The organism is Stieleria mannarensis (genome assembly GCF_014154935.1).
GTDB lineage: Bacteria > Planctomycetota > Planctomycetia > Pirellulales > Pirellulaceae > Stieleria > Stieleria mannarensis.
Window position 1 is genome coordinate 57672 of record NZ_JACEHH010000016.1, and the last position, 115343, is coordinate 173014.

The 115343-nt window shown below is 60.3% G+C and carries 88 protein-coding genes and 1 tRNA gene (2 of these 89 cut by a window edge); 48 read left to right on the plus strand and 41 right to left on the minus strand.

Annotation, left to right across the window (positions count from 1 at the left end):
* On the plus strand, window positions 1-598 hold the end of the coding sequence (locus tag H1B37_RS12750) for a phytoene desaturase family protein (RefSeq protein WP_353620828.1). 821 nt of this gene lie to the left of the window's left edge; the window shows 598 of its 1419 coding nt (coding positions 822-1419); its start codon lies beyond the left edge, outside the window; its stop codon occupies window positions 596-598.
* Window positions 599-909: 311 nt separating this feature from the next.
* Here H1B37_RS12750 and ppdK read toward each other — a convergent pair whose 3' ends face one another.
* Window positions 910-3549, minus strand: a complete 2640-nt coding sequence (ppdK, locus tag H1B37_RS12755) for a pyruvate, phosphate dikinase (protein WP_182867046.1) — start codon at window positions 3547-3549, stop codon at window positions 910-912.
* Between the two features lie 727 nt (window positions 3550-4276).
* Here ppdK and cysS point away from each other — a divergent pair.
* The 3 genes from cysS (at window position 4277) to ruvA (ending at window position 7127) form a co-directional block, all read left to right on the plus strand.
* Window positions 4277-5845 (plus strand): cysteine--tRNA ligase, encoded by a 1569-nt coding sequence (gene cysS / locus H1B37_RS12760; protein WP_353620829.1) that lies wholly within the window; start codon window positions 4277-4279, stop codon window positions 5843-5845.
* A gap of 59 nt (window positions 5846-5904) precedes the next feature.
* Window positions 5905-6399, plus strand: a complete 495-nt coding sequence (gene ruvC / locus H1B37_RS12765; RefSeq protein ID WP_220498189.1) for a crossover junction endodeoxyribonuclease RuvC — start codon at window positions 5905-5907, stop codon at window positions 6397-6399.
* A gap of 98 nt (window positions 6400-6497) precedes the next feature.
* Window positions 6498-7127 carry a Holliday junction branch migration protein RuvA gene (ruvA, locus tag H1B37_RS12770; protein ID WP_182867048.1) on the plus strand — a complete coding sequence of 210 codons (630 nt, stop codon included), beginning with the start codon at window positions 6498-6500 and terminating at the stop codon, window positions 7125-7127.
* A gap of 248 nt (window positions 7128-7375) precedes the next feature.
* Here the strand turns inward: ruvA and rny are convergent, their stop codons facing one another.
* On the minus strand, window positions 7376-8965 hold the full coding sequence (rny, locus tag H1B37_RS12775; RefSeq protein WP_286177694.1) for a ribonuclease Y: 1590 nt from the start codon (window positions 8963-8965) through the stop codon (window positions 7376-7378).
* 338 nt (window positions 8966-9303) lie between these two features.
* Between rny and tilS the strand changes: the two genes are divergently transcribed.
* The gene (gene tilS, locus H1B37_RS12780; RefSeq protein WP_182867049.1) at window positions 9304-10347 is read left to right on the plus strand and encodes a tRNA lysidine(34) synthetase TilS; all 1044 of its coding nucleotides are present in this window, start codon (window positions 9304-9306) and stop codon (window positions 10345-10347) included.
* A gap of 147 nt (window positions 10348-10494) precedes the next feature.
* Window positions 10495-12600: an FAD-dependent oxidoreductase gene (locus H1B37_RS12785; RefSeq protein WP_182867050.1), complete on the plus strand. Its 2106-nt coding sequence runs from the start codon at window positions 10495-10497 to the stop codon at window positions 12598-12600.
* A 310-nt stretch (window positions 12601-12910) separates the two neighbouring features.
* Here H1B37_RS12785 and H1B37_RS12790 read toward each other — a convergent pair whose 3' ends face one another.
* Window positions 12911-14623, minus strand: a complete 1713-nt coding sequence (locus H1B37_RS12790; RefSeq protein WP_182867128.1) for a cation:proton antiporter domain-containing protein — start codon at window positions 14621-14623, stop codon at window positions 12911-12913.
* A 571-nt stretch (window positions 14624-15194) separates the two neighbouring features.
* Here H1B37_RS12790 and H1B37_RS12795 point away from each other — a divergent pair.
* Window positions 15195-15779: a GNAT family N-acetyltransferase gene (locus H1B37_RS12795; RefSeq protein ID WP_182867051.1), complete on the plus strand. Its 585-nt coding sequence runs from the start codon at window positions 15195-15197 to the stop codon at window positions 15777-15779.
* A 234-nt stretch (window positions 15780-16013) separates the two neighbouring features.
* On the opposite strand, the gene H1B37_RS12800 is transcribed toward H1B37_RS12795, so the two are convergent.
* Window positions 16014-17807, minus strand: coding sequence for a 30S ribosomal protein S1 (locus tag H1B37_RS12800; protein WP_182867052.1), 1794 nt, complete (start codon window positions 17805-17807; stop codon window positions 16014-16016).
* A 26-nt stretch (window positions 17808-17833) separates the two neighbouring features.
* Here H1B37_RS12800 and H1B37_RS12805 point away from each other — a divergent pair, with 26 nt between their 5' ends.
* A complete protein-coding gene (locus tag H1B37_RS12805) occupies window positions 17834-17992 on the plus strand; it encodes a hypothetical protein (RefSeq protein ID WP_182867053.1) in 159 nt (52 codons plus the stop codon).
* A 237-nt stretch (window positions 17993-18229) separates the two neighbouring features.
* Here H1B37_RS12805 and H1B37_RS12810 read toward each other — a convergent pair whose 3' ends face one another.
* Window positions 18230-19333, minus strand: coding sequence for a glucose 1-dehydrogenase (locus H1B37_RS12810; RefSeq protein ID WP_182867054.1), 1104 nt, complete (start codon window positions 19331-19333; stop codon window positions 18230-18232).
* Window positions 19334-19969: 636 nt separating this feature from the next.
* Here H1B37_RS12810 and H1B37_RS12815 point away from each other — a divergent pair.
* From H1B37_RS12815 to H1B37_RS12865, 11 genes are all read left to right on the plus strand, one after another.
* Window positions 19970-20668, plus strand: coding sequence for a helix-turn-helix transcriptional regulator (locus tag H1B37_RS12815; RefSeq protein WP_286177696.1), 699 nt, complete (start codon window positions 19970-19972; stop codon window positions 20666-20668).
* Between the two features lie 51 nt (window positions 20669-20719).
* The gene (sufC, locus tag H1B37_RS12820) at window positions 20720-21544 is read left to right on the plus strand and encodes a Fe-S cluster assembly ATPase SufC (RefSeq protein ID WP_182867056.1); all 825 of its coding nucleotides are present in this window, start codon (window positions 20720-20722) and stop codon (window positions 21542-21544) included.
* Window positions 21545-21633: 89 nt separating this feature from the next.
* On the plus strand, window positions 21634-23046 hold the full coding sequence (gene sufB / locus H1B37_RS12825; RefSeq protein ID WP_182867057.1) for a Fe-S cluster assembly protein SufB: 1413 nt from the start codon (window positions 21634-21636) through the stop codon (window positions 23044-23046).
* Between the two features lie 230 nt (window positions 23047-23276).
* Complete coding sequence (gene sufD / locus H1B37_RS12830) at window positions 23277-24596, plus strand: Fe-S cluster assembly protein SufD (protein WP_182867058.1); 1320 nt, start codon at window positions 23277-23279, stop codon at window positions 24594-24596.
* Window positions 24597-24608: 12 nt separating this feature from the next.
* On the plus strand, window positions 24609-24929 hold the full coding sequence (locus tag H1B37_RS12835) for a metal-sulfur cluster assembly factor (protein WP_147866721.1): 321 nt from the start codon (window positions 24609-24611) through the stop codon (window positions 24927-24929).
* 12 nt (window positions 24930-24941) lie between these two features.
* A complete protein-coding gene (locus H1B37_RS12840; protein WP_182867059.1) occupies window positions 24942-25958 on the plus strand; it encodes an ATP-grasp domain-containing protein in 1017 nt (338 codons plus the stop codon).
* Between the two features lie 239 nt (window positions 25959-26197).
* Window positions 26198-27220, plus strand: a complete 1023-nt coding sequence (locus H1B37_RS12845) for a hydantoinase/oxoprolinase family protein (RefSeq protein ID WP_182867060.1) — start codon at window positions 26198-26200, stop codon at window positions 27218-27220.
* 120 nt (window positions 27221-27340) lie between these two features.
* Entirely contained in the window at window positions 27341-27916 is a 576-nt protein-coding gene (locus H1B37_RS12850) for an amino acid kinase family protein (protein WP_182867061.1), read from the plus strand.
* Window positions 27913-29646 carry a carbamoyltransferase family protein gene (locus H1B37_RS12855; RefSeq protein ID WP_182867062.1) on the plus strand — a complete coding sequence of 578 codons (1734 nt, stop codon included), beginning with the start codon at window positions 27913-27915 and terminating at the stop codon, window positions 29644-29646. The genes H1B37_RS12850 and H1B37_RS12855 overlap by 4 nt, the downstream gene beginning before the upstream one ends.
* Before the next feature lie 197 nt (window positions 29647-29843).
* Window positions 29844-30236 carry a hypothetical protein gene (locus tag H1B37_RS12860; protein ID WP_182867063.1) on the plus strand — a complete coding sequence of 131 codons (393 nt, stop codon included), beginning with the start codon at window positions 29844-29846 and terminating at the stop codon, window positions 30234-30236.
* 8 nt (window positions 30237-30244) lie between these two features.
* A complete protein-coding gene (locus tag H1B37_RS12865) occupies window positions 30245-30475 on the plus strand; it encodes a DUF5989 family protein (protein WP_182867136.1) in 231 nt (76 codons plus the stop codon).
* Here H1B37_RS12865 and H1B37_RS12870 read toward each other — a convergent pair.
* From H1B37_RS12870 to H1B37_RS12895, 6 genes are all read right to left on the minus strand, one after another.
* Window positions 30404-31705, minus strand: a complete 1302-nt coding sequence (locus H1B37_RS12870; protein ID WP_182867064.1) for a polysaccharide biosynthesis/export family protein — start codon at window positions 31703-31705, stop codon at window positions 30404-30406. The genes H1B37_RS12865 and H1B37_RS12870 overlap by 72 nt on opposite strands.
* Window positions 31706-31728: 23 nt before the next feature.
* Window positions 31729-33132 carry a serine/threonine-protein kinase gene (locus H1B37_RS12875; protein WP_182867065.1) on the minus strand — a complete coding sequence of 468 codons (1404 nt, stop codon included), beginning with the start codon at window positions 33130-33132 and terminating at the stop codon, window positions 31729-31731.
* The gene (locus H1B37_RS12880) at window positions 33122-33760 is read right to left on the minus strand and encodes an RNA polymerase sigma factor (protein ID WP_182867066.1); all 639 of its coding nucleotides are present in this window, start codon (window positions 33758-33760) and stop codon (window positions 33122-33124) included. Before H1B37_RS12880 ends, H1B37_RS12875 begins: the two co-directional genes overlap by 11 nt.
* A gap of 486 nt (window positions 33761-34246) precedes the next feature.
* Window positions 34247-35497, minus strand: coding sequence for an MlaD family protein (locus H1B37_RS12885; RefSeq protein ID WP_182867067.1), 1251 nt, complete (start codon window positions 35495-35497; stop codon window positions 34247-34249).
* Between the two features lie 2 nt (window positions 35498-35499).
* Window positions 35500-36303 (minus strand): ABC transporter ATP-binding protein, encoded by an 804-nt coding sequence (locus H1B37_RS12890; RefSeq protein WP_182867068.1) that lies wholly within the window; start codon window positions 36301-36303, stop codon window positions 35500-35502.
* Window positions 36300-37115 carry an MlaE family ABC transporter permease gene (locus tag H1B37_RS12895; RefSeq protein WP_286177699.1) on the minus strand — a complete coding sequence of 272 codons (816 nt, stop codon included), beginning with the start codon at window positions 37113-37115 and terminating at the stop codon, window positions 36300-36302. The genes H1B37_RS12890 and H1B37_RS12895 overlap by 4 nt, the downstream gene beginning before the upstream one ends.
* Before the next feature lie 431 nt (window positions 37116-37546).
* On the opposite strand from H1B37_RS12895, the gene ileS reads away from it, so the two are divergent.
* Together ileS and purN are read left to right on the plus strand one after the other, a co-directional pair.
* Window positions 37547-41065 (plus strand): isoleucine--tRNA ligase, encoded by a 3519-nt coding sequence (gene ileS, locus H1B37_RS12900; RefSeq protein WP_182867070.1) that lies wholly within the window; start codon window positions 37547-37549, stop codon window positions 41063-41065.
* A complete protein-coding gene (gene purN / locus H1B37_RS12905) occupies window positions 41062-41646 on the plus strand; it encodes a phosphoribosylglycinamide formyltransferase (RefSeq protein WP_182867071.1) in 585 nt (194 codons plus the stop codon). The genes ileS and purN overlap by 4 nt, the downstream gene beginning before the upstream one ends.
* Before the next feature lie 262 nt (window positions 41647-41908).
* On the opposite strand, the gene H1B37_RS12910 is transcribed toward purN, so the two are convergent.
* The 4 genes from H1B37_RS12910 to H1B37_RS12925 all read right to left on the minus strand — a co-directional run bounded on the left by H1B37_RS12910 (window position 41909) and on the right by H1B37_RS12925 (window position 46816).
* On the minus strand, window positions 41909-43615 hold the full coding sequence (locus H1B37_RS12910; RefSeq protein ID WP_353620830.1) for a tetratricopeptide repeat protein: 1707 nt from the start codon (window positions 43613-43615) through the stop codon (window positions 41909-41911).
* A 91-nt stretch (window positions 43616-43706) separates the two neighbouring features.
* Complete coding sequence (kdsA, locus tag H1B37_RS12915) at window positions 43707-44585, minus strand: 3-deoxy-8-phosphooctulonate synthase (RefSeq protein WP_182867072.1); 879 nt, start codon at window positions 44583-44585, stop codon at window positions 43707-43709.
* 316 nt (window positions 44586-44901) lie between these two features.
* Window positions 44902-45507 carry a lysophospholipid acyltransferase family protein gene (locus H1B37_RS12920; RefSeq protein WP_147866738.1) on the minus strand — a complete coding sequence of 202 codons (606 nt, stop codon included), beginning with the start codon at window positions 45505-45507 and terminating at the stop codon, window positions 44902-44904.
* Window positions 45508-45598: 91 nt separating this feature from the next.
* A complete protein-coding gene (locus H1B37_RS12925) occupies window positions 45599-46816 on the minus strand; it encodes a glycosyltransferase family 4 protein (RefSeq protein WP_182867130.1) in 1218 nt (405 codons plus the stop codon).
* A 350-nt stretch (window positions 46817-47166) separates the two neighbouring features.
* Here H1B37_RS12925 and H1B37_RS12930 point away from each other — a divergent pair, with 350 nt between their 5' ends.
* On the plus strand, window positions 47167-48126 hold the full coding sequence (locus H1B37_RS12930) for a hypothetical protein (RefSeq protein ID WP_182867073.1): 960 nt from the start codon (window positions 47167-47169) through the stop codon (window positions 48124-48126).
* On the opposite strand, the gene H1B37_RS12935 is transcribed toward H1B37_RS12930, so the two are convergent.
* The 6 genes from H1B37_RS12935 to H1B37_RS12960 all read right to left on the minus strand — a co-directional run bounded on the left by H1B37_RS12935 (window position 48123) and on the right by H1B37_RS12960 (window position 54643).
* The gene (locus H1B37_RS12935; RefSeq protein WP_182867074.1) at window positions 48123-48803 is read right to left on the minus strand and encodes a PEP-CTERM sorting domain-containing protein; all 681 of its coding nucleotides are present in this window, start codon (window positions 48801-48803) and stop codon (window positions 48123-48125) included. The genes H1B37_RS12930 and H1B37_RS12935 overlap by 4 nt on opposite strands.
* Before the next feature lie 93 nt (window positions 48804-48896).
* Window positions 48897-50210 carry a tetratricopeptide repeat protein gene (locus tag H1B37_RS12940; protein WP_182867075.1) on the minus strand — a complete coding sequence of 438 codons (1314 nt, stop codon included), beginning with the start codon at window positions 50208-50210 and terminating at the stop codon, window positions 48897-48899.
* 234 nt (window positions 50211-50444) lie between these two features.
* Complete coding sequence (locus H1B37_RS12945; protein ID WP_182867076.1) at window positions 50445-51059, minus strand: PEP-CTERM sorting domain-containing protein; 615 nt, start codon at window positions 51057-51059, stop codon at window positions 50445-50447.
* Between the two features lie 115 nt (window positions 51060-51174).
* Window positions 51175-52884, minus strand: coding sequence for a hypothetical protein (locus tag H1B37_RS12950; protein WP_182867077.1), 1710 nt, complete (start codon window positions 52882-52884; stop codon window positions 51175-51177).
* A 150-nt stretch (window positions 52885-53034) separates the two neighbouring features.
* Entirely contained in the window at window positions 53035-54132 is a 1098-nt protein-coding gene (locus tag H1B37_RS12955) for a DUF1559 domain-containing protein (RefSeq protein WP_182867078.1), read from the minus strand.
* A gap of 58 nt (window positions 54133-54190) precedes the next feature.
* Window positions 54191-54643, minus strand: coding sequence for a hypothetical protein (locus H1B37_RS12960; protein WP_182867079.1), 453 nt, complete (start codon window positions 54641-54643; stop codon window positions 54191-54193).
* 448 nt (window positions 54644-55091) lie between these two features.
* On the opposite strand from H1B37_RS12960, the gene H1B37_RS12965 reads away from it, so the two are divergent.
* Together H1B37_RS12965 and H1B37_RS12970 are read left to right on the plus strand one after the other, a co-directional pair.
* Entirely contained in the window at window positions 55092-56261 is a 1170-nt protein-coding gene (locus H1B37_RS12965) for a TIGR03364 family FAD-dependent oxidoreductase (protein ID WP_353620831.1), read from the plus strand.
* The gene (locus H1B37_RS12970) at window positions 56254-56931 is read left to right on the plus strand and encodes a phosphonatase-like hydrolase (protein ID WP_182867080.1); all 678 of its coding nucleotides are present in this window, start codon (window positions 56254-56256) and stop codon (window positions 56929-56931) included. Before H1B37_RS12965 ends, H1B37_RS12970 begins: the two co-directional genes overlap by 8 nt.
* Window positions 56932-57074: 143 nt before the next feature.
* On the opposite strand, the gene H1B37_RS12975 is transcribed toward H1B37_RS12970, so the two are convergent.
* A complete protein-coding gene (locus H1B37_RS12975; protein WP_182867081.1) occupies window positions 57075-59222 on the minus strand; it encodes a hypothetical protein in 2148 nt (715 codons plus the stop codon).
* A 270-nt stretch (window positions 59223-59492) separates the two neighbouring features.
* Complete coding sequence (locus H1B37_RS12980; RefSeq protein ID WP_286177700.1) at window positions 59493-60221, minus strand: apolipoprotein acyltransferase; 729 nt, start codon at window positions 60219-60221, stop codon at window positions 59493-59495.
* 625 nt (window positions 60222-60846) lie between these two features.
* On the opposite strand from H1B37_RS12980, the gene rpsB reads away from it, so the two are divergent.
* From rpsB to frr, 4 genes are all read left to right on the plus strand, one after another.
* Complete coding sequence (gene rpsB, locus H1B37_RS12985) at window positions 60847-61626, plus strand: 30S ribosomal protein S2 (protein WP_286177712.1); 780 nt, start codon at window positions 60847-60849, stop codon at window positions 61624-61626.
* Window positions 61627-61681: 55 nt separating this feature from the next.
* Window positions 61682-62662 (plus strand): translation elongation factor Ts, encoded by a 981-nt coding sequence (gene tsf / locus H1B37_RS12990; protein WP_182867083.1) that lies wholly within the window; start codon window positions 61682-61684, stop codon window positions 62660-62662.
* A gap of 120 nt (window positions 62663-62782) precedes the next feature.
* Window positions 62783-63529, plus strand: a complete 747-nt coding sequence (pyrH, locus tag H1B37_RS12995; protein ID WP_182867084.1) for a UMP kinase — start codon at window positions 62783-62785, stop codon at window positions 63527-63529.
* Between the two features lie 77 nt (window positions 63530-63606).
* Window positions 63607-64167, plus strand: a complete 561-nt coding sequence (gene frr / locus H1B37_RS13000) for a ribosome recycling factor (RefSeq protein ID WP_182867085.1) — start codon at window positions 63607-63609, stop codon at window positions 64165-64167.
* 290 nt (window positions 64168-64457) lie between these two features.
* On the opposite strand, the gene H1B37_RS13005 is transcribed toward frr, so the two are convergent.
* Window positions 64458-65504, minus strand: a complete 1047-nt coding sequence (locus tag H1B37_RS13005) for an AAA family ATPase (RefSeq protein ID WP_182867086.1) — start codon at window positions 65502-65504, stop codon at window positions 64458-64460.
* Between the two features lie 177 nt (window positions 65505-65681).
* On the opposite strand from H1B37_RS13005, the gene H1B37_RS13010 reads away from it, so the two are divergent.
* Window positions 65682-67508: an ATP-binding protein gene (locus H1B37_RS13010; protein WP_182867087.1), complete on the plus strand. Its 1827-nt coding sequence runs from the start codon at window positions 65682-65684 to the stop codon at window positions 67506-67508.
* A gap of 357 nt (window positions 67509-67865) precedes the next feature.
* On the opposite strand, the gene arfB is transcribed toward H1B37_RS13010, so the two are convergent.
* The 4 genes from arfB to H1B37_RS13030 all read right to left on the minus strand — a co-directional run bounded on the left by arfB (window position 67866) and on the right by H1B37_RS13030 (window position 70865).
* Window positions 67866-68291, minus strand: coding sequence for an alternative ribosome rescue aminoacyl-tRNA hydrolase ArfB (gene arfB / locus H1B37_RS13015; RefSeq protein WP_182867088.1), 426 nt, complete (start codon window positions 68289-68291; stop codon window positions 67866-67868).
* A gap of 256 nt (window positions 68292-68547) precedes the next feature.
* Window positions 68548-68620: transfer RNA gene (locus H1B37_RS13020), tRNA-Glu, on the minus strand.
* Window positions 68621-68862: 242 nt separating this feature from the next.
* Window positions 68863-69057 (minus strand): carbon storage regulator CsrA, encoded by a 195-nt coding sequence (gene csrA / locus H1B37_RS13025; protein WP_095742250.1) that lies wholly within the window; start codon window positions 69055-69057, stop codon window positions 68863-68865.
* Between the two features lie 326 nt (window positions 69058-69383).
* Window positions 69384-70865: an aldehyde dehydrogenase family protein gene (locus H1B37_RS13030; protein WP_182867089.1), complete on the minus strand. Its 1482-nt coding sequence runs from the start codon at window positions 70863-70865 to the stop codon at window positions 69384-69386.
* A gap of 240 nt (window positions 70866-71105) precedes the next feature.
* Here H1B37_RS13030 and H1B37_RS13035 point away from each other — a divergent pair, with 240 nt between their 5' ends.
* Both H1B37_RS13035 and H1B37_RS13040 read left to right on the plus strand, forming a co-directional pair.
* Entirely contained in the window at window positions 71106-72338 is a 1233-nt protein-coding gene (locus H1B37_RS13035; RefSeq protein WP_182867090.1) for a hypothetical protein, read from the plus strand.
* Window positions 72339-72347: 9 nt separating this feature from the next.
* Window positions 72348-72779 (plus strand): hypothetical protein, encoded by a 432-nt coding sequence (locus tag H1B37_RS13040; RefSeq protein WP_182867091.1) that lies wholly within the window; start codon window positions 72348-72350, stop codon window positions 72777-72779.
* 234 nt (window positions 72780-73013) lie between these two features.
* Here H1B37_RS13040 and H1B37_RS13045 read toward each other — a convergent pair whose 3' ends face one another.
* Entirely contained in the window at window positions 73014-74591 is a 1578-nt protein-coding gene (locus H1B37_RS13045; protein ID WP_182867092.1) for an aldehyde dehydrogenase (NADP(+)), read from the minus strand.
* 147 nt (window positions 74592-74738) lie between these two features.
* Complete coding sequence (locus H1B37_RS13050) at window positions 74739-75593, minus strand: fumarylacetoacetate hydrolase family protein (RefSeq protein ID WP_182867093.1); 855 nt, start codon at window positions 75591-75593, stop codon at window positions 74739-74741.
* A 46-nt stretch (window positions 75594-75639) separates the two neighbouring features.
* On the opposite strand from H1B37_RS13050, the gene H1B37_RS34385 reads away from it, so the two are divergent.
* Both H1B37_RS34385 and H1B37_RS13060 read left to right on the plus strand, forming a co-directional pair.
* Entirely contained in the window at window positions 75640-79530 is a 3891-nt protein-coding gene (locus H1B37_RS34385; protein WP_182867094.1) for a CRTAC1 family protein, read from the plus strand.
* Between the two features lie 47 nt (window positions 79531-79577).
* A complete protein-coding gene (locus H1B37_RS13060) occupies window positions 79578-79883 on the plus strand; it encodes a flagellar basal body-associated FliL family protein (RefSeq protein WP_182867095.1) in 306 nt (101 codons plus the stop codon).
* Window positions 79884-79987: 104 nt separating this feature from the next.
* On the opposite strand, the gene surE is transcribed toward H1B37_RS13060, so the two are convergent.
* Window positions 79988-80749 (minus strand): 5'/3'-nucleotidase SurE, encoded by a 762-nt coding sequence (gene surE / locus H1B37_RS13065; protein ID WP_182867096.1) that lies wholly within the window; start codon window positions 80747-80749, stop codon window positions 79988-79990.
* 393 nt (window positions 80750-81142) lie between these two features.
* On the opposite strand from surE, the gene guaA reads away from it, so the two are divergent.
* From guaA to H1B37_RS13125, 12 genes are all read left to right on the plus strand, one after another.
* The gene (gene guaA / locus H1B37_RS13070; protein WP_182867097.1) at window positions 81143-82756 is read left to right on the plus strand and encodes a glutamine-hydrolyzing GMP synthase; all 1614 of its coding nucleotides are present in this window, start codon (window positions 81143-81145) and stop codon (window positions 82754-82756) included.
* An 18-nt stretch (window positions 82757-82774) separates the two neighbouring features.
* Window positions 82775-84451, plus strand: coding sequence for an energy-dependent translational throttle protein EttA (ettA, locus tag H1B37_RS13075; protein WP_182867098.1), 1677 nt, complete (start codon window positions 82775-82777; stop codon window positions 84449-84451).
* A gap of 89 nt (window positions 84452-84540) precedes the next feature.
* Window positions 84541-84804, plus strand: a complete 264-nt coding sequence (locus H1B37_RS13080) for a hypothetical protein (RefSeq protein ID WP_182867099.1) — start codon at window positions 84541-84543, stop codon at window positions 84802-84804.
* Window positions 84805-84894: 90 nt separating this feature from the next.
* Window positions 84895-89037 (plus strand): hypothetical protein, encoded by a 4143-nt coding sequence (locus tag H1B37_RS13085; RefSeq protein WP_182867100.1) that lies wholly within the window; start codon window positions 84895-84897, stop codon window positions 89035-89037.
* A 598-nt stretch (window positions 89038-89635) separates the two neighbouring features.
* The gene (locus H1B37_RS13090) at window positions 89636-90310 is read left to right on the plus strand and encodes a DUF8692 domain-containing protein (RefSeq protein ID WP_182867101.1); all 675 of its coding nucleotides are present in this window, start codon (window positions 89636-89638) and stop codon (window positions 90308-90310) included.
* Window positions 90311-90490: 180 nt separating this feature from the next.
* Complete coding sequence (locus H1B37_RS13095; RefSeq protein WP_182867102.1) at window positions 90491-92023, plus strand: rhamnulokinase; 1533 nt, start codon at window positions 90491-90493, stop codon at window positions 92021-92023.
* A gap of 344 nt (window positions 92024-92367) precedes the next feature.
* On the plus strand, window positions 92368-92964 hold the full coding sequence (locus tag H1B37_RS13100; protein WP_182867103.1) for a 5-formyltetrahydrofolate cyclo-ligase: 597 nt from the start codon (window positions 92368-92370) through the stop codon (window positions 92962-92964).
* A gap of 101 nt (window positions 92965-93065) precedes the next feature.
* The gene (locus H1B37_RS13105; protein ID WP_182867133.1) at window positions 93066-94079 is read left to right on the plus strand and encodes a ketoacyl-ACP synthase III; all 1014 of its coding nucleotides are present in this window, start codon (window positions 93066-93068) and stop codon (window positions 94077-94079) included.
* 86 nt (window positions 94080-94165) lie between these two features.
* Window positions 94166-94726, plus strand: a complete 561-nt coding sequence (locus H1B37_RS13110; protein WP_182867104.1) for a YqgE/AlgH family protein — start codon at window positions 94166-94168, stop codon at window positions 94724-94726.
* Between the two features lie 12 nt (window positions 94727-94738).
* Window positions 94739-95524 (plus strand): metallophosphoesterase family protein, encoded by a 786-nt coding sequence (locus tag H1B37_RS13115; RefSeq protein ID WP_182867105.1) that lies wholly within the window; start codon window positions 94739-94741, stop codon window positions 95522-95524.
* Window positions 95521-96933 carry a sensor histidine kinase gene (locus H1B37_RS13120; RefSeq protein ID WP_182867106.1) on the plus strand — a complete coding sequence of 471 codons (1413 nt, stop codon included), beginning with the start codon at window positions 95521-95523 and terminating at the stop codon, window positions 96931-96933. The genes H1B37_RS13115 and H1B37_RS13120 overlap by 4 nt, the downstream gene beginning before the upstream one ends.
* Window positions 96934-97117: 184 nt before the next feature.
* The gene (locus H1B37_RS13125) at window positions 97118-97807 is read left to right on the plus strand and encodes a winged helix-turn-helix domain-containing protein (RefSeq protein ID WP_182867107.1); all 690 of its coding nucleotides are present in this window, start codon (window positions 97118-97120) and stop codon (window positions 97805-97807) included.
* A gap of 317 nt (window positions 97808-98124) precedes the next feature.
* On the opposite strand, the gene H1B37_RS13130 is transcribed toward H1B37_RS13125, so the two are convergent.
* Entirely contained in the window at window positions 98125-99012 is an 888-nt protein-coding gene (locus H1B37_RS13130; protein ID WP_182867108.1) for an AraC family transcriptional regulator, read from the minus strand.
* Between the two features lie 258 nt (window positions 99013-99270).
* Between H1B37_RS13130 and H1B37_RS13135 the strand changes: the two genes are divergently transcribed.
* The 3 genes from H1B37_RS13135 (at window position 99271) to H1B37_RS13145 (ending at window position 103877) form a co-directional block, all read left to right on the plus strand.
* Window positions 99271-100497 carry a DUF1559 domain-containing protein gene (locus H1B37_RS13135; RefSeq protein WP_182867109.1) on the plus strand — a complete coding sequence of 409 codons (1227 nt, stop codon included), beginning with the start codon at window positions 99271-99273 and terminating at the stop codon, window positions 100495-100497.
* A 125-nt stretch (window positions 100498-100622) separates the two neighbouring features.
* Window positions 100623-100823, plus strand: a complete 201-nt coding sequence (locus H1B37_RS13140) for a hypothetical protein (RefSeq protein WP_182867110.1) — start codon at window positions 100623-100625, stop codon at window positions 100821-100823.
* Between the two features lie 207 nt (window positions 100824-101030).
* Window positions 101031-103877, plus strand: coding sequence for a CRTAC1 family protein (locus tag H1B37_RS13145; protein ID WP_220498186.1), 2847 nt, complete (start codon window positions 101031-101033; stop codon window positions 103875-103877).
* 177 nt (window positions 103878-104054) lie between these two features.
* On the opposite strand, the gene H1B37_RS13150 is transcribed toward H1B37_RS13145, so the two are convergent.
* The 9 genes from H1B37_RS13150 to dapF all read right to left on the minus strand — a co-directional run.
* Window positions 104055-105608, minus strand: a complete 1554-nt coding sequence (locus H1B37_RS13150; protein ID WP_182867112.1) for a DUF1559 family PulG-like putative transporter — start codon at window positions 105606-105608, stop codon at window positions 104055-104057.
* Window positions 105608-107134 carry a hypothetical protein gene (locus H1B37_RS13155; protein WP_182867113.1) on the minus strand — a complete coding sequence of 509 codons (1527 nt, stop codon included), beginning with the start codon at window positions 107132-107134 and terminating at the stop codon, window positions 105608-105610. The genes H1B37_RS13150 and H1B37_RS13155 overlap by 1 nt, the downstream gene beginning before the upstream one ends.
* 95 nt (window positions 107135-107229) lie before the next feature.
* Entirely contained in the window at window positions 107230-107838 is a 609-nt protein-coding gene (locus H1B37_RS13160) for a hypothetical protein (RefSeq protein ID WP_182867114.1), read from the minus strand.
* Window positions 107839-107844: 6 nt separating this feature from the next.
* Window positions 107845-108357, minus strand: coding sequence for an RNA polymerase sigma factor (locus tag H1B37_RS13165; protein WP_182867115.1), 513 nt, complete (start codon window positions 108355-108357; stop codon window positions 107845-107847).
* A 326-nt stretch (window positions 108358-108683) separates the two neighbouring features.
* Window positions 108684-109922: an HD-GYP domain-containing protein gene (locus tag H1B37_RS13170; protein WP_182867116.1), complete on the minus strand. Its 1239-nt coding sequence runs from the start codon at window positions 109920-109922 to the stop codon at window positions 108684-108686.
* A 195-nt stretch (window positions 109923-110117) separates the two neighbouring features.
* Window positions 110118-111737, minus strand: a complete 1620-nt coding sequence (locus H1B37_RS13175; protein ID WP_182867117.1) for an outer membrane protein assembly factor BamB family protein — start codon at window positions 111735-111737, stop codon at window positions 110118-110120.
* A gap of 164 nt (window positions 111738-111901) precedes the next feature.
* A complete protein-coding gene (locus tag H1B37_RS13180; RefSeq protein WP_182867118.1) occupies window positions 111902-113230 on the minus strand; it encodes a hypothetical protein in 1329 nt (442 codons plus the stop codon).
* Window positions 113231-113448: 218 nt separating this feature from the next.
* On the minus strand, window positions 113449-114681 hold the full coding sequence (gene xseA, locus H1B37_RS13185; protein ID WP_182867119.1) for an exodeoxyribonuclease VII large subunit: 1233 nt from the start codon (window positions 114679-114681) through the stop codon (window positions 113449-113451).
* Window positions 114678-115343: the 3' portion of a diaminopimelate epimerase gene (gene dapF / locus H1B37_RS13190; protein WP_182867120.1), read on the minus strand. The gene runs 189 nt beyond the window's last position; 666 of the gene's 855 nt are visible here — the last part of the coding sequence; the start codon falls outside the window, past its right edge; the stop codon is at window positions 114678-114680. The genes xseA and dapF overlap by 4 nt, the downstream gene beginning before the upstream one ends.

Below are 115343 nucleotides of genomic sequence, written 5' to 3' on the forward strand. Positions count from 1 at the left end.
GCTGTGCGACGACGTGACCGAAGTCGACGTCGCACGGGCCGGAAAACTCTCGTTTATCGAATCGATCTCGATCCTGGATCGAATGCCCCAGTCGTTCGGGTTCGATCGAACGATTGTGTTTTACAACGACAGCGATTCGTTTCATTGGAATCGCCCCGACGATGACCTGTGCGACGCGCGGACGGGCGTGATCTGTTCGCCGAACAATTACATCTATGAAGACGACGAAGGCGAGTTGCCTGATGGCGTGCTGCGGATCACGACGCTGGCCAACCATGATCGCTGGTGCGAGCTGCCCGATGCGAAGTACCAGGCGGAAAAGGTACGGCAGTACGAATTGGCCGTCGCCTCTTCGGTGCGTTTCATGCCGGATTTTCGTCAGTACGTGATCGACACCGACGTGTTCACCCCCAAGACGATTCGCCGCTTCACCTGGCACGACAACGGGGCGGTCTACGGCGCGCCGACCAAGCAACTCGATGGCACGACCCATTTGCCGAACGTGTTCCTGTGCGGCACCGATCAGGGGTTTGTCGGCATCGTCGGCGCGATTGTCAGCGGCATCAGCATGGCCAATCGGCATTGTTTGCAGCCGTAGCGGAAGCCGCCAAGGCTTTCGTCCCGCGTGACCGCCCGGGGGCGAAACTCTTGGCGAGTTCCGCTACGTAGGCGGTGTGGCGTAGCGGAAGCCGCCAAGGCTTTCGCCCTGCACGATTGCCCGGGGTCGAAACTCTTGGCGAGTTCCGCTACGTAGGCGGTGTGGCGTAGCGGAAGCCGCCAAGGCTTTCGTCCTGCACGATTGCCGGGGGGCGAAACTCTTGGCGAGTTCCGCTACGTGGGCTGGCACAAAAAAAAGACCCGGCTGAACACAGCCGAGTCTTTTCCTGATTTCGGTCGATTGCCGATGCCCTAGCCGTTGGTGATCGCTGCTTGGGCGGCGGCCAAGCGGGCGATCGGCACGCGGAACGGGCTGCAGCTGACGTAGTTCAGCCCGGCTCGGTGGCAGAAATCAACGCTGCTCGGATCGCCGCCGTGTTCACCACAGATGCCGATCTTGAGCGCCTTCTTGGCCGAGCGGCCTTTGGTGACGCCGAGTTCGACGAGCTGGCCGACACCGGTTTGGTCCAGCGATTGGAACGGGTCGACTTCCAGGATCTCTTGATCCAGGTAGTCGGGCAGGAAGCCGCCGATGTCGTCACGGCTGTAGCCGAACGCCATTTGGGTCAAGTCGTTGGTGCCGAAGCTGAAGAAATCGGCGTGCTCGGCGATTTCGTCGGCCGTCAGGCAGGCACGCGGGATTTCGATCATGGTGCCGATCGAGATGTCCAGGTTGCCATCGAACTTCTTGGCGGCCACGGTCTTTTCGATCGTCTCTTCGACCTTTTTCCGCAGCAATGCCAGCTCTTGGTAGGTCCCGACCAGCGGAATCATGATTTCCGGGTGCGCCTTGACCTTCTTCTTGGCACAGCTGATCGCGGCCTCGGTGATCGCTCGGACCTGCATCTCCAAGACTTCGGGGTAGGTGATGCTCAAGCGGCAACCGCGGTGGCCGAGCATCGGGTTGGCTTCGTGCAGCGCTTCGATGCGTTTCTTGATGTCCGATGCTTTGACACCCAATTCGGTGGCCATTTCTTTTTGCGCGGCCGTGTCATGGGGCAGGAACTCGTGCAGCGGCGGGTCCAGCAAACGGATCGTGACCGGCAGGCCGGACATCGCTTTGAAGATGCCTTCAAAGTCCTTGCGTTGGAACGGCAGCAGCTTGGCCAGTGCCTCGCGTCGCTGCGGCTCTTCCTCGGCCAGGATCATCGCCCGCATGTGGATGATTCGGTCTTGCTCGAAGAACATGTGCTCGGTACGGCACAGCCCGATGCCTTCGGCACCGAAATCGCGGGCGCGCTTGCTGTCGGCGGGCGAATCGGCGTTGGTTCGCACGGCCAGCGTGCGGTACTCGTCGGCCCACTTCATCAGTTTTGCGAAGTCGCCGGACAGCTTGGGCTCTTGCGTTTCCACGGCCCCGAGCATGACTTCGCCGGTCGTTCCGTCCAGGCTGATCACGTCGTTGACGCCAATGGTTTTCCCATTGACCTTCATCTGCTTTTTCTTTTCGTTGATCTGCACGTCGGACGCACCGGCGACGCAGCACTTGCCCCAGCCTCGGGCGACCACGGCCGCGTGGCTGGTTGCACCACCGGTGCTGGTCAGGATGCCGACCGCGGCGCTCATGCCGTCGACGTCTTCGGGGCTGGTTTCGCGACGCACCAGGATGATTTCTTCGCCGGCATCTTTCCGTTCGCGAGCCTCTTCGGCCGTGAAGGCGGGCTTGCCGACTGCCGCACCCGGTGAGGCGTTGATGCCCTTGCACAGCACTTCGGCGGCGTTGCGGGCGGTGGTTTTGAAGCTGGGCAACAACAGCTGCGTCAACGCATTCGGCGGCACTCGCATGACCGCTTCTTTTTGGTCGATCAGCCCTTCTTTGACGAGGTCACAGGCGATCTTGACCGCCGCGATGCCGGTTCGTTTTCCGGTTCGCGTTTGCAGCATGTACAGCGTGCCACGCTCGATCGTGAACTCGATGTCCTGCATTTCTGCGTAGTGGTTTTCGAGCGTCTTTTTGACCTCGAGCAGCTCTTTGTGGATCGCGCGGTTCCACTTCGGCATTTCGGCGACCGGCTGGGGCGTACGGATCCCCGCCACCACGTCTTCGCCCTGAGCGTTGATCAGGAATTCGCCGTAGAACTTGTTTTCACCGGTGTTGGGGTTTCGGGTGAACGCGACGCCGGTGCCCGAGTCATCGCCCATGTTTCCATAGACCATCGACTGGACGTTGACGGCGGTTCCCAGCAGGTGGCGGATGCCTTCGATCTCGCGGTACTTGACCGCACGGTCGGTGTTCCAGGATCCGAAAACGGCCTTGATCGACAGTTCCAATTGGGCGACCGGGTCTTGGGGGAACACCTCGCCGGTGTGCTCCTTGTAGACCTCTTTGTAGGCTTCACACAGCTCTTTCAGGCCCTCGGCGGGCACTTCGGTGTCGTCGGTGACGTCGTACTTTTTCTTGATCTTGTCAAACGCGACTTCGAATTGATGGTGGTCCATGCCCATCACCACGTCGCCGAACATGTTGATCAGTCGACGGTAGGCGTCGTAGGCGAATCGCTCGTTTTTGGTCGCTTTGGCCAACCCTTCGGTGGATTGGTCGTTCAGCCCCAGGTTCAAAATGGTATTCATCATCCCGGGCATGCTGACCGCGGCACCGCTGCGGACGCTGACCAGCAGCGGGTTTTCCTCGTCACCGAATTTTTTGCCGAGCTCCTTTTCGAGCTTTCGGATCGCTTTGCCGACTTGGTCGATCAGGCCCTCTGGCAAATGCTTGCCGGCCTTGTAGTACTGGTCACAGACTTCGGTGGTGATCGTGAATCCGGGGGGGACCGGAAGTCCGATGGAGGTCATTTCGGCGAGGTTCAATCCTTTACCGCCGAGGAGAGCTTTGGGTTTGCCTTTGCCTTCGGTTTTTGTTTTACCGAAGTAATAGACCATCTTGTTCGCCATGGTTGTTCTCTATCGAAACCGTCTCAGAAGGGGCGTGAGCGTGCGGAGTGTGTGTCGCTATCTTCAGTCAAAACAAGGACTTACGTATACCGGCGCCGCTGTCGCTCGTGGAGAAAGTAGGAGTCACTCGGGAGTCATCGGGGGCGTGGTTGCTCGGCATGGTGTCGCCGCGAATCACCGCTGTGATCCGCCTGGGAGGCCCGATCGATTTCACCTCGTTTCGGCCAAGCGGGCGTAAATCTATTTGCGACAAGCGGTTTGGTCAATGAGAGGGGCCCAAGGAACCTTGGCGCCGAGGAGGGTTCGGCGGATTTGGCGGACTTGCGCGAGGCCGACACGCGATGGACCGGGCAGGAGGATGCCAGCGGGAAGCGTCACGGCCTGTTGATCTAATCAGCCGCACGGCGCTAGCCGCGGTTCTCGCCGCCGCAAAACCGGGGCTAGCGCCCATCGGCTAATCGTTAGCTGTTTCATTTCGACTAAATCAACAGGCCGGTCAGCGAGCGGCCCGTGCAGAGAGGCAGAATGATACGGGGCAGAATGATGGGGAGGCGGGCCAGGCGGATCCGGTCGATGGAATTGTTTTGCCCCCATTGTTTTGCCAATCCCGCCGCCCTTCTCCAGCTGCTTGGGATCTGTTCGGTGAATCGGGCTCGGCGGGAACCCCTTGCATCTCTACAATTCGCATCTTTCGCCCCGTCACTCCATTTTTGCCTGCCCACCGACCGTGACAAAGCCAGCCAGCCAGCTTCGCGTCTACAACACGCTGACGAAAACCAAAGAGCCCTTCGAGCCGATTTCTCCGCCCGCGGTGGGGATCTACCTGTGTGGCCCCACGGTGTATGCCGAATCACACATCGGCCACATGGTCGGCCCCGTCATCTTTGACACCGTCAAACGCTACTTGCGCTACAGCGGCTACCAGCCGACCTGGGTGGTCAACATCACCGACGTCGACGACAAGCTGATCAACAAGAGCAAGGAGCGCGATCTGCCGGTGTCCCAGATCGCCACGGAGATGACGGCCGATTACATGGCCAATCTGCGCGAGCTGGGCGTCAACCAGATCGATTACATGCCGCGGGCGACCGACCACATGCCCCAGATCATCGGCTTCATCGAGCAGCTGATCGAAAAAGGTCACGCCTACGAAGTCGACGGCGACGTCTTTTTTGACGTCGTTAAAGATCCCAACTATGGCCAACTTTCTAATCGCAGCGTCGATGACCAGCAGGGCGAAGGCGGCGAGGCGGCTGCGAAGAAACGTTCCTCCGGTGACTTCGCGCTCTGGAAATCGGCCAAACCCGGGGAGATTTCCTGGGACAGCCCCTGGGGACGCGGCCGACCCGGTTGGCACATCGAATGCTCGGCGATGAGCCACGAAATCCTGGGCAAGACCTTCGACATCCACGGCGGTGGGTTGGACCTGATGTTCCCGCACCACGAGAACGAACTGGCCCAAAGCGGATGCTGCCACGACGCCCCGATGGTCAAGTACTGGATGCACAACGGGCTGATGCGATCCGAAGGCAAGGGAAAGCTCGGTGGCAAGGGCGACCGTGAAGAATCGGCCGAAGAGGCGGCGGCGGGGAAAATCAGCCGCTCCAAGGGCGACGGCGGTTTGAGCGCCCTGATCCGACGCCACACCGGAACCCGGATCCGATTTTTCTTGCTGCGAACCCACTACCGCAGCACCATCCTGTACAGCGAAGCGGGGCTGGAAGAAGCCGGTTCGGCACTGGATGGTTTCTATCGGCTGTTCGAGCGATTCGAAGAAATCACGGGAATCTCTTTCTATGACGACGACGGTCTGAAACCTGCCAAGACGCGTGCGGAGGGCGATTTTGATCCCGGCAAGGACGACTTGCTGAAACAGGTGCACTCGCTGCGAGAAAAATTCATCGCCGCGATGGACGATGACTTCAACACCGGGGCGGCGATCAGCATTCTGTTCGATTGGTTGCGCCTGCTGAATCGTTATCTGAACGAAAACACGCTCGCCGCCGGTGCGGATGCTCAATTGCCCGAGGTTGTCGCGTTGATTGCAGCGATGCGATCAATGAAAGAGCTAACCAACGTGCTGGGTTTGTTCGGCAAACCACCAGTCGCCGGCGGCGGCGATGAAGTCGCCCAAGAGTTGCTCGACAAGACGATTCACTTGTTGATCGATCTCCGCAAGGAAGCCCGGGAGCGCAAAGACTATGCGACCGGGGATGCCATCCGAAATCGTCTCGGCGAACTCGGCGTGGCACTGTTGGACAAGAAAGAAGGCACCAGCTGGGAATTGACCTCATGAACTCCCATGCGGCGGTCAAGTTGGGCGGTGCCGCGGCAAGTCAGACGCCGGTAAAGATTCTGGGCATTGACCCGGGGCTCAACACCACCGGTTACGGCGTCATTCGTGTCCGTCACGGCCAATTCCAATTGATCGAAGCGGGGATCGTTCGCAGCAAGGCCAAGGCATCGATCGAATCGCGGTTGCTGGAGATCTACAGCGGCGTGGCGGAGGTCCTCGAACAGCATCAGCCTGATTTCCTGGCCCTGGAGCAATTGTTTTCCCACTACTCGCGGCCCAAGACCGCGATCTTGATGGGCCACGCCCGCGGAGTGATCTGCTTGGCCGCCGCAGCCGCCGGAGTGCCCGTGAAGAGTTTTGAACCGACGAAGGTTAAGAAGGTCATGACGGGCAACGGCCATGCGCCCAAACACCAGATGCAATTGGCGGTGAAGTTGCAATTGAACTTGGCCGAAGTCCCCGAGCCGGCCGACGTCGCCGACGCCCTGGCGATCGCCGTCTGCGGCTTTCACCTCAGCCACAATCCGCTGTTCGCATCGCCCACCGTGGGATAGGCTTCCAGCCTGTCGTTTCATCATCATCCGCACTCGCGCCAAGGCGACCCTTGGGGACGAGTGTGCTATTCCGTTTCCCCATACCAATTGCATTACCCGTGATTCTGAACATCGCCGGAAAGCTGACGCAGGTGACCGAGTCGTCGATCGCGATTGAGTCCTCGCCGTTCGAATACGAGGTTTTGGTCGGCGACTACACGCGCCGGCAACTGCAATCCAAAGTCGGCCAATCGATCCGCTTGCACACGATGGATTACATCGAAGGCAACGCGCAGGGAGGCGGTCGGTTGACGCCGCGGTTGGTCGGATTTGCGACCGAGCCGGAGCGGCAGTTCTTTGACCTGTTTTGCAGCGTGGACGGCGTCGGCGTGAAAAAGGCGCTCCGCGCGATGGTCCGTCCGGTCAAAGAGTTGGCGGTGATGATCGAACAGCAAGACGCCAAGGGGTTGTCGGCACTGCCGGGGATCGGACCGGCGACGAGCGAACGGATCATTGCCAAACTGCGACGCAAGATGCCGCGGTTTGCGTTGATGGTCGACCAGGCCGGCCCGGCCGGCGAGACGGATTCGGAAAGCAATCAAGTCGTCAGCGAAACCTTCGACGCGTTGATCACGCTGGGACACGCCGAGGCCGAAGCGCGGCGATTGATCGACGAAGCCTTGGCAACGAAGAAGAAGTTCAAAGACACCGAAGCATTGCTGACGGCGATCTATCAAAAGTCGGTTTGACGCCCGGTTTTTCCACTCTTGATGGGGATCAGGTAAGAAGATTTTGGAGGTAAGAAGATGATGCGATGCATCTCTCATTCGATTCGGCCAATTTTCTTACCCCAATAATCTTCCTACCACTCCGCCCGAGCATGGTGTCCGGCCAATCGGTAAGAGGCAGCAAGGGAGCAGAATGATTCGAGGCGAAATGATTGAGTCAATGTTGGGTAACGCCACTCAGCTGATCTCGCCATCCGCCGGAGGGTGCGCTATTTCGCGACTTCGGTGAACGTCGTTTCGCGCAGTGCGGTGACTTTGATTTCACCGGGGTACAGCAGTTCGCGTTCGAAGGCTTTGGCGATTTCATGACAGACGACGGCGGCTTGTTCATCACTGGTGGTCGTGCTGTCGATGATCACACGTAGCTCGCGACCGGCGCTGATCGCATAGGCTTCGCGGACGCCGTCAAACCGCCGGGCGATGGATTCCAATTCTTCCATCCGTTTGATGTAGCGTTCCAACGACTCGCGACGCGCCCCGGGGCGGCTGGCGCTGCAGGCGTCGGCGGTCGCGACGACCATGGTGTAGGGGTGTTCGACCACGATCTCGTCGTGATGGCCGAGCGCCGCGTGAACGACTTCGGCACATTCGCTGTGCCGACGCAGCAGGTCGGCGCCGATCTTCGGGTGACCGCCTTCGAGTTCGTGATCGGCGGCTTTTCCGATGTCGTGCAGCAATCCACAGCGGCGGGCCAGGTCGCCGCGCATCCCCAGCATCTCGGCGATCATCCCGGACAGAAACGCGACTTCGATACTGTGTCGCAGCACGTTTTGGCTGTAGGAGGTGCGAAAGTGCAGCCGGCCGAGCATCTCGATCAATCGATCGCTCAGCCCCGGCACGTCGACTTCATCGGCCGCCTCGCGACCTTTCTGCATGACCAGTTGGTTGATCTCCTTTTTCGTTTCCTCGACGACCTCTTCGATTTTCGAGGGGTGGATGCGCCCGTCGGCGATCAGACTGGTCAGGGCGCGTCGGGCGATCTCGCGGCGAACCGGATCGAACCCGCTGACGATCACCACGCCGGGCGTGTCGTCGATGATCACGTCGATGCCGGTGGCTTTTTCAAACGCCCGGATGTTGCGTCCTTCGCGACCGATGATCCGGCCCTTCATGTCGTCGGTCGGGACGTCGACGGTGCTGGTGGTGGAATCGGCGGTGAATGCCGAGGCGTAGCGTTGGATCGCGGTGAGCAGCATTTCGCGGCTCTGCTGCTTGATCGTCTCGTTGATCTGCTTCTTTTTCTTCAGCAGCAGCTTTCCGCGTTCGTGTTCCAATTCGTCATCGAGCGCCTTCATCAGTTGCTCGGCCGCTTCGGCACGCGTCATCCCGGAGACCGCTTCGAGCACCTTTTTTTGTTTGCGTTCCAGCTCATTCAGCTCGTCGCGCTGTTGAGTCAGCGATTTCAGCCCGGCGTCCAGGCGTTGTTGGCTGTTTTCCAGGCCGCGTTGCTGCTTACGCAAGTCGGCTTCCTGGTTATCCAGCTGTTCGGCTCGGCGATCGAGGATCTGTTCGCGGCTGAGTTGCAGACGCCGCGATTCGGCCAACTCCGCCTCGCCTTTGGATTTGATCTCCAGCGCCTCCTCTTTGGCTTCCAACAGGATCTGCGTCCGCAGCGCTTCGGCCTCGCGGTTCGCCTCGTCCATCAACTTGTCGGCTTTTTCCGCCAGACGGATCTTGTAGGCGGCCGCTTTCCAGCGTTGATAGCCCATCATCAACACCGCACCGGCGAGGACTCCGGCGAGTGAATAGAGAAAAAAGACTTCGTCGAGAAACGATGCGAGGGGAAGGGGGTTAGGCAAGGGAGGCTCGAATGGCGTATGTAACTGCGCAGCCGCGCTCAGATGGATGCAATAGACCGGTAGACTAGGGGAATGCGGCAGGTAAAACCTCGCCGATCATTCGAGGAAGATCCTACCAAATTTCCCTTCGCCGTGGGTGGTTGGCTGGGCAACCGTCGCGGGTGGAATGGCCGGGCGTCGGCTCACGAAGCCCGTGTCATTCGTGCCTCCCCGCCTTTCCGCTCGGTTGTGGACGACGCGAGGAGTCCTTCGCAGCCGGCAATCCGAATCGACTCGTCGCCTCGTCCACGACCTGAAAATCAAGCTGCCGCGGAATACTAGTTTTTTTACGCGTTTCGATGACAAATCCGAGTCCCTGGCAAGAGTTCTGCGACGCGATCGAATCGGCATGGCCGGTGTCGCGATACCGTGACGTCGGCGTCGTGGTCGGCTGCAGCGGGGGCGCCGATAGCGTCGCGCTGCTACGGTGTCTCGCCGAAGCCACACGTCCGCGGGCAGGCACCACGCCGCCGTCGGGGTTCCTCGTCGTGGCTCATTTCAACCACCGGTTCCGCGGCGAGGCCTCCGATGGGGATGCCGAATTCGTCCGGCGATTGGCCGATCAGCTCGGACTGGCTGTCCAGATCGAGTGTGGCGATGCGACGGCGCGAGACGAGGATTCGGCGCGGAATCACCGCCGTGCATTCTTTCGCAAAGTGTTGGGCCAGTACGGCGCCCGCTACTTGGCCCTGGGGCATTCTCGCGACGACAATGTCGAAACGGTGTTGTACCGGATGATGCGCGGCACCGGGCCGCTGGGGATGGCCGGGGTCGCGCCCTTTCGTCCGTTCAGCGAGGATCTCGCTGACAGCGATTTTGTGATCGCGCGACCGATGCTGGCCCTCGGTCGCGACCAGATTCGAGGCGCGCTGCGGTCGATCGGTGCAACTTGGCGGGAGGACGCGTCGAATCAATCCAACACCTATCGTCGCAATTGGATCCGCAACGAACTGTTGCCCGCGATGGAAACGCAGTTCCCCCACGCCGCGACGGCGATCGCCCACGCGATCGAAGGCCAACGGCAATGGATGGACGCCTTGCAACCGGTGATTGATCGCTGGATCGAAGACCATCAGGTCCGTGAAGTCCCGCTGACGCTGCGGCGGCTGGACGGGGACGTCGCCGCATCGCCGGCCGAGCAAGCGGTTGCGATCGAGGCCCTGCGGCGTTGTTGGCACCGCGCCGGTTGGCCGCTGCGTGACATGGGACGCCACCACTGGACGCGGGTCGTCGCGATGCTCCGCGGCGATGGCCCCGACGCGCTGACCTTGCCCGGCGCCGTCGACGTGCGACGGGATCAGGAAGCGGTTGTCTTCGTCCGTCGCGACCCCGTATTTCCGTAGCGGAACTCGCCAAGAGTTTCGGCCGACCCTGCGGTCGCGTGGCGAAAGCCTTGGCGGCTTCCGCTACGATCCACATCTACCGTCTTTCGCAGTTAGACTGTGGAACGCATCGCTAATGTCATCACCCCAACTAAACCTTATTTCTTAATGAAGACAAAACTCTTGCTGTCGTGGCTGATCTTTGCCGTGACGTTCACGCCGGCGATCGCCGACGAAACGACCAACGCAGACGTCGTGATCTACGGAGGGACGTCGGCGGCGGTGACCGCGGCCGTGCAGGTCAAACAGATGGGCAAGTCGGTGGTGATCGTCTGCCCCGACGAACACCTGGGCGGTCTTTCCAGCGGCGGTCTGGGATGGACCGACACCGGCAAGAAAGAGGTGATCGGCGGACTGGCACGCGACTTCTATCACCGAGTCTATCTGGAATACCAAAAGCCGGAATCATGGCAGTGGCAGACCCGCGACAGCTATGGCAACAAGGGGCAAGGCAATCGGGCGATCGACGGTGAAAACCGGACCCAATGGATCTTTGAACCCCACGTCGCCGAGAAGGTGTTCGAAGACTACATCGCCCAATACGCGATCCCGGTTCATCGCGACCACTGGCTCGATCGCCAATCCGGCGTCGAAGTGGTCGATGGACGGATCGTGTCGATTCGCATGCTCGGCGGCCAAACCTACCGGGCCAAGGTGTTTCTGGATGCCACCTATGAAGGCGATTTGCTGGCCGCCGCCGGTGTGCCCTACCACGTCGGGCGTGAGTCGGTGGCGCAATACGGCGAGAATTGGAACGGCGTGCAAACCGGTGTGTTGCACCATCAGCATCACTTCGGCAATCTGCCGCCGATCAGCCCCTACAAAATCCCCGGTGATGCAAGCAGCGGCGTCCTGCCGCGAATCAGCAGCGATCCGCCCGGGGAAAAAGGTTCGGGCGATCATCGCGTCCAGGCCTATTGTTTTCGAATGTGCTTGACCGATCACCCGGACAACCGCGTCCCGTTCGCCAAGCCCGAGGGGTATGACCCGTCACAGTACGAGTTGCTCGCACGGATCTATCAAGCCGGTTGGAGAGACACGTTCCGCAAATTCGACCCGATCCCCAATCGTAAGACGGATACGAACAACCACGGGCCGATGAGCACGGATAACGTCGGGTTCAATTACGACTATCCCGAAGCCTCCTACGAGCGCCGCCGCGAGATCATTCGCGAACATGAAACGTATCAAAAAGGCTGGCTGTACTTTCACACCACCGACCCGCGGGTTCCCGACGAGATTCGTACGGCGATGCAATCGTGGGGTTTGGCGGCGGATGAATTCACCGACAACGGGAACTGGCCACACCAGATCTACGTTCGCGAAGCGCGTCGCATGATCGGCAAGTACGTGATGACGGAGAACGAGCTTCAAAAGCGCCGGCCGACCCCAAAGTCGGTCGGAATGGGATCCTATTCGATCGATTCGCACAATGTTCAGCGCTACATCACACCCGAGGGATACGTCCAAAACGAAGGTGACATCGGCGTGTCGACCGGAGGCCCCTATCAAATCTCGTATGATTCCCTGGTCCCGAAACAATCCGATTGCACAAACTTGCTGGTTCCGGTTTGCGTGTCCAGTTCGCACATCGCGTTCGGTTCGATTCGGATGGAACCGGTCTTCATGATCCTGGGGCAAAGCGCCGCGACGGCGGCCGTGCTGGCGATCGAGGCTGGTTCGGCCGTTCAGGATGTTTCTTATGATGACTTGAGAGCACGGCTGGAGGCCGATGGGCAGGTGCTGCAGCACGAGGGCGGCGGAGGCAGCGGCGCGGCACTCCGCCCGGGCGATTTTGCTGGGATCGTGTTGGACAACGTTGCCGCAAAACTGGACGGTTCATGGCAGCCCAGCCAAGCCAATCATCCGCATTTTTTGGCCGGCTACCTGCACGACGGCAACGCCAACAAGGGGCAGTCGACGGCAACGTTCGAAGTCGCGTTGGACGCCGGGACGTACGATGTTCAGATCGCGTATCCTGTCAATAACAACCGCGCGAGCAATGTCCCCGTCCAGATTGTCCATGCCGACGGGGAGGAATTGGTCAAGTTAAATCAACGCAATAAACCGACGGTCGAGGGCACCTTCACCTCGCTGGGCCGCTACCGTTTTGACGCCGGCACCCCGGCCCGCATCGTGATTACAAATCAAGCCACCGATGGTTACGTGATCATCGATGCCGTGCGATTGGTGCCGGTGAAGGAAGGCGAGTGACCGTTGTTAGCCCAGAAGGCTGTTTCACTATGCTGCGGAATTCATCCCGCAGCACTTGCCCAAAGGGCATGCACATCCATAGCCTGGGGTTACGCCCGGATTCGCTGAGGCTCATCCGGTCTTACCCCAGGCTAAGTTGTAGATCGCCGTTGGCGAACCGAGCACAGTGATCTTTGATGACGCACGGAACAAAAGCAACTGAACCCATCAATAATGCAATCGACGTCCCGAGGGAGGGTGGCATTACTTGTTTGATGGCTTCACGTTTCAGACGCGACGGCCCGGAAGGGCCGGCGTACCCGGTGGGGGCTTACGGCCGCAGCCCGGCTTGGTCGGCGGCGTCTTCCAGGAAGTAGTTGATGTCGGCGTGCTTGTCGGCGTGCAGGACTTCGTAGGCGTGGGCGGCGCTGCGGGCGTGATAGAGTTGTTCGACCAGGTTGGCGTCACGTGTGATCGCGGTCGCGAAAGCGGAGAGCACTTGCAGGTGGCGACTGCGTTCCATTTCCGGCGTTGCCAGCAGCAGGACGGCGTGGACGCGGCGGTCGTCAAAGGTGTCGAATTGCAATCCTTCGGCACTGAGTCCCAGGACGCCACGAATCTCGTCGCCCTCTCCGTCGTCCAGGATCGCGTGCGGGATCATCAACCCTTGGCCCAAATAGGTTGACAGCTCGGCATCACGGGCCAGCACCCGCGCGACAAACTCCTCCTGTGGAATTTGCATCTTGGAGGTCGCGTACAGTTGCGACGCCAATTGTCGGATCGTGCCTTCGCGATCGCTTCCGGACAGCCCCACGGTGATGCGATGCTCTTGCAGGAAGTCCAGCAGCCGTGGGCGGTCCTTGTGGTCTTCGTCGGCCCGCGACAAGGCGAACCGTGTCGCGCTGGGGCCGAGCAACTGGTTGATCGCCAATGCGGACAATCCGACCGTGTTGACGATCGTTCGGACCTCCTCGCTGAAACCGGATTCCTCGCCCGAGACCAGCAGGATCAATCCGACCGCGACGCCGCCGTGAGGCAGCAGCGCGATGCCCAGGTAGCCGCGGACGTTGGCCGTCACGCCGGCCAGGGACATGGCCGAAAACGCGCTGATGCATTTCCCCATCAGGCGGGCAAAGAAATACAGTCCGACCAGTGCCGCGGCGCTGGGGACAAGGCCGAAATCCAATCGCATGCCGGCAAAGGTGTAGAACAACGCGAACAACGCGCCACCGATGGTTTGCAAATAAGCTTCGCCCGAACGAACCAGATCGTGTTGGAAATTCGTCAGCACGATGCCCGCAAAGGTGCACGCAAGGATCCCGCCGGAGGTGCCGAAACCAGCGGCAAAGCCCCACGAACCGAGCACCGCGGCAACGATCGTCGGTCCCAGAAACGCGGGGCTGACGATGGTCCGCGTTAACGCGATCGCGATCAGGGCGCAGCCGCCGCCGATCGCCAGCGTGATGCCGAATTGAACGACCACGCTTTGCAGTGCATCAGACCATCCGGATTGGGCGCCCAAGAAGGTCGTGATGAACACAAACACGGCAACGGCGACCATGTCGATCAAGCCGATCGCCGCCAGCAAGGTGCGTGTCAAAATGCCCCGCGCCCGAGCTTCCTGGATCACCAAAACCGTCGTCCCCGGAGCCCCCGCGATCGCGATCGCCGCCAGCAACAACGCGGCCTGGGTTGTCATCGAATCGCCGCCGGGCAGCAGCGGCCCGGCAAAATAAAGCAGCGCGCCGACCAGCACCGGTGTCACCAACGTTTCGCCCAGCAATAACAGCCCGATGCGTTTTCCGGTGTTCCGCAGACTGGCGAAATACAGCGTCGCACCCACGGTGAACGCGATGAATCCGAGCACGAAGTGCATGTAGGGCAGGAACCGGTCCAGGCATTTCGGATCCACGTCGGTGTTCATGCCGGGCAGGGCAAGCCAGCGCAGCAGGATGCCCGTCGCGATCCAGCCGGTCACCTTGGGCATGCGGAGTAGCGCGAAAAGTTCGCCGCCGACGATCCCGGTCACCAGCACCGTCGCCATGTTCAGCAGCGGATCTTCCAGGTGAAGATTAACGGAGTTGTGCAACAATGGTGCGGTCCTCGCCGATCAAGCCAACTAACGATGTGACACAGGTTGGTCACCCCCGGCCGGTGGCGGATCCCCCGCCCACCGGTTGGTTCCGCCCCGATGCGCCCCCTGCGGTGTTGAGTGCGTCCCCGAAGTCCGGTGAGCCCCCAATGTAAGGCCTTCACCGGCCAGCGGATACCTCAGCGCGCGGCACCTCCTCGACCGAGTGGCTACGATGAACGCTTTGGCCCCGATGCGATGTCAGCGTTACGTTTTTCCCGTGGGACGTCGATTCGATTGCTGCAGGGTTGGGCAACCGATTTAGATTCTCTCCCACTGGAAGAGACCGCGTTTGCGCAGCAAGCAAACGCCAGAGAGGGCTCAGGTCGCGAAAGCCTTGGCGGCTTCCGCTACGGGGCGAAAGCCTTGGCGGCTTCCGCTATGGGGCGAAAGCCTTGGCGGCTTCCGCTATGGGGCGGAACAGATCATTGAATTACGGCTCAGTGAAAACATCGGGCCGACGAGAGTCTGGAGGAATCATCGCGTGGCTTTGATCATCAAGCCGACCGAGCGGCGGGAGATCGAAGCGATCTTTGCGCTGCGGCACGACCCCGACGTGCTGTTGCACCAGTATCGCCCCCGCCGCAACGAGACTCCCGAATCGTTTGCCCGCAAGCTGGAAGCCCCGCCCAATCCGCTCGGCATGTCGTTTCGCTGCACGTCGATTTTGGTCGACGATGTTTTGGTCGGACACGTGATGCAGCATTTCGGTCCCGCCCCGGACCCCAGGCTCAACGCGTGTGAATGTGGCTGGAATCTCGCCAAGTCTCACTGGGGACAGGGCATCATGACGGAAGCACTGACCCTGTTATTCGCCCAGCTGTTTGAAGAAGATCCCAAGCTGTTGATCTTCGCCTCGTGCTTTACATCGAATCAGCGAAGTCGTCGGGTGATCGAAAAGCTAGGGTTCCGCCGAGATCAAATGCACTGGTTCGTCTGGTTGACCCATTTCGTCCGCAGTCGCGGGCGGCGGATCGAGCAGTTTCGATTGGATCGGAGGGGATATCGGTTGGCGCAGGCGCATCTGGCCGCGGTTGAATCGTTGGAGCGGGAGTCGGCTTCGGATTAACCCACCGATGGCAATGCGTACCCAGGGATGTCACTCAGCCAAGGATCCGAGAGGGCAACCGGCCATCGATGGGAGTCAGGCGAGGGAGGGCAGAATGATGTGGGGAGCGGAATTTGGCGGAGGTCGGCCACTGCGTTTGGACTGCGCAATAAAAAAACGGAGCCGAGTTGGTCGGCTCCGTTTTCGTCGTTGGTGATTTCCAGGGCGCGTGGCGTTTCCTGTCGGTGTCGGTGATCAGCCGCCGGTCGGGAACAGCGGGCCTTCGCCGCTTCCCAGGCCACCCTTCAGGTCGCCCTCTTGGGCGGGCATGCTGCCGGCTTCGGCGGCCTCGGCTTCCGCCGCGGCACGTTCTTGCTCTTCGCCCCAGTCGACTCGTTTGAGCGACAGGCCGATCTTTCGCTCGTCGGTGTCGACACGCAGCACCTTGACCTCGATCTCGTCGCCAACCTTGACGACTTCTTCCGGGTTTTCGACCTTGTGCTCGGCCAGTTCGCTGATGTGCAGCAAGCCTTCCAAGCCGTCTTCCAAGCCGATGAAGACACCGAAGTTGGTGATCTTGGTGACGTTGCCCTTGACCAGTTGGCCGGGCTGGTACTTGTCCGGAATGTCGCCATCCCAGGGATCGTTATCGAGTTGTTTCAGACCCAGTGCGATACGGCGACGTTGTTCGTCGACGCTCAACACGCGGCACTGCAACTCTTGGCCTTTCTCCAGCAATTCGCTGGGGTGACCGATCTTGCGAGTCCAGGACATGTCGCTGACGTGCAGCAGGCCGTCGATGCCTTCTTCCAGCTCGATGAACGCACCGTAGTTGGTCAGGTTGCGAACCTTTCCGGTCACGTCGGTGCCCTCGGGGTAACGCTCCAGCACGTCGTCCCACGGGTTCTTTTGGGTCTGCTTCATGCCCAGCGACAGTTGCTGGCCTTCGGGGTCGACGCCCAGGATCTTGACCTGGATCTTGTCGCCGATGTTGACCAATTCGCTGGGGTGATTGACCCGCTTGGTCCAGCTCATTTCGCTGATGTGCACCAGGCCTTCGATGCCCGGTTCCAGTTTGACGAACGCACCGTAGCTCATCACGTTGACGACTTCGCCATCGTGGTTGGAATCCACCGGGTACTTCTCTTCGATGTTTTCCCACGGGTTGCGGTCTTTTTGCTTCAAACCGAGCGCGATCTTTTGCTTTTCGCGATCGATGTGCAGCACCTTGACTTCGATTTCCTGGTCGATCGAAACCATTTCGGTCGGGTGCGAGATGCGTTCCCAAGCCATGTCGGTGATGTGCAGCAGGCCGTCGATACCGCCCAGGTCCACGAAGGCACCGAAGTCGGCGATGTTCTTGACGATCCCCTTGCGGATCTGTCCGACCTCGAGTTCCTGCATCAGGTACGCGCGGTCTTCTTCGCGTTGGTTTTCGATCAGCGAGCGTCGGCTGATGACGATGTTGCGGCGGGTGTCGTCGATCTTCAAGACTTCGGCTTGGATCACGCGGCCGATGAAATCGCCGATGTCGCCGGGGCGTCGGATATCGACTTGGCTGCCCGGCAGGAAGACGTTGACGCCGATGTCGACCAGCAAACCGCCTTTGATCTTGCGGATCACGGTACCGGTGACGACCTGGCCTTCGCCGATCTTCTTGATGATGTGTTCCCACTCGATGATCTTTTCCGCTTTGCTCTTGCTCAGCGCGATCATTCCGTAGGGGTCGTCGGCGGCCCCGTAGTTGTCTTCCATTTCCTCGATGAGGACCTGGACGGTGTCACCGACGGAGGGTTTGGTTTCGTCGGGGCCCCATTCGTTCAGGTTGACCGTGCCTTCGCTTTTAAAGCCGACATCGATCAGAGCCCATTCATCGTTGATTTCAACGATTTTGCCGTCAACGATCCGCCCTTGGGCGTACTCTTGCTGCTCGGCGTGCTGCAGGAAATCGAGCAGCCAATCCTCCGTCTCCTCCTCTGGCGCCATGACGGCCAGATCGTTGAGCATGTCATCGTCTTCGAGGGAACGGATCAGATTGCGGTTGACCATGAATTTTTCCGATTCGGAATCTGTTGATGAGTCCAGAAAATGCCGGCGAGCCGAACCAGCGGGTTCGACCGGGAGATGCGGCGACACATGACGCCACGACAAAAGAGGCTTCTGCCGTCAAACGTCCCGCGGATTCAGGGGCGGTCTGGAGTTCGCGGCGACAGATTCGTGGGTTGGAGGAATGAATTGAGATCCGCTGCCGACGCCGCCCCGGTTGTGGTGGAAGGTCGCGGCGAACACTGGCAAAATGGCGGTCGGATTCAATCAATTCGATCCGACCAGGTGCATCCCGCCAGGCGCAGGGTCGGGCAACATGCCCGAAAAATCGTAGCGGGGAAGCCTACCAGACCCCGAGGACCCCCACAACAGCATTTTTCGGTATTCGCCGATCGTTGCATCCCGACCAGCTCGCTCCAGCCCGATCAGCCCTCGGCGATATCCACGAACACCTTCAAGGCGTCCTTGTCCTCGACCAGCAACCGCATCATCTCCTGGTAGTTGTCCATTCCGTCGACCGGGTGGGTCAGGATTTTGTCCAACACGCCGGGGAACATCATGTCGCCCAACGCCAAGTCTCGGATGCCACTCTCGAAGTGCGTGCGGTTGGCGTTGACGCTGCCCAACAGCAATTTGTTGCCCAGCACCCAGTTCAAATTCACGCTGTCAGAAGGAATTTCGATGTTTTCGTCGCCGCCAGTGATGCTGGTCCAAACCACCACGCCGTTGTGCCCGACGTGTTGCATCGCTTGGAACGCCAGCTTGCTGCTGCCGGTCGCGTCGACGATCAAATCCGGCTTGCCCGTTTGGGCGACCAGTTCGTCCAACGACGTTTCGCGGGTGCTGACGTAGTTGGCCTCCATCCCCATGACGATTTCGCTTTTCAGGTTCGGAGCTTCCCCGCGTGCCAGCGTGTAGACGTCCAGCCCACGGAGCTTGAGGATCAGTGTGGTCAGCAATCCGATTTGCCCCGACCCGAGCACGTAGGCCAAGTGTGGCCGCCAGACCTTCATCCGGTGCTGGGCCTCGTAGGCCTGTTGGACCGCCTTGGCCGCACAACTCATCGGTTCTTGCAACACGTGCAAATGCTTCAGCCCCTCGGGGACCCGGACAATGTACTCCTCTTCGTCGGCAAACTTTTCCGTCATGAAGCCGTGGCGCAGGTTGATACCGCGCTCGTAGTACGTCTCCTCGCTGGTCATGTCGTTGGTCCCGATCACGTCATAGATCGATCCGCCCGGTCGACGGACCGTCGCGGTGACGTAGTCGCCCGGTTTGACGCGGCGGACGTTGGGGCCAACGGCTTCGACGATGCCGAACGACTCGTGGCCGATCACCAGGAAATCATCTCCCTGGGGCGCGTTGCCGTACAGCGCCTCGTTGATCTCGCGGTCGGTCGCGTCCACGCCGACTTTCAGGGTTTTCACCAGCACCCCTTTGCCATCGGGGAACTGATCCAACGACGGCTCTTCGATTTCGGTCAGGTGAACGCTATTGGGAGTGCCCGGGGTAACCGCGACAGCTTTCATCGGTATCTACGTAGGTCAAAGGGGGGGAGAGGCGTGGAGCGGGGAGCTTCAACGCCGAGGACCCGATGGCCCCCGGCGGACGCGAAATCGTAGCAATCGGACGCGGCGGCGGTCAGGGGGCGCGATCGCTTCTTCCGCCCTCTCGCCCCCGTTCCAAGGCCACCGTGCCCAGGCTCCGGCCTGGGAACGCGATTCCCGTGACGGCCTGCTGATTGAATCAGCCGCCACGCACTAGCGTGCGGTTCCTCCGCCAATCGCCGTGGAAGCATATAAACCGTGAGCTAGCGCTCATCGGGTAATGAATAATCCGGGCTAGCGCCCATCGGATGATCGCTAACTTGTTCACTTCGACGAAACTAACAGGCCCGTGTGGTCTATGTCACGACCAGCCGCCAGAGCGGTTGGTTCTGCTGGTCCCCCCCATCATGCTTTCTGGGGTGTCAGCTGGGTTAACCGGCGCCGATTCGTCGCAGCCGGACGGGCGCAACTGTCTTAGCGGGGGTGAAATTGCCGCTGCCCCGTTCCAGCGGGGAATCTGGCGTTCTTTTTAAACAACGATGGTTGTCAAAAAAGGTCGGTGCTGCAACAGTAGGGGTGTCGTCTTTCTCGTTCCAGATTCCCCTTTCAGGCCGTGCGATGAAACCTGAGCCGTCACCGGAAAGCGGGCCGATCCGCTCGGTCGATCGCGAATTGTTGCTGGCGATGCGCAGCGGCGAGCTGTACGGGATTGGGGAGCTGACCGAGGAGTTGAGCGTCACCGCGACGGCGGTCCGCCAGCGGATCGAGCGATTGCTCGGCCGCGGGATGATCGATCGCGAGAAAGTCGTGGCCGGTCGCGGCCGTCCCACGTACCGATACCGAATCACCGAACAAGGCAAGCGGATCACGGCAGCCGATTCGACCGAGTTGGCCGAAGCGATGTGGCAGGAATTACTGTCGATCGAAGACCCCGAGCTGCGAACTCGGATGCTCCGCAGCGTGGCGACGCGGTTGGGTCGCGAGTATGCGGCGCAGTTGGATGAAACGGCGCCGCTAGAAGAACGCATGCGAGTGCTGTCGCGGTTGTTGAAATCGCGGCGGGTCGTCAGCGATGTGATTTCGGCGGGTGAGTTGCCGGTTTTGGACATCAACGCATGTCCTTATCCGACGCTGGCCGATGGCAGCCAGGACCATTCGATGTGCCGGCTTGAGGAGCAAGTGCTATCGGAGGCACTCGGCAAACCGGTTCAATTGAGCCAATGCCGGCTCGATGGCGATTCCTGTTGCCAGTTTTCTCCGGCAGAGACATCGCCGGCAAGTTCGTCTGCCGACGGCACGACCGCCGATGTCGACTGACACGACGGAACGATCAAACACCTTTTTACACCCACCATTGCAACCATAGAAATGACTCACGTTCTGAAAATTGAAGACCTTCACGTGTCGGTCGGCGACAAGCCGATTCTCCGGGGCGTCAACTTGACCATCAACCACGGCGAAACACACGCCCTGATGGGCCCCAACGGCAGTGGCAAGAGCACCTTGGGGTTGGCGATCATGGGCCACCCCGGTTACGAGGTTACCTCCGGTTCGATCACACTGGACGGCAAGGACGTGTTGGAGATGGGCCCGGACGAGCGAGCTCGCGCGGGCATCTTCATGGCATTCCAACGACCGATGGCGATCCCCGGCGTGAAGATGGCGGATTTCTTGCGTCACGCGACCACCAATGTCCGGCGTCCGGACCGCAAGGAAGGGGAGGAGCTGATTCCGATGCGTGAGTTCCGCAAGGAGCTTCGCGAGAAAATGGAACACCTGCGGATGGACAGCGAGTTCGCCCGACGTTACGTCAACGATGGGTTCTCCGGCGGCGAAATGAAACGTGCCGAGATCCTGCAATTGGCGATGTTGCAACCCAAGTTTGCCGTGTTGGATGAAACCGATTCGGGGCTCGATGCCGACGCCGTCCGATTGGCCAGTGAGTCGATCGCGGACATCGGCCACCAAAAAATGGGGCTGCTGATCATCACCCACCACGACAAATTGCTCGAGCACAATCCGCCGGAATTCACCCACGTCATGCTGGGCGGACGGCTGGTCGAAACCGGCGGCAAAGAGCTTGCCGTCGAACTGCACCAACACGGTTATGACCGCATCCGAAAAGCCTATCCGGATGCCGAAGCATTGAACCAAAAACTGCTTGCCGAAGACGCCGAAGAAGCACTGGCGTAACGCCCTCGGCAACAAAGGCCTGGGCAACGAATGCCCTGGCAAACTGAAACTCACGAATCATCCCCATCTCCGTTTTGGAGTTCACCGATATGTCAACCGACGCGCCTGCCGAACCGAAATCCGAAATCGGCGAAATCAACAAGTACAATTTCCGCACCGAGACGACCGGCGTCTTCAAGGCGAAGAAGGGAATCAACCGCGAAATCGTCAACCAGATCTCTGACATCAAAGGCGAACCGGACTGGATGCGAGAGTTCCGGCTGCGTTCGCTGGAGATTTTCGAGTCCAAGCCGATGCCCAAGTGGGGCGGGGCGATCGACATCGATTTCCAGGACATCTACTACTACCTGAAGCCGACCGATCATCAGGGAAAGACTTGGGACGACGTCCCGCAAGAGATCAAGGACACGTTCGACAAGCTGGGGATTCCCGAAGCAGAAAAGAAATTCCTGGCCGGGGTGAAGGCCCAGTTCGAAAGCGAAGTCGTCTACGGTTCGCTGGAAGAGGACTTGGCGAAAAAGGGTGTCATCTTCACCGATACCGACACCGCCGTCCGCGAACACCCGGAATTGTTGCGCGAGTACTTTGGCAAGATCATCCCGCCGGAGGACAACAAGTTTGCCGCCCTCAATAGCGCGGTCTGGTCCGGCGGATCGTTCATCTACATCCCCAAGGGCGTGTCGATCGATTTCCCGCTGCAAGCGTATTTCCGCATCAATGCCGAAAGCATGGGGCAATTTGAACGCACGCTGATCTTGGTCGATGAAGGTGCCAACGTGCACTACGTCGAAGGCTGCACGGCGCCGATGTACAGCACCGAATCGTTGCACAGCGCGGTGGTCGAAGTCGTCGTCAAACGCAACGCGCGGTGTCGGTACACGACCATCCAAAACTGGGCCAACAACATTTACAACTTGGTCACCAAACGGGCGTATGCCTACGGCGACGCGACCATGGAATGGGTCGACGGAAACTTGGGCAGCAAGTTGACGATGAAGTACCCGGCCGTGCACATGAAGGAACCCGGGGCGCGCGGCGAAATCCTGTCGATCGCGTTCTCCAGTGCCGGGCAACACCAGGACGCCGGCGCGAAACTGGTGCACGAGGCGCCCAACACCACCGGGCAAATCATCAGCAAGAGCATCAGTAAGAACGGCGGTCGCAGCAGTTACCGCGGTCTGGTCGCGGTGCACCCCGGTGCCCACAACAGCAAGAACAATGTCGTCTGTGACGCGTTGATCTTGGACCCGGAAAGCCGCAGCGACACGTACCCGTACATCGAGATCAGCGAGCAGGATGTTCAAATCGGCCACGAGGCCAGCGTGTCTCGGATCGGCGAAGAACAGATGTTCTACCTGCTCTCCCGCGGACTGTCCGAGCAGGAAGCGAGCACGATGATCGTCAACGGGTTCATCGAGCCGTTGGTCAAAGAGCTGCCGATGGAATACGCGATCGAAATGAACCGCTTGATCCAACTGCAAATGGAAGGCAGCGTCGGATAAGGAATCTGAGCCGGTGGCGTTAGCCCATTGCCACCTACTTTATGAGCCGACGGCGCTAGCCGCGGGCCTTGGATTGCCCTTCGAGCCCGTAAGGCCCGAGGCTAGCGCCTTCGGCTTACGTCAAACGAGCGTTTCACCACCGCAGGCCTCGGCCGCATCCTCGCAAACGCCGCCGGGCCGACCGCCACGTCAACCCACACAGAAATCAAAACCAATCCAACAAATTTTCCATGTCACAAACCATCACACACGCCTTTGATGCCGCCGGGTTTGACGCCTTGCTCGCCAGCCAATCCGAACCGGATTGGTTGACGACGTTGCGCCGCGAAGCGTTCGAACATGCCCAGGCGATGCAGTGGCCCGAGCGCCGCCACGAGGAGTGGATTCGGACCGATATCCGGATGTTCCAGCTGGCGAAGTTCGGTCTGCCCGCGCTCAAACCGTCCGACTGCCAGCTCGCCGACACCGATCAGGTGCATCAGCTGGTCCAAGGCGTCGAATTGGGCGGCCGCGTTGAAACGGTCGACGGATGCATCACCAAGGCATCGCTGGACGAGGACTTGGCGGCCAAGGGCGTCGTCTTCGGCAGCCTGTCCGAGATCGCACAGTCGCACCCCGAACTGGTTCGTCCCTACTTGTTCACCGCGTTCGATCCCGATCATGACAAGTTCGCCGCCTTGCATGCGGCCTTCATGTCCGGCGGTCAGTTCCTGTATGTGCCCCGCGGTGTTGTTGTCGATCGTCCGCTGCACATCGGATCCATTTTGACCGACGGCGGCACCGACACGACGCACACGCTGGTGGTTCTAGAGGACGGTGCCGAAGCCACTCTGCTACACGAGTCCAACAGCACCGATTCCGGCAACGCCGGCTTGCACCTCGGATCGATCGAGTTGGTACAGAAACCGGGGTCGCACCTCCGCTATGTCAATCTGCAGGAGTGGGGGCACAAGACCTACCACTTTGCCCAACAAAAAGCGGTGATCGACCGCGATTGCTCGTTGCAGTGGACCATCGCCGCGATGGGATCACTGCTGTCAAAGGTTAACCAGTCGGTCGATTTGATCGGCCCGGGGGCGTACAGCCAAGTCAACGGCGTGATGTTCACCGAGGCCCGCCAACACCTGGCCTACCACACCCTGCAGCACCACAAAGCCGAGAGTTGCCGCAGCGACTTTCTGTACAAGGCGGCTCAACAGGACAAGAGCCGGACGGTTTGGCGCGGCATGATCAAAGTCGATCCGGCGGCCCAGAAGACCGACGGTTACCAGCGCAATGACAATCTGGTGCTGTCCAATCACGCCCGAGCGGATTCGATTCCGGGGCTGGAGATCGAAGCCGATGACGTCCGCTGTACCCACGGCAGCACGACCGCCAAGGTGGACGAGGATCAGATCTTCTACGCCCGCTGCCGCGGTTTTACTCGCAAAGAAGCAACCCGTATGATTGTGACCGGGTTCTTCCAGCAGATTTTCGATCGAATCACGATCGAAAGCGTCCGCGAGGCCCTGGGTGCGGCGATCGCACGTCAAGTCCGAGAATACGCGTGAAAGGAACAAAAAATGGCACTTGCCGAAGATAAGGTCCGTGAATCGCTGAAGCAGGTGATCGACCCGGAGTTATACGTTAACATTGTGGACTTGGGGCTGATCTATGTCGTCGAAATTGGGGACGAGAAAGAAGACGGGCGTCACGATGTGAAGATCGAGATGACGATGACCAGCCCGATGTGCCCCGCGGGGCCACAGTTGGTCGCCGGCACCAAGGCGGCGGCCGAAGAGCTTGAGGAAGTCGATGCGTGTGAAGTCAAGGTGGTGATGGAGCCGGCGTGGTCGCCGGACCGCATGACGGACGAAGCACGCGATCATTTGGGCATTTTTTAAGGGATTGGCGCATTGAAGGTTTTCGTCGGGGAATACATCTGCGGCGGCGGCGTCGCGGATCAAACGATCGACCAAATTCCACCGTCGCTTCGTATGGAGGGTGAAGCGATGCTTCGCGCTCTGGTGGAAGATCTGTCTGCGTTCTCCGAAACAACGGTCGTTCTGGAAGACCGATTCGAAATCGCAGTCAATGCCACACAAACGGTGCCCTTCCACGCCGACAAGCCTCTGTGGGCTCAATGGGTCGCCGCGGCCAAAGATTGTGATGCGGCGTTGATCATCGCGCCGGAGACGGACGGGTTGATGGCCAAAGGCGTCGCGGCGCTCCGCAGCAGCGGCGTGGAGGTGATCGCCGGCAGCGGCGATTTCTTACGCGTCGCCAGCGATAAACTTCTCACCGCCCAAGTGCTGCACAGTTCCGGCGTCGCACACCCGCCCTACATCGCCGTCGGAGACGAACGAATGGTCGGTGTGGTCGCCGGGTGCGAGCGATTTGTTGTCAAACCACGCGACGGCTGTGGCACGCTGGCGATCCAGACCTACGACGATTTTCGCGAAGCACGCAAGGCACTCAACCAAGGTGCCCTGATGCAAGGCTGGGTTCCCGGTCGCAGCATCTCGATCTCGCTCCTTTCCTCCGGCAACTATCAAACGTTCCTACCGGCGGTGTCCCAGGAGATCAGTGACGGCGTCTGCGAGTACATCGGCGGTTGCGGACCGCTGAACAACAACGCTCAACGACGTGCGACCGCGCTCGCCGCCCGAGCCATCGCCGCAATGCCGCCCACCGCGCGCGGATTCGTCGGACTGGATTTGATCCTGGGTGAAACGCCGAGTGACGATTGCATTGTCGAAATCAATCCCCGCCTGACGACCTCCTATGTCGGTTTGCGTGAAATGATCCACGGCAACCTGGCGGCACGTCTGTTCGACATCGAAACCGGACCGGTCAGTTGCAAGGCCAGCGTCAACTCGGTCCACTGGACCGCCGACGGGAAAGTGAAAATCGACACGCCCGAGACCGTGTAGTTCTGTGGGATAGGCTTCCAGCCTGTCATCACCAGCTTGGTTTTCGGGTAGTGGACCAGGCGACGAGTCCTTCCGAGGTCAGCGCGTGGCAAAGCTTCGCGTTTTAGACGCCGAGTTCGGAGAACACGGCGACATTCGGAACGCATCGTCCACCCGAAAACAGAGTTGCGGCGGCATCCCAGCCTGCCATCCCCGTTGTCGACAGGCTGGAAGCCTATCCCACGCTCTCTCCCGTCACCATGTTAATCCCATCCCCCGAATCGCAGCATGCCACTCTCGGGGTCGATATCGGCGGGGCCAACCTGAAATACGCCGACACCACGGGGCGTGCTTCGTCGGTCGAATTTCCTCTTTGGATGCGGCCCGATGATCTGGCCGGCCAACTGCAATCCGATCTCGCCAGTTATCCCGATGTCACGCAGCTGGTGGTGACGATGACGGGCGAACTGGCGGATTGTTTTCTTGACCGTGCCGCAGGTGTCCAGCACATCGTCGATCAAGTCTGCCGGGCGGCGAAACGATGCGGATGGGCGGCACCGAGTTTCTATGCCGTCGACGGGCAATTCCACTCCGCCGACGGGGCGATGCAGAACGTTGATCTGGTCGCCGCGGCCAACTGGCATGCGCTGGCAAACTGGGTCGCTCGGCGGTTTGCCCCGCAGTTGACCTCCGGCGGGCTGTTGGTCGACATCGGCTCGACGACAACCGATCTGATTCCGCTGCGTGCCGGATCGATCGCCACCAGCAGTCGCACCGACTTCGATCGATTGGCCGAAGGGTCACTCGTTTACGTCGGCGGCGGCCGCACCCCGGTTTGCTCACTGGTCGATCATCTGGATTTTAACGGGCGTGCCGTCCCGGTGATGCGAGAAGTGTTTGCGACGATGGATGACGTGCGATTGCTGTTGGGATTTCAGCCCGGTGACGGATCGGATTGCCGCTCTGCCGATGGCAAGCCCCGCGACAGCTTTCACGCCGCCAACCGGATCGCACGGATGATTGGGCTGGACCATCGAACGGTTGCCACCGAGACGGCGACGGACTTGGCGGCCCAAGTGCATCAGCGGGCACGTGATCTGGTGCGTGCTGCGATCGATTCATTGGGAAGCGAGGGGCCGCTGATTGTCAGCGGGCACTGCAGCGATTTGATGCCCGACAACGCCGACGGCCGCGAGGTCATTTCGCTGCCCGAAACACTCGGGGACCAAGTTTCTCGCTCCGCCCCGGCTTATGCTATGGCACAGTTATTCGCCCAAAAATGAGCCGACGGCGCTAGCCACGGGCCCCATGGTGACAACATTGCCCCTGCAGGCGCCGTGGCTAGCGCCCTCGGCTCACGCGTCGGGCTCGTGCCTGTTGACCAATACCAAAATTCACTCTCCATGCGACGTGTCCTGAAAATCGGCGGTAGCCTGCTCTTGCGAGAATCACTTGCCGGATCGATCCAGTCGTGGGTCGCGTCGCAACCGCCGGCGCAGACCATCGCGATCGTCGGCGGCGGAGAATTGATCGATGCGGTGCGTCGCTTGGATGCCATGTTTCCCAGCCCACCGGCCTGGGTGCATTGGCAGTGTGTCGGCTTGTTGCGAACGACGTTTGAATGGCTGGGACGACAATTGGACCCGTGGCAGCTTGAATCGACGGCGAAGGATTTTGGGCGGATGAAGCGACAGCACGATTTTGGGAACCACTTGGTCGCCGTCGACGCGTTCTATCACGCGGAGTCCATTTCGCCGTTGCCCGAAGACTGGACGACGACCACCGACGCGATCGCGGGATGGTTGTCGATCCTGACCGACGCCGATGAATTGGTGTTGTTGAAATCCTGCGACGTCGATGATTCTCTGTCCCTGGATGAACTGGCACAACGGCAGATCGTCGACGCTGCGTTGCCGAACTTGGCCGACCGTTTGCCGCCGCTTCGATTGGTCAACTTTGCCGCGGAGGCTGGTCGATGACGGCGATTCTGGGACTGTCCGCCTTCTACCACGATTCTGCCGCCGCGTTATTGGTCGATGGTGAAGTCGTCGCCGCGGCACAAGAAGAGCGGTTCACTCGCACGAAACACGATGCCGGGTTCCCCACCCACGCGATCGACTTTTGCTTGACCCAAGCCGGCATCACCGCCGGCGACTTGGACTACGTCGGCTTTTACGAAAAGCCGTTGTTGAAGTTTGACCGCTTGCTGGAAACCTACCTCTCGTTTGCCCCCCAAGGGTTCCGCTCGTTTTGGAAAGCGATGCCCGCGTGGATGACGGAAAAACTGCATCTACGGCGTGAGATCCGACGCGGGCTCGGGAATCAATACCGGCGGCGGATCGCGTTCTGTCATCACCATCAGTCGCATGCCGCCAGCGCGTTTTACCCATCGCCCTTCGATCAGGCAGCCATCTTGACCATGGACGGCGTCGGCGAATGGGCCACGACGACGATGGGGATGGGGCGAGGAAATTCGATTGAGTTGACCGATGAAATCCGATTCCCCCACTCACTCGGTCTGCTCTACTCCGCCTTCACGTACTATTGTGGTTTTCGAGTCAATTCGGGGGAGTACAAGCTGATGGGCTTGGCCCCCTACGGCCAGCCCAAGTATGTCGACCTGATCAAAGATCGGTTGGTGACGATTCATGACGATGGTTCCTTTCACCTAAATCTCGACTACTTCGGTTATTGCCAGTCGTTGCGGATGACGACGCCTAAGTTCCATCGTCTGTTTGGAAGGTCGCCGCGGCAAAGGGACAGCGAGATCGAGGGTCTGGATCGCGACCTGGCCGCTTCGGTGCAGGTGGTGACCGAAGAGATCGTGTTGCGGTCGGCGCGACATCTGCATGAAAAGACGAAAGCCACCAACCTCTGCCTGGCCGGCGGCGTCGCACTCAACTGCGTCGCCAACGGACGCGTGCTTCGCGAAGGCCCCTTTGATTCGATCTGGATTCAACCGGCCGCCGGGGATGCCGGTGGCGCCTTGGGGATCTCGCAATTTATCTGGCATCAACTGCTCGACAAGCCACGGCGACCCCTGCCATGCGACTCGCAACGCGGCAGCCTGCTGGGGCCGGAGTACTCGAGCGAGCAGGTGCGCGCGGTGCTGGATCGTCGCGGTGCGGTTTACGAATCGATCGCCGACCCAGCGGAGCTGGACCGCAGGACGGCGGCGCTGTTGGCCGACGGGATGGTGGTGGGGCGATTCGACGGGCGGGCGGAATTCGGCCCGCGGGCATTGGGCAACCGCAGTATCCTGGGCGACCCGCGGCGACGCGACATGCAGTCGACGATGAATCTGAAAATCAAGTTTCGTGAATCGTTCCGGCCCTTCGCGCCCGCCGTTCTACTGGACCACGTCGGCGACCATTTTGATTTGGACGACGGACAGACCAGCCCCTACATGTTGCTGGTGTGCCAAACGAAAAGCGATGCGTTACCGGCCGTCACGCACGTCGACGGATCGGCCCGCGTGCAAACGGTGGATAAGGAGAAAAATCCGCGATTCGAAGCGCTGCTGGCGGAGTTTTACCGCCAAACCGGGTGCCCGGTGCTGATCAACACCAGCTTTAACGTCCGCGGCGAGCCGATCGTCGGTTCACCGGACGACGCGTATCGCTGCTTCATGAAGACTCACATGGACGCACTGGTGGTGGGCGATTGTTTGTTGATCAAGGAGCGGCAACGGGAAGCGAAGGCAGAATGAAATGCCAGCGGGAAGCGTCAGCGAGCGGCCCGTGCTTGGGATTGCGTGCAACGGGAAGGAGGCAGAATGATGAAGTGGCGGATGATTAAGTAAGGCGATCAGGTGTGGGGGGATTTGTCTGATTATCATTCTGCCCCGTATCATTCTGTCTTCTTTCTCTCAACAGCACGTTCCCCCCGCCGCCAATCAACACACTCATGCCCCCCCCGACCGCATCGCAGCAACGTTATTTCGGGATCGCCATCGCGGCGGCATTATTGATGCTGGCCTGGATCGGTTGGCGTGCGATCAGATCGCCGCTCCTGTCCGGCGGGCTGGTTGTCGCGGCGTTGGGCCTGGCGTCTGTGTATTATTTGATCCCGGCGTCACAGCCAAAACTGATGGCGTTTTTTCACGCGATCACGTTCCCGATCCGCTGGACTGCCACGATCGTTGTGCTGGGAATCGTTTATTATGCAGTGGTGACGCCGGTGTCGATCTGGTTTCGCCTGAGCGGCAAATCGATCCGCAAATCCGATCCCGACGCGCGATCCAACTGGCGATCGATCGAATTGCCATCGGATCCGGAATCCTACTTCAGAACGTTTTAAAGACCACGATGACGACTCCCGACAGTCCGTCCGAGCAACCTCAAGACGAACAAGGCACCAAGTCCTTCGACTCCATGGCCGAGGGAGCGGATCCGGGGATCCTGCGCGAGTTCATCTGGTTTGTGAAGTACAACAAGAAGTGGTGGCTGACGCCCATCCTGGTCGTCTTATTGCTGTTGGTCGTCCTGGCCTTCGTCACCAGTTCCCCCGCCGCCCCCTTCATCTACACGTTGTTTTGAGTCGGCGTTGAGCGTTTCGCCGACGATTGCCTTCCATCGCGTTAAGATTCTTTCGTATTGATCGAGCACTTGCTTTGCTTTGGTTGCGTCGGATTCACGTTCAGTGAATTGGACGCGAATGGATTCGAGTGCACTTGCCGTGAGCGTGCCTGAGGCGAAGAGCGCTTTCGATCGGGCAAGTTCCGATTCAGCGTGACTTCTGATTGCAAGTTTTGCCTTGAGATCTGTTTTCAGCTGTTCGATCACATCGCCCAAATAGTCCCGCTCGAGTTCCAGCTTCAGTTTTTCCATCGCCAAGCGTTTTTCCGCCGAGCGAATTCGATGTTTGAGGTTGATATTGTCTCGTTGGAGGCGCAGTTGATCTTGGCTGGACGCGATTTCGTTTTCAATCGCTTGAATAGCCGACAATGATTCGCCGGCACTGCTGATCCGTCCGTACGTATCCTCGAACGAAGGGACATCGGGGGGAGAAGGGACTTTGGCAGGCGCTGTCACAACGGCCGTGTTGTTGGGATCCAAGGGAAGAGATTCACGTGAATCGTGCGAGGCGTCTTCCTTCGGGATCAACGTCAGCATCGGACGCGCCTTCCCGGGACGCAAGAAGTCTTCGCCGATGTAAACTTGCGCGATTTTTTCTTCCGCCTGACGCACCGTCAGCCCGGCGACTTCGATCGGGTCAACCATCGGCATTGTGATCGCGCCGTCCGATCCGACGGCCAATGGGAATCCGGTGACCAAACGTCCCGAATTCATCTTGGTGACGTTGGGCGGAATCGGCGGCCCTTTGGCGGGTCCCATCGGTAGGACGCCCGGCAGGTAGACCGCGACGGTGTCACCGATGCCGATGACGTCAAAGAGTTCGTCTTCCGACGGAGTGTTGGCTTGCCAGTCCGCGACTTGCCCGGACAGCAAGTCTTCGACTTTGCGGTCGATGATCCGGTCTCGGATCGCCTCCCGGTTCTCGAGCGTTTCCTCCGCCCGGCGCAGCTTCTCTCGCATCTCCCGGATCTGCTCGTGCTGGGCCGTCTGGCGAGCGTCAAAGCTCTGCTGGACGAGCGTCTTGACCTGCGTCTTGAGTTTCGCCTTCGCGTCCGAGTCGCCTTGAGTGCTTCGGTACTCCGCCGCAATCGTCTCGGCGTCTCGAATTAGTTTTTGATGGTTCTCGTCGGCCAATCCCTGAATCGTGCCGGCGATGGCGATCCACACGATCATCACTGTCACAGATCTCATTCGACTTCTCCCGTTTGATCGTACTATTCAATGCCTAGGTCCAAATCGTTCAACTGTCGGTCAAGCTCGTTTAATATCTGACCGACCCCATCGTCCCACTCCGCGGAGACGACGGGCGGGGACTCTGTGTCCACGGTCGGTGGGTGCGGTCTCGGGGGCTGGACGGGAATCGTGGCCGGCCACATCACCATGCCTGCGATGACAGCGGATACGGTCACGATCACCAACAGGATTGCAATGACGCTGCGATGCCATGTGGGGTTCCGTCTCGGAAGCAGCTCCGGAGGCAAGCATTGGTGTGGATCGTGAAGATGATTAAGACATTGACGCAACGTCTTTGCCACGAGCGACGCACCGGCCATTCGGCGATCTCGATCCTTTTCCATCAGCCGGGTGACCAACAGACGCATCCAATTGGGAACATCGGGGTTGAGTTCGCTGATCGGTCGTGGTGATTCTTCGACGATCCGGCGGAGCACTCCGTAACAACTGTCGGACGTGTACGGCGGACGCCCGGTGCACATGGCGTAAAGAACGCTTCCCAGGCTAAAGAGATCGGTTCGATGATCGATCGTCTCTCCACGAGCCTGCTCCGGCGACATGTATTCCGGTGTTCCGGCCAGTGTGCCGCTGCGGGTCAACCCGAGATCATCGACGGCGCGGGCGAGGCCGAAATCAGTCAGCTTCAATCGTTCGATGCCGTCACCCAGCAGGATGTTGCTCGGTTTTACGTCGCGATGGATCAGCCCTTTGTCGTGGGCCGCTGCCAGTCCGTCGGCGACTTGGCAGGCGATGTGCAGCATCGCTTCGGTCGACATCGGCCAAGATTGCTCGATACGTTTGGCGAGCGACTCGCCGCGGACATAGGGCATGACCAGATACGGAAGACCGTCGACTTCACTGACGCCATAGATCTCGATCACGTTTTCATGGACGATCGAAGCGGCGGCGCGGGCTTCCCGCGCGAACCGTTTTCGCGAGATCGGTGAAGCCGCCAACGTGGGACGCAACAATTTGATCGCGACAAATCGATTGAGTGCCCCGTCAAACGCTTTCAGAACGACCGCCGTCGCACCCGCCCCGACGATTCCGACCACTTCATAGACGCCCAGTCGTCCGATCTTGCTGGGGGCGTCTGTCGGCGAAAGAAGGTTTTGGATCTGCTGGTGTTCGACAAACCATAGCTCGCCCGGGGATGCAGACGTTGCTTCGCTAGCAACGGCGATGTCCTGCTCGGGCGTCGAACCGGACAGGCACCCCGAGAGGGCCTGCCACCAGTCCTGGCCCGCCGCGATCGATTCTAAATGGTTCTGGCAGATTCGACATTCGCCCAGATGGGTCTCAATTTCTTCTGCTCTCCCGCTCGGCAGGTCTTCGTACAGATACTGAAGCAGTGTCTCCGCCGCGGGGTGAAGTTCAGCGTTCATCCGGTGATTCTCCCGATGAGTCTTCCGGCATGAGACTTTCATCAAATCGCTGCACCTCCTCACGCAGCCGTCTCATGATGCGTGAGCGGCTCGTGTAAACCGCGCCGACGGATCGTCCGAGCTGGTCGGCGACCGCGTCGACACTCTGCTGTTCGACCGACGTTTTCCAGAATGCCATCCAAGATGACTCGGTAAACTCCCCGCGAATTCGCCGTGCCGCCCAGCGAAAAATCTCGTTGCGGCTTTCGTGACTCATGACCTGATCAAACGCCTGCTGGTCATCTTTGTCCGTCAACTGTGCCAGTTGCTCGTGGACTTTGGTTAATCCGCTGGCTTGCTCACGAGGTCGGCGGCGATGGTGATCGATGATCGCCGATCGGATGACCTGACCCAGCCAGGTGCGGAATCGGGCCTGGTTGGAATCGTGATCAAACCCGACGATCCCCTTGCTGATGCGAATCAAAACCTCTTGAACGACGTCGGATGTATCCGCTTCCTGCAACCCGTATCGGATCGCAACGCGGCGGATGACACCGCGATAGACCTGGACAAACTGCTGCCATGCCTCGCGATCACTGTGATCACGCAGCCGTATCAGGATACTCGGTCGTGTTTCTGGAGTATTCAAAATCAATCCGGCGGTCGACGTGGGATTGCGAATCAGCAGATTACACGCAGAGAGTTTGGGGATCTGTCAGCGGATGGAAAGATTTTGGGATTAAAAAGGCAGAATGATACGGGGCAGAATGATGGGGTAACGGGATGAAAGGGGGCAAGGCGATGGGAGACAAATGCCAGCGGGAAGCGTCAGCGAGCGGCCCGTGATTGGGGAAGCGTGCGGTGGGATGGGGGCAAGACAATGGGGGCAAAATGATGGGTGGGAGAGCGTGGTCGCGAATCCCTTCTGTCTGCCATCATTCTGCCCTGTATCATTCTGCCTTTATTTTCTCCGCCTCCGCGAAAGCCTCCGCCGACCGAAAGCCCCACATGGTATTGACCGCAGTTGGCTCCCGTTGGTGTTTAGCCATTAGGCGATTCTTTGTCGCTGTGATCGCAGCGACCGTGGGCTAATGCCCGCACACCAACATCAATGCCTGCGCCTTATCGCGTGTCGCTACTTCAGCCCCAATCCGCTGCCGCGTTTGTCCAGGGCTCCTTTGACGCCCAGTTGCCTCGGGTCACGGGCGATTTTGTCGCTGAAGACGCGGACGTCGTCCAGGATCGGGCGGATTTTGGCGGTCGCCATCTCGACGTTCTCGATCGTGCGGCGGATATTCCAGTAGATGTCGTCGTCTTCCAGCAAGCGGCGGATGGTCCCGTCGCTGCTGTTCAGGGCGGCGCTGAACGTTTCGACTTGGCGGAGCGTTCGGTCCAGGTTCCGCAGGTTCACCAACACCTGATCGACCAGTTCGTCGCTGTTTTCCGCGATCGGTTTGGTGATGGTTTCCACGTTGACGATCGCCCTTTCTGCTGATTCGATCGTGTTGCGGACGGTGTCGATGGTTTGGTCCACGTTCTGCACGGTTTTTTCCGCGGCGACGCCGACGTTTTCGAACCGCTGCCCGACGCGTTCAAAACTTTCGAACGTTTTTTGAGTCGACTGAAGGGTGGTCTGTGCTTCGTTGAGTACAACCGGTAATTCGCGAAACGCTTCGGCCAGACTGTCGCGGAGTTCGGGATTTCCGATCACGTTGCGAATGTCGCGCATCGCGCCTTGGAATTCGATCAACGCGTTGCGGGCGTCTTGCGCGACGTCGCCGATTTGCCCTTCGGCATTCTGCACGACACCGTCTGCGTTTTGAACCAACTGGTTGACGTTGTCGCCGACCGATTGCAGCGACCCGCTGGCCGACTGCACCGCCTCCAACGTCTTCCGCATCTCGTCTTCCAGATTCAAAACCAAACTGAAGGGGTCCGACGCTTGGGTGCCGTAGGAGATCAACTGTTCGTCGGTGTACCTTTCGCTGCGAATCGTCTGCAATCGCCCTTTATGGATCGCCAGCAATTCATCTTCGTTTCCTTTAACGAACTCCAGTTTTGAATCCCCGGTGATGATCGATTTCGTTTTGATTTTGGGAAGGTACTCATGGGTCAAGTTGTTTTGGTATTTCGAGTCGATTCCGATCGTCAGCAAGACGTCATTCTCGCGCAGTTCTTTGTCGATGACCCGTCCGATTTCAACCCCACGCAACAGCACCGGCGAGTTCGAATTGATGCCCTCTGCGGCCGGAAACTGGACCAGCAATCGGTATTCACCGGTCAACACGCGCGGCACGGCGCCGAACAAAAACGTCAAAATGATTCCGATTCCGATGGCGGCGATGACTAAAACGCCGACGCCGAATCTGAGTCTGTTGTCGTCCATGATTATCCTGATATCTCCATCAGCCGCTGCCCGGCTTCGCCGCGGACGAATTGTCGAACCCGCTCGTCAACGGATTGGTCCAGCCCGGCCGGCGGGCCGTCATAGAGCACTTGCGATTCGCCTTTACCCAGTCTCGTCCGCGGGTAAAACATCAGCACGCGATCGGCGACCTTTTGGGCCGTCCGCATGTCGTGCGTGACGATCACGCTGGTGACCGGATAGCGACGCCGCACGTCCAGCATCAGTTCGTTGATCACGTCACTCATAATCGGATCCAGTCCCGTCGTCGGCTCGTCGTACACGACCAGTTCGGGTTGCAAGATGATCGCACGGGCAATGCCGACGCGTTTTCGCATGCCGCCGCTCAATTCGCTCGGTCGTTTGGAAACCACCGTCGGCGGCAGCCCGACCTCTTGAAGATGATTCAGCACGGCGTCGTGAATTTCGTCCTCACCCGCGTCGGTCGACTGCCGCATCGGAAAGGCGACGTTGTCGAAGATGGTCATGCTGTCGAACAACGCTGCGTTTTGGAACACGAATCCGAAACGTCGGCGGACATCACTGAGCGCGGCTGGTGACAGGGTCGACAGATCTTGTCCATCAAAGTGGATCGTGCCACGTGTCGGTGCGATCAATCCGACGATGGTTTTCATGAACACGGTTTTTCCGCAACCGCTTTCACCGATCACCGCGACCGTCTCGCCGGCTTCGATGGCGACGTTGATGTCCTTCAAAACCGTCTGCCCATGAAAGCTGACGTCCAGATTGCGGACTTCGATCAAGTGTTGTTTCGGCGAATCACTCATAGGATGTTCGCCCCCGACGGGTACATCATGAAGTAGATCTTGTCCAAGATAATGTTCAAGAACAAATCGATGGCCAGAATCATCACGAAGGAATACACAAAGGCCTGCGTCGCCGCCTTGCCGACGCCTTCGGCGCCGGGTTTGCAATGGAACCCTTGGTAGCAGCTGATCACGGCAATCATCCCGCCAAAAAAGACGCTCTTGAACACGCCGCTGAACAAGTCGAATCCGACCACACCGTCGCGCGAGTGCGTCAGGTAGGCCGCGTGATCGATTTCCAGCACCATCACGCTGTAGAAGTAACCCCCGACGATGCCCATGAAGTCCGCCATGATGGTCAGCGCGGGAATCAAAAAGATGCAGGCCAAAAAACGCGGGACCACCAGATAGTGAATCGGGTCGGCACCCATCGTCGTCAATGCGTCGATTTGCTCGGTCACCCGCATCGTCCCCAACACCGCCGCCATCGCACTGCCGACGCGACCGGCCAGCATCGTCGCCGCCAGCACCGGACCGAGTTCGCGAACCAAAGAGGTGTTGATCACCACACCCAAATGACTTTCCAGCCCGAGCGCGTGAAACTGGTAATAGCTTTGGACGGCCAACACCATCCCGATGAACGTGCCCGTCAACGCCACCACCGGCAAACTGAGCACGCCGATTTGATAGAAATTGATCAGCAGCGTTCCTCGTTGGGGCAACCGCGTGAAAATCCAAACCAGCATCTGCCAGGCAAACAGGGCGATGTCGCCCACCGTCGCAACCCCATCGACGACGGCCGATCCCCACTGAACCACCCACGCGTAAAGCATGTCTTTCGCTGTGGCGGACCCGTTTTCCGGGTGCCGGGGCGGCAGATCGTTCTGGGTGGATACCGAAGCGGACATCAATGGAAACAGCGTGGGGGCGGGGCGGCGGAACGCAACGGCGGCGCTACACAGTCGATTTTATCGGCAGGGCAGACTTTGCGGATGAGTGAAAATGCGAGGGCGGGCTGACGGCGGGCGGATCGTGCGGGCGGCGAGCCGCCCGAGGGAAATTCAGGCTGGGATAGGACCGATGGGACACATGGGACCTATACGTCCTATCTGTCCCATTGGTCCCATTTGCCGGCTGCCCCCTCGGCCCCGCTGGGGCCAACACCGCATCTGCCGATCGCCCAGCACTCCGGCTACGGCAAACGGCCCGCTGCCATTACAATTCCCCCCTCTGAATTCGCTCCGAACACCCGTTTCAGTTTCCCATGACCACGACGTCTGATTCTGCTGCCCCGTTTCGTGCCGCTCCCGCCAGCCCCAAATTCCCGGCTCTGGAAGAACAGATGCTGGAATTCTGGCAGCAAAACGATATCTACAAGCAATCGCTCGAGCGTCGCGCCGATGCCCCTCCGTTCGTCTTCTTCGAAGGCCCCCCGACGGCCAACGGGATGCCCCACCCGGGCCACTGTCTGACCCGAGCGATCAAAGACGTTTTCCCGCGCTACAAGACCATGCGCGGCTACCGTTGCGAGCGAAAAGCCGGCTGGGACACGCACGGATTGCCCGTCGAAGTCGAAGTCGGCAAGGAACTGGGCATCCACAGCAAAGAGGAGATCGAGGCCTACGGGATCGAACCCTTCATCCAGAAATGCCAGCAATCCGTTTGGCGGTACATGCAGCAGTGGCAGCGGCTGACCGAGCGTTTGGGATTCTGGGTAGATTTGGAACAGGCTTACGTCACGTATCACCAGAGTTACGTCGAGAGCGTCTGGTGGAGTTTGAAAAACCTGTTCGACCGCGGATTGCTGTACCAGGGTCACAAGATCGTCTGGTGGTGGGCCCAAGGCGGCACGGCGCTGTCATCCGGTGAAGTCGGCCAGGGGTACCGCGAGGTCGCCGATCCGAGTGTGTATGTTAAATTCCCGCTGGTGGATGATCCCACGCGGAGCCTGCTGGTCTGGACGACGACGCCGTGGACGCTGCCGAGCAACATGTACGCCGCCGTGCATCCGGAACTGGAGTACTCGCTGGTCAAGCACAGCGAAACGGGCGAGGAGTTTTTCCTTGCGTCCGCGTTGGTCAAGACGATCGCGGACAAGGCGAAGTGCGAATTCGACGTCTTGGAAACCTGTCGCGGAACCGATCTGATCGGTTTGCGCTACACGCCCCCCTTTGACGGTTACCTGAAATCGACCGGCGACCCGACCGGAACGCTGCGAACGCCGGTCGGCGACCAGAAAACCGAACACCATTATTGGCGCGTCGTCGCGGCCGACTTTGTCACCACCGACAGTGGTTCGGGGATCGTGCACCAGGCGGCCGCGTTCGGCGAAGTCGACTACGAAGTCTATGACGAACAGCGCCGGCGGTTCGTCGACGGCGAACAACCAGAGTTGTTGTGCGCGGTCGGCCCGGACGGAAAATTCAACGAAGCGGTGCCCGAAGCGTTTCTCGGGGTCTGGGTCAAGGATGCCGACAAGGCACTTTCCCGTGACCTGAAAGAACGCGGCTTGATGTTCTTGCAGGAACAGTACCTGCACGATTACCCGTTTTGTTGGCGGGCCGATCAGGATCCACTGATTCAGTACCCGCGACGCAGTTGGTTCATCCGCACGACCAAGTTCCGCGATTTGATGCTGAAGAACAACTCACAAATCGGTTGGCAACCCGAACACATCCGTGACGGACGTTTTGGAAACTTCCTTGAATCGAACGTGGATTGGGCGTTGTCTCGCGAACGGTACTGGGGCACGCCGCTGCCGATCTGGGTTTGCGAAGAAACCGGTCGGATGGAAGCGGTTGGCAATTACGATGAATTGCTGGCCAAGCCGGGAATCCAAGGCACCGAGGTCTGGCTGGAAGCCAAGGCGGCCAATCCCGAGTTGGTCGATGACCTGCGAGTTCACAAACCCTACATCGATGCGGTCACCTACGATTCGCCCTTTGCCGACGGCAAACGGATGCGACGGGTCAGCGAGGTCATCGATTGTTGGTACGACAGCGGCGCGATGCCGTTCGCCCAATGGGGCTGGCCGCACACCGGTGACCAGCAGTTCCAATCACAGTTTCCCGCCGATTTCATCAGCGAGGCGATCGACCAGACGCGGGGCTGGTTCTACAGCCAACTGGCGATCGCGACGATGTTGTTCGGCGAAGGCGCATCGGTGGCCGAACCGGGCTGCGACGTCGAAGCGATGAAGGTCAAGGACCTGGACTATCCGTTGCCGTTCCGCAATTGCATCGTGCTGGGGTTGATGCTTTCGCAGTGGTGGGAGCACGAAGACGACCAGAAGAAGAAAACGATTCTGTTGGAAGAATCGGAGACCAAGCAACATTCCGGCAAGAAGTTCAGCAAGCAAGTCGGCAAGATGTCCAAGAGCCTGCGGAACTATCGCAGCCCCGAAGAGATCTTTGATCGCTACGGCGCCGACGCGCTGCGTTGGTACCTGTTCGCCAACCAGGCACCTTGGAATTCGATCATCTATGCCGAGCAATCGATCAAGGATTCGATCCCCGAGTTCTTGCTTCGCTTGTGGAACACCTTCAGCTTCTTCACGATCTATGCCGAGATCGATGGCTTTGACCCGCGTGATGCGGTTGCGGCTGACGAACAGTTGACGCCCCAATCGCTGGCGTCGGCGCCGAAGTATCGGCCCGCATCGGAGCGCAGCGAGATCGATCGATGGATCTTGTCGGAATTGAACCAGGCGACGGCCAAGGTGATCGACCGCATGGACGCGTTGGACAACTACAACGCCTGCCAGGCGATTTCGTCGCTGCTGGACGGCTTGAGCAATTGGTATGTCCGCCGCAGCCGCGATCGGTTCTGGGCCAGCGACAAGGACTCCCAGGAAAAGCACGACGCGTATTGGACGCTTTATGAAACGCTGTTGGAATTGGTCAAGCTGGCCGCCCCGTTCACGCCGTTCTTGGCCGACACGCTTTGGCAACGTTTGACCGAACCCTTCGGCGACAAAACTCTGTGCAGCGTTCACCTGTGTGATTTTCCCGAGGTCGACACGGACCGGATCGACACGGATCTGTCGGATTCGATGCGACTGTTGCGCGAGATCGCTTCGCTGGGGCGTGCGGCACGGGCGAGCGAGAAGTTGAAGGTGCGGTTGCCGCTGTCGGAGGTCACGGTGATCTTGACCGATGATTCACAGATCGCTTGGCTGCAAAACCACGACGCGCTGGTCCGCGAAGAGTTAAACGTCAAAGCCGTTCATTACACCACCGAAGGCGACCAGTACGTCCAGTACACCGTCGTCCCGAACTTCAAACGATTGGGGCCGAAGGTGGGCAAGCAAGTCCCGGCGGTCAAAAAGGCGTTGGCCGAAGCCGACGGAAACGAACTGCTCGGTCAGTTGCAATCCGACGGCGTCGTCAAGCTGGAACTCGGTGACGGCGTGATCGAGTTGGATGGCGATGACATCGAAGTTCGATTGCAGGCCAAAGAGGGTTGGGCCGCGGCACAGGGGCTCGGTTCGGTCGTTGTGCTGCACACCGAAGTCACGCCGGAATTGCAACGCGAGGGGATCGCAAACGATCTGATCCGCGCGATCCAGAACCAGCGCAAGGCGATCGATTGCCAGTACACCGACCGGATTCGCGTCGCGATCGATACCGCCGGCGACGAAGTCTCCACGGCGATCGAAGAACACCGCGAGACGATCGCAAGTGAAACGCTTGCCGATTCGCTGGAGATCGGAACGATCGACGGCGTCGAGGCGGCGGCTTCGGAGCACGGCGGCGTGTTCGTCGCCAAGGGAAACGCGTCATGAGCGAGGCGTCATCAAAATTGCCGATTGCCGTGTTCCTAAGCGGCGGCGGCCGAACGCTGGAGAACTTGTTGCGGCATCGCGATCAGCACGACTTGCCGATCGATGTCCGCTTGGTGATCAGCAGCCGCAGCGGTGTTCGCGGGATCGAGATTGCCAAAATTGATGGTATCGAGACCCTGGTCGTTCGCAAATGCGATCATGACGATTCCGATTACAGCCGGGCGATGTTCGATCCGGTTCGTCGCTGTGGGGCGAAGTACGTGGTGATGGCCGGTTTTTTGAAGCACGTGTTGATTCCCGACGATTTCGAAAACCGCGTGATCAACATTCACCCGTCGCTGTTGCCGTCGTTCGGGGGCCAAGGCATGTATGGTCACAACGTTCACGCGGCGGCGATCGAGCGTGGGGTCACGATCAGCGGTTGCACCGTGCACTTCGTTGACAACCAGTACGACCACGGCCCGATCATCTTGCAGCGAGCCTGTGAGGTGCTGGCCGATGACACGCCCGATTCGCTTGCCGCGCGAGTGTTCGAGCAAGAGTGCGAAGCGTTACCGGCGGCGTTGCGGACGCTGCTTTAGTGATCAACCGCAGCTTTGTTGTCGGATTCGTGTCGTAGCGGAAGCCGCCAAGGCCTTCGGTCTCCCCGTGCGACGTTGCGGACGCTGCTCTAGTGATCAACCGCAGCTTTGTTGTCGGATTCGTGTCGTAGCGGAAGCCGCCAAGGCTTTCGGTCTCCCCGTGCGACGTTGCCGAGCCCGTGCGAAACTCTTGGCGAGTTCCGCTACCCGAACACGGACATGCTGCACCGTAAGCTTAAGAGTTGACGATCCACTCGCCTCGTCAGTCGTCTTGTTTGGCGACAAGCCGGGCGCGGATGCGGTTGCCGTGTTCTTGCGGTTCGCCGACGCGTTTGTACATTTCGATCGCCTTGTCGGTTTTGCCGAGCGCTTCGGCCAGGCGGGCCAGGTTGTAGCGGGCCGCCGGAGTCCACGAGGATTGCTGTTCCTCGGGCAGCACGCGTTTTTCCAACCATCCTTCGGCGGTTTCCAATCGTCCGTCGTCGGCTTGCAGCAGGCTTAACCAATACGTCGCGGTGCGTTTGCCCATCCGCATCAGCCCTTGGATCTGGGCGACTTGCTGGTCATAGGTCGCCGAGTCGACGCCGAGTTCACGCCGAATTCCGTATTGTTTTTGAAGTTCGACGTCGATCCGCAGGTCTTCGATTTCGAATTCCGGCGCCCGCTGACTCATGTACAACGTCCGCGCCCCGGTGATGCTTTCTTCTTCGATGTCGGCAAACTGTCCCGTCAGGTGTTGCCAACGACCGAGGGTCAGTTGGCGTGCGCTTTCGAAACCGGCGTCCATCATCGCCCAGCGGGCCATGTACCAAAACGCGAACACGGGGTCGCGTTGGGCGTATTGTTCGCTGACTTGCCGGTAGATTTCCGTTTTCAATGGCACATCCCAAATCCGCACCGAGCTGATGCCCGTGACCGCATCGAATTGCTTGGCAATCTTGTCGGCGTCCACGTAGACGTTCATGCGGCGATCGCCGGTCAGTCCGGATTGCAGTTTCTTCATCCGCGGGCTGATCGTTTCGGGAGACAAGTTCAATAGCGCGACGCATTGTTGGGCGTCTTCCTTGGTCACCGGATAGGTGAATTGATCCAGGCCGGCGATCCCCAGCCGCCGCAGGACGACGGCGTCGCGACGTGCTTGTGCGAGCGTCGCGATCCCGATTTGATTCGGTCCCGGGACGTAGACGCCCAGGGTCGGTTCGAACAAATAGATTTCACCACCCGCCAGCACGCCGACACAGAACGGTTTCACTTCACCACTGGTGCCGTCGATCGTCCCCAAAACCGCCGCCGGAACGCCCGCTTGTCGGCACAGCTGGGTGAAGACGCCGGCCCGCTGCAGGCCGTCGCCGGTGCCACGCATCACCGTTTGGTAGTCGCTTTGGCGGTAGCCGGCACCCTGGAACTTCATGCCCAGCGGAAACTCGGGGCCTTGCGGTGCGGGGGCCGACGGGTTGTCGGGCTCCAACGCGATGTTCCGCACCGTCCAGTCAAACAAACGCGTCGCGGTGACCAATCGGTCGACCGTTTCGGCGCCCAACGATGGGCGTTGCTCGTGAAACCAATCGGCGAGCAGCCTTTCGTCCAGTCGCGGCACGTCGACCCAGGTGTACAGCGAGTGGAACAGGTAACTGTCGCGCAGGTGCAGCACATCGCCGGGCAGGAACGTGCGACCGGCGACACGTTCGGCCAAGGCATCGTCCGAGATCACGTCGCTGAGTGTGTCGGCCAACTGCGGCTCGCTGGCCTCGCTCGGTGGGCGGGTCGCACTCCATCCATTGAGATGGAATGCGATCTGTTCCTGAGCCATTTCCGGAGCCAGTTCGACGTACTTTCGCAACAGCACGAACGCTTCGCCCAGGTGATCGCGCCGGGCCTGTGTTTCCTGCCGCGCCTGGCGTTGGCTCTGGATCTTTCGGACCAGTGCGGTGTCGTCTTGGCAGCCGACGGCGCCGGTGATCAGAACCACCAGGGCGATCAACAGGCTGCCGCGGCGACGGAGACCCGCGGCTTGGCGATCAGCTGTCTGGCGCTTTGGGCCGGCAAGGGAAAAGCAGGATCTAGGATGCTTGGGCAGTGCCATTCAATTGGCCAACGGATTTGATCGTGTGTCGAATCTGGAGCAGGCGATCGACCAAGCCCTCGAATTGGTCCAGCGGCACCATGTTGGCACCATCACTGGGGGAGGAATCGGGTTCCGGGTGGGTCTCGAAAAAGATCGCGTCGATACCGATTGCTACGGCCGCGCGGGCCAATGGTTCGACCATTTCCCGGTTTCCCCCCGTCGATCCCTGCCCGGATCCGGGCCGCTGCACGCTGTGGGTGGCATCGAACACCACCGGAACCCCCAGTGACCGCATGATCGGCAGCGATTGCATGTCGTTGACCAGTCTGCCGTAGCCGAAAAAGGTGCCGCGTTCGCACAGCATCACGCCTCCATCGCCCGCCGCGGTGGCTTTGTCGACCACGTAACGCATGTCTTCGGGTGCCATGAATTGACCCTTTTTGACGTTCAGCGGCCGGCCGGTTTTCGCCGCGGCCACGATCAGGTCCGTCTGCCGAGCCAGAAAGGCGGGGATTTGAAGCAGGTCGCAGACCTCCGCCACCGCGGCCGCCTGATCGGGCAAATGGATGTCGGTTGTGACCGGCAATCCGGTCTGGTTCGCGATCCGCCCGAGCATCTCCAGCCCCGGTTCCATTCCGGGGCCGCGGACCGCCGCGGCGCTGGTCCGGTTGGCTTTGTCAAAGGAGGCTTTGAAGACGACGTTGACGTCGTCACGCTCGTTGATTCGCGTCAAAACCTCGGCGATTTGTGATGAAATCGCGTCGGATTGCAACACGCATGGCCCGGCGATCAGCAACAACGGCTGATCATCGCCGCATTGATAGGGGCCGACGGAAACGGTTCGAACGCCACGGGGAATCTCTGGAGTGCTCATACGCCTGAGTTTGGGCGATCGGCCGGTTTCTGGCAATCGCAGTGTTCTGGTCGGCCAAAGGCCGTTGACACCCGTGGCCTGTTCGGCGCCCGTTGGTGTCTAGCCTTCAGGGACCGTCCAGCTAGAAAGGATGTCGTACACCCTCCACCGACCCCCTCTCACCAATCGGGCAGATCGTTTGGATTTGTCGCGTTTCACCTCTGTTCCAAGCTGGACGGTCCCTTCAGGCGATTCCGGGGCGCTGCGAAGCAGCGAGTATGTGCGGCTAAAGCCTGGACACCAACACTCATGCCCGTGACATGCGTACGTGCCCGCGTCACATTTCCTTGAGTCGCTGGACGGCTTCGCGGGCGCGTTTCAGGAACGCGTTTTTGGGTTCGCCGGACTCCAGAAAGATCGGCGCCCCGATCGTGATGCAGCTCAACAGCGGCACCGGCAACACTTCGCCACGCGGCAGGATCCGATTGACGTTGTCGATGTAAACCGGGACCAGCTCCAAGTCGGGCCGCTTTTTCCCCATGTAGTACAGCCCACTCTTGAACTCGCCCATCTCCTCTCCGGCACTCCGTCCGCCTTCGGGGAACACGATCAGCGAATAGATGTCGCCCATTTCTTCCAGCATGATGTCGATCGGGCTGCGGTGCACCTTGATCTGCTTGCGATCGATCAACAGCGCGTTGAAGCTGCGCGCCATGTGTGGCTTGACCCAACCAGAACTCCAATAGTCCTTGGCGGCGACCGGTCGAGTGACCGCGCGGATCTCTTTGGGCAGCGCAGACCACAACACCACCGCGTCCAAATGGCTGGTGTGATTGGCAAAATAGATTCGCTGGCAGGTGTCCGGCTGGCAATCCACCCAGCGCACGGTGAAGCCGCTGAACAGCTTCGCCAAAAGAACGATGACATGACTAGTGAGGGTCATGCACCAAGTCTAATCATCGACTGCATCGAGAATAAGTGGTCGCAACGGGCACACTTGTCGGTGGCCCATTGATTTCATCAGCGGCCGGCCGCTAGCGATGAGTGATTGAATTCAATCCGGCTCCGCACCCTGTGGCGCTGTCCCCAGTGGCGCTGTCTCCAGTGGCGCTGTCTCCAGTGGCGCTGGCCGCTAGAACATGCGAGCCCTGGGCACAGGCCCGGTCGTAAAGTGACGTGGCCAGGTTCTGGTACCCCGAAACCATCGACTGCAGCGATCCGGTTCGCAGCACCAAATCACGGCCCGCTTTCCCCAGTCGCCGTCGACCGGGTTGGTCATCGAGCAGCTTCCCGATTGCATCGGCCATCGCGTCGAGATCCTCCGATGCGAACAGGCGTCCGGTTTGATTTTCGATGACGGTTTCGCCGACCGATCCCACGTCGCTCGCCACCACGGGGACTTCACAGGCCAACGCTTCCAGAATCGAAACCGGTGATGCCTCGTTGAGCGAACAGAGTGTGAACAAGTCCAATGCCGAAAGCAGGCGCGGCGTGTCGTGACGCGTTCCCAGCAAGTGGATTCGATCGGCCACCTGCAACTCTTGGGCAAGGTCTTCAATGCCTGCTCGCTCGGGGCCATCACCGATGACCAACCAGTGTAAATCGGGATGACGCTCGCGCAGGCGTGCCGCGGCGCGGACCAACAAGCCGTGATTCTTTTCACTCCGCAGCGCCGCCACGATGCCGACCAGCGGTGCGGTCGGGGGCAGCTTCAATTCGGTTCGCACCTCGGCGCGGTTCGCTTGGTCGGGCCGAAATCGTTCACAGTCCACGCCGTTGCGGATCACATGGACTTTGGCTTCCGGAAAGCCTTCGAATCGATGCAGAAACTCACCGTGCGAGTCCGCCACCGCGATGAACGCGTCGGTCAGCGGCGTCAGCCTGCGGTTCAACCGGCCCACGCCGTCGGGCCACCCGGTACTGTGCAAGGCCGACGCGATCACCGGAACGCCCGCCAGAAACGCCGCCAATCGGCCCCAGAACATCTTGTCGCCCGCGCCAACGGTGACGACGACATCGGTTTGACGACGTCGCATCAGCCGGGCCAACCGGAACAGCACGCCGACGTCCCACTTGGACCGGATCAGATCGCTGTGCACGGGAAACTCGTCGGCGATCGCTTCCCCCAGCGGGCCGGGTTGCTTCAAACAGATCACCTCGGGGCGGACCACGGCCGGGTCCAACCGCCGCAACAGGTTGACCAACAGCGTTTCCGCACCGCCGACCGGCATGCTTGTGATCACGAACTGCATTCGCAGCGGGCCGATTTGTTGGCGTGGCGGTACGCGTCTCCACCAGCGACGAGGGATCATAGGAGGGGTCTTATGGAAAAGAATGGAGCAGAACCAGCTGTGCTTACCGCCGTGTTGGCCTCTGAATAGGCGAACACCGTTAAGGGTTTACCTTACGGTTGACGCGACCGCGGGCGATTCCGGGAGGTGTCCCGAGGCGGCTTTCCACGCCTACCGATTCGCGCGAACTTTAGCGGTTTTGCGGATTTCGAGCCGAAAAACCGGGTTTTCGCTTTGGTTGGACTTTCAGCAAAATTGGCGGTTTTGTTAAAGCCGTGGTGCATTTTCTTTTCCGCACAGGCTTTCCGATCATGCGACGAACCAATTCGAAACGTTTGGCCCCAGCCCCCACGACCGCTGTGACCGGTGTTCTGCTCTCCGCAGTGACATTGGCGTTCCTGGCCGGCTGCCGCAACACGAGTACACCGGTCTCGCCGCTGGGGGGCTCGTCGATGCTTTCGCCGCTCGCCCCGGTCCAAGGCACCGCGACGCTGTCCCCGATCCAACCGGCATCGGGCATCGGGACCTTTGGGGCCCCCACTCGAGTGCCCCCGCCACCGACCGGGTCCTATCGTTCACCGAACAACTATGGCGCCCCGTCGACCTACAGCGCTCCGACCGGCAACTATGCGCCACCGAGCAGCTTTCAGCAGCACAGCACGGCGCCTCCCTCGGGCGCCGCGCTTGGGTCCACCGGCATGACACGCGGACTGACGGATTTGAGCGCCCCCAGAACGTACACCGGTGGCAATGCGTACGACGGCGGTGTGCGTCAAGCCGGATGGGTGGGCGATGCGTCGCAGGGCACGTCGGGGTTTGCAAACGAAAACGACCCAAGACTTTCACCGACCAATCAGGGCTCGCCGACCACCGATCCCGCAGCCAGTCCCCGTGCGGGAGGCATGCAGGTGATCGATTTGACCCATGCCCCCTATCCCCCAGGCTATGTGCCGCCGCAGAATCGCCCGGGCGTTGGGACCTTCCCTTCGACCGCTCCCTATCCGCAAGCACCCAGTCAGCTGGCCCCCAATCAAGCTGTCCCTGGCAACCAGCTCCGCAACAGCCAGCCGGCGATGGGCCAGCCGACCAATTCGACCTTTGTGCGATCGGCGGGCGGTTTTGCCGACGCGTCCGGTTGGGGCGACGTTTCCAACGTGCAAACCGCCGGCCGGCCCGTGGACTCCCCGCTGCCGTCGACCGAACCGTTCGCCGAGGCGGAAAACAGCGGGGGGAACGCACTGCAGTGGCGACGCCCCTCGCCGCGTTTTTAGCGGCGTCTACGGATTGCGATCGCAGTACCGACCAGCATCAGCCATCCCGCCGAACTGGGTTCGGGGACCGCACTGACCAAATTGGCCGTCAGCGTGTAGCCGGTCAACGCGTCGGTTTGTTGAATGTAGATGGTGTAGTTGCCGCTGGGCAAAGGCGTTGTGAATCCGGCGCCCACGATATTGGCCGCACGCGGAAGCAGGTTTCTTCCTACGTCCGGGTTAGTCGGCCCGCCACCGCCGAAGACGGTTCCCCCGATAAACGCGTCCTCGGGAAAGGCCGGGTTGGCATTGTTGATCTCATCCAATTCGAAGCTGCCGTAAGGAAAGAAGTCCGAGTCATTGATCGCCAAGAAGGCGGCATTGTCTTGGTTAGGACTGCTGTCACGATAGTCATCCAGGATCAGCGCATCCCAGAACGCTCCCTCGGGAACGGAGAACGTAAAAACGTCCGTGTTGGCGGGGAATCCGCGGGCGTTGGTGACTTCGCCGATCACCGTATTCTCGCCCACGGTGAAGTTCAAAACGCTCGGTGAAAAATTGTCGTTGGAAAGTTCACCGTGGATCGCTTCGTTGTGAACGATTGCCGCATGGGCGCTTGGGGACCAGGCCACGATCAATCCGCACGACACGGCGACGGCAAGCATGGCGAGTGAAAGGTGACTCAAACGCAACATCATTTCGAAATCCGATATGAAACGGCCGGGAAAGACGCCTCAGGATACTTGTCGGAAAGACGCTGAGCCAGGATTAGAACCGCGAAAATTGCCAGATTACGGATTGTCGATGCACTCCCGCGCCCCGGTCACGATCAGCCCGTTGACGGCGCGACCACGCTCCATCCGCAGCGTGCCAGTTTCGATCCGGACCACAGACAACTCGGCCTGGTCGAGCGATTGTCGGACAAACGATTCGGCGTGACGATAGCGCCCGTTGGGTTGAAGCTCGTACGGTCGGTCTCCGTCCACTTCGTACTGTTCGACGGTAAAGATCACGTGCCCGTCGGGTTTGAGGCACGTGTGGAACCCCGACAAGACGTCGGCCAACTCTCCGAAATAGCACAGCGTGTCACCACAGATGATCAAGTCGAACGGGCCGGCGCCGGACATCAAGAACTGCGTCAACTCGCGCTCGTAAAGCTCATTGTAAACATCGCGTTTCTTGGCCTCTTGCAACATATCGTCCGACAGGTCGACGCCGACCAGATGTCCGGCGAGTGGTTTGAGTGCATCGGCGCACAACCCGGTTCCACACCCGGCGTCTAAGACGACCAAGTCATCACGATTGATCCCCAGCGACTTGATCGCTTGGGTGACGAGTTCCGGAACGCTGTAGCCGATTCGCTGCAGTTGATGCTCGTAGGATCTGGCAAAATTCTCGTCAAAGGTTTCGCGGACGTAATCGTCGTCACATCTCGTCGGTGCACCCTCGCCGGTGATCGAGGCGACCATGTGCCGGGCGACCGCGTTTTCGGGATCGTATTCCAGCCACGCCTTCCAAACCTCCAACGCCTCGTCATAGCGAGTCACATCGGATAGGGCACGACCGAGGTTCTCGCGTGCACTGGCAAAGTCCGGGTCCAACTCGATCGCCCTGCGAAACTCATCGATCGAATCGTTGTACTCACCGGCGTCCTGCAACACGTTGGCCAGGTTGTAGTGAACGATGCTCTCGTCGGGAAATCGTTTGCTCAGCTCTCGAAAGTGTTCGACCGCTTTGGTGGTTTCGTCCAGGTCGACCAGGCCGTTTCCCAAGTTGTTTTGGGCTTCCAAAAAGTCGGGCTGAATCGCCACCGCCGTGCGATAAGCTTTCACCGCCCCGTCTTTGTCCATCAAGTGTTGATAGGCCAAACCGAGGTTGTAGTGATAGATCGCCACATCGTCGCGAAGTGCAATCGCTTTTTCAAAGCGTTCGGCGGCCTCGGCCAACTCGTTCTGTTGGGCACAAACGATCCCCGAAAGATGCCAGGCCTTGGCGTTGCCCGGTTCGGCAGCCAGCACGTGGTTGCAGATACTCTCGGCCTCCGCCACATCACCACGCGCCAATGAATCAATAGCCGACGCCAGGGAGGGGACATATTCAGCCACGGCAACACTCACGTGACGGTGTGAACGACCAGTGTTTGACCGTCAGTGTAGCAAAACTGTACGCACTAGTGTCTCGCCTTCAGGCGATTTCCCTGTTGCTGCGAAGCAGCGAACGTGTGCGGCTAACGCCTGGACACCAACAGAGCCCGCCATCCCCGAACACCCCCCTGTCGTTCCCCATTGACCAACAGGAGGGCATTCAGGTGATTGGCGGCCGAGCCGATTCGCAACGAATCAGCGGCGGCGACGTCGGATCACAAAGCCCGCCGCGCCGATCGCGATCAGCGCGGCCGACGAGGGCTCGGGGACCGCGCTGATCACGTTCAGCGTGCGTCCGCCGACGGCGAATCCGCTGATCGCACCGGTTTGATCGTTCACGCCGTTGGAGCCGGCGCTAAAGTTGAGCAACGACGATCCGGCCGAGTCGGCCGAAACGTCGAGCGTCCCCAGGCGAATCGCCGGCTCGGTTGCGGTGAAGGTCACGCCGGTCCCGGCAAAATTGCCGAACGTGGCAATCTGGGCGTCATCGATCAACAGCCCGGAAGCGGATTGGCCGAGCAAGTCGAACGTGGTGTTGTTCAGCGGCCAGCGGCCACCCAAATCATCGAACGCGAGTGCGGTCGAGTTGACAACGCCGGGCGTTGCGGCCGTCAGGTTGAACGACAGGGCGCGGATGTTTTGATCCGTGGCGCCGATCGCCCAAATTTCCAATGTTTCGGCGGCACCCAGGTTCATGTTCAATGCGGCGCCGGACTGGGCGTCCGCCAGACTTCGGCCCAACACCAGTTCCGCACGGCTGACCACCGGCGTGATGGCTAACATCACCATCGTGAAGAAAATCTTTTTCATGTGATAAATTCCGGTTGAAGGAGAACGGTAGTGGACGACGCGAGGAGTCCTCGCAGTTGGTCATCCGAAACGACTCGTCGCTTCGTCCACTACCCGGGAAACAAGCGGCGGAAAACTAGTTGAAGAGTTCCGCTGCGAAGCCGTCGATGTCATCGAAGTTGATGACGCCGTCGGCCTTGAAATCGAAACGCGGGTCGTATCCGGCGGCGCCGAACAGGGCGTTGGAGAACCCGTCGATGTCGGCGAAGTCGACTTTTCCGTCGCCCGTCGAATCCCCCATCACATAGGCCTGGGTTTCCGCTTTGATGCGAACGTCGTCGACGGCGAACCACCAGTCGTTTCCGGTGTCGATGCATCCGAAGCGAAGCGTCAGCACGTTGCTTTTGGCCGCCGGCAAGCTGCTCGATGCGTCACCGAACAGGTATTGGTCCGGACCGGCGAAGGTGTTGACCACGTCTTCACCATCGCTGTCGACGTACCCGTTACTGTTGTTGTCGTTGAACAGATACGGAAACAAAGTGAATTCGTAGCTGGGATCTTCGGGGGCACCCTCATTCAGATCCAAGCGGTCAGAGTCGACATCCAGAATGGTCGTCCAGGTTTGTCCGTAGTCGAATGAAACCTGAGCCAACGCACGCTGCGATGCATACAACCGTGTTTCCCACATGAATTCGATTTGCAGCGTCGTGTTGTCAAAACCGCTCATGTCATAGGTTCGCTCGATGAACGAGTTGAACTGCGACTCGCCTTCCGGCGTCCCGGGTTCACCTTCCTCCAACGCAACCAAGTCGTCCTGGTGAGCGTCACCATCACACAGCAAGATCGTGTTGCGTGCGGGGAAGTTAAAGAAGCCGCGTTGTTGGTCTTCCTGTTGGTTGAACCAGGACAGCGAGTCGACAGCGTTCCAGCCTTGGAACGCACCTTCGTGGCTGGTGCGGTACATCTTCTTGGTCGGAAAGTCGGGCGTTCCGTCGTTGGAAACCGTCCAGTTGGGAATCTGATCGCTGTAGTCGGTTCCGTCGGACGGGTCGGACGGTTCGGTGGGACCGTCGTTGACTGCATCAAAGGGCAACATCGCCGCGGCGAGTGCGGGGTCTTCGAAGTCTTCGAAAACGATCACGCCGTCTTGGTCGGCGATGCCGATGTTGTCCACACAAAACCACCAGTCATTGCTGGCTCGGATACAACCGAATCGCAAGACGACTTCGGTCGCGGTCAGGTCGGCGGTGAAGTCGACGCCGGCGATGAAGGTTCCTTGGTTGCCCAATACGGTACTGAACGCGCCGCTATCGACCGTCGAGTCGATCGTCAACAAGTTCTGCCAGGTGCTGCCGCCGTCGAACGAGATATCGACCACACCGGTTTGAGTGTCTTCGCAAACGAAGTCATAGTCAAAGCTGACCATCAACGACGCCAAATGTTTTCCGCTGACGTCATAGGTCCGCGAGAGGTAGGAATTGTAAAGCGGGTTGTCGGGGCTTCCCAAGTCGGTATTGCCGCCGTCGTCCGCTTCATCGGGGTCGGCCACCAGGGCGACGTTGCGACCGGTGTTTCCAAAAAAGCAACGGTCCCGCCCGGCTTGTTCGCCTGCGTGGCCGATCCAAGAACCGACATCCATCAGCGACCAGCCGTCAAACTCGCCCGGCATCGTCGAGTTGTCATATCCGTTGCCCGAATTATCCAAGACCCAACCGGCGGGAAAGTCCTTGGTCCAGTCGGTGCCATCAAGAAAGTAGGGCGAACTGTAGTCCAGGGTGAACGGAACCATGTTCAAGCCTTCGAAATCATCGAAAGCGACTTCCACGACCTGGCCGTTGGCAGGCACGTGTAGCCCACACGCACACAAGAGCGCGAGCAAGCCTGAGAGAATGCTTCGCCTCGGGAGGAAGCTTTTCATCAGTTGAAACTCCAAAGTAAGTAAAACGGAAAACCTTCGAGACAATCGAATGGGTGAAACAAATCAACGGCAGAGAAACTATTCGGGCATCGGGGCATCGTTCTCGGCCCCATTGCGTGTCCCCAAAGCGCTGAACAGCTTTGCGTCGATGCTGTCAGAGATCAGGCGGACCGATCCGTCGCCGGCACAGAACTGTGCACCGCCGGGGTGATTGCTGCCGAAGCTCACTTCGTACGCGCCCCATTCGGGCGACGCGTCGCTGAATCGGACATCGTCGGGACGCTTGTAATTGATCGCGACGGCGGTCGAACCGCCTTGCTCGGACCAGTCGGTGCCTTCCCAGTTGTCGAAATCATCGCCGCCGATGGCCCAGTGGTCCTTGCGGCCGGTGTTCTGGTTTTCCTGGCGTGACGATTCGATGCTGTGGACAAAGTCCGGCTCGACTTCGCCGAACATCAGCGTGTTGGCCAACCCGTCGGTCACGTCGCGAAACTTGGCACCGTCCATGCCGCCTTGGCTGATCCGCGCCTTTTCCGGCGGCCGCGTGATGATCATGCCGTCCAGTTCGCTGTGATGCTTCGTCGGCGTTCGGTCCGGTCCCCAGGTCGCTCGATTGGGACGTCCCCAGCCGAACGCAGGCTTCCAGTCATTGGGCTGAATGCCGGTGACAACGCCCAGGTAATTGGCCGGCTCTCGCTGCGAAACGAACCACGGCGGCGAGTAGCAGGAAGCGTCAAAGACCGGGCCATTCATCACCGACGAAGGACACTTGTAGGCGTCGACGGTGATTTGACAGGCGGCGATCTGGCGCAGTTCGGGGCTGGATGAATCCAACGTCGCGTCTTCCCGCGCGACCGATGCGGCCCAGTTGACCGAACCGAACGACAGACGCTCGAACGTCGCGGACTGTTCCAGGTACGGCAGGATGAACGCACTCCAATGGCCGCCCTCCTGGGCCTCGCCCAACATCGGCAGCCCCTTGTGAACCAGCTCGAAGTTGTGTGTCGCCAAACCGATCTGTTTCAGCTTGTTGGAACAGGTCATGCGGCGACTGGCTTCGCGAGCGGCTTGGACCGCCGGGAGCAACAGACCGACCAACACGCCGATGATCGCGATCACGACAAGCAGTTCAACTAGCGTGAACGCGGACCTGACTTGCGTTCGATGGGTATTCATGATTCTTGGGGTCAAGATGACAATAAAATGGTTGAAAACTCAGGGTTCCGGCGGGGGCTCACTTGGCCGGAATGTCGAAGACAAATTCATTCGCGTCGCCGTCGCCGACCGCAAATTCGACCGGGCTTTCCGAGTCGCTGGAGTAGGGTTCGGGCACGATCTCTTCGGTGATCAGTTTGGGGTTGTCGTCATGCTTTTCGTTCGGATCGAGCGTCTCATGGCTGCCGACGCCCTTCTGAACCATGCAGGAAAACGAGACGCGATAATTGCCGGCGGCCAGTCCGTCGCCCGCGCTGCTGCGCAAGGTCAACACGCCGTCGGCATCGGTCTCACCGACCCCCATGCGGAACTTGTCGACGGGTTCATCAAGCGGACGCATGTAGACGAGAAGCCTGTCGTGCGACTCACCTCCCAGCGTCACCTTCCCGGTCACCTGGTGCAGTTCGGGGTCGCCACATCCGATCGAGCAAAGAACTGTCAGCGAAGCGAATAGAAAGAGGAACTTGTTCATGTCGGTGGGTGGAACTTCGATCCGGTCGTGGTGCGGTCCTGGCGTCACAATCGACGCGGTTTGGAATCATTTGCTTCCGCGACGCCGTAGGGCATCTGTTGCCGGGCGGTGCGGCAGGAAGTAAAGCGACCCGCGGCCGCGAAAAAAAGCGGATTGCGCACTCGGTTTGCGGGATTGCGCAATTGGTTAAGAGACTTCTCGCAACGCACACAGTCGCGTTTGCGTTGCTTGGTTTTTTGATGAGCGTTGCGTGAAGCGAACCACCTATCGTGCGGAGTGACAGGCCGGAAGGTGTTCGCGAGGGTTGGTGCGTCAAGGATTTGCCGAAGAGGAAACACCCCCATTGACCGCGCGACGCGTTCTGTACAATCCGCGATCGAGTCGTGATGATGTCGGCGGGTCGCGGTGATCCGAGATTGAACGGGACAAACTCTGACTGAGTGTTGGTGTGGACAGCGATAACAAGTACGACCTGATGGTGGTCGGCGCAGGTGTTTTAGGTACCTTCCACGCCTATGAAGCGCTGCGGCGTGGAAAACGCGTGCTGTTGGTCGACAAAAACTCACAGCCGGTTGGAGCGACGGTCCGCAACTTTGGACAGGTCGTCCCCTCCGGCATGGACACGGCTTGGCAACGCTTGGGACGCGACAGCTTGGATATCTACAAATCGATCCAAGCAGAATTCGATCTCTCCGTTCGACACGAAGGCAGCATCTATTTGGCGTCGGACGCGGAGGAAGTCGCGCTGATCGAGGAACTGCATGCGATCAACCGCCGTGACGGCTATCAATCGCAATTGTGGACCCGCCAGCAATGCCAATCACGTTACCCGCTGCTGGCCGACGCATATTGCCGGGCCGGGTTGTTCTTTCCCGATGAAGTTTCCGTCGATCCGCGCAAGATGGTGCTTCGATTGCACGACTACCTGCGCGAACAATTCGGACTGACGCTCGCGATGTCGACCTGCGTCCGGCGTCTTGATCGATCGTCGTCAGACAGGGTGACGGCTCACTGCACCGACGGACGGACCTTTCAATGCGAAAAAGCGATCGTCTGTTCGGGCGTCGAGTTCGGATTGCTGTTCCCCGAGCTGTTTCAAAGCGATGAAATCGAAACGGTCAAATTGCAAATGGTCATGCTGGCCGCCCAGTCACCGGGGGCACTGCCGGGCAACGTCCTGACCGGACAATCGATTCGCCGCTATGAAAGCTTTGCCGCATGCCCTTCGTATCGCGGCATCAAAGAACGCGAAGACCCGGATAGCTTGTGGAGAAAGTGGGGTGTTCATATCTTGTTCAAACAAGAAGTGGACGGGCACATCATCCTGGGCGATTCACACGAGTACGCCCCGGCATCACGGGCCGACGAGTTGAGTTTTGACTTGCAGATGCCGATCAACCGGTTCTTTGTTTCACAAGCACAACAGATCATGGGCTTGGCCAACTGGACCATCGAGCGGGCCTGGGCCGGCATGTATTGTCAATCCAAACATCCCTCGGGAATCTTCCAGCGCACATTGGACGATGACATTCACGTTGCGACCGCGATCGGTGGCAAGGGGATGACCGGCAGCGCGGGATTCGCCAAACAACATTTAAAGGAAATCTACGGTGATTGAATTGGTCGTCTTTGACATGGCAGGCACGACGGTCGACGAAGACAACGTCGTCTACAAAACCGTCCGCGCCGCCATCAACGCCGCAGGCTACGAGTTCACGCAAGATCAAGTCCAAGCGGCAGGTGCCGGCAAAGAGAAGTCGCAAGCGATTCGCGACGTGCTGGCATTGGACGGCCAAACGCACGACGAAGAGGAAGTCGCGACGATCTTTGCCGACTTTAAGTCGCGTCTGAAAACCGCGTACGAAGAACTGGATGTCAAAGAGCAACCGGGGGCGAGCGAATTGTTCCGGGCATTGCGAAAACGCGGGATCCGCGTGGTGCTGAACACCGGATACGACCGCGACACCGCGCTAAAATTGATCGACAAAATCGGCTGGAACGTCGGCACGGATGTCGATGCCTTGGTCACCGCGTCGGACGTCGACCGCGGACGCCCGCACGGCGACATGATCATCAAAGCGATGCGGGACCTGGGCATCGGATCAGCCCGGAACGTCGTGAAGGTCGGCGATTCACAGATCGACATCCACGAAGGCCAAGACGCCGGTTGCGCCTTGTGCATCGGCATCACCACCGGAGCCCAAACCCGCGAGCAACTCGCCCAGGCCGATCCGGCCGACATCATCGACCGCTTGATGGATCTGTTGCCGCTGGTCGAGCGTCCCTGAGCGATCGGCCCCGTTCCCGCGACCAAGCGAGCCCACGATCGATAGGACCAATAGGACAGCGAGGCCCCATACGTCGGAGATGTCCCATTGGTCCTATTTCACGGTCGCTATCGCGGGCGAAGCCCATTGCCCCTTGCCGCCCGTTAGCGGCGGATAGCCCGGTCGACCAGGATGTGCGGCGTGCTCATGCCTTCGAGTAGCTTTTCGTTGCCGCTGACTGCGACGCGGCTGTTCAGGTGGGTGCGAAGGTTGACGCCCGGATAGGGCGTGACGTAGGCGATCGTCAGCCCCGCATCATCGGTGAGCGCATACGGCGGGCTGTTGGCACGCGACGAATAGACCTGGACCAGATAACCGGTCGCGGTACCGACGGCCGGATCCGCCGGGGCCGATGGCAATGCCGATTGCGGTGCGGCGGCCCAGGGCTGGAGAGAGTCGGTGGCGGTTTGCGAGCCGGCTTGTTGAACCGTGGTTGCGTTCGGATCGGCGCCGGCAAGCGGCTGGGGACTCACCAGTGGTTGCGTGTTGACCGCCAGCGAAGCGGATTGGATCGTTGTCACGCCGTCGCGGCGGGCGGCGACATTGCGATAGCGCTGTGCCAACGCCAGCAACTCACGGGTACGTGAGGCTTGGTTGACATCGCCAGAGCGCAACAGCGATTCGGTTCGTCGGATCAGGGGATCGAGTTCGTCGGCCGAGGCGGCTTCGGCCATCAGCTTGGAAAGGATTTGGCCGATCGCATCGGCGTCCGCACCGGCGACCGCGTCTTCGACCCGCGCGATCTGTTGGACGGTCACGATTCGTGACGGGGCCGTCGGCTTGGGCGGAATTGCCCCCAGCGTGGTGGCCTGCAGTCCGCCAGTTTGCATCACGCCGGATGACGGCGACGCCAGGGACTGCACCTGGGGCGACGGGGGTTCGGGGTATTGGGCCTGGGGCAGATTGGCAAAGCTTCCCGGCTGGGGCGTGGCCAGTGAGGCCGGCGGGGCGAGCGATCCGGCGGCCGCGACGCCGTCGGAGGTGCGTCCCGAACCGACGGTCCAGCGGCGATCAGCGCTCGACGTGGTGCGGAACACGCCTGCGCCGGAGGGATCGATTTCGACCAGTCGCGGCGGGCTGATGAAATTGGCGACGACGTCGGTCATGCGTTTCAGCGGGGCGGCGATCGCCGAAGCGGCCGCGGCGGCGCCGTTGGTTGGCACGTCGGCTAATCGGTCGGCGCTCAAGATGGAATTGGATTCGGCTTCGGGCAACAGCCCCGCCGCGTCGGGTTCGGCGGCGGCGTTGTCTTTCCATTCGGCTTTCAACCCGCTGCCGATCACGGCGCCACGGTCCTCAAAATCCTCGGCCTCGGCTCCCCGATGAAACTGGATCGCGCGATCGGCGAGCTTTTTGGATTCACCCCGCTTGTCGGCGACGTCGGTGCGTTCCGGGGCCGGCCGCAATTCGGGAATCACATCGGTTTCACGCAACGAATCGGTGGCGGCACCGCGACGGCTGGAGCGTGGTGCGGGTGCTTGCGATGCGTCGGCCGGATTCAGCCGGGCAAGCTTGGGAGCCGATCGAGCTTGCCGGTCGGCCTGTCCGTCGGCCTGTCCGCCAGAGTTTTCTTGGGTCGCTTCGGTCAAGGCGACGGGGGCCACGTCGCCGCGCGGTTGCAGGTCCCCTTCGCTGCTGGCCACACGGGCGGCCAACTGCTCGGCGCTTTCGACGACCTCGTCGCGGTGGATCCAACGAAACTCTCCCGACGGAGGAACGATCCGGAGCCAGGTTTTAGTCCCGCCGGATCCTTCGCGTTTGTTTTCTCCCAAGACCGAAACGACTTCCCCGGCATCCAATTGGACCTGCCAGCGGTAGCGACGCGCCTTTCCCAAACGGGTTCCGATCCATGCGACGGTTTTGTCTTCGCGAATGGTGGCGATTTGCTGGTCAGCGGACAACTCGACCGCATCGGCCGGCATCCAACAAAAGCTGCCCTCCGGCGGACGCACGCCCAGCCAGCCGTCACTGGTTTCGACATAAACTTCGAGCTCTTGGCCACGGCGAAGCGGCTCGGTGCGGTAGTTGTCGGTGCCGGGACCGCATCGGGTGAACGCCGACGGCTCGGCGACAAAGACGACATACGGCGCAAGGTCGTCCTCGGCTGCCGCCGGAATGTCGGGCTGTTGCGCCCGCGACACCGGGGACAGAGCTGCTTGGGCGACCAGACAAACCGCCAGAGCATGCAACACGGACGACGCGGCAAACGTACGGTGGGCGCAGAATCGTTTCGAGAATGACAAGACATCCATGTCGTTGTTCCGTCGCAAATGATGGGGTTCCAGGCGACCCGGCGGCCGGCAAAGCTTTGATGTAAGCCTGGGACATAGCCAACTTCCGACGTTGGAATCAAGACAGAACTGTTCAGCGGTCGCGAGGCGTCGCTTCCAGCTGAACAAAGCCTCCGCGACGTAGCTACGCTCGCCAGAGCGTGGAACACGGTAGGGAACCACCTTCTGGCGAAGGTAGCTACGTATTTTCGGTCAAACACGACGCATGCCCCCACTCCGGCTCAACCGGCCTCAGGCCGGGTGGCGTGGCAGGTAGAGGTCGACTTGGTCTTCCTGGAAAACCCGAAACTTGACCCCGTGCGTCCAGAGCGTGAAATAGCTGCCAAACGGATCGGCCAGCCCCGTCGGCTCGGCATAGAACGGCCACATCAGGTAATCGCGGAGCATGGCGTCACAGGCCATGAAGTAGTACGCCGGGCGCAGCAATTCGGCGTGCGGATCAACGCCGGCGGCTTTTTCGGTCAGCGCCGGGGCGTGATCCAAGAAGACGTTCAGCAGCTCACTTCGCTCGTGCGGTTGTTTGGGGTGTTTCGGCGGGATGCCTTCCAGGACTCGGATTTTGGGGGGCGAGGCGAGTTTTTCGGCGACGCGATCGTCACCGACCGCTTCGGCGAGCTGCCGCAGGCCGTCGATCCAGGTCGCACCGTGATGCTCGGCGGATTCGGGCGGCAACGGGCTCGGCGAGCGAACGATAAAGAACGCGTCCCGGCCACCTTGGGGGCGTCGGTCGTCACCGGCGGCGGCGTAGACGCGTTGCAGCCGGTCGGACAGCTGGTCGCCTTGGGGAAAGGGATCAAAAAGGCCGGAGAGGTCACTGCCGTCGGGCCGAAACAGCTGGAAGAATCCGATCAGCGACTCTGATTCGGTCAACTCCGGCCCCGGACCGCTCTCGGGCGCCTCGCCACCCCCGGCCTGGGAGGCGAGTTCACGGCAACGCTCGATAAAGGGGGCAGTCGTCATGATGCAGTCAACGTTGGCGGGATGAAACTCAAGAACCGGCCCAAAGGCCGCTCAACAAGCGGATGACACGTCATGAAGTTGTAGTCAACCGTCCAGCAACAACGAGCCCCCAGCCTGGGCTGGCGAAAATCAATGGAACTTGGAACATTGGGTAGGATCGGGGACGTTCAACGATTCTGCTGGACCCCTCAATTGCAAATTGCAAACTGTTCATTGCAAAATTCAAATTTGCCGGGAATTGTCGCTCAAATCATTTCGCAATTTGCATTGTTCATTTTGCAATTTTCAATCGCTGCCGGTTCACCAGTTTTCGACGCCACGTACTTTTCATCAGGCCACCCCCAGCCTCACCAAGGACCCAGATCACCCCGACACTCTTGCCGCGGGGCTAGCGTTCCGCTACCCTCTCCGCCCCGGCAGGAAACACGTCGTTTTTCTGCTCCGTCTACCTTTTTGTCTGCGTGAATGGGATGAAGGGCCCCGCTTGTCGGGGGTGTGCACGAAGATCGCGTTGGTCTTTTTCGGCACATCAGTCCCTGGGAACGGCATTTGACCGTTTCGCGATGCCCCCGCTGACGCTCCACCTGGAGAAACTGTCTCGATGTCTAATCCGATCGTACAAGAGATGATTGAAGCCGGTGTCCACTTTGGTCACCGCACGAGTCTGTGGAACCCGAAGATGAAGCCATACATCTTCGGCAGCAAGAACCAGATTCACATTCTGGACATTCGCGAAACCCTTCGCGGCATGCTCCGCGCCAAGAAATACCTGGGCCAAGTCGCCTCGGGCGGGTCGCTGATCTTGTTCGTCGGGACCAAGCGTCAAGCCGGCGAAGCAATCGAGGAACAGGCCAGCCGCTGTGGCATGCCGTTCGTCAGCGAGCGATGGCTGGGAGGCACGCTGACCAATTTCCGCACCATTCGCAGCCGACTGGGCCGATTGGAAGAACTGGAAACGATTCGCGGCAGCGACGCGATCAACGGTTACAGCAAAAAGATGCAATCGGCGCTCAATCGCGAGCACCGCAAGATGTACCGCAACTTGAACGGGTTGCGGACGATGAACCGATTGCCGGAGTGCTTGTTTATCGTCGACCCGGGCAAGGAGCGCAATGCGGTTCGCGAAGCGAAACGGTTGGGCATCACCACGGTGGGGCTGATCGATACCGACAGCGACCCGTCTCTGATCGACCTTCCGATCCCCGGCAACGACGACGGGATCCGAAGCATCGAATTGATCTTGAAACAACTGGCCGACGCGGTGAACGCCGGCAAGGGGCAAACCGACGTCGGCGCCCCGGCTGCACCGGTCGCCCCGGCGGCCGAAGCTGCTGCACCGGCAGAGCAAGCGGCCGAAGCGGCTGCGGCCGAACCCCAGGCGGCCGAAGCGAGTCCGGAAGCCTAAGCACACGTCAATACAAAAACACTTAGTCGAAAAACGACTTTTCTGGAGGATACAAATGGCGATTTCAGCCAAAGATGTAAGCGAGCTGCGCAAGTCCACCGGCGCCGGCATGATGGACTGCAAGAAGGCGTTGATGGAATCCGGCGGCGACATCGACGGCGCCTTGGATTACCTGCGCAAGAAAGGCCAAAAGGTCGCCGCCAAGCGTGCCGATCGTGAAGCCAACGAAGGCGTCGTGGTCTCGGTCACCGATGGCGGCAAAGGCGTTCTGCTGGCGCTCAGCTGCGAAACCGATTTCGTGGCCAAGAACGAGGAGTTCATCGCGTTTGCCGAAAAGCTGGCCAAGCTGGCTTTGGACAGCGGTGTCGCAACCAAGGACGAAGTCACCAAGCTGGAATTGGACGGCGAAACGGTCGCGGAGAAACTGATCGAGCGAACCGGAACCATCGGCGAAAAGATCGAAATCGCGGATTTCCAAACGATCCAAGGCGACAACCTGGCGTCCTACATCCACGCCGGCAGCAAGATCGGCGTGCTGTTGTCCTACAAGGACGGCGGCAAGGACGACGCCGGGGAGTTCTTCCGCAAAGTGGCGATGCACGTGGCCGCCATGAAGCCGTCGATCCTGACCCCCGATGAGTTCGACGCCGAACTGGTCGCCAAGGAAACCGAAGCGTTGCAGGGACAGATCAAGGTCGAAAACGAAGACCGCGAACGATTGGGCAAAACGCTCAAGACCGTGCCCCAGTACGCCAGCCGCTCGCAACTGACACCGGAGGTCATGCAAAAGGTCGAAGACGACATCAAAGCGGAACTGAAGGCCGAAGGCAAACCGGAGAAGATCTGGGACAAGATCATTCCCGGCAAACTGGATCGGTTCATCGCCGACAACACCCTGTTGGACCAAGAACGTTGCTTGCTCAGCCAGTTCTACGCCCTGGATGACACCAAGACCGTCGAGGCGGCGGTGAAGGAATTCAGCCCTGAAGCCGAAGTCGTCGCGTTCAAACGCGTTGCCGTCGGCTCGGCGTCCTGATTCGATCCCCATCGAAAACGACATTTGCGGAAACCTCGTCGTGTCCCCTCGGGAACGGCGAGGTTTTTTCGTATCATCTGGCGACCCGAGTGAGATCTCATACGCCAGGAAGGACCGAACATGTCTGACGCCTCTGCCACACCCCAGCTTCGTTACCAGCGTGTCGTCCTTAAGTTGAGCGGTGAGAGCCTGGCCGATTCCGGGGGCCGCGGCATCAGCAGCCAAGAGATGTCCGACATCGCCGAACAGATCCGCCAGGCGCACCGCAACGGTTGCCAAATCGCGATCGTGATCGGCGGCGGAAACATCTTGCGTGGGGCCCAGTTCTCCGGCAGTAACGCGCTCGTCCAAGAAGCCACGGCGCACTACATGGGGATGCTGGCCACGGTGATCAACTCGCTTGCCATGCAAGACGCCTTGGAAACACTGGGGCTGTCGACGCGGGTGATGTCCGCCGTGCCGATGGACAAGATCGCCGAAACCTTCATCCGCCGGCGTGCGATCCGACATCTAACCAAAGGCCGGGTGATCATCCTGGCCGCCGGGATCGGCAACCCGTTCGTGACGACCGACACCGCCGCGGCCCAGCGGGCGCTGGAGATCGACGCCGATGTGGTCCTTAAAGCGACCCGTGTCGATGGCGTTTATAGCGATGATCCCGAAAAGAACCCCCACGCGGTGCTGTACGACCGGCTGACCTACCAACAGGTCAACGAAAAGCAACTTCGCGTCATGGATGCCACTGCGATCGCACTGTGCCAGGAACACGCCAAACCGATCCTGGTGTTCAACTTTAAAAAATCGGGAAGCATTATCCGGGCGATCAACGGCGAAACCGTCGGTACCTGGATCGGATCGGAGAAGTAACTCCCATCCACACACTGAACGAGAAAAAAGCTAGACTCTAAACCTACCGACCACACTCTAACCCAAGGATGCTCAACATGTCCGCCGAAGAAACCTTGATGGACGCCGAAGAACGTATGGAAAAGGCGATCAGCGTACTGGGTACACAGCTTTCCGGGATCCGCACCGGCCGCGCCACCCCCGGTCTGGTCGATTCGCTTAAGGTTGAAGCCTACGGGTCGACCTCGCCGCTGAAGCAACTCGCCTCGATCGGGACACCCGAGCCGCAGCAAATCTTGATCCGCCCCTACGACGCCGGCACCATCAAAGACATCGAAAAGGCGATCGTGGGCAGCGACCTGGGGCTGAACCCGCAAAACGACGGACGCGTGATTCGATTGAACATCCCCGCCCTTTCGACCGACGTGCGAAAGAAAATGGTTTCGCGGATCAAAGAGTTGGCCGAAGACGCCAAAATCTCGATCCGCAATATCCGCCGCGATGCCAACAAGACCGCCGATCAGCTGGAAAAGGACAAGGAACTGACCGAAGACGATCGCGACAAGCTCAAGAGCGATGTCCAAGACATGCTCAAAAAGTTTGAAGACCAAATCAACGAGATGGCCAAGGCCCGCGAAGCCGAAGTGCTGGAAGCGTAACCGCGGATCGACCTACTGAGGTCCTGCGGCTTTAGGACTTCACCCTCCCTGGAAGGGAGGGTCGAGCGCAGCGAGGGGAGGGTCGATTGGTGGTGCTTGAGCGGATCCGAGCCACAGCAAACCCTCCCCGCTCCGAGCGCTCACTCCTCCGCGACCCTCCCAGAGGGAGGGGTTAACCAGCTTAGCGATGAATCGCTCGCTCAACTCGATGCAGATGGGGCAAACGCAACGAGGGGAAAGTGGCGGCAAGCAACTCATCGAGCAAGTCCCCCGCACTCTCTTCCCACCGTTTACAGCGCCGCGGATTTCTTCGGCGCCAAATCTTTCACCAGCCGACGAATCAGATCGTCGACAGTGATCCCGTCGGCTTCGGCGGTGAATGTCGGCACGATGCGGTGCCGCAACACCGGGAAAGCCAGTTTCTGAACGTCGTCGATCGTGACGTGCGGCCGGCCGTGCATCAACGCGCGGGCCTTGGATGCCAACACCAATTGCTGGCTCGCCCGCGGCCCGGGCCCCCATTCGATCAGCTCCTTGGCCCATGAGGCACAGTTCGGGTCGCTCGGCCGCACCGCGCGGACGGCGTCGAGCACCCATTCCTTGACATGCGGCGGCAGCGGGACGCGGCGGACCGTCTTCTGGAACGCAATGATCTGCTCTCCCGTGACCACGGCCTGGACCGTCGTGTCGAACGTCGATGTCGTCCGATCGACGATCTCGGATTCCTCTTCGCGACTGGGGTAGTCGACGACCACGTGGAATAGGAACCGGTCGCGTTGGGCTTCGGGCAACGGATACGTCCCCTCCTGCTCGATCGGGTTCTGAGTCGCCAGGACAAAGAACGGTTCGTCCAATTTGTAGGTTTTCCCGCCGGCGGTGACTTCGTGTTCCTGCATCGCCTCCAGCAGTGCCGCTTGGGTTTTCGGCGGCGTCCGGTTGATCTCGTCGGCCAGCAGCATTTGCGTGAAAACGGGGCCGCGCTCGAACAACAACTCACGCCGGCCGGTTTCGGGGTCTTCTTGAATGATGTCCGTTCCGGTGATGTCGCCGGGCATCAGGTCGGGCGTGAACTGGATGCGGTGAAATTTCAGGTGCATCGATTCGGCGAGCGTGCGAATCATCAGGGTTTTTGCCAGCCCCGGCACGCCTTCGAGCAGGCAATGACCGCGTGAAAGGATCGCGATCAGCAACTGTTCGATCACGTCCTCCTGGCCGACGACGACGCGGGCGACCTGCTGCCGAACGGCCTGGCAGGCTTTGACTAATTCGGCGGCTTTGGCAGCGTCATTCTCTCCGTCGGATGCGACGCCGGATTCGATCGGTGGCGGTTGAACCATAAATCTCACTTTTTGCGAACAGGATAATCGCCCAGTAGGACGACATTATCTTAACCACTCGGTCGATCGTGTGGATCGATGGCGACCATCTCTAGCTGGATCGGCGACCGCGAAATGGCGACCGCGAAATGGCGGCCGCGGGGTTATACCGGCACCTGAACACGTTATCTTTGGAATATGGCATCGCTCTACGTTGTTCGCGGACGGGATCAGGGAAAGCACTTCGTGCTCGACGGGGACGTCGTGCGCATCGGACGTGACACGCAAAACGACGTCCAGCTGCTCGACAGCGAAGCGTCCCGCAATCACGCCGAAATCCGAATCGATGCATCCAGCGACTGCCACCTGGTGGACCTGAACAGCAGCAACGGGACGCAGATCAACGGCAAACGAATCAGCCACCAAAAGCTGCTCAGCGGGGATCGGATCGAGATCGGCGGCACGCTGTTGATCTTTACCGGAACCGGACAGCCGACGGCGATCGAAGCCGCCCACGGCGTCGATATCGTGCGGCAAAGCAGCGGTGCCGATGCCAGCCGAATCATCTCGTCGCTGGTCCGCCCGACCTCGCGGACCGGCGGCATTCGCCGCGATCCGGTTCGATTGCCCGACCAGGTCGCCGAGGCGGTGGCGCCGTTCGAGACCGAATTGTCCAAGTCCTCCGATTCATCCTCGCCATCCTCCTCGGTCGACTCCGTCGATCCGGTGATGAACACGATCACCGATAGCGACCGCTCGCTGGAAGTGATGTACCTGACGGCCTTGGCGGTGGGGCGGACCGATGACCTGGACGAATTGCTGGACCGGATCTTGCGACTGGTCTTCGATTGGGTCGATGCCGATCGCGGCTGCATCATGCTGCGCGACAACGAAACGAACCAATTGCGTCCGGCCGCGCGATGCGACCGCCAGTCGACCGACGGCCAGTCACGTGTTGAGGCGCCGATCAGCATCAGTAGCACGATCCTGGATTACGTCCTGGACCGCGCCGAAGGAGTTCGGACCAGCGATGCCACCGACGACGCACGCTTCGATGCCGCCGCATCGATCGTCCAGGGCGGCGTCCGCGAGGCGCTGTGCGTGCCGCTGCAAGGACGCTATGACATCGTCGGCGCACTCTACATCGACACCTACACCTCGCCCGGTCAAATCGTCCGACGTGGAAAAACGCATCGATTTACCGACGAACACTTACGGCTGATCACCGCGATCGGGCACCAAGCGGCACTGGCGATCGAGGACACGTTCTATTACTCGGCGCTGCTGCAAAGCGAACGCCTGGCCGCAATGGGGCAAACCATCGCGACGCTTTCGCACCACGTCAAAAACATTCTGCAGGGCATCCGCGGCGGCAGCTACCTGATCGAAGCCGGACTGAAACGCGATGACACCGATGCCGTGCGGCGCGGCTGGGGAATGGTCGACCGAAACCAAGAACGGATCTCCAATCTGGTGATGGACATGCTGACGTTCTCCAAGGAACGCCAGCCGCAGAAAGTCGACGCGGACTTGAACGAGACGACCGCCGACGTGGTGGAACTGATGACCTCACGCGCCGATGAAGCCGGTGTTGAACTGTCGCTCCAAACCGACGACGCCCTGCCCCAGGCGTGGTTCGATCCCGACGCCATGCATCAAGCCATTTTGAATTTGGTCACCAACGCGATCGATGCCGTCAAAGGCGAACATGCCGATGGCGCGCACGAGGATCCCGAGGCGGCGGAGGAACTGGCCAAGGGGATCGTCAAAGTCGAAACCGGATTTGACCCCGCGCAAGGATGGTTCGTCGATGTGATTGACAACGGCCCCGGCGTCTCCGCCGAAGACCGCCAGAAGATCTTCTCACTGTTCGAATCGAAAAAGGGTGCCCGCGGCACCGGGCTCGGGCTGCCCGTCAGCGCGAAAATTTTGAAGGAGCACGGCGGGTCGATCGAAATCCTCGACCCTCCCAGCGGCACGGGGTGTTGCTTCCGATTGCTACTGCCCGCAGGCGCTGAGCCCTAGACGATCCAGAGGACGTCAATTGCATTCCTGGTGAATTCAGTTGCTTTTGTTGCGTGTGTCATCAAAGACCACTCCGCTCGGTTCGCCAACGGCGATGGACATCTTAGCCTGGGGGGAGACCGGATGAGCCCCAGCGAATCCGGGCGTAACCCCAGGTCCACGCACACCAAGAAACCTCTCCCCCTTTCGGTCGGCCGGCGGCTTTGCCGCCGGCCGACCGAAAGGGGGAGAAGAGAAGGGGAGAAGGCTTTCTTTCCTGGGGTTGCGGTCACTCCGCTGCGCTCGTTCCCTGACCCCAGGCTATGGATGTGCATGCCCTTTGGGCGAGCGTTGCGGAATCGATGCAGCGTCCACCCGCTAATGGTCGAATCGTTGACGGCGGCTCTGTTTCTTTTGGCTCAGCTGGGTCTTGGCTTCTTTGCGCCGCCGTTTGCTGCCCAGGGTCGGGCGGGTCTTCTTTCGCTTCTTGGCCGGCTCTCGGCACTCCAGCAACATTTCCACCAGGCGGAATCGCGCGTCGGCCAGGTTGCGCGGCTGATCGCGGTAGCGCTCGCTGTGCAGCACCAGTTCGCCGTCTTTGGTGATGCGGTTGGCATACCGCGCAATGAATCGGCTGCGCCAGCCCGGATCGATCGCGGTGCATTTGCCGGGCGACCAGCGGAGCGTGATCTTGGAATTGACCTTGTTGACGTTCTGACCACCCGGCCCGCTGCTGCGCGTCGCGGTGACCTCGATTTCCGAGGCCGGAATCGTCAGTCGTGCGTTGACATACAGATCGCTCATCGAGCACTCACATTCCTGGGCGGTGGGAGACTAAGCCGGTGGAACCGACGGGGACAGACCCCTGGGGACACGGACAGGCCCCTGGGGACACGGCAACGTTCAACAAGGATCGCGGACATCCCCGACCGTGTCAAAACAAAGCAGCCCGTCGAATCATCAACGGCCGAATGATCAATGGACCTGTGGGCGGGCACAAAAAAACCCGCAAGTCACGAAGACTTGCGGGTTTTGGTCGGTTGCCGAGCAATCGGCAAGGTGACCCCTACGGGACTCGAACCCGTGTCGCCGCCGTGAAAGGGCGGTGTCCTAGACCGCTAGACGAAGGGGCCATGGCGATTGATCAGCGGGGTGATCAATCACTGGTCGGAGTTTTAGCGAAGACCCCAAGGAACCGTCAAGGGTTCGTGGTGCTCACCGCGAAAAACGGCGCATTTTTTGCTTCAGCGGGGAAGCAACCTGCATTGAGCACACCGTAACGGGGATGGGGGGAGGGCCAAACCAGAGCTTTGGTTCGTATCGGCCCAAGATTTTGGCCGGAAAAGTTCTCCGGCCTCGCTCTCCGTGCTAGACACTATGCATCGACGGCCGCGTCACCCGACTCCAGGCTTTTTTGGATTGCCTCGTAGACTTCGCGGCGGTGCACCGGAACTTCGCGCGGAGCCTCCACGCCGAGTCGAACCTTGTCGCCACGGATCTCGACAACAACGATCTTGATGTCGTTGTTGATGACAATACTCTCGTTCTTTTTTCTTGATAAAACCAACATTGTTTCAGTCCTTTCGTTGACCGGCCTGATGAATCGGGTTGATGCCTACGGGGCGAACCAGCGTCCGACGGGAGGTCATTCGGCAAGATCGCTGTAGGCCGGTTCAATGCGGCGTCACTATTGGGAGGTAGGGACGGCCACTCCTGACAGTCAACTCTAGAACAAAATAAGTCACGGTCAAGGAATTCTGGCTTGACAAACCCTGATTTCTGACCTTTCAACCCCGGCCGCGACTCACCTAACCGTCAAACTCCGCCGCCGAGGGGGTGTTTCACGCCCCGAAACCTGTCACTGATGACAGGTGTAAACGCCTGTCCCCCTGAAACCTACAACTTCACTGTCACCGTCTTGGACTCGGTGTACGGTTTCAACCCCTCCTCTCCCAACTCGCGGCCGTAACCGCTCATCTTGAATCCACCGAAGGGGGCTGCGGCATCGAACACGTCATAGCAGTTGACCCAAATCGTTCCGGCGCGCACCCGGGCGGCGAAGTCGTGGGCGTTTGCGATGTCGCGGGTCCAGACGGCGGCGGCCAGGCCATAGAAGGTGTTGTTGGCCCGGCGGATCATGTCGTCTTTGTCCTCGAATGTTAACACGCTCATCACCGGCCCGAAGATCTCGTCGGTGGCGATCGACATCTGATCCTCGACCTTGTCAAAGATCGTCGGCTGGATGAAGTAACCGGTGTCGCCGACCCGCTCGCCGCCGGCGACGCACTGGGCGCCTTCGCGTTTGCCTTTGTCGATGTACGACATGATCTTGTCGAACTGAGCCTTGTCGACCTGCGGCCCTTGCTGGGTGTCCTCGGCGAAGGGGTCGCCGACCTTGCGTTTCATCGTCAGCGCCGTCAATTTTTCGACGAACTCGTCGTGACACGACTGCTCGACAAACACGCGACTGCCCGCACAACAACACTGGCCCTGATTGAGGAACAGTCCGATGTAGGCGCCTTCGACGGCGGCGTCCATGTCGGCATCGGCAAAGACCACGTTGGGGCTTTTGCCGCCCAGTTCAAACGTCAACCGTTTCAACGTGTCGGCCGAATCGCGGGTGATGATCTGTGCGGTGCGGTGTTCACCGGTGAACGCAATCTTGTCGATCAACGGGTGCTTCACACAAGCCGCTCCGGCGGTCGGACCGAAACCCGGGACGATGTTGATCACGCCATCGGGAAAGCCCACTTCTTTGGCCAACTGGGCCATCCGCAAACAGGTCAGCGGCGTCTGTTCGGCCGGCTTCATCACCACCGTGCATCCGGCGGCCAGCGCGGGTCCCCATTTCCAGGCCAGCATCAACAGCGGAAAATTCCACGGGATGATTTGACCGGCCACGCCGATCGGTTCGCGCCGTGTGTAACACAGATAGTTGCCGCGAATCGGGATCGTGCTGCCGTGCAGTTTGTCGGCATAGCCGGCGTAGTAGCGGATCGCATCGATGGCCAGCGGCAAGTCGGCAGCCAGACTGTCGCCCAACGGTTTGCCGTTGTCGAGTGTTTCCAGCGCCGCCAATGAATGAATCTCTTGCTCCATCCGGTCGGCCAGCTTGTACAACAACCGGCCTCGGTCACGGGCATCCATCTTGGGCCAATCGCCTGACTCGAACGCCCGTCGCGCGGCCTTGGCTGCGGCGTCGACATCGGCCGCGTCACCCTCGGCGACTTGGGCGATTTCCTGTTCGGTCGCGGGGTTTAGCGTGGCGAAGGTTTTTCCACTGACCGCGGGAACCCATTTGCCATCAATAAAGCACTCGGTGTGTTTCACGTCGACTTCGGCAGCCGATTTCGGTGCGGGAGAAAGGGTGGTGCTCATGCTGACCTCGTGCGGAGAAGGGGGAATCGCGCGGACGCGTGAATCGCTGGGAAGGAAGAAAATCGGTAACAGGACGAGCAGCGTGTTTTACCGGATCGGAACTGGTCGATGGGGCGGGAACTGCTCTTGACCTCGTTTCTCCACCCATTTTAGGGTGTTGATTGCGAGAGGGAAAACCGATTGTCGATGAAGGAATGTCGACATGCGCTAACCAACACGCCCGAGAGTAAGGCTGCAAGGATGCAGAAACGAACCGAATTAAAACGACAGTTGTTGATCGCCGGTTGCGCCGGGGTGATGATCACGTTCACGGGCTGCCGCAGCGCGATGCCCAAGTGGAACATGTTCAGTTGGCGCAGCGCCCCATCGGCCGAAACCCTCGCCGGCAACGGCCCCACGATCACTTACCCCGCCCCTCCCGGTGAATCGGCCACACCCGAGGCGATCGCATCGGCAGCGGCCGGAACCAGCGGATCGTCAACGCCGGATGCCATCGTCGCGGCGCGGCAATCGCCCAACGCACCGGTGACCGGGTTCGATGCAACCGTCGCCGCGGCCAATCGATCCACCCCGTCGACCAATCTCGCTGCCGCCCAAGCCAACGGGTTCAACGTCGCGGCGAATTCATCGCCCACGGGACTCGCCGCCGGCAAGCTGCCGGGTTACTCCGGACCGGCCGGTGCGACCGCGAACTCAACCACTCCGGGCAAAACTGTTGCCGCCAACAACACTTCCGTGCCCTCCATCCCGGCCGGCTACCAGTTCGGCATCAACAAGCCGTCCGGGCAAACGTCTGCTGCGTCGTCGCAAAACAATCTCGCCAGCCGCTATGCGATGCCGTCGTCCTACCCGTCCCCCGGAGCGACCACCAGTATGCCGACCAGTGCAGCGACCGCCGCCGGATCATCGACACCGAGCACGGCGACCGCGGGACTCGGATCATCCTCCGGCTACACCCTGCCGTCCGGCGCAGCCCCGACCGGAACCCAGACAGCCGTCGCCACCGCCACCGGCGGTTTTGGCCTGCCGTCGACCGGGGCTCCCGAGTCAACGCCGACTGCAGGCGGGAATGCAACGAGTGGATTTGCGTTGCCCGATTCGATGTTGAAGACGGCCCGAACGGCAGCCGGCAACAACTCGACCAGCTCTGCACCGACCAGCTCCCAGCCCTTCACGCCCAAGACGGCGCCGGCCACCAGCCCGGCCGCCTCGTCGATCGCCGGCCCCGCCGCATCGCCCGGGTTCAAACTGCCCGGCGACACCCCGGCAGCGACCTCTGCGGCGACCGTTTCCACGGGCGGTTCGACACCTTCTTTCTCCACCGCCAGCGCGTCGTTGACGCCGCGCTCCGGTGAGACACCCACGACGAACTCGAGCAGCGGATACTCTCCCGGCAGCACCGCCGGATCCGGCTCTTACCCGACGACCAGCGGCTATCCCAGCACGGGAACCGAGGGCAGCTTTTACCGGTAGAACAGACCGATGCAATTGATGATCTACATCGCCGCTTTGTCGGCAGCCTCGCTGTCAGCGGCCTCGTTCTCGGCGACGGGAATCCTGCCGCCGACCCGGCTTGATTCCAATACGACCGAAGCCGAAGTAGATCTCGTCGAACTGAACCACTTTCTAGACGACCATGGCCGAGAAGTTTTCCGCCAGGTCGTCTTTTTTGATTGGTCGCGAAAGAACCGCCAGTTCGAAGTCCGAGCGTGGCGGCTGGTCAAACACCCGTCGCAATTGCCGCGCCAGGTCGATCAATCGGCGACCTACCTGGTCCGCTGGCAAGACAAATCGATCACCCGCCAAGTCCGCGCCAAATCGATGCGGGAAACCTGGAGTCAAGAAGATCCCGAGCGTGTCAACCGCGCCCTGTTGCCGGAGAACCAGCGCCGCCCGCTTTGGCCGACGAAGTAGATCCGGCCTGAAGCGTTCATTTGAGCGCGGCGACGCACTACAGTAGCGGAACTCGTCAACGGCCTGTTGATTTAATCAGCCGCGCGGCGCTAGAGGCGGTTCTCGCCGCCACGAAACCGGCACTAGCGCCCATCGGCTGATCGTTAGCTTGTTCATTTCGAATCAATCAACAGGCCGTTGAGAGTTTCGCTCGGTAGCGGTAGCGTGCGGAGTCGAAAGTCTTGGCGACTTCCGCTACTGCACGTCCGCGGTCGTCCAAGCCCCGTCGATCCGCCGCGGGGTTTGACCGGTCGGGTTCTTGTCAGCCAACAAGGCGGGCAAACGCTGGGCGCGGACGTTGTCATAACTGGTCAGTTTCGCAAACCGCAGCAGCGCCCCGGGAACACCGACGGCGGTGAATCCGGGGTGTCCGGTCGCCGGGTACGGTCCGCCATGGTTCATCGCCGCCGAAACCGCAACTCCCGTTGGCATCTTGTCATTCAAGACCCGCCCCACCTTCGGCGTCAACTCGAACGCCACTTGCTGGTACGCCGCATCGTCGCTGCCGGCCGGATCGCTGTAGATGCAACCGGTCAAGTTGCCTTCCAGGCTGGCGATCACCTTACACAACTGGTCCAAATCGTCGACGACGACCACCAGCGACGCGTTACCGAACGCTTCGGTCTGGAAGCCTTCGGGGTCGGCCAGAAATTGCTTTCCGGTTGCCGTCATCAACGTGTTGGCCAGCGCACAGCGGCCCGCTTCGACGTCACCGCCGCCGACCAGCAATTCGGCCCCGAAACCACACAGTGTCTCGATGCTCTCTTTCAAGCTTCCGGCAACGGCGGGCGACAGCAGGGTCCCGGCGGGAGAACCGCCAAAGCGTTCCTTGACAGCGGCGATGAAGTTGTCGGTGTCGTCGCCGGCGACCGCCACGACGACGCCGGGGTTGGTGCAGAACTGGCCGCTGCCCATCAACGCACTGCCACAGAACTCGTCGACGATCTCATCACCACGCGCGGCCAGGGCGCCGGGCAACAGCACGACCGGGTTGACGCTGGAAAGCTCCAGATAGATCGGTTTGCCGGCGGCGTCCGCGGCGGCCTTGAGTTTCAATCCCGCCGATCGGCTGCCGGTGTACCCGGTCGCGCCGACGCGGGGATCGGCGACCAAACGTTCGCCGTCGGAATGTCCGGTTCGGTAAATCAATTGCACGATCGCGCCGGGCATGCCGGACTCGTTGGCGGCATCCAAAGCCAGTTCGGCAAACAACCGCGTCGTTTCGGGATGAGAGCTGTTGGCTTTACCGATCACCGGGTTGCCGGCGGCGATCGCCGCGGCAAAATCGCCGCCGGAGACCGATCCGAAGGCGAAGGGAAAGTTGTTGGGTCCGAACACGCAAACCGGGCCGAGCGGTTCGTAGCAAGAACGGATTCCGGCGGCGGTGTCGATCGTGGCGAGTGCCCAATCACCGCTGCGGCAGGATTCGGCCGCGGCGCGAAGCTGGCCGCTGGTCCGCGGCAACTCTCCGTCGGCCAGACGCGGCGATTTGGCCAGCCCGGTTTCCGCGTGAGCCGCTTCGACCAACGCGTCTTTGGCCGCGTCGATCTTGTCGGCGTACAAGTCCAAAAACGCCGCAATGTCCGACGCGGGAAGCTTCCGCATCTCGCGCGCCGCCCCGGCGGCGGCTTCAAGTGCGGCATCGCAGTCCGCCCAGGAGCTGACCGGAAACTCGGCCGGTAATTTTTCGTTGGTGTTCGGGTTGGTGGCTTGGAACGTGCCGACCGAATCGGCGTCGCGCCACGATCCGGCGATCAAAACTTTTGCGACCATGATGATGTTGTTGTTAGCTGGGGTGATGTTGAGAGTTGAAGGAGTGAATGACCCGCAGGGTCAGCCGTAGTGGACGACGCGAGGAGTCCTCACAGCTGGGAATCCGAATGGACTCGTCGCCTCGTCCACTACCCGGGAACCGATTGTTTACCCTTGGATGATCGGATTGCGGAGCGTCCCGACGCCGTCGATGGTGATGTTGACGACGTCGCCGGGAAGCAAGGTGAAATCACTGGTCGGAACGATGCCGGTTCCGGTCATCAAAAACGCACCGGCGGGAAACGAATTGTCCCGGGCCAACCAGCCGACCAGGTTTTCAAAGCTCCGTGCCATCTGGCCGCCGTCGGTTTGTTGATCAAAGACCGTCTGGCCGTCGCGGACAATTTTCAAATCCACCCCGATCGAATCGGCAGCCGGCAAGGTCTCAAATATGCTGACCCACGGCCCCAACCCTGCACACTGGTCGTAGCACTTCGCCTGCGGCAGATAGAGCGGATTTTCGCCTTCGATGTCGCGCGAGCTCATGTCGTTGCCGACGGTCAAACCGACGATCCGCATTTGGGGACTGAGCACCAGCGTGATTTCCGGCTCGGGGACGTTCCAGGTGGCATCGGTTCGAATCCGCAGCGGTTGCCCATGACCGGCGACGCGATGCGGTGTCGCCTTGAAAAACAATTCGGGGCGATCGGCGTTGTAGACTCGGTCATAGCACGATGCGGCGGCTTCGGACTCCTCCATCCGCGCGGTCTGAGATCGTTTGTAGGTGACGCCCGCCGCCCAAACCTCTTGATCGTCGATCGGCGGCAACCAGCGGATCGAATCGTCGATCGTGATCGCCGGTTCGGTTTGCAGCGACTCGGCCGCGGCGATCGGCGTGGCGTGGGCGATCAGATCCGCCAGGGTGGCCAATTCATCGGTCATCACCAACGGAAATAATTCGTTTTCGCGGACCACTCCGACGCGGATCCTGTCGGACGCATCAAGGAATTTTGCTACTTTCATATGTCAAACCTTTTTTAATGAATGGTCCCAACGGATGGTAGACACCGTGAACGCCCCCCCAACAAACCGTCCGACCAACCGCAACACGATCCAGGCGAGTTTGCGTCGGCAATTGGCCGTTGTCTTCGCAGCGGTTGCAACGTCGATCTCGCTGACGTTCTCCGGTTGCAGTTGCAGCCGCGACGCTGCCGACAACGGAAACGGTACCACGCCGCCGCTCCGCGGTGAATCGGAGGCGAACCTGGTAAAGATCACCCAGGCGCTTGCGGCGACCGAAAACATGGAACCCGAGCAGGCCGAAACGTTGTGGGCGGAACTTCGAAATCAATTCGCCCAGGACCCTTCGGTCGCTCTCAATCGCGCGCTCAATGCCGTGCTGGCGGTCGACATGCTGACCGCCGCCGCGACCGATTCGGTGAAGACCAGCGAAGAAAAATCCGCGGCCCGCGCACAGCTGCCCGACGCCATCGAAGCGGCACGAAAGGCGATCGACCAGTACCAGGAAAACTCCGGCGATGCAGTCACCAAACTGTGGCTGGATAGCCGCATCGATGCACACGAAGCCACGTTGCTGGGCGCAACACTCAGCAAGTCGCTGCGTCGCGACCTGTTCACGCGGCTGACGCAAGCCATCGACGGACCGATGGGAGAAGATCCCCGCGCCGTCATCTTGGGCGGACCGTTGATCGAGTTGCTGGAGAAAATGTCCGACCCCATCGATGGGCTGCCCGAGGCGGTGCTGAAACCCGCCGCAAAATCGCTGCAACGACTTTCCGATCAAAACGAAGACAACCTGTTCCTGGCGCTGCGGGCGCTGCGGTTGGCGATCGACGATCAAGACGTCGCGGCGGCCGAACTGGCGGATCGCACGTGGCGCTTGGCCAAAGCGGTTGAGCCGACGTTGGCCGCCTACACCAAACCGATCGGGCTGTCGCCAGAAGACCTGGTCGATCGGATTCGCGATGCGGTCAGTGACGGAGACTGGGCCAAGGCTGATCAGTCGTCGGTGTTGTGGTCCAACGTCTTGAACCCGCTGGAAATCGTCCGCACCGACCGACGCCGCACGTCACCGCACCCGCTGGACCGATTGAACTTTGACACCGTCCGCGAACTGAGCAGCGAAATCGCAACCGCCAAGCCGATCGCAAGAGACGAGGCGGGGATTTCGTTTGTCTTTGAAACGATTGCTGACGGGATGCTAGCCTTGCCGCTGGATGCCGATCTGGATCTTCGCATCGATCTGGCCACCGTCTCGGCCGACGGACAACTGCAATTGTTACAACGTCAAAACGATCGTTGGGAATCGCTTTCTAGTCTCAAGCTCGATGCCACACCGAGCGGGCTGGCGGCCGCCGATCTGTTCATGGTCGACAGCAGCGATTCGGATCGCATCAAACGCAGCCAACCGGCCGAGCAAGGTGACGCGGAAGAAGGCAACGCACAGGACGCTGTCTCGCCCCAACGCCACGACACATTACCGACGTTGATCGCGTTCGGACCGCAGGGCGTGCAACTGATGCAAATCGACATGCGCAGCGAAACCCCGATGGCCGAGCGTTTGACGTTGGTCGACAAAGCGACGGGGCTGGAGGAGTTGCCTTCGATCGCGGCGGTGACGATGGGGGACCTGGAAGGCGACGGCGATCTGGATCTGATCCTTGCCCCCGCCGAGGGGCAAATCCGCGTGATGATCAACCGCGGCAACCGCACCTTCTTTGAGGCTGCGATTGGGACCAGCACCGTGGACGGCGATGACCCGATCGCCGACTTGACGATCGCCGACCTGGATCGCGACATCGACCTGGACGTGTTGGCGATTCACAAGTCTGGACGCGTCAGCATGCTGGAGAACCTGCTGCACCTGCAGTTCCGCTTCCGCAACCTGGACTCCGTCCCTCCGCTGCCGGTCGCGGCCGATGATCCGTCGTTGACCGTTGCGGTGGAAGACGTCGACGCCAACGTCGGTTGGGACGTCGTCGCGACCAGCAGCAAACAGTCATCGGTCGCGTTTGGAAACTCGTCCGACATCGGTGTCTGGACGGTGGATCGCGTCGAAACGGGACCGGGGTTCCAGTCGCGGCCCGCCCTCGGTGACTTTGACAACGACTCCTATTTGGAACTGATCGGCGCTGCCCAAACGTTGAAACTCGGTCCCTGGGGGATCAACGTCATGGACCCGGCGGCCGAGTTGCCTGAGGGACTGGTCGACGCCAAAGCGACCGACATCGACGGCGACGGGCGGATCGACATCGTCTCGATGGGGGCCGATGGCGCCGGCGTCGGGATCAACCAGTCCGCCGGCGACGCCCACCAGATTTCGGTCCGCTTCAAAGGCATCGCGGACAACGCGGCGGCGAGTGGGCGGGTGAACCACTACGCGATCGGGTCGGTGCTCGAGTTGCGATTCGGGCCGCATTATCGCAGTCGCATCGTTCGCGGCCCCGCGACGCACTTCGGCATGGACGGGATCGATTCCGCCGACTCGATCCGTGTCATCATGCCCAACGGTTTGACGCAAACGATCCGCGACCCCGAAGTCGATTCGATCATCGAAGAAGAACAAACGCTGAAGGGGTCGTGCCCGTATCTGTACAGTTGGGACGGACAGCGGTTTGCATTCGTCACCGATTGTTTGTGGGCCGCACCGCTGGGGCTGCAGGTCGCCGCCGGTGTCGTCCAGCCCGATCGTCCGTGGGAATACTTGAAGATCGACGGCGATCATGTTCGGAAAAACGAAGACGGTCAGTATGAGCTTCGATTGACCGAGGAATTGTGGGAGGTCGCTTATGTCGACAAGATCGAATTGACCGCGGTCGACCACCCCGCCGATGTTGCGGTCCATTCGAACGAAAAGGTCGGGCCGCCGAGTGTCGCGACGCCGACGATTTTTTCCTTCGACGAAAACGAACTGCACACGGTCGCCGCCGCCGTCGACACCCAGGCCCGCGACGTGACCGAGTTGCTGACGCAGGCCGACGAACACTACGTCCAGGGGTTTGATCGGCGGATCCGCCAAGGCTTGTGCCCGCCGCACTGGATCGATTTGGATTTTGGTCCGGCGGTCAAGCAATCGTTGGCCGATCACGAGGACGCATCGGTCTACCTGGTGCTGCGTGGTTGGATTCTGCCGACCGACACGTCGCTGAACATTCAAATCGACCAAAACCCCGAATTACCGTCGATCGAATTCCCGTCGGTCTGGGTTCCCGATGCCTCGGCTGACTCCGGCTGGCAACAAGTGATCCCGTTCATGGGCTTTCCCGGCGGAAAGACCAAGACGATCGTCGTCGACGTTTCGCAGCACCTCCGGCACGACGATCCGCGAATCCGCGTGCGGACGAGCGCCCAGATTTATTGGGACGCCGCGTCGCTGGCGATTCAAACGGCTCCGGCATCCAGTGTCACGCAGGCCGTCGAATTGATCGATGCCGAAGTCGCCTTTCATGGTTTTTCCCAACGCATCAAAGCGGATCACACGCGTCCGGAAACCTACGACTACAGCCAAGCCGACGCCCAGCCGAAATGGCCGCCGCTGCGGGGTTCGGTCTCGCGCTACGGTGACTGTACCGAGCAATTGCGACAGTGGGACGACTCGATGGTGGTGATCAGCGGCGGCGACGAAATTCGCATGCGGTTTGCGCCACCGCAGCAGGACGTGCCCGAGGGTTGGAAGCGCGACTTTATTTTGCACTGCGTCGGTTGGGACAAAGACGCGGACCTGAATACCCTGACCGGCCAATCGATCGGGCCGCTGCCGATTCGCGACATGCGCGGCTATCCACCGACGGCCCAGTCGGCCGCACGATTTGACGCAGTGGAGCAAAAAAACGCCGATTCACTGCGTCGACGCCAATCGTTTCGGGCGTTCTGGCATCGCGGACAAAGCCTTGAGAAACCGTTCTTGAGTACCGTCAACGACTCGGCGAAAGCGTGGTAGACTCCGGCGGCGTTTTTTCTCAACGATCCCGAATCATTCCTCTTTGCATGACCAACCTGCCGAACGATCCCGCCGACGACCAGGAGCGCGGCGCCGCGAAAAACGTGGGGATGCAATCCGCGTTTCGAAGCCTGCTGCTATTCATCATCGTGATGATGCTGCCCATCATCGGGTTGCTGGTGTTCCTGAATGTCCGCAAGCAAAACCAGGAGGCGGCAGAGAATCAGCCGGATGCGGTGCAAGCCGAACAGGTGGGACCACGCGCGCCGTCGTCAGTCTCGGTGGTGGATGGGGACCAAGCGACAGAGGCCCAAGAGGCAGAGGGCGACGACGCATCGGACGCGGAAGAATAAAACCGACGGACTGGTTCATACGTAGCTACCTTCGCCAGAAGGTGGATCCCTGCTGTTTCCCACGCTCTGGCGAGCGTAGCTACGGTGGTGCAAACGTTTTTTCGCTACAGCTTGAGCCCCCAAGTGGCCATGTCGTCGGTCAGCGAGTGGTTGGTCATGTCGAACTGCAAGCTGGTCAGCGTCACATTGCCCTTGCGCAGTTCGGTGATGTCGGTTTGTTCCTGCGGCGGCTCGCTGGGTTCTTCCCACAGCGCCCAGTAGTAATCACGTCCGCCGGGGTCCTGGCGTTTCTCGTAACGATTTCCGTATTGGGCCAACCCCATCGGCACGATCTGCAGTTCGGCCGGTGACTGCGTGGCGGCGGTGGGGATGTTCAGGTTGAACAGCTTGCCTTTGGAGGAGGGGTGTTTCGCGATCCCGCCGATAATTTTTTTGGCGATCACGGCAGCGGATTGGAAGTCGGCGTCGGGGTCATACTCCAGCGAGACGGCGACGCTCGTGGTTCCGAAAAACGCGCCTTCGATAGCCGCGGCGACGGTGCCGCTGTACAGCACGTTGATCCCGGCGTTCAGGCCGTTGTTGATGCCGCTGACGACCAGATCGACCGGGTTGTCGCGTAACAATTCGGCGATCGCCAATTTGACACAATCGGCCGGGCTGCCCTCGACCGCCCAGGCCCAGTGGCGTCCGTCGCGGTGAATCGACTTGCCGACCAGCGGGGTCAAAAACGTGATCGAATGACTGACGCCGGACTGTTCGGTCGCCGGCGCGATCACGATCACCTCCCCGAGGTGGCGGAGTTGTTGTTCCAGTGCGGCCAGTCCGGGCGCGAACACACCGTCGTCGTTAGTCAAAAGGATTCGCATGGGAATAATCGAGGTGACATCGTTGCAGAAAAATAAAGACGCTCGGTCGAACCATCGGCGATACCGACCGACGGTCCGTTGCGGTGTTCCGCCGCCGAAACGGGGGGGCGGCAACTGCAGGACACGCCGAAATGGCGTCGACGCTCGGTCGATCCGATGGTCTTCTGGGAGGTCGCCGCGAAACGATCTACACCGTGTCGGCGGTTTAGCCCCTTGGGAATTACCGGTGCATTTTCTACACTCCCGGTTTGGCATTGGCGACTACGGCACTCGCGACAATGTCGATGCGGCCTGGCGGCGGCGGCCGAATCGGCTGCTGCGGATTCCTGTTTGGTCGCCCAGTGCCCCCTACGCCCTGCCACCTCGGCATCCCCTTAATCCATTCACACCTGCATGAGTGTTTCCAGCGCCCACTCGACGGGCAACTCCACCGCACCAAGCCTTTCCGAGGCCGGGGCATCGGCACTGACCGAGCAACGGATCGTGGTCCTGGATTTCGGTTCGCAGTACGCCCAGTTGATCGCCCGACGGGTTCGCGAGCAGAACGTGTACTGCCAGATCCTGCGGCACGATCTAACCGCCGATCGGATCGCCGAGCTGGCCCCCAAAGGCATCATCCTGTCCGGCGGCCCGTCCAGCGTTTACGAAGACGGCGCGCCGCGCTGCGATCCGGAACTGTTCAAGCTGGGGATCCCAGTGCTGGGCATTTGCTACGGATTGCAGGTCGCCTGTGAAGCCTTCGGCGGCAAGGTCACCAACACCTCGCGCCGCGAGTACGGCCATGCGATGTGCGAAATCGTCGATCCGGGCACCTTGTTTGACGATCTGCCGGGCGAGATCGATGTCTGGATGAGCCACGGTGACCAGATTTCGGCGATCAGCGAACAATTCGAACCGCTGGCCCGCACCAGCACCTGTCCCTTTGCGGCGATCCGGCACAAGGAGTTGCCGGTCTACGGCATGCAGTTCCACCCCGAGGTCACGCACACACCGCAGGGCGGCAAGGTGCTGGAGAACTTCGTGCGGCGAATTTGCGGCTGCGAACCGAATTGGCAGCTGAGTGATTTTGCCGACGCGACGGTCCGCCAGATTCGCCAGCTGGTCGGCGACCGACGCGTGATCTGCGGGCTCAGCGGCGGCGTGGACTCCTCCGTCGTCGCGGCGTTGCTGTACAAGGCGATCGGGCCCCAGTTGACGTGCATCTTGATCGACAACGGCCTGCTTCGCAAAAACGAACAAACGCTGGTGATCGACGAATTCTCCAACCATTTCAAAACCGACCTGCACGTCGTCGACGCCGAAGACCGCTTCCTGGCGTCCCTGGCCGGGATCGTCGAGCCGCAAGAAAAACGTCGGCGGATCGGCCACGATTTTATCGAGTGCTTCAAAAAGGAAGCCGAATCGATCGAGAACGCGCACTTCTTGGCCCAAGGCACGCTGTACCCCGACGTGATCGAAAGCGGTGCCGATCCCGACGGACCGGCCGCGACGATCAAATTGCATCACAACGTCGGGGGGTTGCCGGAAGAACTGGGCTTTGAATTGATCGAACCGCTGCGTGACCTGTTCAAGGACGAAGTGCGTCGGTTGGGCCTGGAGCTGGGGCTGCCGGAAAAACTGGTTTGGCGTCACCCGTTTCCCGGCCCCGGATTGGCCGTCCGCTGTTTGGGCGAGGTCACCCGCGACAAACTGATCGTGCTGCGAGCGGCCGACGCGATCGTGATCGAAGAGATCGAAGCCGCCGGGCTGTACCGCGACACCAGCCAAACGTTCGCGGTGTTGTTGCCCGTCCAAAGCGTCGGCGTGATGGGCGACGCACGCACCTACGACAACGCGATCGCCGTGCGCAGCGTCAACACCGACGACTTCATGACGGCCGATTGGAGCCGGCTGCCGTACGAATTATTGGCACGCATCAGCACGCGAATCATCAACGAAGTCCAGGGCGTCAACCGAGTCTGCTATGACATCAGCAGCAAACCGCCCGCAACGATCGAATGGGAATAGGATAGGAACCACACAGGCATGGGCAGGCAATACATTTACCAGGTCGAAGATCTGACCAAAAAGCACGGTCAAAAGACGGTGCTCAATGAAGTCAATCTGGCGTTCTACCCCGGTGCAAAGATCGGCGTGCTCGGCCCCAACGGTGCCGGAAAGTCGACGCTGTTGCGGATCATGGCCGGCCAGGACACGGACTTTGACGGCAGCGCCAAGCTGACCAAAGGCTTCACCGTCGGCTACCTGGAACAAGAACCGCCCTTGGACGAATCCAAGACCGTGTTCGAAAACGTCCAATCCGCCGTCGCCGAACGACGCGCGATCGTCGATCGGTTCAACGAGATCAGCATGCTGCTCGGTGACGTCACCGACGACGATGAAATGCAAAAACTGTGCGACGAAATGGCGTCGCTGCAGGACACGATCGACACCTACAACCTGTGGGAACTCGATCGCCAAGTCGAAATGTCGATGGCGGTGATGAATCTGCCGCCCGGTGATGCCAGCGTGACGAAGCTGTCCGGCGGTGAACGTCGACGCGTCGCCCTGTGCCAACTGCTGATCCGCCAGCCCGACCTGTTGCTATTGGACGAACCGACCAACCACCTGGATGCCGAATCGGTGTCCTGGCTGGAACAACACCTGGCCAAGTACCCCGGAACCGTCGTTGCCGTGACGCACGACCGCTACTTCCTGGACAATGTGGCCCAGTGGATCTTGGAAATCGACCGCGGTCGCGGCATCCCGTTCGAAGGCAACTACACCGCTTGGCTGGAAGCACGCCAAAAGCGGATGCAGTTGGAACAACGCCAGGCCAAGGCGCGCGAGCGAACGCTGGCCCACGAATTGGAATGGATCCGGATGAGCCCCAAGGCGCGGCAAGCCAAGAGCAAGGCGCGGATCAAGGCGTACGAGGAACTGGCGGCCGAGAAGTTCGAAGATCGGCCCGACGAGCTGGAGATCCAGATCCCGTCCAATCGTCACCTGGGCGAACTGGTGATCGAAGGCAAAAACATTCACAAGGCGTTCGGCGACAAAGTCCTGATCGACGACCTGTCGTTCCGCTTGCCCGCCGGGGGGATCGTCGGCGTGATCGGTCCCAACGGAGCCGGAAAGACGACGCTGTTCAAGATGCTGACCGGACAGGAACCTGCCGACCAAGGCCAATTCCGCGTCGGCGAGACCGTCGATCTGGGCTACGTCGACCAGAGCCGCGACTCGCTGGACGACAACCACACCGTGTTTGAAGAGATCAGCGGCGGAACGGACACGATCGTGTTGGGCGGCCGCAACGTCAACGCCCGGGCCTATGTCTCGCGGTTCAATTTCAAAGGCCCCGACCAAGAAAAGAAGGTCGGCAACCTGTCCGGGGGAGAACGCAACCGAGTCCACTTGGCAAAACTGTTGCGCCGCGGATGCAACGTGCTGCTGCTGGACGAACCGACCAACGACTTGGATGTCGACACACTGCGTGCTCTGGAAGAAGCGATCATCCACTTCCCGGGCTGTGTCGTGGTGACTTCGCACGACCGCTGGTTCCTTGATCGGCTCGCAACGCATATCCTGGCGTTCGAAGGCGACGGCAAAGTGATGTGGTGCGAAGGCAACTTTGAAGTCTACGAGCGTGGATTGCGAGAACGGATGGGCGAAGATCCCAACGAAATCAAGCAAGCTCGCTACAAGAGCATCCACGCCGGTTAACGCGGATCGCGGGGCAATTCGACGCGATCGACCAGTCAATCACGCCGCCCCCTGCGGCGGTTCAGTTTTTTCTCTAACCCTACCCAGCTATGACTATTCTTCGGATCGGAACCAACGAACAGTACTCGAACAATTGGGACGATGTTTTTGGCGGCAAGAAAAAGAAAGCGACCAAGAAAAAGGCCGCCAAGAAAACCGCCAAAAAGAAAGCCGCTGCCGGTAGCGTGACGGTCAAAAAGTCGACCAAGAAAAAGGCCGCAAAGAAAGCGGCCAAGAAGGTCGCCGCCAAGACGGTGACTGCCAAAAAGACCGCCAAGAAGAGCGTCAAAAAGAAAAAGTCGGCCAAAAAGTAATGCCGGCGGCGGCCGATTTTTGTCGAAAGGCCGGCCGCGTTTGGATGCCCTTGATTCGGTGAGTCGCCCTACGTTTTTCTGTCCCGCCCCATGTCCAATCTTCCTCCACCGGAGTCGATCAGCGATTCGCTCAAGCGGTTGGCGGGGTACCTGAATTTCTCCAGCGGCAGCAGCGATCCCGCGATCGCTGCGCTGTGGAACGAAGCGTATTACCACGCCAGCCAAGGCAACCCGCTGACGGGGACGCCGGCTTGGTTGGTCCTGAACAACTGGATCGAACAGACGCTCGTCTCGATGGCCGAGTCGACGTCGGCGTTTGCCGAGATCACCCAGGCCCGCGATGTCGCCAGGCTGTTGCTCAGCGAATTGCTGCCGGCCTACATGGACTACCATCGCGACCTGCTGTTCCACCAGGAACCCGAGGTCCTGTTCAACGGGTTCTTTCTGGCCCGGGCCGCCGAATCATTGCTACGCCTTTATGGCGAACAGCCCCCCGGCGGTGACGACGCGGCAATGGCCGACTTGGTCCAACAAGCCATCTTGGAATTGAACGACTTCGTCGGCTATCGCCCCGTCGCCGTGCTGGAGAATCGACGCTGCCAGCCCTATCCGAACGAGTTCGTCCGCCCGATCCCGCTGTACGTCCGCGGCGCCGGCGTCTCGGCCGGACCGTACTTTGATCTGATCACGCAAACGATCGCGATCCTGCACGACACCGATCCCGATGTGCTGCGCAGTGCGTCGTTTGAATTCGATCAACTGGCCGAACTGGCGCTCGATCCCCGCGCCTATGATTTCGATCATCCGGTCAACCGACGCCCCAATTATCACTTCGGCGGTTGGGACGAACGCAGCGTCAACGCCGAAGGCTACTACGACCGGTTTGTGCTGCGACAGGTCACGCTCGATTCGCTGCGCTCTCGGGTGACCGACCGAAGTCAGGTCGAAGCCGAAGGATTGTCACCCGAGGAGCTGATGACCGAAGCGGCGACCGTCCTGGCCGGCACGATTCTGATGGCCAGCGGGATCAGCGGTTGGGGACCGACGGCCTATTCCAGTGACGTCACGTTGAGCACGTTGATGAAGCCGATCGCGGAGTACCGTGACGCATTCTATCTGGATCGGCTGCACCGATTGACCGGCGACCATCGCAAGCGGTTGGATGCCGAGCAGCAAGTCCGCCGCCAGCCCTTTGGCGCCGCACGCCAGAACTTGAACGCCGCCTTGGCCGAACGTCGTGCCGCACAAGTCCAACACGTGCAACTGGCGCGTCTGTATGCCCGCATGGGTTACCCCGACGCCGCCGGTCGACAAATCGACGTGGTCCCGGCTGCGTCGGCGCGGATGATCTGCCGGATCGATTGCGAAACCACGCTGGGGCTGCGAGCCTTGCGATTCGGCAAGCTGGACGAGGCCATGGAGGTGCCGCAGCGCGTTTATGACTTGATCAAACGAGCCATCGGCTGTGGTGCACTAGCCGACCCCTGGGATCTGATCGGATTCGCCGGCCAATTCAGCTTGCACCCCAGCCCCGAATGCAGCGTTCACGATTCACGTGCCGACGATCTGCTGTATTTGATCGACCAGCTGTTCAGCTACATGGCCAAGGTCTGGAGCGAAGCGGCGGCACGAAATGATCCCCAGGCCTACAAGGCGATCAGCGAACTTTATCGCGAGGTCGCCGAGTGGTGGCGTCAGTTCGGCGCGCACACGGTTGAATCGCTCGAAGCGGCCGACCCACTGGAGTCCTACGACTCGGCTCGCCTGGTCGCCCAGGCGTTGCGGATCTGGCACGAAGGCGGTGCGGCCGCCGGGGATGTGAAATTCTGGGCGCCGCACGCGGAGTTTTTTGATTCCCCACGGGCTTACTCGTTGGTGATTTCGGCGCTGTTGGAACGCTACGATTTCCTGCCCGCGATGGCGTTGCTGATCCATTGGCTGGGCAACGCCAGTGAGATCGGGCTGCGACAAGGCGGCAATTCGTTGCCGCGCTTGGCCGAACGTTGGTTGATGCGGCTGCGTGGGCAATTCGATGACGAATTGACCGGCGAACCCCAGCACCCCGGATGCGAGCCGTCGGAGATCTGGCCGCTGGCGCGAAAATGCTTCGATTACCTGGAAGCCAACGCCGAAGACTTTTGGTCCGCACCCCGATTCGAACTCGGTGACAACGCCAAACCGCCCCGCGACTGGGAACGCGAACTCGCCGGCGAAGCCGCCGACGACGAAAGCGATCCGGACGAAGGCGGATTGTATGACGCCGCCTACGACGGTGTTTCGTATCGCGACACGACCGATGACGGAGTCGACGGCGCGGTCTTTGAATACTCCGGTGACGGCAGTCGCGACGAACTGGAAGCCGAATGGAAACGGTTGGTCGATCGGCTCGCGTTCCTGCAATCGCTGGCACGCATGTGGTCGGTCGCCGCCGATATCGTCATCACCGATGGGCAGGACCAGGACGCCGATCGGGTCAAAGACCAGCTTGTCGCCCTCCGCGGTTGGGCGCAGCGGGCCAAAGAAAACCGCATCGGCTTGCTCGAATTGCTCGACGCCGTCCGCGAGTACAAGATCACTCCCGGAGGCAGCGACAAGGAGTCGATGCGAGACTACGACCGCTCGCGTGTGCTCCGCGATTCGCTGATGGAGCGGATCATCGGGACCGCAGTCGAAATGTCCGACGCGCGGCGGTTGATCTGCGGCGCGATCATCGCCCACGTCGCCAACCATGCCCCCTTGCTCGCCGATTCGCCGCGAAACGTAGCGTCAACCGATCAGGTGGCCGGCGAGGAAGCGGGGCTGGACGAGATGTCCGCCGATGACGTGCAAGCGGTCAAGTTGTACGCCTCGTTGATCGCCGGTGATGTCGAATCGACTCGCAAGCTGTTCCCCGAATACGTCGACGCGATCAGCCGCGAAAACCTGCTGTACATCCCGATCTCACGCGGCGGCGACCCCGTCAAGATTTACCTGGCTCGATTGCGGCAACGCGTGCTGCGGCACCTGATGCACTGGCTGCCGCGGCGCGGTCTGGTCAGCGAAGCGTGCCGATTGATCGAAGTGTCGCGATTGATGGAACAGCAAAACAGCGTCGGCATCGGTGCCGTGACCGAGTTCGACAGCTTGTTCCGTGACGGATTCACCGCGCTGGTCGACGCACTGACCGCCGCCGTCCGCCAAGACCGTGAGTTCGATGAATTGAACCGCGACGAAACCGCGATCGGCGAAGTCTTGATCCCGTTGGTCGAACGGCTGACCGAAACGATGCTCGGTTCCTGGCTGGCCCACAGTCAAACGTTACGGTTATCGCCGCTGGAAACCGTCAATGACCGCCAAAGCTGGGATCGATTGGTCGAGTTCATTCGCCGCTACGGCGATCCGATCTTTACCCAAGTGTTCCTGCAACTGGGCAACGTCCGCGCCATCCTGCACCAAGGCGTCTCGGACTGGTTGCAACGCGTCATCGACGAAGACGACGCGCAGATCGCCGACATGCAACTGTTCGAGGACTTGCGGAGCGGCAAACTGTCGATGAACCAGGCCAACCGCTGGATCACGTTGGTCTATGAAGCCCTGATCGACCATCACGCCGAATACCAGGATTACAACAGCACGACGACGCAAAGCGACCGCGGCGACCTGGTGTACATGTTCATGGACTTCTTGCGCCTGCGGGCCAGCTATGAGCGCATTGCGTGGAATTTAAAACCGGTGATGTGGGCCCATGAAGTGCTGGTCGGAAACGGGCTGGAAAACGCGGCGATGATGTGGCGGCGCAGTTTGAGCGAACGGATCGGCGCCGAAGCGGACAAGTTCGTCATGCGGCTCCGCAAGATGCAGAAAAACTATTCGATGCGGATGCCTACCGTCGCCGACCGGATCCTGGAACGATTCGTCCAACCGATGACGATCGCGCGGATGCGAGCCTTGGTCAAACCCGCGATGCGAGACGCCGAAGCCGGGCGGGAAAGTCCGCGATTCGAGCTATTGGAAGAAGAATCCGAGTTGTTGTCACGAACGCCCACCGGTGCCGGACTGGATGTCCCGGCGTGGCTGGCGGCGCTGGAAGAGGAAGTCGAACAGCTGGCCAAACGCAGTGCCAGCAGCGAGATCGACCCGGAGTCGTTGATGACGATCCCGATCGTGCCGCTGGCCGTCGATGACCTGAACGCCCAGCTGGACGTCGCCCAATCCCAAGGCCGCCGCCTGCCCCACATGCGGTCCAAAGAGTAGCCGTATAACGCTCAATCGTGGCTCGCTCCACGCGAACGTAGCTACCTTCGCCAGAAGGTGGATCTCCGGCGAGTCTCACGCATCCCTCTCGGATGATCGCGGCAGAGTGTTGGTCAAAAAATGGGTTGGTCAAAAAATGGGTTGGTCAAAAAATGGGTTGGTCAAAAAATGGGTTGGTCAAAAAATGGGTTGGTCAAAAAATGAAGAGACCTGTCGGCTCGGCAATCAGCCCGCCCAGCACTGACATTTTTTGACCAATCCATTTTTTGACCCTATGCCCGCTCAATCCTGAACACGTTTTGCCGCAGGTCGTGTGCGGCGGATGAGCAGCGACTGGCGATGCATCGTGCAATGCAGAACGCTGTCCACGCGTACAGACTGCCGTTGTGCGAGATGCGTCGGATTGCGAAGATCGCATTTCAATTCGGTTTGCGCATGATTAAGGTAGAGAGCGAGGCGCGTTCCAAGTTCGTCAGGTTCACGCCATTGCAAGTCAACGGGTGATCGCGGTCGCGTCACCCGTTTCTTATTCCTAGGCATCGTTCCAGTGCTCATCAAGACACCTCAACGTCAGACCACGGTGACGGTCAGCCGGCGAATGCCTTGGTTTCTTGCGTTGATCGCCGGTGTTTTTGTGGTGTCGACCGCTGCTGCCCACCTGGTCGTTGGAGCGGGGACGGCGTCGTTGATGGGATTCCGTCAGCTGATCGATGTGGACGCCGAAGGCAATTTGCCGACCTGGTTTTCGTCGGCGCTACTGCACTTTGCGGCACTCATCGCGTGGGCGATCTCATCGGCGGACTCGTCCGAAAACCGCCGCAGCTGGCAGGCGATCGCTTGCCTGTTGTTGCTGATGGGGATCGATGAAGTCGCGTCGGTGCACAATGCGCCCAGTCGAATCGTCGGCGAATTGTTCGGGACACGCAGCGGCATCATGATGAATGCCTGGGTCATCCCCGCAGGCATCCTGTGTCTGGTCGTCGCCGTTTCCTTTCTACGGTTTTTAGTGCGCCAGCCGAGGTGGTTGGCGAGTGGATTGATTCTCGCATCCGGGCTGTTTGTCTTTGGTGCCATCGTGCTGGAAATGGCCAGCACCTACGTCGAGTATGAAACGGCGGGATTCGACTACGACGGGGACGAGCACTACTCGTTGACGTTTGAATTGATCGCCGTCGGCGAAGAGTTCTTTGAGTATGCCGGTGTGATTTTGACGATCGGGTTGCTGCTGCGGCGTGGCCGTGAAGTGCGTGCAGAAATCGGCTTGGCGGTTTAGTGAGGATCGACGGCACGGAAGGGCCATCGTGCGTTGGCGGTGCCTGGTACTCTGGGCCTGCACAAAGATTTATATTGAGCTTGCTCGCCCTGATTCCAGATTTCCGGCTCCGAGAACTTGAAACTTGGAACCTGAAACTTGAAACCCGATACGTTCAACCTTCTCCCTCGAGGCTCTTCCATGACTGACACCCCCGTCCACCTTGCCGTTGACCTGGGCGCCTCCAGCGGACGCGTGATCGCCGGACGAATCGAAGACGGACGGTTGCAGCTTGAAGAGGTGCATCGTTTTGCCAATGACCCGGTGATGATCCAGGATTCGTTGCAGTGGAACGTGCACGGGTTGTGGGCTGAAATTCTAGAAGGGCTGCGGGTCGCGAGTTCTAAATTTGCTGCCATCGCCTCGGTCGGCGTCGACACGTGGGGCGTCGACTATGTGCTGGTCGACGAAAACGATCAGATCGCCGCGCCGATCCGTCACTACCGCGACGCACGCAACAACGGCATGGTCGAACGTGCCTTTGAAATCCTGGGCGGTGCCGAAGAGGGCCGGCGGCGGATGTTCCAGGCGACCGGGTTGCAGTTCATGCAGATCAATTCGGTGTTCCAATTGCTTTCGGCCGTCACCCACAACGAACGGTCGCTGGAGATCGCCGACGGCTACCTGATGATGGGCGATTTCTTTCACTGGTTGCTCTCGGGAAAACGCAGCATCGAAGCGACCAACGCGTCGACCAGCCAGATGCTCGATCCCCGGACGGGCAAGTGGCAGATGGAGATGATCGGGGAGTTGGGGATTCCGACCAAGTTGTTCCGAGAGGTGTCGTTGCCGGCGACCGTTTTGGGAAACGTCCAACCCTCGGTCGCCGAAGTGACGGGGTTGAAGGACGTTCCGGTCGTCCTGCCGGCCACGCACGACACCGCCTCGGCCGTGCTGTCGGTGCCGGTCGACTCGTTCGCGCCCGAGCGGCCGGATTGGTGTTACATCAGTTCGGGCACATGGTCGCTGATGGGATGCGAACTGGCCGCCCCCTGCGTCACCGACCTCTGCTCGGAATTAAATTTCACCAACGAAGGCGGCGTCGGCGGCAGCACACGATTGCTGAAGAACATCGGCGGCTTGTGGATTTTTCAACAGCTTCGCAAATCGATGCAACGCCGCGGCAACGAAGTGACTTGGGAATCGATGGTCAACGAAGCCGAAGCGGCGGCGCCGTTCCAATTGTTGATTGACCCGGACCATGCGGATTTCGCCGCACCGACCGACATGCTGGATGCCATTGACGCCTTTGCGGAAGAGACGGGACAGGGCAAGCCGCAATCCGACGGGGTTTATTACCGCGCCGCATTGGAAGGCTTGGCGCTGCGGTACCGGGTTTGTTTGGGCATGCTGGAACAGCTGGTCGACAGCGAAATCAAAACGATCCACATCGTCGGCGGCGGAACGATGAACGCCTTGCTGTGCCAGATGACCGCCGACGCATGCAACCGAACCGTGGTCACCGGACCGGTCGAAGCGACCGCGATCGGGAATATTGCGATGCAGATGGTCGGCACCGGGGTGATCGGCAGCGGCAATCCCCAGGATCAGGCCACGGCGGTCCTGCAGGCGCGGCAATTGGTGCGTGAAAGTTTTGAGCTGAAGACTTACACGCCCCAGAATGCCGACCGCTGGGACGAACCGGCCGATCGCTACGTCGCTCTGGCGGATTAACCGCTGATCGATCCGCACCGCCAAGAAATGCGTGAGGGATTCACATCAAGTTGCGACAAACCCTCCCTGAACGAGGGCGTGCGGTTTTTGGGACTTCAACCCTCCCTGGCAGGGAGGGTCGAGCGAAGCGAGGGGAGGGGCGATTGGTGGTGTTTGAGTGCCTCCGAACCACAGCAAACCCTCCCCGCGTCGTCGCTCACTCCTCCGCGACCCTCCCAAAGGGAGGGTGAAGGCGCAAACGCCTGATAGATAAGAAATTAAAAACCGCACGACCTCGGACAGTGAGGGGGATTTCAATCGCTGGATGACTTCAAACCTTAACTCGATGTGGATGGGGTAAGGACATGAGCAGAGCCGACAAAGACACGATCCGTCGAACCGCGGCGGAAGCGCGGCGTGCCCAAAGCGACAAACGACAGCTCAGCCGTCAGGTCACCGATCGGATTGCGTCGATGCCACAGTACGCGGCTGCTCGGTGCGTGCTGTGGTACGTGCACGTGCGGGATGAAGTCCGTACGCAGGATGTCCTTTGCGAGATGCTCAACGAGAGCGATAGGGAAGGGAAACGGATCGCCGTCCCCTATTGTGACGGTGACGAGCTGCGACTGTTCGATCTGCGTGGCGGGGACGATTTGTCCGTCGGGGCGTTCGGGATCCTGGAACCGCGCGCCGAGCGACGGGGCCAAGCGGATCGCATGGTGTCGGCAAACGAACTGGACTTGATCGTCGTCCCCGGTGTCGCCTTCGACGCCCTTGGGGGGCGGTTGGGGCATGGCCGAGGCTATTATGACCGCCTGCTCAGCGGCGTCGCGGCGGAGACGGTGCTGGTCGGGGCGGCGTTTGAGTGCCAGATCGTGCCGGAAATCCCGATGGATCGGCATGACGTTGCGATGAACTTCGTGGCCACGCCACAGCGTCTGATTTGCTGCGACAACGGCTGAGTGGCAGACGCGGTGGTCCCCGGGTCCACGCTGGGGCCGAACATTGGTACCCTTTCGGGTCTGACAGTTCTTCTTCTTCTGGCAATTTCAGGATGCCGTCTGTGCCGCACGCCCAAATTGGCCCGATCGCCGTTCATTTTCCCGACAAGGTGGAAACTAACGCAGAGCTTCAACAGGAATTCCCGAGGTGGGATTTGGCTCTGATCGAAGAAAAAACGGGGATTCGCCAGCGCTACATCGCCGCCGAAGGTGAAACAGCAAGCGACTTGGCCGTCGCGGCGTCAGAAAAACTGTTTGCCGAGCACCAGATCGACCCGGGAAGCATCGATTTTTTGCTGTTTTGCACCCAGACCCCGGATTACCCGCTGCCGACGACCAGCTGTCTGATTCAGGACCGGCTGGGACTGCCCACCCATTGTGGTGCTCTGGATTTCAACCTCGGTTGCAGCGGTTTCGTGTACGGGCTTGCCGTCGCCGATGGGCTGATCCAGAGCGGCGTGGCCAAGCGGATCCTGTTTTTGACCGCAGAAACGTACACCAAGTACATCGACCGGGCCGATCGCAGTTTGAGGACGATTTTTTCCGACGGTGCGGCGGCGACGCTGCTGACCGCGGGCGATCAACCCTCCTTGAGGGGGTTTAAATTCGGCAGCGACGGCAGCGGCGCGGACATGTTGATCGTCGGGGACGGGGGCGCAAGGGCTGCGGAAGATGCCATTGAACCCAGGCACCGCAAACGCTGGAAAAGCCGCCTGTACATGGATGGCCCGAGTTTGATCAATTTCACGGTCGACGCCGTGCCCGAGTTGATCGACCAGATTCTGCAACAGGAACAGATGACGGACGCCGAGATTTCGCAATACTTAATGCATCAGGCGACCTGGAAGATGCTCGACGAACTGCGGCTCCGACTGGGGCTGGCCGAAGAGCGGCTTCCGATCGAACTGGCCGAGATCGGCAACACCGTCTCCTGCACGCTTCCGATCCTGATCGACCAACTCCGCAAGTCTGGTCGGCTGGACCGCGAATCCGTTAACATGCTGATCGGATTCGGCGTCGGGCTGTCCTGGGCCGGCTGCCTGTGGCAAGATCTGACGGGCGGAACGGCAAGCTGAATCACGGCGTTGTGACTGTTACCCGAGATGCGATCGTTGCGTGGTCCATCCGGCATCGGGTCCGACTGAACAGGTGGCATCCAACCATGGTCGAATTCTTAAGCGGCAAACTGCTGATCGCATCGCCCTACTTGAACGACCCCAATTTTCTGCGCAGCGTGGTGCTGATCGTCAGCCATGATGACGAGGGGGCGTTCGGGCTGTCACTCAACCGGCCCACCGACCAGCGGCTCAGCCAAGTCGTGGAACTGTCCATGCCGCAGGGATCGGTTCGCGAGGATGATCTGATTTTCGAAGGCGGCCCGGTCGATGGACCGCTGCTCGCGCTGCACGATTTGATCGGCATCGGATCGCCGATCGGCGAGGAGTCGTCGGGGTTGTGGCTGACCGGCGATGAGGACCACCTGCGGTTGTTGCTCTCGCGTGTCGATGCCCGGGTGCGTTTCGTGTCCCAGTATTCCGGTTGGGGCCCGGGACAATTGGACCAGGAAATGCGATGCGGCGGCTGGTTGGTCGGCGCGGCCAATTCAGACATCGTCTTTGACGACCCGGAACAAGTGTGGGAGGCGGCGGTGAAACGTTGTGGCCACGAAGTCCTTTCCTCTCTCTCGCCCGGATTACGTTTCAACGATCCGTCGGTGAACTAAACGGTCGAGCGGATGCGGCGTTTTGTAATCGGAGACATTCACGGATGCGACAAGGCGCTGCGAACTCTGATCGAATGCATTGCGCCCCAGCCGGAGGACGAGTTGATCTTTCTGGGCGACTACGTCGATCGCGGCCCGGACAGCCGCGGCGTGATTGACCAGATCATTGAACTGCAATCGCATTGCCGCGTCGTCGCCTTGCGCGGCAACCACGAGATCATGTTGTGCAGCGTCGCCTTCGGCGGTCTGGACGGAGAGATGTGGCTGAGCGCCGGCGGCAAAGCGACGGTGACCAGCTATGGCGGATCGCTGGAAAAGATTCCCGCATCGCACAAAAAGTTTCTGTTGTCGCTGCTTCCGCACTATGAAACGCAGGAATCAATTTTTGTGCACGCCTGCTATGATCCGCAAACGCCGATGGATCAACAGCCCGAAGAACTGCGTTACTGGACTCACCTGACGACGATGCCCGGACCGCACTTTTCCGGCAAAAAAGTCTTCGTCGGACACACGCCGCAAGCCAGCGGGATCGTGATGGATCTAGGATACCTGGTCTGTGTGGATACCTATTGCTTCGGAAACGGTTTTTTGACCGGCATGAATGTCGCCACCAATGAAATCATTCAAGTGGATAAAAAAGGATTTCAGCGACGCGTTCCCGCGGCGGCGTTTCTGCTGTTTGTCGCAGAGTCGTGCAAGACGCTGCATCGCTGGATCACCCGCCGTGGCCAGGCCGAACTTCCGATGGCCGTGAAACCTGTCAAAGAGCAAGACCGGGACGATCGAGCGGACCGATGAGCAACGCTTCACGAGACGGCGTTGACGCGCGCTTCGGCGGCGTCGCGATCGCACCGGCGGGCGCCGCCGAGGCCGGCCCCGAGGGGGCCACGGTTCCTGCCGCTGCCACCGCCTCCTCCATCACCCGTGCCGGGTTTCGACCCCGGTCGGGCATGATCGTGGTCGGCATGATCGTCATCGTTGCCGTCGTTTGGCTGACCACGTTGTTGGATGCCGGTCCGACCGAGACAATTGTTGCGACCGTGGCGATTTGTTTTCTGGTCGGCACCGCGCTGGTGATCAACAACCTGCTGCGATGGGAGCATGCCGAAAACGCCTACGAAAAACAACGCTTGGCCGCGGAAACCTGGAACGCGCGGTTTCGCAAACTGCACAGCGATTCGACACGTACCAACGCCGTCTTGTCACACATGACCGACGGGATCGTGATGTTGTCCCCCAAGACCGAGATCCTGTTGATCAATGAAGCGGCCATCCGATTGTTGGCGATTCCCGGTGATGGCGTTTACCTGGGCCGACGATTGGCCGAACTGGTTCGCGTGCCGGAAATCGTCCACGCCGCCCGACGCACCCAGAGCGACAAGGTCGATCAAAACGTTTCGGTGGAAATCGTGGACGGTTCGATCGTGCGGCCGGTGGCGGTCCGGATCAGCCGGATTCACGACGCCGATCCGCCCCACTTGTTGCTGGTCCTGAGAGACGAAACCGAAGCCCAGCGGGTCGAGGCGATCCGGCGCGAATTCATCGCCAACGTGTCGCATGAACTCAAAACGCCGCTGGCGGCCATCAAGGGCTACGCCGAAACGGTCGGACTGGCGATCGAAGACGATCCCGAATCGGCCAAACACTTCATCGCACAAATTGACACCCAGTGTCTGCGACTGGAAGAACTGATCGCCGACATGATGCGACTGGCGCGGGCCCAATCGGGTAAGAGCACGTTGATGGTCCAGAACATCGACTTGGAAAAAGTGATCCAACAGGCCCTGGACTCCTTCACGCCGGTGGCCGCGGCCAAACAAATTGAATTGACCGTCCGGCCCAGCGACGGGCCGGTCCACGTCCTGGCCGACGAAGAAGCGGCGCTGGCGATCACCCAAAATCTGATCAGCAATGCGATCCGCCACACCGACGCCGGCGGGCACGTCACCGTTTCCTGCCGTAGGGCCAACGACGGTTGGACGATGGCCGTCCAGGACGACGGCGTGGGCATCGCGGCCGAGTTCCAGGAGCGGATCTTCGAACGATTTTATCGCGTCAAACGAGGCCGCAAGGCACCCGACGGGGGAACCGGGATCGGACTGGCGATCGTCAAGAATCTGACCCGCGCGTTGGGGGGCACCGTGTCGGTGACCAGCAGTCCCGGAGAGGGGGCGACGTTCGAGGTTTGGCTGCCGAAATCAAAATGACGATCTCGCTCTTCACGAAAGCTTCATCGCCAAAACAGCGTCAGTAGGGTGTACATTTTAGGCAATTTCACCACGATGTCGCTTTGCGAGATGCCCAACGCGCCCCCCGAATCGAAATGCGGGAGACGAATGTTCGGCGTCCTTTTCGAGAATTGTCCGCATGGATCCAGTCAAGCGCTGAGGCATGTCCACCAATACCAAGGTTTTGGTCGTCGAAGATTACAGCCCGTTAGCGGAGTCGCTCGAGTACCAACTCAAGCGAGCCGGTTACGAAGTCTATCGCGCCAGCGACGGACGTGAGGGCGTCGATCAGGCGAAACTCTATCTCCCCGATCTCGTCATCCTGGACATCGACCTCCCGGTCCTGGGCGGCATCGAGGTTTGTAAACAGCTGCGGGCCGACCCGAAGACGCGGGAGGCATTGATTTTGATGTTGACCGCGATGGGCGAAGAATCCGACCAGGTGGTCGGCTTTGCCGTCGGCGCCGATGACTATGTCGTCAAACCGGTCGAAAGCTACAAGGTGCTGTTGCAACGGATCAAAGCACTGCTGCGTCGACGCGAGCCGATCTTGGATGACCATGAAGCGGTCAGCCACCAAAATGTCACCGTCGATCGTCGCCGGTTCGTCGTCACCGTCGACGAATCACCGCTGAAGTTGACCAAGAGTGAATTCCGATTGCTGGACGCGTTGATTCGACAACCTGGTCGCGCCTTCGGACGCAGCGAGTTGGTCGATGCGGCGCTGGGCGAAGACACCGTCGTGCTGGACCGTACCATCGACGTCCATGTCCGCGCCCTCCGCAAAAAGATGGGCGGTGCTTCGGACCTGATCGAAACCGTTCGCGGCGTCGGATACCGGTTCAAAGAATAACGTCTGCTGCCCAAGAACCATTGGTGTCTACACATCGATAAACCCCTCTCTGGCAGACGTCGTGCGGTTTTTCAAATTCACCCTCCCTGGCAGGGAAGGTCGAGCGCGGCGAGGGGAGGGTTGATTCGTTGCGTTTGAGTGAATCCGAGCCACAGTGAACCCTCCCCGCGTCGTCGCTCACTCCTCCGCGTCCCTCCCAGGGGGAGGGTGAAGGCGTAGACGTCTGTTAAATCAAAGGTCAAAAACCGTACAACCTCGGCAGGGAGGGGGGCTACAAGTCTGAAGAGTTGTGTAGCCCCCACTACCCACGGCGGGTATCAACGCGTTTCCGGCAACGATGAGCTTTCGTGCCGGCTGACCAGCTTGGACGGGGCGACGCCATACACACGTTTGAATGCCCTGGAGAATTGAAACGGGTCGGCAAATCCCATCACTTCGGCGACGTCTTTGACCTTCATCTGTTCGTGCAACAGCAGCTCCGCGGCGTGGTGCATCCGCAACCGAATCAAGAATTGATACGCGCCGATCGAAGCGTGTTTCTTGAACAAACGCGACACATAGATCGGGGTGACCTCACAGGCTTGGGCGACCTCTTCGATGGTGGATAGATCCAAGTAGTGTTTTTCAATAAACGCGCGGACGTGCTCGTAGGTCTGGAACGATTTTGGGATCGACTTCTCGCCGGTGGTGATCCGTCGCTGGCGAATCTTTAAAAGCAGAATGCGGGTGATCAGCTGACAGATGTCCGCCGAGAAGCTTGTATTCTCACCGGCTTCGCGATCGATCTTGTCCCACAGTTCGGTCAACTCTCCGACGCGAGCGGTGATCACGGGCTTGCCGCTCAGCAAGCCGGCCGCGGTGACCAGCGACTGTGCCTCCGACCCCGCGATGTCCAGGTAGTACTTGCGCATCGCGCCAGGCGGCGCATTCTCGATGCGATGCTGGATGCCGGGGCCATAAGCGAACGCGACGCCGCGGGAAAGACGAAAACGCTTGCCTTCCAAAACCAACCAACCATGGCCTTCGGTGACCAATTCGATCCCGAAGTAAGGAAACCCGGATCGTTCGACAATGTAGTCCGGCAGCATCCGTTCCACGCCGCCGCAAACGACCGACAAACGCTCCTCCGGTGGAGGATTCAGATTCAGGTAAAAACGCTTCGATTCCCTCGTTTGACGCGAGATGAAATCGGGATCGCTCGCCATACCGAGACTCCAACGGTTCACAAAAGGCGACCGAATCACCCAAATAATAAGCCAAAAAACAGGTTAACAAAAGCTATCCCCGGTTGAACTTGGCTATGTGAAGAATTTGACAAGGGACAATATTAGAACCTTCTACTCGCTCCTGAGCGTTTCATCGCACTGTACTGCGACACACATCGTTTCTTCACGTTGTCAATTGTAGCGGTGTGACGCTCAGCCACACCATCTCATTCCCGCTCGTTTTAGAGGTTTTTCACAATGTCGCGGACACGCTCCCGCAAGGGGTTCACGCTCGTCGAATTGCTGGTGGTGATCGCCATCATCGGCATCCTGGTCGGATTGCTGCTGCCCGCCGTTCAAGCGGCCCGTGAAGCGGCTCGCCGAATGAGTTGCAGCAACAATTTCAAGCAGATCGGAATTGCGATGCACAACTATCACGCTGCTTACAAAAGTCTGCCGATGCATGGCGGTGGTACCACCGACAACATCACCCAGCACATCTGGCGTCCCTCGGAGATTTCAAACAACGGACGTTTGAGCTACTTGGTCGGACTGACGCCGTTCATGGAACAGCAAGGGATTTGGAATGACATCTCCAATCCCTTGAACCGGGATTCGCTGGGCAATACGCCCCCCAATGCCAGCGGCAACGGCGGCGCACAAGCAACTCGTAACGGTGCGGGTTTCTCTCCGATGGGCCCCACCCCGGACGAGATCCTGTACACCCCTTGGGCGAGCGAAATCCCGACGCTTCGATGCCCCAGCGACCCGGGGCTGGGATTGCCGGCGTTGGGGCGAACGAACTATGCCGCTTGCCTGGGCGATTCGGCCGAACGGGCCCATCAGGGCGCGTGGGGCAATGGCACTGCACCGCTGGGCCAGCCCAATCAAACGCTTTCGATCGAAATCACGGGGGCCGCGCGTGGTGTCTTCATCACCCACAAGTCCACCAAATTCCGTGACATCCTGGACGGTCTGTCCAACACAATCGCGGCCGGTGAAATCGCGACCGACCTGGGCGACAAAGACACGCGGACGATCGCGACCAACCGCGGTTGGTCCTTTATCCGCAACTTCCCGCCGACCGATTGCGATGCTTTGATCGATCCGGATCGTCCCCGTTTCTGGGCGCCGACCACCGCAACCGTCGGGGCGACCAGTGGCCGCGGCTTCCGCTGGGCCGAGCACATCCCCAACTCGTCCGGCTTCTTCACCGCGTCGCCTCCGAACCATGCGATCTGCACCGAACAAAACTCGGGCAATTCGGGATGGTACACCGCGTCGAGCCGTCACCAGGGAGGTGCTCACGTCCTGATGGCCGACGGTGCGGTGATCTTCATGACCGATTCGGTGGAGTCGGGTGACCAGAACGCGCTGGGGATCAATGCCTATCGCACACCGGGTGCGAAAAGTCCCTACGGTCTCTGGGGAGCACTCGGCACCCGAGCGGCCTACGAGACGATCGAAGAACAGCTGAATCAGTAACGACTTCGCATTCGACTGCCGCCCGCACGCCGGGCGGCAGTCGTCTTCTTCAGATCGGATCTGCGATCGATTTTGCGGCCTCGCTGCGATCCATTCTCCACTCTTAAAACCTCACACCACAACTCATGTCAAAACTCTTTTTCTCTCTGATGCTCGCCGCGTCATGTTTCATGCTGATTGGATGCGGAGATGACGGCCCTTCAAGCGTTGTCGAAAACGCCCAGCAATCCGACGTCGATGAATACAATCGAATGTTGCAGGAAGAACAGGCCCAAATGAAGGAAGGCATGGAAGCGGCCGCCAAGGAAGGAATCAAAGGCTACTGAGCGATCTGACGAGACGACCGAAAGGTGCCTGTCATGAAATCGAGATTCGACATCAAACCAGGCCTTTTCACTCTCTCGATCACATTGCTTCTGCTAGCGGGCTGTGGTCATCCGGGTGATTCTGCGTCCGACCGAGATGCAGAATTACCTGCGGCATCAGTCCACGAAGAATCTCGCGAGGCGACGATCGCTCGCGCCGGACAAGCCATGGCCCGCGGTGATCTTGCCGCGGCAGAAAAACTGATCCGCGCCGCATTGCTGCGCTACCCCGACGACGTCGCAATGCTCCGTCTGGCTGCCGATGTTGCGTTTGCCGGCGGGCGTCCCTCCGACGCGGCCGCGTTGGTCGCCGAAGCCGCCGTCGCGGACGGATTCACCGACGAACCGCTGGTCCAAAACGCGGTGCTGGCGCACGTGGGGACCGGCCGGTTGTTCGAACTGATCGACCTGCTCGACCAAGTCGTCGCCGCCTATCCCGAGCGGCACGAAACGCGGCGGCTGTTGTTCGATTTCTTGGTCAACGCGGAAGATCATCATCGTGCGGCGCCCCACGGCAGGATCCTGGTTCGCCAGCGTCAGTTTGATCGCGTGTTGCTGTTCTCAATCGCCACGTTCGAACAACGCAACATGGAAACCAACTCGATGGCGGAGTTGCAGAAACGCAACCCCGACGATCCGAGATTGCAGATCGCCGAAGTTCGCTCCAAGGTCGACCGGGGACAGTGGGACGGAGTCGAAGCGACGATCTCTGAAATCCTGCGGCACAGTCCCGGCTACCCGCCTGCCCAAATTCTGCTCGGACAGTATCTCGTCTATTCCCATCAGTTCGATCGGATCGCCCAGTGGATCGATTGCGTCACCGAAGAAACGAAAGAGCGATGGCAGTATTGGGCCCTGCTCGGTGACGTCGCACGACAAAGAGGCAACGACCAACAGGCGGCCAGGTCCTATCTGGAATCGGTTCGAAAAAATCCCGATGTCGGTGAAGTGCTGGCGAAACTCGCGCGGACTCTGGAGCGATTGCGGCGCGAGGACGCATCGGTCGACGTGGCCACCATCGCGGCGATCAATCAACGTGCCGAATTACTCAGTCGGTTCAGCCAGGAGAAGGAACGGTTGTACAAACTCGGCAATCGTTCGGGGGCGATCATGGCCCAAATGTCGCGAACGCTGGTCCAGCTGGGACGGCTGTGGGAAGCCGAGGCTTGGACGGCCTACGCCATGACCGTTCCCGATGACGACATCGCGACGGTGCGAAAGGTGCGTCAATCGATCGTCCGGCAGCTCACCGCCGACACCCCTTGGCGACTGGAGTTGCATCCGCTGCTGGCAACGTTGGATCTGAGCGACTATCCGATGCCCGACACCGACCTGATCGCGCGTTCGAAATCAACATCCACCGATGCATCGATCCGTCCGTCGGTCAAACCCGTCCTGCGGAACGAGACCGACCGATTGGGCTTGGCCACCGGCCGCGACGCCCGCCGACATTCTCGCACGTCCGACGGCGTGCCCTTGTATGCTCAGATGGAATCGGGCGGCTGCGCGATCGATTACGACCTCGACGGTTGGCCCGATCTGTATGTCGCCGCCGCGGGCGGCACGCCGGGCGAATCGGATTCGGCAAACAATTCGATGTTTCGAAATCTGGGTGGTCGTTTTTCGAACGTGACTGCCGTGACGGACACCGACGACACCGGGTTCGCCCAGGGGGTCACGTTCGGCGACGTCAATGAAGACGGATTCCCCGACCTGGTCGTGCTCAACTACGGTCCCGATCGGATCTTCATCAACAACGCCGACGGCACGTTCACGCCCCGCGACGACTGGTTGATCGGCGACCGTCAATCGCCGTGGTCGACCAGTGGGGCGATCGCCGACTTGGACGGCGATGGCATCTCGGACTTTGTTTGTTTGAAGTACTGCGCCGGAATGGAACCCGCCACCGTCGCCTGTCGAAAAGAGGACGGTTCGGTCAGCCCCTGTCTGCCGACCAAATTTGCCGCCGATCGCGATCGGTTCTTTCGCGGACGCCCGGAAGGAGGATTCGAGGACGTCACGGACCGATGGGCGGCAACGCCGACGCAACCCGGGCGTGGGTTGGGGCTGGTCATCGGTGATCTGGATGCGACCGGCGGAATCGACGTGCTGGTCGCCAACGACATGACCGACAACCACTATTGGACCTTCAACGATCAAGGGGACCTGGACGAATCAGCCACCTTGCGTGGGCTGGCGGTCGATGCCCGGTTTCGTCCCCAGGCTTGCATGGGGATCGCCACCGCGGACCTGGACACCGACGGCGATGTTGATTTTTTTGTGACGAACTTTGAACAGGAACACAACACATTCTACGAACAAACCGAACGCGGGATTTGGGCCGATCGAACCGTGTCCCGCGGATTACGGCACGTGAGTTTTTCCCAGCTCGGCTTCGGCACCCAAGCCGTCGACTTTGACAACGACGCAAACCTTGAACTGGCCATCACCAACGGGCACGTTTACCAAGACGCGGAACCTCCATCGAGCTACGCGCAACCGATGCAGGTGCTTCACCGTGTGTCACATGCTCGCCTTGAAGCATTCGAATTCGATGCGTCCGACGGCTACGTTGCCGACGATCATGTCGGCCGCGCGCTGTGGGCCTTGGATGCCGATCGCGACGGACGCATGGACTTGGCGATCACGCACCAGCGAGAACCGTTTGCGGTGTTGATGAACCGGACCCCGACGGAGCACCCTTGGGTCCGGATTCATTTGGTCGGTGCGAATGTCGCGCGGGATGCCATCGGTGCATCGATCAGCATCCGAACCGACCACCTGACACGTTTCGCCCCCGTGGTCGCCGGCGACGGGTTTTATTGTGCGAACGAACGTGTCACCCATTTCGGACTCGGCCCGGACCACCGTCGCGGCGACCCGATCCGCGTTTCGGTCCGCTGGCCGAACGGAACCGAAGACGTGTATCAAGTCGGTGAGAATCAAACGTGGCTGATCGTCCAGGGTGACGATCAACCGTTTGCCGTCTCGCCGAACGGCCTGGTGAATGACTAACCCGCGGCGCAAGCAAGGGGCCAGGCAAATCCACTCGCTTGCGTTTCGCGTCTGGGAGTCCGCCGCTGCTCCAGGTCCGGGTTCGTGTCGTAGCGGAAGCCGCCAAGGCTTTCGGCCCCCCGGGGAGGCGTTGCCGCGCCGGCAGCGAAACGCTTGGCGAGTTCCGCTACAACTCTCTCAGTCGAACGACTCCTTGCCGTGTCGGGTGAATCGTCCCCACAGTGATTTGCCGATCGCTTTGGGGTTGATCCAGTGGATCGATCCGTCGCCATGGACGACCACCGCCTGGTCACCAAAATGACCGCCCAGCACTTCCGTCAGGTTCGCCGGCGTGGGTGTGGGGTTGCCGGGTTTGCTCCAGATGTCGGCGTGTTCAGCCGGCGTTTCGAACACCATGATCGTGTTGGAAAGTCCGTCGATGACGTCGCCGAACTTTGGCTCGTCCCCGTCAAAAAACAATCCCTCGCCGGCGGGAATCACAATGTCCGAACGGTTTTCCATGGACGCGGATGCATCGATGGCAAACACGTCTGGCATTTGATCGGCGAGCGGACGGTTGTGCGGGCTGTCCCAGGGTTCATCCAGGTGAAACTTTTGGTACAGCCTGTACTCGTCCTTTCCCAAGAACGGCAACAACGCCACTCGCCAACTGAGCAAGGGCCGCCCCTGGTCGTCGGCGATCACCGGCGAGGGGAGTCGGCGATAGGCGGAGTGATAATTGTGGATCCCCAGTGCAATCCGTCGCAGTCGGGAGTCCGCGATCTTTCGCTTTGCTTCGCTCGACCAGGCCTGCAACTGGCGGCTGCCCGCTTGGGGGCCCAGCTTGATCCGCAACGTGCGGTCGTCGCCTTGTTCGCTGCTTTCGATCTGAAACGGTGCCGGCAGCCGACTCTGGATGCTTTCGCGAATCGCGTCGAGTGTCACCTTGGCATCAGCGTCATCGGCAACATGAAACACGAACTCCAATCCCGCCTCGCCGCCGGGATAGGCAGCCCCAGAAACCCAGTCAACTTCGGCAAGCTGACTGGAATCGATTGGAAACAGGGATTCCAATTCGGCAAGCCCGAACTCCTGGATGGCGCGGCGACGATCGCTGTTCAGGTAAACAGCAAACTGCAGGGGCGCCGGACCGAGGGCCGAAAACGCGTCGCGAAACGCATCCTGAGCCTCGGACGGTTCTCCCAATCGGTCAACGTTCAATCTCGCCAAATTACCAGTGATGATCACGGATCCGACCCGCTTGGTCTGACCGGGATCAGCATCCGCCGTGGGCAGTTGATCGCTCGCCGCGGGGACGACAAGGATGGGGTCGCGTGTGAAGGGTACTTCGCTGGTTTCCGATGCGCTCAGCAGAAGGAACGCTTCGCCGCCCTGCTCGGACTGCAACAGGGGCTCGATCGCCTTGCGAGCATGCTGGGGCAAAGAGTTTCCGGCCAACCGCAGGTAAGCCTTTTCGGCATTCGGTAACTGTCGGAACGATTGGGGATCAATGCGGACAACAACGATCGCATTCTCGTCGACGACCGACAGCACCGTGGTCGGATCAACGGCGCCGGCGGGAGTCGCCATCACAGCCAGCGAAGCGATTGTAGCGAGAGTGAATAGGATCGATCGCCGTGCGAACGTAGCTACCTTCGCCAGCAGGTGGATCCCCGGCGTTTTCCGCGTTCTGGCGAGCGTCGCAACGTCAAAGTGACGCGATCCAGCTAGGCTCTGGTCGGTGGTGGGCATCACTGGTCTCCTTCGGATTGGATCACAAGTTCGATAGGTTGGAATGTCAGCTGGGGTGACGGATCACGACGGGTGGCAATCCGAATGGTCGATCCATCACTGTCGTATTGAAAGGGTGTGCCGGTCGCGGGATCGCTGGGAATCGGCAGAGCCTCGATCGCATCAATCGATGCCGGCGGTTGTCCTGCATGGGACGCGGCGTGGTCTCGCATCGCTTCGATCAACCGCAGCACGGCGATCTTGCGTTGAATCCTGGCCTGCCGGCGGACCGCTTCTTGAATCGAATTGCCCAGCATGTCGTCGATCGGAAGTACCGGCGCAGCCATCGCGTCGCCAGATGGTTGATTCTCCAGACCGGCCAATGCGACCGCCGTCGGCTGGTATGCCCAGCGGACCAAATTTTGAATTCTTCTTTGGTGAGCGTCATAGCTTTGCAACGCGATCGTTTGTGCGACCGAGAACGCTTCGACTTGGGACGCCGGATAACCTGCCCGTACCAAGTTTGCCTTTGCCTTCGGGTAAGCCTCCAGGACAAGCAGTCCCAAAGCGGGGCGAGAGCGATTGTTTTGGCCGCCGAACAGATCCGACCGATCCCAAAAATCACGCAGCGCATCGCTCCATTGCTCCATCGACCACTCGACGACACCCCAGTGTTGCAGGTACTCCCGAGACGATGGAACAGTGTCCCGGGGAGCATCGCTGTCCCGGGGAGCATCGTCGCTGCCGAATCGATGTTGGACGATTCGTCGAGCTTGGGCAAACAGCGGGTACGTCGATTCCAACCCGATCTTTTCGGCATCCAGCCCCGGTCGTAGATCGACCAGCGGGTCTGGCAGTTCCGCCAACGCCCAGGCAAGATTGGGTGCAGCGGGTTGCTGGACCCAATCGAACAGACAGTCGGCCATCATGTCTTCGATGCCGAGTGCAACGAGTGTGCAAACCAAAGTGTCACCCTGGGCGACATGTTTGGCCAACGCGAATCCCAACTGCAACGACTCGATGGCATCGCCGAAACGCTGCTCGGCGATCTGGTACTTGATCCGCAACGCGATCAACCGGGCGTACGATCGTGAACGCTGCACTTCCGGCAGCAAAATTTCAAAGAACGGTTCGCCCGGGTAGAGCAATTGCCAGTCACAATGCCGCGACCGAGCTGCTTTTTGAAGCGATCCGAACACGCCGCTGTCGACCGGTGAACTGCCGAGCCATGCGAACTGGGGATGGCTCTTCGCCAAGTCATTGGCGGGCAATTCGATCATCTCACGAATGCTGCTCCACAGTTCACTTTGCCCCATCAACGCTTGCTGCTCGGCATAGACCTGTCCATACCAGACCACCGCATTGCCGGGGATCTGTTCCCGGAGTGTTGGCAGCAACGATTGTGAAACCGGCGAATCGACAATCGCCGCGGGGCTGACGGCAAGCGGTTTGGATTCGACGTCCTGCGCAAATGATCGGGCAGACGTCGCCCAACAGGCCATTGCAAGCATGCAAGCGGGTAGCCTGCGACAAAGCTTTGATTTCATACGGATCTCCTTCGTTGCGATGGTGGGCTGGGCTTTTTGGATCGCGAGCAGGGCTTTCGGATCGCGAGCAGGGCTTTCGGATCGCGAGCAGGGCTTTAGGATGGTTGCTGAACTTCACGGAAGAGCGCGCGGCGGAGCGGAAGCGAATCGTTTGCCGACGAGGGAGGCTGTGCGAGGCCCTCCGCGCCGGTCGTCGAAACCGATCGCAATGCCTCTTCCCCGACCCGGTAGTGCGAACGGGTACTGAGCACTCCGTCAAACGGCAGCGTCAGTTCCGCCGGATCGATTGACGCCAATGACGGCGCCGCGACCGGTGTGTCACGAGCTTCCGATGCGGAGGGATCGTCGGAGGCTGGTCCGACGCTTCTTTCATCTGTGGGCGTGATGAAGGGCGAGGCGGTTCTGGTTCGCTGTGGCCCACTGGTCCTTTCTTGAACGAACACCAGCATGACCAGGCTGGCCGCCAACGCACCGAGCACGCCGCCGACACAGGCCGAACCGCCGCTGAAACGACTTGATCGCGAGGCTGTGTTCGGCGTCTCCTGTCCGTGGCGAAATCCGTCCTGAAAACCGGCCTGATACACCAGCTGATCCGTGTCGATCCCCAGGGGCTCGAGCACCCGCAGCGAATCCTCGAAACTCGTGCTTTCGTTTTCGCCGTCGGTGTTTTTGACCGGATCGGGCAATGGGTCGGAAGGTTGCATGGCGAACTATCCCTTGGTGAAGTCTGCGAGTTTGATGTTCAGCTGAGAGCGGATGGCGTGAAGCCCTGATTGGTAACGTCGCGAGGCGGTCCGCGGTGAAACGCCGACGAGTTGGCCGATTTCATCGAATGAAAGTCCATTCCACAGTCGCAACACCAGGATCTCGCGAATCGCCACGGGTTGACTCATCAACGCACGGGTCGCCATTTCACCATCCATTGACTCTTCAACACTGTCGACAAACCAATTGACGCGCTGGTCGCAGCGGATTTGTTCGTGTTTCTTGCGACGCGATTGTGAGCGTGACGCATTGAGTGCCTCGCGACGAACGACCTTGAACAACCAACCACGCGGATGGTCCGGGAACGGCGTTTGGCGAAACAGTTTCAAAAACGCGTCTTGCACGATGTCTTCCGGCGTGTCGCACAGTTGCCGCGCCAGCAGCGTCAAACCGGGGGCCGAGCTGCGCACCAGGGCAGCGTATTCGAACCGGGGCGCCGAGTTTCCGTCTGGCGGCATGGGGCAATCTGGCAGGCGAAGTTCAAGTGGAATGGAGTCGGCTGTCGGAAAGAAGACACCGCCGGAATCATTTTGCGTCAAACAATTCTAAGAAAGGGCGGGAGCACAACAGACTCGCAAGCGGAATGCATGCGTTGAGTGTAGCGGAAGCCGCCAAGGCTTTCGGCCACCGTAGCGGAAGCCGCCAAGGCTTTCGGCCACCGTAGCGGAAGCCGCCAAGGCTTTCGGCCCCCGTAGCGGAAGCCGCCAAGGCTTTCGGCCCCCGTGCGGTGACGCCGCGCTCGCGCGAAACTCTTGGCGAGTTCCGCTACGCCACGGGCGGCAGACTAAGAGTACTGTTGCAGGTTCGGTAGACTGAGCAGCGTGTCGACGACATCGGCGGCCCACTGGACGCCGCGGCCTTGGCGAAAGATCTGGACGACCTTTTCCAGTTTCATCCCGGGGCGGTAGGGCCGATCGCTGCTCATCGCGTCAAAGGCATCGGCCACCGCGACGATCTGGGCGTCGCGTGGGATCTCGTCACCGGCCAGGCCGTCGGGATAACCCGATCCGTCCCAGGATTCATGATGGTGGCGGACCGCCGGCAGGATCGGGTGAAACTGCTCGATCCCTTTCAGGATGTCGTATCCGAGCACCGGGTGACGTTTGATCTGTTCGAATTCTTCGTCCGTCAGCCGCGTGGGTTTGCGCAGCACCGAATCGTCGACTCCGATTTTGCCGATGTCGTGAAGGATGCCGCCCATCCGGATGTTGGCCAGGGCATGATCGTCATATCCCAAACGCGATGCGAGCTGAAACGAAAGCTCGGCAACGCGATTGCTGTGCCCACACGTGTAGGCATCTTTGGCGTCCAATGCCGACGCCAGCGACTGAATCATACTTTCGAACATCCCTTGCATCTGCTGATACTGTTGTTGGTTCAGCAGATGGACGGCCAGCATCGTGGACGTCGACGACATCATGTTGGCTTCGATCGTCCCGAATTCGGGCTGGTCGGCGGTTCGGATCGCGACCATCTGTCCCAGCGAGGTGCTGCCCCGGTGAATGGGAACGACGACCGATCGCAGACGCGTGCCGCCGGCCAGTTGCAAATCGTTCACCAGCGCGACGCCGCCGGCATCACCGGTGCGTTCTTTCGATTTTGCCCGGGTGGCTTCAACAATGGCGACCAGTTCGCTGTCGGTCACCGAGTGGCCGACGATCTCGAAAATCTCGTCGGAATGACGCGGTGAAAGCAATGCGGATTGCTGCGTGGCCCGTTGTTCGTGTTCGGCGCTGGGGAACAGATGGATCGCCAGAATCGCCGACGTGATGCAGGGTGCCAATTCGTCGAGTAGCGAACGCGCGACCTGATGCGATTGCTCGGTCAGCGTCAAACTGCTCGCCAGTCGTTGCGTCAGCCCGTGGATCAGCGTCAGTTCCTCGAACCGCGCCGCCAATGCATCAGCCAACTGGTCGACCTCCGACGCCAACGAAGCATCGGTGGCGTTTCCGGCAGCTGAAATCGCGGCCAAATCAGTGATCGGCGATGCGGGGTCGGTCGAGGACGAGGGGTGTAAAGACATGGCTGCACCGTGAACGGGGTTCCGAGGCATCGGTGTCGAAAAAACGAGCCGGATCGGAATCCCGACCCGGCTCGCACGACATGACTCTGAACGCTATCTGCGCCGCGGCATCACGGTGACCGCTCTCCCCCTGCGGACATGAAATCCCCCTCCCAGGAATTCCGGTTGTGTCGCTTGCGCGACTTGGGGTGAGACTCAGTTCCCGAACGGATCGCCACCGAAGGGATCGTTTCCGCCGCCGTCCGGGGCCCCGAAGGGGTCGGCCATTTCGCCGCCGCCCGCCTCACCGCCGCCGAAGGGATCCGCGCCGCCGGCGCCGAACGGGTCCGCCCCACCGGCACCGAAGGGATCGCCGCCGGCACCAAACGGATCATTCGGAGCCGCCTTTGGCGCTTCGGCTTCCGGCTTTTCGGCCGCTTCCTCGGCTTCCTCGGGATCTCCCGAATCCACCGAGCGCCGAATCGTGGGGTTTTCCGAGCCGATCGCCCGCAGGCACTGGACGGTTCCGATCGCATTGACCAGATACAGTCGGTCGGTGGTCCGGTTGACCAGCAACTTGACCGGCTTGAGTGTGTTGTCGACTTCGATCACGCTGCCGGTTTCCAAATCGATCGCGGCAAAGCTTTGGCTGAGCAGTCGAACGAACAGCATCTGATCAAACCCGCCGAGGATTTCGTCGACGTTTGGAATCGGTTGATCCCAGACGCCCAAGCCGGTCTTTTCGTCGATCGCGTACAGGTTGCCATAGGCCGAGGGCAACAGCACCATGCCGTTGACCAGGAACGGGGCCTTGTAGAACGGTTCACCGTAGGGGTGGCTCCAAAGGACGCGACCGGTTCGGGTTGCACGCAAGCCGTAGACCTGGCCCGACTCGCTGCCGAAGAAAAATCGATCACCGTCGGCGGCGGCGATCCGGCCGCTGACGATGCCGTCGGTGTTCAGTCGAAACAGCACGGACGGTTCACCGGAAAGTTCCATCACATAGACAAATCCGCGATCGGTTGCCCAAGCGACTTTGGCCGACGTCGGTGATTTGGTCGGCGGTTCAAGCGCCAGTCCGGAAACGATTTCCATGAACGGGTCGCGCGTCGTGTCGGCCAATGGGTAGCCTTCGACTCCGTTGCGGATCGTCGGCACCAGCGAAAAGTCGCCCGCATGAATCGCACCGTACATCGGCATGCTGGTGGTTCGCACGCTGTTGATCGGTTCGCCGTTGGTGGCGTCGATCTTGATCAGGTTGCCGCCGTTGGTGATCGTGACAAAGTCGTCGTCGATGCCCATCCGTCCGAAGTTCAACCCGGCGTCGCCGACGTACGACATCCAAACCGGCGTTCCGGTTTCGGCGTCGCGACATTCAATCGTCCCATTGTTGGCCGCGGTGTAAAGCTTGACGCGCGGCACGGTTCTGGAAGTGACCGTCAGCCCCGGGTTCCGACGCGCCCGCATCGTCACTTCGCGTTTGGCCAGGCGTTCGGCTTCCTCTTTGCCGATCGGTTGGCCGTCAGGTCCGATATGGTCGGTCGGGATGCGAAACAAGACCGTCGGCTGTTCTCCCTCGGCCGCCTTGGTCACCACTTCGATGTACTCACGCGGGTCGTCCTGGTGAACGATGATCTGTTGATCGACGATCGACCCGGCTCCGGCGGGAACCGGCATCTGCCGCCGCCAGACCTCTTCCAATCCCAATCGGGCGGCCGTTCGAGGCGACATCAGTTCCCCCGCGGCACAATTCTCCGACGCGCTGTCGACCGATGCTCCGTGCTGCAGTCCAAAAGCGAGCAAGACCATCGCCGTGAGATGGGTGATTCGTTTCATCAATTCAAAGTGGAAGAGAGGATTTGACAGGCATTGGGTTGACCGCAACCGGCACCCCCTGAACAGGGGCTGGAACAAGTCGGCGCTGCGGCACCATGAGCAAATTTTAGTCGATCCGCCACGCTTGGCCATCAAAAGCCTCGCTTTTGCAAGCGGTTCTCCACTCAAAACGACTGATTCTGCTGCCGCGACGCCCCGTTTCCTTGCCAACAAGGAAACCCGAGCCGCTCCTGTTCGATCAGGGCGGCCTTGAGTTTTTGAAAGGTCCCCGAGGCGAGCGTGGCACACGAATCGCCACAAAGGTACTCCGCAGCTCTACCCCGCTGGGCGATCGAGACTCGATAAACCGACTCACTCAACGACATCCAATTGAGTAGTTCGGCCGCCAAAGCCGCGGGCTCCGTGCCGGTTTCCGACGCCAACACCGCAAGCCCCGCACGCAGATCATCTTTCGCTTGCGACGACGTGGAATCCAAGAAGCTCCCGAATCGGGGGGCCTGCGGCGCGTAGCGGGCCGCCATCAGCCGGACCAACAACCGCGACCCTCGTTTCCGCAGCGACGCCGTTGTCACCTCCGATGCGACCCGATCGTATCTCGCTTGATCATGCGGCAGGTCCAGTCGATGAAGCACGATGCATTGATCGTCGGCGTCGAAGCCCGCCCGGTCGATCGCGGCATGGATCTGTCGCAGTTGGGCGTCATGTTCCTCCTGCTCCTCCAGCCAACCATCGTTCCCCGCCGCCGACACGCCCGAGCCGGGATTGACCGAAGGTTCCAGCCACTCGCGACACGACTGGAGCGAAACATCACCGCGACCGCGTCGCATGACTTCGGCGATCCGACGCATCGAATCGTTGCTGAATTTACATCGGTGCTGCGTCAGAAACTCGATCACGGCCGCATCCGACTCCTCGGCCGACAATTGCCGCCCGGCCTGCATCGCCGCCCGCTGCAACACCCACTGCATTTGCGGCACCAATCGGCCGGCCGACAGCGGTAGTCCCAGTTGCCGCGCGTGGTCTTCTCCGCGAAGGTTCTTGACCGACTCCCGAAGTGACTTTTCCAAATAGGTCACAAACTTCGTCCGCCGCGATGCATCAAACAACAACAGCGACCGCCCCAGGACCGGGTCGAGCCGATCGGCGTCGATGCCCGTGGATTCGGCGACCGCATGCACCATCGGCTGGAAATCGGCGTACAGTTTCCAAAATGACTCGGTCGCCCGCTCCTTGATCGATTCATAAGCGCGACGTCGTTTCGGTTCGAGCGTCATCACGCGGACGTGAAGAAACGGGATCAGTTCCGGCAGATAATGAAACCGCTCCGATCGCGTTTGCCCGTCGTCATCTTGGACCCTGCGTGTTGCGGTCCGCAGGTCGATTCCGAACGAGTTCCACAAACCGACCTTCAGCACGTCCAGCCGATCCAAGTGCTGCTCAAGCGGCGATCGGCAGCCGTCGCCGAGCGGTCGGTCATCGGGTTCGTCGTGCATCGCAATCCTCCAGATTGCCTTCAGTCTAAACGACGTGCCGAACCAGTGGCAACGAATTCGTTTCGGATCAACCCATGGGTAGCCTGCGCGTGATGATCGCTGGGTGACCACCGAAAACGACACAGCATGCCGGCCCCCTCATCCCCAGCCCTACTCTCCCGCGAAGCCGGGGGCGAACGAAGCCCTGGTGAGTTGTATCGACTGCAAAAACGGTGGGCTCAATCCGAATCAATCTTGTCGACGACCGATTCGAACGAGCCGTTTTCCAGGCGTGTGGTGACCCGCTGACCGGTCTTCAATTGGGATGCGTCGCTGATCGCATTGCCATCGGTATCGCGGGTCACGCTGTATCCCCTGGCCAGGGTGTTCAGCGGAGACAACGCCGCCAGGCTTGCCGCCAGCGTTGCGACGTCCGATTTGGATTGTTGCAGTCGCCGATCGATCGCCTGTTTGGCGCGTTGATCGAGTTCATCGACCAATCGTGAGCGAAGGTGCACGATTTCCATCGGTTTGGTCATCGCCGGATGGCCCGCGAGTGACTGCAGGGCAACCTTTCGCCGTTGGATTTCGTAGTCCATCGTCCGCCGCAACCGCCGGTCCAAATCGGCGACCCGTTGAACCATCCCCGATCGATCGGCAAACACTTTGGTGGCCGCATCGGTCGGCGTCAACGCGCGGACGTCGGCCGCCAAATCCGAGAGCGTGACGTCGACTTCGTGCCCGACCGCCGACACGGTGGGGATCGGACACTGGGCGATCGCACGGACCACCGCTTCTTCATTGAAACACCACAGGTCTTCCAGGCTGCCGCCGCCGCGGGCCACGATCACGACGTCCAGTGGGGGACGAATCATCGCCGCGGCCTGCAATCCTCGAACGATCGTTTCGGCCGCGCCGGTGCCTTGGACTTGAGCGGGGATGACAAAGATCTCGGCTCCGACCATGCGATCATCGGCCGCGACCAGGAAATCGTGAACGGCCGCGCCGCTGGGGCTGGTGATCACGCCGACGCGTCGCGGGTGCTTCGGCAGCGACTGTTTTCGCTCGATCGAAAACAAACCCTCGGCGTTCAGCCGTGCCTTGAGTTTGTCAAACGCCAATTGAAGCGCGCCGACGCCCTGCGGCTGGGCTTTGCGGACGACGATCTGGTAGGTGCCGCGAACGGTGTAGATTTCCAGGCCGCCGAAGCAGAGGATGGACTGGCCGTTTTCGAGTTCGAATCTCAGCCGCGAAGCAACGTTGCGCCACATCACCGCGCGGATCTGGGAGTCGTCATCCTTGAGCGTGAAATAGATGTGCCCGCTGCGCGGTTTGGCCACGTCGGTCACTTCGCCGGCGACCCACATCATCGGAAACGTGCCCTCGACGACCGCCTTGAGCTGGTGATTCAGCTCGCTGACGCTAACCGCCTGCGTTCGGCCGTCGGATTCGGACGCAAGGAACTCATTCAACGGACCGGCCACTCACCCGAAAAAACTTCCGTTGCCGGCCCGGTCATCATCACGTGATCGTTTTCGGCCAGCCACTGCAGCGTCAGATCGCCGCCGAGCAGATGGTTCAAGATCTTTCGCTCGGTCCGGCCGGCCAACACGCCCGCGACGCAGACCGCCGAAGCCCCGGTGCCACAGGCCCAGGTCTCGCCCGAACCGCGTTCCCAGGTCCGCTGACGGACCTCGGTCGGCGACAGGATTTCGACAAATTCGACGTTGATGCGATTGGGGAATCGGGGGTCGGTTTCGATTTTCGGTCCCAACCCCAAAACCAGGTCGTCGCTGGCCTGTTCGACGAAGATCACGCAGTGGGGATTGCCCATCGACACACACGTCACCTCCAGCGTCTGACCGCCGAATTCGACCGGCGCGGTCACCACGCGGCCGCCATCACGCGTGCCGGGGATCGTGGTGGGCACTTTGGGACCGACCAGCTCGGGGATGCCCATGTCCACGGTCACCTGATCGACCAAGCCGTCGTCGCCCAGGTGGAGTTTTAGATCCAGCACGCCGGCACCGGTTTCAATCTTCAACGCGTCCCGCTTGGCGATGCCGTGGTCGTGCACGAACTTCGCCACGCAGCGGACTCCGTTGCCACACATTTCGCTTTCGCTGCCGTCGGC

Coding starts and splice junctions, on each gene's coding strand:
- H1B37_RS13110 (WP_182867104.1), top strand. CDS start 94,166: ATGGTCGAATTCTTAAGCGGCAAACTGCTGATCGCATCGCCCTACTTG.
- H1B37_RS13115 (WP_182867105.1), top strand. CDS start 94,739: ATGCGGCGTTTTGTAATCGGAGACATTCACGGATGCGACAAGGCGCTG.
- H1B37_RS12890 (WP_182867068.1), bottom strand. CDS start 36,303: ATGAGTGATTCGCCGAAACAACACTTGATCGAAGTCCGCAATCTGGAC.
- H1B37_RS13035 (WP_182867090.1), top strand. CDS start 71,106: ATGCAGAAACGAACCGAATTAAAACGACAGTTGTTGATCGCCGGTTGC.
- H1B37_RS13170 (WP_182867116.1), bottom strand. CDS start 109,922: ATGTCTTTACACCCCTCGTCCTCGACCGACCCCGCATCGCCGATCACT.
- H1B37_RS12930 (WP_182867073.1), top strand. CDS start 47,167: ATGCGACGAACCAATTCGAAACGTTTGGCCCCAGCCCCCACGACCGCT.
- H1B37_RS13150 (WP_182867112.1), bottom strand. CDS start 105,608: ATGCCCACCACCGACCAGAGCCTAGCTGGATCGCGTCACTTTGACGTT.
- H1B37_RS12785 (WP_182867050.1), top strand. CDS start 10,495: ATGAAGACAAAACTCTTGCTGTCGTGGCTGATCTTTGCCGTGACGTTC.
- H1B37_RS12810 (WP_182867054.1), bottom strand. CDS start 19,333: ATGAAAGCTGTCGCGGTTACCCCGGGCACTCCCAATAGCGTTCACCTG.
- sufB (WP_182867057.1), top strand. CDS start 21,634: ATGTCAACCGACGCGCCTGCCGAACCGAAATCCGAAATCGGCGAAATC.
- H1B37_RS12920 (WP_147866738.1), bottom strand. CDS start 45,507: ATGACCCTCACTAGTCATGTCATCGTTCTTTTGGCGAAGCTGTTCAGC.
- H1B37_RS12895 (WP_286177699.1), bottom strand. CDS start 37,115: ATGCTTTACGCGTGGGTGGTTCAGTGGGGATCGGCCGTCGTCGATGGG.
- H1B37_RS13145 (WP_220498186.1), top strand. CDS start 101,031: ATGGCCCGCGGTGATCTTGCCGCGGCAGAAAAACTGATCCGCGCCGCA.
- H1B37_RS12975 (WP_182867081.1), bottom strand. CDS start 59,222: ATGGATGTCTTGTCATTCTCGAAACGATTCTGCGCCCACCGTACGTTT.
- ileS (WP_182867070.1), top strand. CDS start 37,547: ATGACCACGACGTCTGATTCTGCTGCCCCGTTTCGTGCCGCTCCCGCC.
- H1B37_RS13120 (WP_182867106.1), top strand. CDS start 95,521: ATGAGCAACGCTTCACGAGACGGCGTTGACGCGCGCTTCGGCGGCGTC.
- H1B37_RS13040 (WP_182867091.1), top strand. CDS start 72,348: ATGCAATTGATGATCTACATCGCCGCTTTGTCGGCAGCCTCGCTGTCA.
- kdsA (WP_182867072.1), bottom strand. CDS start 44,585: ATGAGCACTCCAGAGATTCCCCGTGGCGTTCGAACCGTTTCCGTCGGC.
- H1B37_RS12885 (WP_182867067.1), bottom strand. CDS start 35,497: ATGGACGACAACAGACTCAGATTCGGCGTCGGCGTTTTAGTCATCGCC.
- H1B37_RS13045 (WP_182867092.1), bottom strand. CDS start 74,591: ATGGTCGCAAAAGTTTTGATCGCCGGATCGTGGCGCGACGCCGATTCG.
- H1B37_RS12870 (WP_182867064.1), bottom strand. CDS start 31,705: ATGAGATCTGTGACAGTGATGATCGTGTGGATCGCCATCGCCGGCACG.
- H1B37_RS13080 (WP_182867099.1), top strand. CDS start 84,541: ATGACTATTCTTCGGATCGGAACCAACGAACAGTACTCGAACAATTGG.
- H1B37_RS12850 (WP_182867061.1), top strand. CDS start 27,341: ATGCGACGTGTCCTGAAAATCGGCGGTAGCCTGCTCTTGCGAGAATCA.
- H1B37_RS12860 (WP_182867063.1), top strand. CDS start 29,844: ATGCCCCCCCCGACCGCATCGCAGCAACGTTATTTCGGGATCGCCATC.
- rpsB (WP_286177712.1), top strand. CDS start 60,847: ATGATTGAAGCCGGTGTCCACTTTGGTCACCGCACGAGTCTGTGGAAC.
- H1B37_RS13130 (WP_182867108.1), bottom strand. CDS start 99,012: ATGGCGAGCGATCCCGATTTCATCTCGCGTCAAACGAGGGAATCGAAG.
- H1B37_RS12800 (WP_182867052.1), bottom strand. CDS start 17,807: ATGGTCAACCGCAATCTGATCCGTTCCCTCGAAGACGATGACATGCTC.
- H1B37_RS13135 (WP_182867109.1), top strand. CDS start 99,271: ATGTCGCGGACACGCTCCCGCAAGGGGTTCACGCTCGTCGAATTGCTG.
- tsf (WP_182867083.1), top strand. CDS start 61,682: ATGGCGATTTCAGCCAAAGATGTAAGCGAGCTGCGCAAGTCCACCGGC.
- H1B37_RS13050 (WP_182867093.1), bottom strand. CDS start 75,593: ATGAAAGTAGCAAAATTCCTTGATGCGTCCGACAGGATCCGCGTCGGA.
- H1B37_RS13060 (WP_182867095.1), top strand. CDS start 79,578: ATGACCAACCTGCCGAACGATCCCGCCGACGACCAGGAGCGCGGCGCC.
- H1B37_RS12960 (WP_182867079.1), bottom strand. CDS start 54,643: ATGAACAAGTTCCTCTTTCTATTCGCTTCGCTGACAGTTCTTTGCTCG.
- ettA (WP_182867098.1), top strand. CDS start 82,775: ATGGGCAGGCAATACATTTACCAGGTCGAAGATCTGACCAAAAAGCAC.
- tilS (WP_182867049.1), top strand. CDS start 9,304: ATGACAAATCCGAGTCCCTGGCAAGAGTTCTGCGACGCGATCGAATCG.
- arfB (WP_182867088.1), bottom strand. CDS start 68,291: ATGAGCGATCTGTATGTCAACGCACGACTGACGATTCCGGCCTCGGAA.
- H1B37_RS13140 (WP_182867110.1), top strand. CDS start 100,623: ATGTCAAAACTCTTTTTCTCTCTGATGCTCGCCGCGTCATGTTTCATG.
- H1B37_RS13030 (WP_182867089.1), bottom strand. CDS start 70,865: ATGAGCACCACCCTTTCTCCCGCACCGAAATCGGCTGCCGAAGTCGAC.
- H1B37_RS12865 (WP_182867136.1), top strand. CDS start 30,245: ATGACGACTCCCGACAGTCCGTCCGAGCAACCTCAAGACGAACAAGGC.
- sufD (WP_182867058.1), top strand. CDS start 23,277: ATGTCACAAACCATCACACACGCCTTTGATGCCGCCGGGTTTGACGCC.
- frr (WP_182867085.1), top strand. CDS start 63,607: ATGTCCGCCGAAGAAACCTTGATGGACGCCGAAGAACGTATGGAAAAG.
- H1B37_RS13095 (WP_182867102.1), top strand. CDS start 90,491: ATGACTGACACCCCCGTCCACCTTGCCGTTGACCTGGGCGCCTCCAGC.
- H1B37_RS12875 (WP_182867065.1), bottom strand. CDS start 33,132: ATGAACGCTGAACTTCACCCCGCGGCGGAGACACTGCTTCAGTATCTG.
- H1B37_RS12925 (WP_182867130.1), bottom strand. CDS start 46,816: ATGCAGTTCGTGATCACAAGCATGCCGGTCGGCGGTGCGGAAACGCTG.
- H1B37_RS12835 (WP_147866721.1), top strand. CDS start 24,609: ATGGCACTTGCCGAAGATAAGGTCCGTGAATCGCTGAAGCAGGTGATC.
- pyrH (WP_182867084.1), top strand. CDS start 62,783: ATGTCTGACGCCTCTGCCACACCCCAGCTTCGTTACCAGCGTGTCGTC.
- H1B37_RS12935 (WP_182867074.1), bottom strand. CDS start 48,803: ATGATGTTGCGTTTGAGTCACCTTTCACTCGCCATGCTTGCCGTCGCC.
- H1B37_RS12855 (WP_182867062.1), top strand. CDS start 27,913: ATGACGGCGATTCTGGGACTGTCCGCCTTCTACCACGATTCTGCCGCC.
- H1B37_RS13160 (WP_182867114.1), bottom strand. CDS start 107,838: ATGCAACCTTCCGACCCATTGCCCGATCCGGTCAAAAACACCGACGGC.
- H1B37_RS12845 (WP_182867060.1), top strand. CDS start 26,198: ATGTTAATCCCATCCCCCGAATCGCAGCATGCCACTCTCGGGGTCGAT.
- H1B37_RS12815 (WP_286177696.1), top strand. CDS start 19,970: ATGAAACCTGAGCCGTCACCGGAAAGCGGGCCGATCCGCTCGGTCGAT.
- surE (WP_182867096.1), bottom strand. CDS start 80,749: ATGCGAATCCTTTTGACTAACGACGACGGTGTGTTCGCGCCCGGACTG.
- H1B37_RS12805 (WP_182867053.1), top strand. CDS start 17,834: ATGAGTCCAGAAAATGCCGGCGAGCCGAACCAGCGGGTTCGACCGGGA.
- csrA (WP_095742250.1), bottom strand. CDS start 69,057: ATGTTGGTTTTATCAAGAAAAAAGAACGAGAGTATTGTCATCAACAAC.
- H1B37_RS13125 (WP_182867107.1), top strand. CDS start 97,118: ATGTCCACCAATACCAAGGTTTTGGTCGTCGAAGATTACAGCCCGTTA.
- H1B37_RS13005 (WP_182867086.1), bottom strand. CDS start 65,504: ATGGTTCAACCGCCACCGATCGAATCCGGCGTCGCATCCGACGGAGAG.
- H1B37_RS13165 (WP_182867115.1), bottom strand. CDS start 108,357: ATGCCGCCAGACGGAAACTCGGCGCCCCGGTTCGAATACGCTGCCCTG.
- H1B37_RS13180 (WP_182867118.1), bottom strand. CDS start 113,230: ATGCACGACGAACCCGATGACCGACCGCTCGGCGACGGCTGCCGATCG.
- H1B37_RS13085 (WP_182867100.1), top strand. CDS start 84,895: ATGTCCAATCTTCCTCCACCGGAGTCGATCAGCGATTCGCTCAAGCGG.
- H1B37_RS12955 (WP_182867078.1), bottom strand. CDS start 54,132: ATGAATACCCATCGAACGCAAGTCAGGTCCGCGTTCACGCTAGTTGAA.
- sufC (WP_182867056.1), top strand. CDS start 20,720: ATGACTCACGTTCTGAAAATTGAAGACCTTCACGTGTCGGTCGGCGAC.
- H1B37_RS13090 (WP_182867101.1), top strand. CDS start 89,636: ATGCCTTGGTTTCTTGCGTTGATCGCCGGTGTTTTTGTGGTGTCGACC.
- ppdK (WP_182867046.1), bottom strand. CDS start 3,549: ATGGCGAACAAGATGGTCTATTACTTCGGTAAAACAAAAACCGAAGGC.
- guaA (WP_182867097.1), top strand. CDS start 81,143: ATGAGTGTTTCCAGCGCCCACTCGACGGGCAACTCCACCGCACCAAGC.
- H1B37_RS12980 (WP_286177700.1), bottom strand. CDS start 60,221: ATGACGACTGCCCCCTTTATCGAGCGTTGCCGTGAACTCGCCTCCCAG.
- purN (WP_182867071.1), top strand. CDS start 41,062: ATGAGCGAGGCGTCATCAAAATTGCCGATTGCCGTGTTCCTAAGCGGC.
- H1B37_RS13100 (WP_182867103.1), top strand. CDS start 92,368: ATGAGCAGAGCCGACAAAGACACGATCCGTCGAACCGCGGCGGAAGCG.
- H1B37_RS13175 (WP_182867117.1), bottom strand. CDS start 111,737: ATGAAACGAATCACCCATCTCACGGCGATGGTCTTGCTCGCTTTTGGA.
- H1B37_RS12945 (WP_182867076.1), bottom strand. CDS start 51,059: ATGAAAAAGATTTTCTTCACGATGGTGATGTTAGCCATCACGCCGGTG.
- H1B37_RS13155 (WP_182867113.1), bottom strand. CDS start 107,134: ATGAAATCAAAGCTTTGTCGCAGGCTACCCGCTTGCATGCTTGCAATG.
- H1B37_RS13010 (WP_182867087.1), top strand. CDS start 65,682: ATGGCATCGCTCTACGTTGTTCGCGGACGGGATCAGGGAAAGCACTTC.
- H1B37_RS12790 (WP_182867128.1), bottom strand. CDS start 14,623: ATGGCGACGGTGCTGGTGACCGGGATCGTCGGCGGCGAACTTTTCGCG.